Raw genomic sequence first — 110,725 nt, 5'->3', positions numbered from 1 at the left:
GGTCGCTGCGGGTTCAGTCGCCGCCGGAGCCGCGGCTTCGGTCGTCGGTGCTGCCGTGTCGGCCGTCGAATCGTCATCTCCGCAGGCGGCGGCGAACAAGCCGAACGCCATGAGAATGGGGATGAGTAGTCGGCCTCGTTTGGTGTGCATTGGTGTACCTCCCCGCTGATGTCCCCAAGCCTGACTCGGCCGGGGCCATACATGTCTGTCTAGTTTGGATGGGTCACTAAGGCAATAGCGATGTCTTCTTATTTTTTGGACATTCTCGGGATTCAGCCGGCGTTGTTGCGCCCTTGAGTCCAGGCGCTGAGCGTGGTCCCTCAGCGAGGGCGGTCCTCGCTACGGCGCAGCGCTGGCGCGCCAGCCGCGAGCAGCAAGAATGAGGCCGCCGATGACGGTCAGGAAGGCGCTGGCCCCGGGCGAGAGCGCAGGAGTCGCGAGGCGGACGAACGTCGCGATCCAAGCAGCCCCGACCGCAGCGATCGCGCACCCCAGCCCGAACATGACCAGGCCCCCGAATTGCTGCACTGACCTGCGGCGCACGACTCGGCTGAGCGCCGCAACGGCCCCGATCAGCGTGAGCGCCAGCACGATGTAGCCGATCTGCGGCCCGGCAGCATCGAGGCCGCGGACCGTCACACGCCGGGTCTGGGAGAGGGCTTCGGCCAGCAGCTCGGCGGCGAGTCCGCCTTGGTCGACGCCCTCGGCCTCGGCGGCCATCTCGGCGGCAATCTGGGCTGCGTCGCTGCGTTGGTCCAGCAACCACGATCCGGACGCTCCCGCGAACACCAGGAACAGCGTCAGCACCGCGATGCTGATCACTTCCTTGATGCCCACACGTGCCACGTCGCCGTCAGGCTGCGCCCGCAGGGCGGCGACAGCACCGCCGCCCAGGACGACCAGCGCGCCGGCAAGCGCCAGCCACACACCGGTGGCGTGGCTGTAATTGTCGCCGCGAGGAGAGACGCTCAGATACGCCACGACGAGCGACACCAGCACCAGGCCGGCGGCGAAGAACGCCTTGGTGCTGGCGATGAACTTGGCCCGGCTGTTCGGATTCCACAGTGCGGCGCCGCCGCCGAAAGCGACCCCCAGACCGACGAGGCCGAACAGGATCCCGAACCACGAGCCCCCGGTGGCGTCGATCCCGCTGTGGGTTCCGGGGAGGTCGTTGTCGTCGAATCGGGAGTAGCCCGACAGCAGGCCGGCGTCGTGGCCCCAGCTCAGCAGCGCCGAGAACGCGCAGAAGAGGCCGCCGACGAGGGCAGCGATTGCACCGAGGCGCCGGGCGGAACCCAGAGGTGCCCGAGTCGGCTCGTCGGCGGGAGGGGGCGTCTCGGCGTCGGCTTCCATGCCGGGCACGGGAGGCACCACCGGGTCGGTTCGCGTGCTCCAGGCGCTGCGCATCCGTGCGAAGAGGCTGCGGCGGTCGACCTTGTCGTCGGGCTGGGAGATCCGGTCGAGGAGGACCCCCACGAAGTACAGACCGGCCCCGGCTGATGCGCCGACGGGGATGTCGGCCGTGTTGAGGGCGGTGAGGATCGGCTTTCCGAGACCGCCGCCGGCGATGATCGCCACGATGCCCACCATCGACAGCGACAGCAGCAGCGTCTGGTTGAGTCCGGCCATGATCGCGGGCCGCGCCAGGGGAAGCTGCACCTCGCGCAGCACCCGGCTCTCGGTGGCGCCGAACGCGCGGGCGGCTTCGACCACGTCGGCGGGAACCTGCCGGAGCCCCAGGTTGGTGAGGCGGACGATGGGGGGTAGGGCGAAGACCAGCGTGGCCAGCACTCCGGGCGTACGGCGGACGCCGAACAGGAAGATGATCGGCAGCAGGTAGACGAAGGGGTGGATGACCTGCATGCCGTCGAGCACGGGACGCAGCCGGCCCCAGAACGAGTCGACGCGGGCCGCCAGGATCCCCAGCGGGATGCCGATCACCGTGCAGATGATCACCGCCACGATGATCATCCCGACCGTTTCCATGGTGAGGTCCCAGTACTCGTTGCCGAGCAGCCCGCACACCAGCAGGCCCGCCGCGCTGCCGAGCCCCACCAGCGCATTTCGTGTGGTGAGCCCCAGCAGGAAGAAGAGCAGCAGGACGATCGGCCACGGCAGCCAGGACTGGAGCAGGTTGTCGATGATGAGTTCGAGGAGCTTGTCGACGGGCCATTTGACGGCGTCGAGGAATCCCGTGATGTGGGTCGTCAGCCAGAAGACGATTTCCTCGATCCAGCGACCGAAGGGAATCTCCCAGACATCGAGGGTGCGGTTGTCCCAGAAGCTGGTGGCAAGCGTGTGGGGCTTCACGGCTGGGTGCCCTGGTGCTTGGCGGCTTCGAGTTCTTCTGAGATGTTCTCGACCCGTCCCAACTCGGCGAGGACTTCGAGGGGGCGCACGCAGCCGATGAGCCGGCCGTCGCCGTCGACCACGGCCACCGGCAGGCCCGACCCGAACAGCTGATAGATCTTGGCCAAGATGGTGTCGTTGGTCACCGCCGACACCGTCTGGACGAGCGTGCCGAGTTCGCGGGTGCCCCCGGCTCGGGCCTTCTCGGCAGCCTCGCGGGTGACTACACCGAGTGGCCGACCGTTCGGGTCGGTCACATGTGCGGCATCGACGCCGAGATCATTGATGACTCGCAGCACGTCCGCGACAGATGCGTTCTCGTCGACCACTGCGGCGTCTTCGCGCACCGTGTCGACCACCAGCACGCGGCCCTGGTCGACGTCCTGCACGAATTCGGCCACGTAGTCGGTCTCGGGCCGCATGAGGATGTCTTCGGGCGTGCCGATCTGGTGGATGGCGCCGTCCTTCATGATGCAGACCCGCGAGCCCACGCGCAGCGCCTCGTTGAGGTCGTGGGTGATGAACAGAATCGTCTTGTGGAGCTGATCCTGGATCGCCATCAGCTCGTCTTGCATCTGGCGGCGGATGAGCGGGTCCAGGGCGCTGAAGGCTTCGTCCATGAGGAGGATGTCGGGATCGGTGGCCAGAGCGCGGGCCAGCCCCACTCGCTGTTGCATGCCGCCGCTGAGCTGGCGGGGAAAGCTGGACTCGTAGCCGCTGAGCCCGACGAGGGCCAGGGCCCGCTCGGCCGCCTCGTTGCGGCCGTCGACGTCGATGCCCTTCACCTTGAGCCCGAAGGCGACGTTGGAGCGGATGTCCTGGTGTGGGAACAGGGCGAAGTGCTGGAAGACCATGCCTGTGCTGTCACGGCGAAAGGCCTGGAGCTTTTTGGGATCGAGGGCGGTGACGTCGGTGCTGTCGACGAAGACGCTGCCGGCAGTGGGCTCATGGAGCCGGTTCACGCAGCGGATCAATGTGGATTTGCCCGAGCCTGACAGCCCCATCACGACGAATATCTCGCCCTCGGAGACGTTGATGTTGGCGTCATTCACGCCGACGACGTGGCCGGTGCTCTTTCGAATGACATCTTTCGAGTAGCCGGCTTGCAGCAGTGTCAGTGCTTCGCCGTCGGGCTCGTCTCCGAAGATCTTGACGAGATTGGAGATCTTGACCTTGGTCGACATGGGCCACCCGCGCTCCGACGCTTCCGAACTTAACCCTCGAGGGCGCGGGGCCGACAACCCCAAACATTATGTCACTTTCATGTATGGATCGATGCCACGGTCGTGTCTTGTTGGCGATCTCCGTGACCCTCGTGGACTGGTGTGGACTGGCGTGGGCTGGCGTGGGCTGGCGTGGACTGGCGTGGGCTGGCGTGGACCCGTCCGATGGCGGGGTCCTCACTACCGTGGCGCCATGACTTGACGCGGCCGGCAGCGACAACGCCTGTCCCGCCGCTGGTCCATCGCCCGGACCGCCGTGACCTTCTGCGCCATGGCGCTGCTGACGGCCGGCTGCGTCGAGGCCACGTGGAACGTCGTCGCGAACGACGACGGGTCGGGCTCGTTCGAATGGCGCTATGTGTTCGATGACAATGTCGTCGGGCTCGATGCGGGGAGCGACGATGCCGCAATGCGGGCAGGGTGCTTGCAGTTCATCAGGAGGTTCGAGGGCGTCGGATCGGTGCAGCCCCGCATCCCAGGCGTGGAAACGCTCATCCAAAGCCGCCACGGCGACGGCCGCTGCAGTTATGTCGCAACGACTTCATGGTCGGCGGACGAGTCCGACAAGGTGTTCGACGCACTCGCCGAGGACGGAGGTCCCAAGTTCCGACGCATCACCGGCGGCGGATGGGGCTTCGATTTCGACACGAGCTTCATCGACGACTACTGGGAATCTGGAGGGCTGCCATTTCGGGCAGCCGACGTTCTGCAGCCGACGTTCACTCTCTCGCTGACGCTGCCTGGCGTTCCGTTGGGACACAACGCGGACTCGGTCGAAGGAACGACACTGGTCTGGATCGTCGATCTCACCGAGCCTGACGACATTCCCAGGGTGCTGCGCGCAGAGACGACGGGCCCCTCGGGCGGGACGGTGGTTCCCCTCATCGGAGGGGTGCTGTTTGCGATATTGGTCGTGTTCCTCGCACGCGCCAAGTGGCGCAGGCGCCAGGCCAGGTAGGCCACCGCCCGCGACAATGGGAGTTGCTATGGCAGCTTCCGCGAGGTTTGAGCAGTTCACGCTGGCGGGGATCGCAGCGCTGCATCTCGGTGTCGGGTTGACGCACACCTATGGCCATGCGGCCGCTGATGTGCCCATCCCGGGCGCCCAGCTCGCGTACATCGTTGTGGTGGTGACGCTCTTGCCGCTGGCCGCGGTGTGGGTGGCGTTCCGTCGCAGCGTCCGGCTGGGCGCTGCGCTGTTCGCCGCGTCGATGTATGCGTCGTTCGTGTTCGGCTACCTGCTGCACTTCGTTCTGGACACGCCAGACCTGCACTCCAACGTGATCGGCGACGGTGCGGGTGTGTTCTTCCACACGGCGCTGAGCCTGGCGCTCATCGAGTTCGTGGGCTTCGCGGTCGGGCTGGTTGCTGCGGTTCGCCGCATACGTTGACAGCGGCGCAGCCGCCGAGGGGCTAGGCGGCGTTCACCTGGGGGAGGATCTCGTCGTTGAGCTGGCGGAGGTCGTCCAGCGTCTTGGAGACCGGCACGTCGGCGAAGGGCGGCCAGATGAGCGGCATGGTCATGCCCGCAGCCTTCAGCTCGATCAGGTTCTGCGTGATCTGCTCGGCGGTGCCGGCCAGCAGGTTCGTCAGCTTGCCGTTGCGGGTCTGATCGGTCGGCTCGTCGGTGATCACGAACCAGCACATGCTGGAGATCTCCATGTCGTCGACGCTGTGCGAGCTGTCGAGCTTGTCGAGTTCGTCGCCGAAGGCGGTGAGCCATTCCGTCAGTTCCTCGGGCGTGTCCTGGATGCCGATCCAGCCCGACAGGTTGTACTGGGCCACTCGCTTGGCGGAGATGGCCGGGTTGCGCAGGCCGCTCATGAAGATCGGCGGATGCGGGTCCTGCAGCGGCTTGTGGCCGAACCCGCTGGGGCCGAAGTCGGCGAACTCGCCGTGGTACTCGAACAGGTCGTTCGTCCAGATGCCCAGGCAGATCTCGATGGTCTCGCGCACGTGCTTGTGCCGTTTCGGGAAGAGGTGCGATGCGCTTGCGGCAGCGAACTCCTCGGGCATCCAGCCCGAGCCGACCCCGACGTTGACGCGACCGTTCGACAAGTGGTCCACCGTTGCTATCTCGGCGGCGAACACGCCGGGCGAGCGGTAGGGCGTGTCGGTGATGCTCATGCCGATGCGACACTTCGAGGTCTTCGCAGCGAGCCACGGGATGAGCGGCCAGCCCTGGAACCACTGGCCGCGCGCCGAGACGGGGAGCTGCGTGGGGAACTGCTCCATCATCCCGAACGGGTACTGCAGCTCCCCCCGGTCCGAGACTTCGGGCACGACGATGCGGTCGAGCGTCCAGATCGAGTCGAAGTCCAGTTCCTCAGCGAGGTCGGTGAGATCCTCGAGCTCCTGAACGGTCACGTGGTCGCGGAAGTTCGGCAAGTACAACGCCAGCTTCATGTCAGCCATGTCAGATTCCCCCTGTTCGAGCAGCAGCACCCAACGCCGCCGCCAACACGCCGAACGCTAGGAACCGCGCCTCGCCACGGTCAAGCCGTTCCCCCCGGCGGCCTCGCGGCCTCGTACGAAATTCAGACGCTGGATCCGATCGGGCTGAACCTATGATCGGCATATGGCCGAGAACATCGTGACGGCGGCAGAGCTCGAGAAGCTCAGTCCGGCCGAGCGACACGCTCTGTTCGAAGCGAGCATCGTCACGGACCTTGACGAGGCGCCTCCGCAACTCGTTGAACGAGCGAAGTCGCGGGTGCAGCAGAAGATCGCGGAATCCGAGCCTCAGCGAGGGTGACCGCCGGACGCCGAGAGGTCCGAGCGACTGTCGAGTTCTTCCAAGACCTCGACCGTCAGCTGCCTAGTGACCGGGGACCCAACGGCGAACCATCCACGAACGACTTCCAGACCTTCGAGCTGTTCGAGATCGTCGAGAGATTCGCTGTGGGCTTCGATGACCTACCGGCGCTGATTCCGGGTCGGGATGACTACCGGGCCTTGATCTCGACAGGGGTGCTCGTTCGCGCGTTCACCGTCGTCGGTCAGCGATCCGCCGACGGGGCGATCGAGCTCATCTCACTCGATATCGACCTGGGCGACGACTGGTCGTAGCAGCCTGAGTGCGAACCGGCGGAGCGCCCGGCGATATCGAGAGGGTGGGTTGTTCGCTACGGTCGAATTGGTCGAGGGGAACGTCTGTGAGTGTCAGCGCTGAACCCGAGCTGGCCCCTGAGGGGCCTCCGATGAAGCCCTCGTCGTCCTCATGGCGCCGGCCTCGTTGGGCTGATGGGCGGCTGATCAGTCCGCGGGACGACGGAATCGCTGCGTGGATCAAGGTCGGCGCTTGGAGTCTGGCCGCAGCCGGGATGTGGCTGTTCGGACTGGCGGGCATTCCGACCAGTGCAACGGTGCCCGGGGCCGGTTTGGTGGTCGTACTGCTGATGGCGGTCTCGGCCGTCGCCCTTCGGGCGTTGAATGTTCGCGCTCGTGCGGAGGTTGAGCGTGGGCCGTGGGCTGCTGCCCCCATTCACTACGAGTCGCTCGACGCCGCTGGCTCGACATCTTGGTGGCAGACGCCACGCTGGCCTGATGGGCGTTATGTGGCCGCCAGCGGCGGCGTCGCCTTCCTCGCCGGGTTTGCCGCCTCGGTGTTGTCGTGCCTGGCACTGTGGGTGTTCGGGCAGTTGAGCGCTCCGGACCTCGGAGTCTCGTCATGGTGGGGATCGCTGGGCTCCGCGCTGCTCGTGCCGGCGACAGCCGTGGGCCTCGTATCGAGTCGGCGACTGACAGCACTCGCCTCGAAGGACGCAGCACGGGCTCGCGCAATCTAAGCCTCAGCGAGGGCGACCACCGAACGCCGAGAGGTTCGAGCGTGATCCGGCAGCATCCCAGGCGCCCAGTGGACGTCGAGTTCAGCTGAAGGGGCGCCGGGTCGCAACTGCGGGTGTCAATTGCCTCGTAGTTGAGCCCAAACTGGTGGTAGTCATGATGTCCGACAGTTACGGCGACTGGAGCGGACGCTGAACGGATCCCAAGCATTCGACCTGGACCAACCCGTCTATTCGCTGACCGACGCTGCGGCGATCCTTGCTGTCAGCCGGAGCACGCTCGGTTGGTGGCTAGAGGGTGGCGAGCGAAGCGGCCACCACTACAAGCCAGTCATTCGGGTCGAAGCGACCGGTGACACGCGTCTCACCTGGCCGGAATTCCTAGAAGCAGGACTCCTGCGCCAATATCGGCGCAATCTCCAAGTTCGGCTTCACGAGATTCGCAGTTTTGTCTCTGCCCTCCGCGATGAGCTCGGCGTAGCCCATCCGCTGGCGTACGCGGCACCTTGGGTCGGCGAGGGACGACGACTGCTCGTCCGATTTCAGGAGCGGTGCGATCTGCGCGGCGAACTGCATCTCATCGCAGTGGTGGATGGCCAGCCACTGCTTCTTCCGCCTGCTGATTCATTCGTGAAGCGGGTGGAATGGGACGACGACCGACCGGTCGCGTGGCGACCGCACGCTGACGATGCATCCCCGGTCCGATGCCGGCCGGACAAGCGATTCGGCCGGCCGGCCATCGCGGGCATCAGCACGACGGCGATCGTTGAGCATATTGACGGAGGCGAGACCGAAAACGAAGTGGCCGAACAGTTCGACCTGGCGCTCGAGAATGTCAGGTGGGCTGTCGCCTACGAAACGTCGCGTGTCGCAGCGCACGCCGCGTGAAGCCTGCCACCGTTCGCTTCTACTTCGATGCCGACATCCTCGGTCTCGCCAAGGTCGTCGCTGCGCGCTAGTCGGGGATCCAGTCTTCGGTTTGGAGGCCGAGCCCGTCGGCGATGCGGTTGGCGTAGGCGTAGTAGCCGACGACTTCGGTGATGTCGAGGATGTCGCGGTCGCTGAAGCCGGCGTCGCGCAGGGCGTCGACGTCGGCGTCGGTGGTGGCGGCGGGGGTCTCGGTGAGCTTGACGGCGTAGGCCAGCATGGCGGTGCGCTTTGCGGACAGCCCTGCGGTGGTCCAGTCGTGCTCGACGGCGGCGACGAGCTCGTCGTTCTTGATGAGGCGGCGCAGACCGCGCCGGTGGTGGACCACTCAGTAGTGGCAGTCGTTGGTGAGGCTGACGACCAGGGCGATGAGCTCGCGTTCGACCTTGCGCAGCGTGGCGGTGCCGGCCATGGCCGATTCGTAGAGGCCTTGGTGTGCGGCCATGCTGCGGGGGTTGAGCGAGTGGATGGCCAAGATGTGGTCGACTCGGCGGTGGGTGGGGTCCACGACCCGGGGGAACAGCTCGCCGAGCTCGCCGCCCCAGTCGTCGTCAGCAATGACCGTGATGCGCGCCATGAGCCAGCGTGACACACGAAAAGGCAGCGTGTTCGACGCACACCGGGTCTTAGGGTGATCGAGTCGCTTGGAGGGTTGTGCATGGACGTCCGCGACGGCGCTTGGTCGGAAATCGAGTTGACCGTCACGGTGAAGGCGTACCCGGCGATATCGACGAAGCACCGCGAGACGGTGTGCGTTGCGGGCATCCAGGAGGGTCTGCTGGGTTCTGCCAGCCACATCCGGCTCTATCCCGTGCCATTTCGAGACTTGCCCTTCGAAGTGCGATTCAGGAAGTGGGACCGCATCAGGGTCCGAGTTCGCCGGCCGCGCAATGACTCGAGGCCCGAGTCGCACTCGATTGATGCATCAACCATCCAGCTACTCGGCCATCTGGGCTCCGAAAGGAACTGGCAAGCTCGAAGACCGGTCGTCGACCAGTTGCACCGTTACTCGATGTGCGAGCTTCAGGCAGCTCAGAGGGCAGATGGAACCTCGCTCGGTCTGGTGGTCCCTGACGAGGTGCTCGATTTCACGGTGGACGAACGCGAAGCAGACGAACGGGAGGAAGCTCGGCGTTACCTGGCATCACAGCCGACGCTCTTCGACATCCACAAGGCTGACTTGCCGCTCGTCGAGGCGATTCCCTACTACTTCCGCTACAGATTCCGTTGCGCCGACTGCGCTCCTGGCAAGTCCCCGCACCACATGTCGATCATCACATGTCGATCATCGACTGGGAGATCCATCAGGCATACCGCAGCTGGCGCGACCAATACGGGCCCGACCAAGTACTCGAGCACCTACGCACGAAGTGGCTGGATCAGATCTGCGCGCCTGAGCGCGAGACGATGTTTTTCTCGGGCAACATGCATCAGCATCCCGGGTCGTTCCTGATTCTCGGATGCTGGTGGCCGCTGCGCTAGAGGTTCACCACGTGCAATGTCCGGTCTTGTGCCTGGAGCGCGTCCACAATCAGGCTGCGATGGCACGTTTGGTGATCGCGCTCGAAGCACAAGAGGGCGACGTGCTCGCTCTGCAGCACTTCCCCTAGGCGTCTCAAGTCATCCGCGCTCCCGTTGAGGAGGCGTTTGTTGAAGTAGGCGATCGCCCGTTCATCCCCGGAACGGAGAGCATAGCGGTTCTCCTTGGGATTACCGAGGCCCTTCATGTGCTCGTAGGCGATGCCAGCTTCCGCAAGCGCCTCTTGCAGCCGGCTCTTTGAAAACCCTCGAACGCGGCTCATCGCGTTCTCGCGGACGTCTACGAGCAATGTGACGCCTGCTGACGTAAGGGCTTCGACGAACTCGGCGGTGTTGCGGCCTTCGTAGCCGATCGTGTCGATGCGGTTGAGCTTCGAGTGGGCAAGTTTGTGAGCCTTGCCGACTGAGATCTCGGCTGCGCTGGCCAGTTCAGGCAGGGAGCATCCTTCGGCGTGGAGTCGCGCAAGCAGCGAGTCTCGTTCTTCCGTGCGCCGCTGAATCTGCTGACTGAGGCGCATCAGATCGTCGAGCCCTCGGCTTCGAGTTCTTTCATTTTTTGAAAGCACGCGGTGAGCGTAGTGGCCTCGCGCGACGCGAGCCGATGGCATAGCGGCTTTGGTCGGTTAGGAGTCAGTTGGTTGCTGGCTCAGTAGATGTACTCGAAGCCGAGCTTGTCGCAGAGGTAGCCGTAGTTCTCGCGTAGGTGCCGGGCAGGAACGCCGATCTGGCGGTATCGGCTCAGCGCCTCCAGCAGCAGGATCTCGAACGCGGCCCAGTTGAGGTCGCTGTCGACATCTCTGCGGTAGCCGATGACGGCACGGGCTCCGGTGTTCTCCTGGAACGCCTTCAGCCGTGACTCGCCGACTCCCATGACCGAGCACGAGCCGAAGTGGATGATGCGGCCTTGCGCCCGGCCGTCGATCAGGGCTTCGAGGTCTTCGAGCGAGACGTAGCGCTTGCCGCCGAGCCAGAGGCTGCCGGGCCCGCCATGGAAGCCGAAGTAGCCGACCTGGTAGCCGGCGTAGCGCTTCTGGAGCCACTTGTCGAGGTAGTGCTGCAGTTCGGGCACAGTGGCGACGTTGCGGCGGATGCACTTGAGCTCGCCGATGACTTGGAGGGTGTGGAGCATCGGTTCGATGCTCCACGGGACACGCAGGTCAGCGTCCCAGTCCCCTTCGAAGGCGAACACGCCCGTTGCGATCGGTTCGGTGGAGGGATCGCGTCCGGTTGCGGTGATGGTCGTACCTGCGTTCTTGGCCATGGTGTTCCTCGGCTTCCCGTCCTGTGAGACGGCGGCGAGGTTACGGATGCTCCGAGGACGCAGCCGAGTCATCCCATCGCCGCCGGGTTAGCTCCTCACCACCGCTCGCTCTACTCCGTGGAACGACACGAGTCACTACGGTTCTGGCGCTGACTGGCGGGAGGTTGCGGTGTGAAGATTTCGGCGATCTTGAGCAACATCGAACAGGAGCAGTTCGCACTGCCCGAGTTCCAGCGCGGCTACGTGTGGGGGCGCGAGGACGTCCGGAACCTGTTCGACTCCCTGTACCGGCGCTACCCGGTTGGCGGGTTCTTGGTCTGGACCACCCAGCCCGACCCCCAAACGGTCCGCGGCGATGCGGGACAGACCGGCGGCGCGGTCAAGCTGCTCTTGGACGGACAGCAGCGCGCAACTTCGCTGTTCGGTGTCGTGCATGGTCGGCCGCCTGACTTCTTCCAGGGCAACGAAAAGGCCTTCACCGATCTCTACTTCAACGTCGAGACGGAGACTTTCGAGTTCTACGGACCGGTGAAGATGGCCGACGACCCGCTCTGGGTCTCGGTAACGGATCTCTTCAATTCCGAGTTCGAACAGGTCGTCCACCAATTCGAGCAACGCTCAGGCAACTTCCCGTTGATCACCTACATCAAGCGTCTAAATCGACTGTTGGAGATCCGCGAGACCGACTTGCACATCGAGGAAATCGCTGGCGACGACCTCTCGGTAGATGAGGTGGTAGAGATCTTCAACCGTGTCAACTCAGGTGGCACGAAGCTGTCGTCGGCCGATCTGGCGCTCGCTCGTCTGTGCGCGCACTCGCCGCAGGTGCGCAACGAGTTGCGCCGTCTGCTTGGCGACTGGGAAAGGGCTCAGTTTTCTTTCCGCCAGGAATGGCTGCTGCGCTGCGCCACCGCGGTAGCCACCAACCAGGCGTCGTTCAACAGTCTGCGTGAGGTTTCAGTCTCGGAATTCGATGCTGCGTTGAAGAAGGCCGCGCAGAGTATCGAATTCATCCTCAATCTGTTTGGCGACCGGTTGGGCATCGACCACAGCCGCGTGCTGGCTGGCCCGTACGCGCTCGCCGCCTTGATCCGAATGGTCTCAGAGCGGGGCGGTTCGGTTACCGACCATCAGACACAGCAGCGGATGCTGTTCTGGTACATGCACTGCTTCATGTGGGGCCGTTACAGCGCCTCCACCGAAACCAAGCTGCAGCGAGATCTCCACGCGCTCGAAGCGGGCGGTATCGACAGTCTCATTCGAGAACTCGAGCAGTGGCGGGGCAGCCTCACGGTCCAGCCCGACGACTTCGACAGCTCCAGCATCGGGGCCCGGTTCTACCCGCTGCTGTACATCCTGACTCGCGTTAACTCGTCAAGGGACTTGTTCAGCGGCATCCAGCTGTCGCATGCGCTGCTGGGCCAGCACAGCAAGCTCCAGGTACACCACATCTTCCCCAAGAAGCGTCTATACGACGCCAGCTACAGCCGCTCGCAGGTGAACGCGCTCGCCAACTTTTGCTTCCTGACGGCATTGGGGAATCAGTCGATCAGTGCAGCCGACCCTGCCCGCTACCTCGCCGAGGCCGAAGCCGACAACCCAGGCGTGCTCGCGTCGCAGTGGATTCCTCAGGATGAGGCGCTCTGGCAGATCGACCGCTATCCCGACTTCTTGGCTGCGCGTCGAACGCTGCTGGCAGATGCGGCCAACGAGCTACTGCGGACACTCCGGGAGGGAATCGGCACCCCTGCACAGCCGGTCGGCGGCCGCGCTGCGGCCGCATCCGAGAAGTCTCCGCTGGCATTCGAGCTGCAGCCCGCCGAAGACGAGGCGGAGGACCAAGAGATCAGGGATGTCCTCGCTCTTGCTTCCGAGCTTGGGATCGCGGCGCCCGAGACGCATTACGAGATATGCGATGACACGACGGACGAAGTTCTTGCCGTGGCCGATATCGCGTGGCCGCAAGGCATCCAACCCGGTCGACCACCGCCGGTCGCGTTCTTGATCGACGCCGATGCCCACACGGAAGAACAGCTCGGCGAACTCGGCTACAGGTTCTTCACGACCAAGGCCCGCTTGGTGTGGCACCTCGAAGAACTGCTTGGCATCGATATCGATGGCGATCAGATCGTTGGCGAAATAGCCAAAGACGGAGACAGCTAGACGACGTCGCCCGGGCGCCACAGTTGAGTTTTCAGGTTCCCTATGGGACCTTCAGATGTGTACTCGTACACGCCAGAAAACTTGAGGGCGCCGTCCCACTTTCCGTGACTCGAACGTAGGGCCATTCGCTCTCCTATGACTGACCATATGAGAACAGTCTCGTTTTCTTCGAGGAACTGGGCGAAGTCGGATTCCCGCATGAGAAGGGCCGATGTGTCGCTGCCGCGGCCAACCGGGTCGAATGCGACAAGCTCGCCGGCGACGTTGTTGAAGTCTGCGTTCTTGCCTGTCCACGTCAGGCCCATCGACTCGACGATTCGCCAATCTGGCCGACACAGTGACACTGGCTCAGAGGTTGAGCAGTCGTAACCCCCATCTCCTCCCACGTAGGACATGGCAGCCGGTCGAAGGGATCGGATATGCGGTGGCTGACTCTCGTCAACGAAAAGGCCTTCGGTCTCGGGCAGGATCACCACATCGCGGAACCCGGGACTCCACCCGACTTCACCAAAGAAGAGCACCCACGGGTTCCCAGGTTCAGGAAGCCTCTCTTCCCGAGAGTTGGTTGTGCGGAGAGCCTCCAAAGTCTCAGCGGCTGATCCTCGTTCAACCAAGTAACCGGTCAGGTTGACCCACACTTCTCTTCGCGGACGGTCCCACTGATCGTGGCCCGGAGGGGTTGGCTGCCTCCACGTCCAGCTGCCGTCGAGCCGGAGCCACGCGGTGCCGTCCTCGTTGCTCCTTGGTCGCAGCAACCCGAGGACATCGGGCAGCTCGTCTGCGCGATCCAGCCAGTCGAGTGCATCGGCGTCCTCGGCCCAGTCGAAGTCGTCGAGGCTCGTCCACCATTCGCGCGAGGCAGTGCTCCTTGGCCGGTGGTTTCGCATCGCGGGTTGGATGAACGACGGGTCGATGTCGCGCCTGTATCCCTGCCACGGTCCGTTGTATTCCGCGAATGGGCGGGTATCGCTGTAGCTGGCGCGGTATTGGAAGTTGTCCGAGATATGGGCGAGGATCTCGTGCAGCGCGATCCATTGGTACTTCTTGCCCATACGTTCCGGCTTCTGAGTGTCGTGTCTCGTCAAGGACGCCACCCGCGAGTCGAAGTCGCCGAACCGCTCGACGGTCCAGCCGAGGTCGAATGCCCGCCACAACACGTAGCGCTGAATGATGTCGAGACCTAGGCGGGGCTCCCTGCGGTCGCGCAGCGCCATGAGTTCGTCGTATTGCGCCTTCTGCTCGCCGTTGAGCAGTTGTACGACGACTTGTTCGAGCCCGAGCTCCACTATCCGACGCCGGATGGCGAATGCAAAGCCCGGCTCATCGGACTCGCCTTGGTCGCCGGAGGCGTCGTCAGCGGCGAAGCGGATCGTCGGAGGGCGCGGGCGGTTGCGCTCGATCAGCCGCTCGAATATCTCGCGGAGATCCCCTTCAAGCGAGCCCAAGAAATCCTCCAGCTCTTCATCGCATGATCGCCAACGGGGATCCTCCAATGGCACAGACAGCCACGATCTGGACTCGGTACTGGAATTTGTGCCGATGGTGTATCGAGCGAAGTCCCAATGCATCACCGAGAATCGAATCTGCCCTCGCACGCGCTCCATATCGGACATCGGTTCAGAGGGGTCTGTCTCGTCCCGGTCGAGTTCCTCGAGTTCGACGTCGTCAGGAATGTGGGGCCAGTCGCTCTGGTACGGCGGCTCGATCTTCGAGCGATCGACAACGATCTCGGCACCGAGGTAGAGCGCCCGTTCGATTACGCCGCGTGCGTAGTCGCGCAGGAGGAAGTGCGCCGGCGGTTCGCCGTCGGCAAACACCTCCCGATAGACGGTCTCTGCCAGTGACGCCACTCCCTGAACGTCCGTGCTGCGCATGGCGATTCCATACGCAGCGGCCATCACGCGCTCGCGTACGTAGGGATCATCGACGTGGCGAAAGTGATGCACGAGTTGTGCAGCCAAGTCAAAGTTCCCGTCGAGCAAGGCCACGAGGCATTTTGTGGCCCGGTCCCTCACGAATCGATTGGAGGTCGCCAGGAACCAAGCCAAGACGACAGCACACGCCCACGCTGACTCCGGATCGGCTGCGGTATCCGACGCGTGCAGGCCCTCAGCCCAGTCCAGTAGCCGGTCCACGGGACCGTCTCGGCCGTAGGCGTAGTGCAGATGAGTGGACCAGTCGGCGTCGCGATCTGCCATGGGGATCCGACGCCAGCGATCGTCGAGGGACTCGGCACCGAACGGATGGCCGGGGATCGTTGCGCACGTCACGAGCGCGTCGAGAAGTTGCCGCCGTTCGTAATCCTCAACGCTCTCGAATGCTGCTTCTACAAGTTCGATGCACCTCGGACCGATCGTGTCAGGATCTCGCCACGGCAGCGTGCGGAAGAACGCTTCGACTATCGACGGTCCATACACGTCGTCCCAGTAGACATCGAGCAGTTCGACGCCGTGGCACTCGGGCACGAGAACCGTGAGTGCGTCCTGCAGACCCGGGCGCCAGCCCAAGGCGAAGGCAATGCCGTCGGAACTCTCAATGTCCAGTGCTTCTGCGAGGCTCTCCGGCGTCTCATGCGAGTTGACGAAGTGGCGCGCAATCAGATGGTCAGCGAACCATTCGAACCCGAACTGGACTGCGATCTCCGAGTCCTGACCCCCCGTCGGCACCTCGATGAGCAGGCCATTGTCAACAAGTGACCGATAGAGGGAACGTCTGAATCCACTCGCAGGCGCGAATCCACCGATGAGCTCGAGCGCTTCGCCTCGCGGCAGCCAGTACTCACGACGACTGGCAAGCTCGGAAGCGAAACCGTCGAGAGCCCGTTGGACGGTTGCCGAGTACCGGTCATGGTCCAGCAGATCTGCGATCTCGGCATTCACGCCCTCCAGGTACCTGTCGAACACCTTCGTGATGCCCTCGGCGCCCACCGGAAAACGACGCTGGCCGACACGACGCAAGCCTTCGCAGAGCGCCTTCAGGAAGAGCGGTTTGTCGAACTCGGGACGCAACAACGGCGTCGTGGGGAACTCCAATTCGAAGTGCTCGCAGAATCGCCGCACAGCCGCGTACGTCGAGTCTGCGAACCCATGATGTTCCAGCACGTGCGCGTCTTGCAGGACCTCCTGGCTGACGACTCGCTCCAGGTACGTCGTCCTCACAGAGAGCACAATCCCAATCCAGGGAGAGCGCCTCAGCCGAGCAAGAAACGGTGCTAGGTGCGCCGGCCAGATTGCATCACCCTCGCCTTCGTTGATGCCATCGATGATGACGAGCGCCCGGCACGCAGCGGCTTGGGCCGCCGCCTCCAGAGCACCGACAAACGCATCTGCCGAACTGCTAACTCGATCGAGCTGTTCAAGCACCTGCGTCCAGGGGTCTGCCTTGGACAGAAATCGCTGTCCCATGAGGACGACGGTTGGCAAGCCTCGCGCGATGCGATCGGCGCCGACATCGCACAGCAGATGCGTCTTGCCAGTGCCAGCGTCCCCGGTGACGATCAGCAAGTCAGCGTTGACGACCGGCTCGCGATGTCGCAGTTCGTCCTGGGTTCTCCAGAGCTGACCTTCCAAGCGTCGCAAAGCGAATCCCGCTTCGCGAAACGGGTTCGACCTTGGGGCGTAAGAGTCCTCGTCGACCGGGTTCGCTTCGTCGTAGCTGCGCTCGGCTGATGTGAGTGGCTGATGATGGTCTTCAGCTAAGTCCAGCGTGCGTTGGATCGCCTCGCACACGTTGGAGACCCGCCAAGGCTGATCCGGTGGACAATCGAAGTCTGCGAGCGCGCACATGACCTCGTCGCACTCATCGGTGAGGGACTTGAGTGACAGCTCGCCGCTCGATGGGTCCTCCGTGGGGATTCGGCGGATCTCGTAGGTGCACGAACGGCGGATGTCGTTGGCGAGTCGCTGCACCGATTCCCCAGCGGCGCCTGTCCGCCCGAAGAGTTCCAGGGTCTGGGCAATCGGCAACTCCACGTGCAGCTCAGGCGTATAGCGCGCACCGGCCGACGCGATTGCTTCGTCCAGGCGACCCCTGAACCAGCTCTCGACGAACAGCTTTGGATCGCCGAACCAGAATTCGAGCCGACCTGCCTGTTCTGGCAGCGAGAGCCGTTCCCACAGCTCCGATGTGCCCCACCAGACATATTCGACGTCCATGCCGCGATCGGCGGCCCAGCCCTGCCACTTCGCGGCGCGCTCATGCCACTTCTGCATCTCGGTCTTGATGTTTGGCTTGCGCCCGTCTGAGCGGTCGCGTGGAACGCAGACGTGGTACCTAGTGAGCTTGGGGTGGGTGCCAAGTGCCTTCTTCACCGACCGGTCAAGCTGGTTCCACTGCGTTTGCGTGAGCGAAGTCTCGAAGAACTTTGCCTGCCATCCCCACTCTGTGTCATCGCTGAGCGTGCAGTAGCCCTCGACGCCTGCGTCGGGGTTGCCAGTGCGAACAAAGGCAGCGTTGGCGGGAGACTCGCAACGTGCGAGCTGACTGCACAACTCTTCGAAGGCTCTCGCTCGTGAGCCGTCGAATTCCCGCAGGCTGGCCCAAACTGATGTCACCGACGTCGACCCCTCTCCGGCCGAATCGAACCTACCGTCGAGTACGACGTAGCCACAGGCCGCTACCGCACGAGAGCGGCCGCCCCAGGCGCACATGTTCGTTCCCGCGGGTGGGCCAAGTAGCGACGCTCGCAGATATTCTGCGTCGAGGTGTCACGAAGGGAGTGTGCAGTGGTCAAGACCAGCCTGTTTGAGCTGCTCGGTCGTCCAGTAGAGGGCGCAGTCGCCCACGGCGGCACGAAGCAGACATTCGCTCCGCCGGAAACCTATGACGATGATGGCCTGCTGCCGTCGATCGTAGATCTGAGCACATCTGTGACGAGAGTCACTGCTGAAACCACCGACGACGATGGTTTGCTGCCGTCGATCGCGGACCTCGGTACTGCCTACACCAGGGAGGAGCCAGAGACGTACGACGATGCCGGGCTGCTGCCACTGTCGTGACGCACCGCTGCGCGTTGCTAGTGGGCGACGAGTCAGACTTCCATCTTCGGGCAGTCGCTGAACAGCTTCGTCCGCGCAGCGTCCAGCCGCTGATCTTCGATGCGGACTCGCTGCGCCAGGTCGGCTTCTCGTACTCCTCTGACGGGCTGACGATCGGCGGCACCGAGGTCACCTCCGGGTCGCGCGGCTGGTTGCGGCGCGTAGCGCCGAGCCGCTGGACAACAGGAGACCTAGTCGGCTCGGTCGCCGACGTCTCGTTGCGGGCTCGTGTGAGTCTCATTGCATCGTTCAGTCGGTTCAAGGGTTGCGAATGGATGACGCGGGTGGACGCCCTGCTAGCGGCGGAGGATCGCCTCCATCAGCTCGCGATGGCACGCAGCATCGGCATCGCGACACCGAAGACGGTCGTATCCGACGACCCCGATGAGATCCGACGGTCCTTGGGCAGCGATGCAGTTCTCAAACCGCTCGCGACTGGTGCGTTCGTTGATGAGAGCGGGCAGCCCCAGGTAGTGCACACGGCTGAACTGACCGAGGAGATACTCACTTCGGGAGACTTCGCCACTGCACCATTCGTCGCGCAGGAACGAGTTGAGGCCGAGAGGCACCTGCGCGTCGTCACGGCTGGAAGCGAGGTGCGCACGGCGGCGATCGACGCTGCCGACTGGCCTCTCGACTGGCGAATGGCGGAGGGTGCTCACAGCGCATGGCGCCGGCACGACTCGCTCGACGTCGAGTCTCAAGCCCTCCGACTCGCAGACGCGTTGGGCGTCGGCTTCTCAAGCCAGGACTGGCTCGTTCCAGAGAACGGTCCGGCAGTGTTCATCGACTTGAACCCGGCGGGACAATGGATGTTCCTGCCTGACGACGTCGCCGGGCCCATTACCGACCATATCGTCGGCTTTCTCAGCGGTGACCTATGAGTTCTGAAGGAGGAGTCTCGGCACCTGAGGAGAACACGGACGACGCGCCTCCGCGCCAGCGCCGGAAGGGCCATAACCACGCAGCATTCCTGCTCGCCTCGCTCAGTCGCTACGCGTTCGACTACTACACAGACAGGAAGGTCCACCCTGGCCGCATTGGCTCGGGAATCGACGAGTGGGACGACGACGACCAGCATTTGGCCATCGAGGAGGGCAAGAGGCAACTCGACGCGCAGATAGTGCAGCTCCAACAGATCATTCGCCGGGCCAGTGTCCTCCTGCCTGTCGGACTCGCCATATCGGTGTTCTTCCTCACCGCGCTCGACGATGCCGCGACGCTAGGACAGCCTCTGCAGACGATCATCCGCGTTGCGTTGCTCCTCGGCGCTGCAATGACCATCTGGGGCACGCTCGTCATGGGTGCGTTGATCGGGGCCCGATCGACCTTCATGAGGACGGACACAGCCCAACTGACTCGCGAGCCGTCAGGCCTGCGCCGCTATCTCGCCCGCGACTATGCCGAGAACGTGGAGACGGGCGAGAACACCATCGCCGCCCGGCTCACTCACCTTGGCACCGGCGTTGCGTGGATCGTCCTTGGAGCCCTCATCGGAGCAGTTGGCCTAGCGATGATCTACTGGCAGCCGGTCGCGCCCGTGATGGCCGAGCCGCAGTGCTGCGTAGTGGAGTGCTGCGAGACCGCGAAGTAGCTGAGACAAGAACCATCGTCTCCCACAACGGCTACGCGCCAACAGGCATATGCATGAGGTAAAGCGGTAGCACGCGTTGGCGTCTCAGGTCGAATCCCGGATCCGCGGTGTCAACACATGTAGGCTCGCCAACGCATGGGCCGCTGGGTCGACACCGATGACCTAATCGACGCGCACGGTGTTGCGGACCTCCTAGGACTCGCGCAGCGCAACACGGTGTCTTCGTACCAACGTCGTTACCCGGACATGCCGCGATCGGTAGTCGATCTGGGAAAGGGTCGGTGCAAGATGTGGCTGCGGTCAGAAGTGCTCCTCTGGTCAGCTGAGCGTCAGGCGCGTTGATGGATGTCACAGGCGTCAACGATGCTGCCGAGATGAGCACACAGACACTCACCGAACGTCACCGCGCCAACCCGGCCAAGGCCGGTGGGGTGGTCTACACGCCACCTGCTCTCGCGCGATTCTTGGCTGCGCAGGCATTCGATGCCTACGAGGATGTGGGCCCCATCAGCATCCTCGATCCGGCATGCGGCGATGGTGAGTTGCTCGTCGCTGCGGTGGCGGAGGCCGGGCGACGCAAGGTCAATGTCGAAGCCGTCGTTGGCTATGACATCGATCCGGAAGCCATTGAGCGCGCATCATCACGACTAGCTGAGACGAGAGGTGTCCAACTCCAGGTTGCTGACTTCATTGCTGAACAGGCTGAATGCAGCCGACACTGGGATTTGTTTGGCACTGATCGGCAGATTCAGCCCCTCGGTTTTGATCTTGTGATCTCGAACCCGCCGTACGTGAGAACACAGACCTTGGGTTCGGACCACGCCCAGTCGTTGGGCAGGAGCTACGGACTCACCGGACGGGTCGATCTCTACCAGGTGTTCGCGGCGACGATGATTCAGGCTCTGGCACCCGGCGGCGCGATTGGGCTGCTCTGCTCGAACAAGTTCCTCACAAATCGAGCTGGCAGCTCGATGCGTCGGCTGTTGCTCAACGAGCTCGTGCTACGAGAGCTGGTGGATCTCGGCGATACGAAGCTGTTCGAGGCAGCGGTGCTGCCGGTGATTGTCTCAGGGGTACGTGCGGGCCCGACTGAGAAACGCGCTGGGGTTCCGCGTTTCCGGGCTGTCTACGAGGTCAAGCCAGATCTGATGGCTTCGAAACCACGGGCAACACCTGTCCTGGAGGCGCTGCGAGAGCGAGTCTCTGGGTTCATCGAGGATTCTGGGCGGACGTTCGCCATTCGTGAAGGCCTCCTGGACCATGATGCCGGCTCGAATCGACCTTGGAATCCCGTCGATGAAGAAACTCGGCGGCAATTCGAAGTACTCCGACGCTCGGAGACGATTGAGCTAGGGGCCATCGGCAAGATCCGAGTTGGGATCAAGACGACCGCTGACTCCGTATTCATCCGTTCGGACTGGTCGCGCCTTCCGGATGATCTACGCCCGGAGCGGGCCTTGATCCGTCCACTCTTGACTCACCAGGACATCGAGCCTTGGTCCGCGGCACCTGGCCAGCGGCAGATTCTGTACCCGTACCAGACTAACAGTGCGCGCGCGACACCAGTGGACCTCAGTTCGTTCCCTCGCACCGCGGCCTACCTCGACCAACACCGCGACCAACTTGCGGGCCGGAAGTACGTCGTCGATGCCGGAAGAAAGTGGTTCGAGATCTGGGTGCCGCAGAGACCGGCACTCTGGCGCAAACCGAAGGTGGTCTTCCCGGACATCGCGGAGGAGCCCAGATTCGCCTTCGACAGCTCCGGGGCGATTGTTAACGGCGACTGCTATTGGGTCATCATCGAGGACGAGGACTTGGCTGAGATCGTGACGGCTGTGGGCAACTCGAGCTTCTGCACATGGTTCTACGACCGGGCCTGCGGCAACTTTCTGTACGCCGGTCGTCGACGATTCATGACGCAGTACATGGAGCGTCTACCGATCCCCAAGCCAAGTCCAAGACTCGCGGATGAGATCCGTGCGTTGCGCCGTGAGGACGCGGCTGATCGTCTCGATGGGCTCGTCTGGTCCTCGCTAGGCCTCGAACAAGTCGGAAGGTAGCGGGATTTGTCGCTTCGAGTTCGTGACGAGGCCGCCGAACTGGACAAACTCGTCAAAGAACTCGGCACCGGTGGAAACCACGATCTCGGTGATCTCGGTTTCCCCTGACGACATGATCTCGCCATACGCGACCAAGTAACGCGCGTCACAGTGCCGAAGGTCATAGCCGACCGCCATTGCTGGCGCCGTGTCCGTAGGCAAGACCAATCCCAGGTCAATGGTTGGTGACGTTTGAAGCTTCACCTCCAGCGCTTGAGAAACCAGGTCCGGCCATTGACCGTGGTTGTCATGCCGCCCGACTCCCAACGCCGAAGTGACAGCCTTCTGCCGCTGCTCACCGCGGACCCGATCCTGCTCTGCACCGACGGTCGGAAGACGCGTGCCGGCCAGCGCGAGCGCTCGGTTGTAGATCTCGGCGATCGAAAGAACCTCGCCCGGCTCTGGCCGGGCACCAGAGCCCTGCGCGGCGAGCACATAGGCGGAGACAGATCCCGGTCTGAGAACCCGAGTTAGCGGGATCGTGTCGACCTCGCTGACCAGCGTCGAACCCGCGCGTCCGGGGGTCCGTTTCGCTTGAAACTTGGACGTCAAGGTCCCGGTCCGGTCCCACTGAGCGACCTGCTGGCCGCGAACCACCTTGACGGCCCGGACGATCCCCAAGTCATCGGGGCGCATCAGCACGTATCTGCGTTCGGGTGATACCTCCTGATTCCAGATTTGCAGGTTGTCGCTTACTTGGACATGAACGTCCAAGTCCTGGCCCGGAAAGCGAGGATTGATCTTCTTGAACGAGGTCGGAGGCTCATACCCAAGTGCCTCCGCCACGATCCGCTTAGCAACCTTGGACCGACTTCGGATTGGGCCCGAGACTTCTTGTCCCAGTAGCCGGTTCGCGAGCAACGCCTCGAGTTCATCGTCCGAAAAGAAGAGTTCAGGACTCTCCAGGAGAACCGAGTCGTAGATCGTGAGGCCGGACGCTCGGATCGCATCGGCCCGGCGGCGCGCGGAAACCAGCAGGGAACTTTGGGAAGCCATAGCGCGACAGCATCGCGCAGGTCGGAGATAGCGGCGCCAACGAGCCCCGCGCGCCCATCGCGAGCGCTCGTCGAGGTCGCGGCGTGTCGGTCATGTTGGCTTCCTTGATCTGTCTGCTAGCTCTACTGCCCCTCCCTACGGTTGGGGCGTGGCTGACAAGTCGGCGATCGAGTGGACCGAGGCGACGTGGAACCCGACCACGGGCTGCGATCGGGTGTCGCCGGGCTGCGACCGCTGCTATGCGCAGACCCTGGCCAAGCGGCTCAAGGCGATGGGGTCGCCCAAGTACCAGAACGACGGCGACCCGGCGACGAGCGGGCCGGGCTTCAAGCTCACCTTGCATCGGTCATCGCTCGATGTGCCTCGACGCTGGAGCGCATCCCGCCTCGTGTTCGTGGACTCGATGAGCGATCTCTTCCATGACGGTGTGCCGCCCGAGTTCATCGCGCAGGTCTTCGAGGTGATCCGCCAGACGCCCCAGCACACCTACCAGGTGCTCACCAAGCGAGCGCAGCGGCTGAGCCGGATCGCAGGCGAGCTCGACTGGCCGTCGAACCTACCGATGGGCGTGAGCGTGGAGACTCGCCGGTACGCCTTCCGCATCGATCACCTGCGCAAGGTGCCCGCAGCGGTGAGGTTCGTGAGCGCCGAGCCGTTGCTCGGCCCGCTCGGCGAGCTCGATCTTGCGGGCATCGACTGGGTGATTGCCGGCGGCGAGTCCGGTGCCGGCGCCCGGCCCATGGAGCTGGAGTGGGTCACCGAGCTGCGCGACAGGTGCACGGCGGCCGGCGTGGCGTTCTTCTTCAAGCAGTGGGGAGGCAGGACGCCCAAGGCCGGCGGCCGGGAGCTCGAGGGCGAGGTGTGGGACGAGATGCCGGCGGCGGCTGGGGTCCCTACTTAAATTCACCGTGCTCTTGAGCAGCCTGGATCTAGTCTCTCCGTCGCTCCGCTGAACGCGGCGTCAGCTCACGTGCCGTAGGCAGACGGCGATGCTTCAGAGCGGAGCGAATGTCTGAAGCGGTTTGGTTGGAGCTCAGGTCGTGACGTATAGTGCTCGTGTACTTCTACATCGGCGCATAGGCCTCAGGCCGAACGCCACGTCCTACGGCCGCCTTCGGGCGGCCGTAGCTGCGTGCTGAGCGATGTACGTCTGCTACATCGACGAGTCCGGCGGATTCGAAGCCCCGAACGCCGGCCCTCGGGCAACGCCGCTCATGGTGTTTGCTGGACTCATCGTGGAGCTAACGGCGATCAAGCCCCTCACGGCTGAATTCCTTGCTCTGAAGCGAAGGTTCTACCCAGGTGCGGCATCACGGCATCTCGACTACATGCTCATGGAAGTCAAGGGTTCGGCGTTGCGGAGGGCATTGCGCGAGGGAGGACATCGGGAGCGCTCACATGCTCTTGGTGTGCTTGACGGCGTGATCCGGCTTATCGAGCGACACGACATCCGGCTCGTCGGTCGCGTCTGGGTCAAGGAACCCAAGAAATCGCTGAGGCCGGATGCCACCTACACGTATGCCGTTCAGGACATCGTTCGGCATTTCGACCACTACTTAGGTGCACAGCACATGCGTGGCCTCGTCATTTGTGATGGCAGAGATCATCGACAAGATGTTCGTGTCTCTCATTCCGTGTTCACGCAGAAGCACCAGTTCGGCGGGGACGCCCTGCCTTGGCTCATCGAATCGCCGTTGTTCGGCAGGAGCGAGAATCACGTCGGACTGCAGCTCGCTGATCTCGTTGCATCCGCGTTGCTCTTTCCGATTGCGGCACGTGTCTACTGCGCCAGTCGCTCCGTCGGCGTCCATAACGATCCGCAGTTCGACGTGCTGCGGATGCGCTACGCAAGACGGCTGCGTTCGCGTCGGCATGTGTACGTGGACGCGAGCGGCCGAACTCGCGGTGGGGTGGTAGTCAGCGACAAGCTCGGCAGGCAGTCCTCAGGTGCTTTGTTTGAGGAGCCGTTAGCCGGGCTCTAGCGCGGTGTCGGCTGTGGCTTCGCACAGTGCTGGGCAGCGGTATCGTGACGGCACCCCACCGGGGTGCGCAACCCCGGTCCGACGGCCCCGGCTTCGGCCGGGGCTGTTTAGCGTCTGGGCACAGGCTTGTGGCTTCCCCCACCCCTACGCTGGCGCGTAGGGGTGGGGCTCGACTATCGAATCTGGCGTTCCAACTGCTTCGTATCGCACCGTCTCTCCTGGGCCGGCGTCGAACAGTCGGAGCTGTTGGCTGTCACAGCCCGTCCCTACGGTTGAGGCGTGGCTGACAAGTCGGCGATCGAGTGGACCGAGGCGACGTGGAACCCGACCACGGGCTGCGATCGGGTGTCGCCGGGCTGCGACCGCTGCTATGCGCAGACCCTGGCCAAGCGGCTCAAGGCGATGGGGTCGCCCAAGTACCAGAACGACGGCGACCCGGCGACGAGCGGGCCGGGCTTCAAGCTCACCTTGCATCGGTCATCGCTCGATGTGCTTCGACGCTGGAGCGCATCCCGCCTCGTGTTCGTGGACTCGATGAGCGATCTCTTCCATGACGGTGTGCCGCCCGAGTTCATCGCGCAGGTCTTCGAGGTGATCCGCCAGACGCCCCAGCACACCTACCAGGTGCTCACCAAGCGAGCGCAGCGGCTGAGCCGGATCGCAGGCGAGCTCGACTGGCCGTCGAACCTACCGATGGGCGTGAGCGTGGAGACTCGCCGGTACGCCTTCCGCATCGATCACCTGCGCAAGGTGCCCGCAGCGGTGAGGTTGTGGGGAGGCAGGACGCCCAAGGCCGGTGGGCGGGAGCTCGAGGGCGAGGTGTGGGACGAGCTGCCGGCGGGGGCGTCGCAGATCGTGAGATCCGGACCCGCAAATACAATGGACTCATGACTGGCCGCGTTGAGACCGACACGTGCGAAGAGACGCGCCGTCCACTCGGGCGGATGCCAGTCGCGATCCCGGCAGACGTCGACGATCGGTCGTTGCCCAAGGCAAAAGGCACGGTGAGGCTCCCGGGCCACATCGCGTGGAGTCCTCCATATGTCTATGACCTGGAAGATCGTCAACAGCGCTGCCGGGCCTACGCCAGAGTCATGACCGAGGGACTCGAAGCCAACGTGCGGTACTTCGTCGATGTCGACGCTCTCGTCGACATGTGGGACGAGATCTACTTGGCACCGCATGTGCGGGAGCGTTGGCGTGCCTGGCTCGCCGAGCACCGGCAGTTGACCTAGCTGCGCAGTGCTGTCCGATCTTCAGCAGCAGATTCTGCGCATCCTGGCTGACCTTGCCGAGAGTGACGACTTCGCTCTCGCCGGTGGCGCAGCCATCATCGTCAGCGGAATAGCTGACCGTCCGACCAACGACCTCGACTTCTTCACGGTGCATCCGAAGTCCGTCGAGGCCCTGCTTGACGCCGCTCAGGCCGCCCTTGAGCACGCAGGCTTCGAAGTGACACGCCTCGCAGAAGGATCGACGTTCGCACGGCTGCGCGTCGGCAGTCCCGACGAGGTGACCTACGTCGACCTCGCATCGGATGCCCGTATGTTGCCGGCCCGTTCAACCGATACGGGCTTCATGCTGGCCGAGGCCGAACTGGCAGCAGACAAGGTGCTCGCACTGTCGGGTCGAGGCGAATCCAGGGACTTCATCGATTTCCGAGGCTTGTTGACCCGCTTCGACATCGACCAGATCTGCCAGCTCGCGGGCGAGAAAGACCCCGGCTTCGCCCCCGAGCAGCTAGTGGCTGCTCTGGAGTACTTCGACCGGATTCCGCCCGCCGAATTCGCCGAATACACAGACGACTACGACGGATTGCGCGACTGCGTGCATGCAGCACGCCAATCCCTCGACAACGAGCTCTGAATGTCGGCGCATAGGCCCCTGGCCGAACGCCACGTCCTACGGTCGCCTTCGGGCGGCCGTAGCTGCTTGCGGCACCAGTTGGCGGTATCGTTTGGGCACCCCACCGGGGCGCGTAGCCCCGGTCCGACGGCCCCGACTTCGGTCGGGGCTGTTTAGCGTCTGGGCCTCAAACGCCTGGGCGCTGTGGTCGAGGTCAGCGCGGGTTGAGTTCGGGAAGCGCAGCAAACAGGGGGTCTCTGCCAATGCCGAGCACGACGAAGTTCAACGAATTGCGGGACGAGGCGCGGCGCGATCCCGAGCGCGCCCGGCGGATCGACGAGGCCAAGTGGCGAGCGCTCGCAGAGCTGCGTTCTTGCGACTCGTCAGGCTCACCTCAGCGCGGAGCGTGACGTTTGGAGTCGACTACTCGCCGAGCCAGCTCTCTTTGGGCTTGTCGGCCCGGAACTGCCACAGGGTGACGGCGATGAACAGGGCCGTGAAGCCGAGCAGCATCGCGATGGCACGGCCGAAGCCCTGCTCGCCGGCGAGCACGCTGCGGTAGGCGTCGATCGTCCAGTACACGGGGCTGGCGGGGGCGATGGCTTGCACCCAGCCCGGCAGCGTGGTGATCTGGGCGATGGCGCCGCCAGCGCCTGCGACGGCCATGGTGCCGAGCATCGAGGCGGCGTTGAGCTGCGACATGGTGCGGCACAGCGAGGTCATTGCGATGGCGAGGGTGACGTAGGTCGCTGCGCAGGCCAGCGCCGTGATGATGAGCTGCGCTGCGCCGCCGGGCACCTCGACGCCGAAGGTGGCGATGCCGACCGCCACCAGGATGAGCTGCTGGGCGGCGGTCACGGCGAGCATGGGGATGGCCTTGCCGGTGACGATCTCGATCGTGCGGATCGGGGCGATGCGCAGCCGGTCCCAGGTGCCCCATCCGTGCTCGCGGAAGAACGAGAACCCCATCGATCCGGTTCCCAGCAGCGCGAACAGCGAGGCCAGGGCGGGCACCGAGTGCTCCGGACCGCCGATGAGCGCGTCGGACACGAAGAACAGCAGCACGCCCGGCATGCCGATCAGGACGAACAGGGGGAAGGGGTCGCGGCGCAGCAGGCGCAGCTCGTTGCGTGTGACGAGGAGGGTTCTCGTCATCGTTCCCGCCATCGCCGATCACACGCTCGTACAGCCGGCGGACTGAGGGCCGCTCGACGATCACTTCGGCAATCTGGTCCTGGTCGACGGAATTGATCGCCGCCAGCAGGTCACGGTCGTCGAACGACACGGTCTCGCCGCTGCCGAGCGTGATGACCGTGGCCGGGTCGGCAACGGCTGCGAGCAGGTCGGCGAGCGGTCCGGCCGCGACCCGCCGGCCATGGTCGATGATCACCAGCGAGTCGCACGCCTCGTCGGCTTCCTCGAGGTAGTGGGTGCTGAAGATGACCGCCGTGCCCTGGGCCGCCAGCCGGCGGATGCCGTCGATCACCCGCTGGCGGGCCGAGACGTCGAGACCGGCCGTCGGCTCGTCCACCAGCAGCAGCCGGGGCTCGTGGATGACGGCGGTCGCCAGGTGCACCAGCTTCTGCTGACCCACGCTGAGGTCCTTCACCCTGCGATCGGTCAGCAGCCCGAGGTCGAAGAGGTCGACGATCTTCTCAGTTGCCTTGGTGAGCGAGCCGCCCCGCAGGCCGTAGAGGCCGCCGAGGTAAGACAGGTTGTCCGACACCCGCAGCGACAAGTACAGCGTCGTCCGCTGGGCCGCGTACCCGACCATGGCGCTGACCGGCGGCGAGTTCGGCGCCAGCCCGTCGACAGCGATCTGCCCGCCGTCGGGCTGCAGCAGGCCGACGATGCAGCCCATCGTGGTGGTCTTGCCGGCGCCGTTGGGGCCCAGCAGCCCGACCGTCTCGCCAGGCGCCACCGAGAACGACAGGTCGTCGACGGCGACGATCGAGCCGTACCGCTTGGTCAGCGACTCGACCACCAGCAGCGTCACGGCCGACAGTCTGGCCGCCCAGCCCCGTCAGCCAACGCCGTTTTCTGATTGAGCCTGGCCATACTCGGGCGCAGTTGGTAATTCCGTATATAGGGATATAATTTCCAAAATATGGGCAAATCAGCCACGCCGAAATTGTTGCCGCTGCTGCGGTCACGTCAGCAGGGCGAGATCTTGGCTCGACTGCTCGGCGATCCCGAACTCGAAGCCAGCGTCACCGACATCGCCGCGATGCTCGAGGTGCCGATCAGCTCTGTGCACAGAGAAATCGAGCGGGCGCAAGCTGCCGGCATCGTCACAAGCCGCAAGATCGGCAACGTCCGCCTTGTGCGAGCCAATACCGACAGCCCCTACTACCGGGGCCTTGCCGACGTGCTGGTCAGGGCGTTCGGCCCCCCGCACGTGCTTGCGGAGGTGCTGGCGGACGTCGACGGCATCGATGCTGCGTACGTCTACGGATCGTGGGCAGCCCGCTGGTCTGAGGATGGGGGCACCCGACCCGTTGCCGACATCGACGTTCTCGTGCTGGGCTCACCAGACCGCGACCGGCTCTACGCCGCGCTCTCCGCAGCCGAGGAGCGACTCGGCCGCCCCGTCCAGGACGCGGTGCGCCCAGCCGGCTGGATCGACGACGGCACCGGCAGCTTTCACGCAACCGTCGTCAGCCGGCCGCTCGTGCACATCGACCTTGGTCAGAGCTGAACGGCTTCAAGGCAACCGTTTCGGCGATTCGGCGCGAGGCATCCACTGCTGCTCCGGCCAGCGAAACAGCCCACTTCGCATCCTCGCTTGTCAGGGGTGGCGCGTCTGCGTCGTAGTACTGCGCAGAGTGCCGTTTCCGGCGAAATCTCTCGAATGTCGGCTTTGCGAATGCGGGGATGGAGTCCGAGAACTGAGCCGAGACTGCATCTTCGACAGTGACATGAGAGCCCTCCCCGGACGTCGGCCTCAGAGACTGACGCAGCAGGAGCGATTCGGCCGCCATCCGGTACGCGTCGTACGCAACGGCGAATGCGCCGGCGATGTCGCCGACATCGATCCCGGCGTTCGCAGTGCCGAGTCGCCGTTCGGCCTGACCGAGCACCTCGTCACCCGCCTTCTGGCGGCCTTCGACCGCAATCTGCTCGAGGCGTTTCGCCTCGATGAGGTAGGTGATGGCGTCCCGGCCTCGCATCCTGCCGACCGTAGCGGTGGCCTTGAGGTCCGGTACAAGAGGTTTCGCAGCGGTAGGCATGGGGCGTCTTGGGGCATGCCTACGCTGGGCGCGCAGCGTCGGGAGTGGGCGGATGGAGCCGGACAGGCAGGCCGCAGCAGGGTTCATGTACTCCGACACAGGCGGCGACGGGGCCGTGGTGGTGCTGCTGCACGGCGTGCTGACCAGCGGCAGCCTGTGGGATGACGTGGTCGAGGGGCTGCGGGACCGTTACCGGTGCATCGTGCCCGAGTTGCCGTTCGGCGCGCACCGCACACCGATGCCCGACGATGCGGCCCTTGACCTCGAGTCGATCGTCAAGATGATCGCTGCGTTTCTGGCCGAGCTCGACGTGCGCGACGTCACGCTGGTCAGCAACGACTGGGGCGGCGCCCAGCTCGTCGTCTGCTCCGGCGGCAGCGATCGGGTGGCGAACCTCGTGCTGGTGTCCTGCGAGGCGTTCGACAACTACCCGCCTGGGCTGCCGGGCCGGCTGCTGTGCCCTCAATGCGAGGCTGCCCGGTGGCACCTTCTTGACCGCTCAGCTTCTGCGGCCCCGCTTCGTCCGGCATCTGCCGATGACGTTCGGCGGCATGTCGGCGAAGCGGGTCCCCGACGACGTGTTCATGAGCTGGATCGAACCGCTACGGCACGACCGTCGGGTGCGGCGTGATCTCGACAAGTACCTGCGCAGCGTGCCGAAGAGGGCGCAGCTGCTCGAGTGGGCGGAGCAGCAGCGATCATTCGGCGGATCCGTGCTCGTCGTGTGGGCACGCAACGACAAGCTGATGCCCCCGGCGCATGCCGAGCGTCTCGCGCAGCATTTCGACAAAGCGCAACTCGTGTGGATCGACGACAGCCGGACGTTGGTGCCGCTCGACCAGCCCGAGCTCTTGACCGAACATCTGCGGGCGTTTCTGGGTGCGAACGCTGCTTGAGAATGTGTTGCCGGGGCGGCTAGTGCCGTGTCAAGCAACCTTCGCTGTGGCGGGGATCGCTGGAGGGCCTGCTCGCAGGCGAAGCGACGGCGCCAGCAACCGCGCAAACGTTTGCTGACGCGGCACTAGGAGACTGCTGATTTATTCGGATCCGGGCAAGTCTGCAACGCTCTGACCTGCGGCTTTGTGCCCATGAATCGGCGATTTCGGCGATTGCTCAGCAGTCATCTAGTGCTGGGCGGCTAGAGCTTGGCGGCGATGCGTTCGAGGGTGTTCCAGTTGCGGGCGGTGGCGGTGACGTCGAGGTGTCGCTCGAGATGCGAGTACGACAGGCGCAGCGCCTTGATGCCGTCGGGTGCCCAGACGTATGCCTCGGTGCCTTCGATGTGGACGACCTCGGGGCTGTGGTCGGCGTCGACGAGCTCACGGACGGCGTCGGGGCTCGGTTCTTCGGAGAGGAAGTTGACCAGGTAGCGGGAGCCGTCGTCGGCGACGTGGCCGAGGGGATTGCGTTCGAGGATGGCTTCGATCTCGGCGGCGGCGCGGGCGGCGCAGGGCACGTGGACGTCGAACTCGTCGGCCAACAGTTGCTGGACGGAGACGGCCACGGCGGCGGTGCTGGGCCGGCCGGGCCGGTCGGGCTGGTCGGGCTGGTCGGCGGTGATCTCGGCAGTGACGATGATGTTGCCGCTCTGCAGGATCGTGACGGGATCGGCGTAGCCGGCCTCCGCCGGCTTGGGGCGCAGATCGGCCATGGGGACCCGGTTGCGCCTGCCCACGTTGATCCCCCGCGGGAGAACCACGCAGCGCGTTGTCATGTCTGCTCATAGTCGAGAACGTATGAGTGTTTCCCATCGGTGTTGTCGATCTCCAAGGTGCCCGAAATGCCTGTCAGCTCGCCGGTGCCGGAGTCGGGAACAATCCTCACGGCGAGTTCCGCGTCGCCCTCGGACATGATCCCGCTGTGCTGAAGGACAAAGGAACCTGATCTCCCCGCGACGGAGCCTGTGAAGTACTCGATCGCGACGTAGCCGGCCGAGCCGGGGGTGCCGGTGCGGGCGGCGACCATCTGGGCTTCAGACGCACCGACCATGTCGCCGGCGAATTCCTTGCGCACGGTGATGCGAGTGATCTGGTTCCCGTCCCGCTCGAGAAATGGAGGCTCGGCCTCCATCGTGACTTCCAAGGCTCCGCGAGCGGTGGTCATGAAGGTGCTCCTTGGTCGCGATTGAGAAACGGGGCCACGCGTCCGCTCGGGTAGTGCATGCGGCTGGCAATGACTGAAGCTCAGGCTAAGCGTGTTGCACCCCTCGTATACGTTGGCCTTCATGACCTCCAGCCCGAGGCATCGACTTGGCAGTGGCCCGCAGTCCGCGGTCCGCCCGTTGGTCGGCCGGGCGTGCCTGGCGGAGATGCGTGCGCGGCTGGCGCAGCGATGTGAGGGCGAAGTTCGCGGCAACGCCGGCGGTGTCCGTGATGCTGTGGATGCTGCGGTGGAGTCGTTGCTGGACGGTCCCCTGGTCAGCAGTGATCAGGCGCAGACTGCGGACGATGAGGATGTGGTGTGGTGCACGCAGGCGGTGCAGCGGGCCATCAACGTGCTCGAGGGGGCGCGCAGCACGCTGGCTGGCGAGGCGACACGGCGCCGGCTGCATGCGCGTCGCGGGGAGGCCTCGGCGGCAGAAACGCTGGTCAATGCCACGGGGGTGGGAGGCGCGTTGGCGCGCCGCGTTGAACGCGAGGCAGAGATTCTGGATGCGCAGCCGCAGGTGGCTGCGTCTTTGGGACACGGCGTGATCAACGCAGAGCAAGCTGCTTTGGTCGCTGCGGCGGAGGTCCCCGACGAGGTGCGAAGGGACCTGTGCAAGCAGGCTCGGAACCAGACGGCAGACGAGACACGGAAGACCGTGCGTGCCGCGGAAGCAGCGTGGCGACGCGAGAGCGATGCACAGCGGCGGGCGCGCCAGCGCGCAGCTAGGTCGGCTTCGATGTGGATCGACCCCGACAACGGCATGTGGCACCTGCGGGCCAAGTTTGACGCGCTCACGGGCGATGCAGTCAACCGACTCTTGATGAGCGCTGTCGAGCGGAACTGGCGGAGTGACAAAGAGCTGCCTGAATCGAGTCGGCGCAGCGTGCAGCAGCGAGCCGCCGACGCGCTCGCGTGGCTGCTCACCGCCGCCAGGGGCCATGGTGCAGCCAATACGGGAGGAAATGCGGCTGCTTCCGGTGGTGCCCAGCACACCGACTCGGTGCCCCGGGATGCCGTGGCGGTCCTTGGCGCGCCGGAAGAAGCGGCGACGCCCCGGGATGCCGGAGCGGCCGCCGGCGAGCGCGGGGGAGACGATGTCTGGATCGTGCCGAGTCCAACGCAGATGATCGTGCTCGCCACGCTGGACAATCTGCGTGGCGGCTCGAGCGAGCGGGCTGCGGTCGCGGGCGCCGACGACGAATCTCTGTCGCTCGCGAATCCACGTCCGGCAGCTCCAAATGCTGCGTCCGCGGACGCCGCGTCGACACAGGCGCATGACCTGCTGGCAGTTCCCGGCGCGACCGCGATCACCGAGAACGGCACCATGCTCGGCGTCGCTGACCTGCGCCGGATCGCCTGCGACACACAAGTCATACCGGCAGTGATGGGTGGCCCGAGCGAGGTGCTCGACGTTGGGCGGGCCAAGCGCACCATTACGCCAGCCCTGCGCAGGGCATTGATTGCACGCGACCAACGATGCGTCTGGCCCGGCTGCGGCAGAGCGCCCGTTCACTGCGACGGGCACCACATCCAGCACTGGCTCGACGACGGGCCGACCAGCCTTGCCAACCTGGCGCTGCTCTGCCACAGCCACCACCACCGGCTGCACGAGTACAACCTGGTGCTACATCCACCGACCGAGCCGGCACCGCCCGGGGAAGGCTGGACCATCACACAGGCCCCACCCCGCAAGGCGTGCACGCCGGTCCGAGATCACACCCGACAGAACCGTTGAACGCTAGATCGACAAATCTGCGCAGCCACTAGCAGGACGCTGAAAAAGTCGATTTTCGGGCGGTGTCCAGTTGCAAACCCGCAGGTCAGGGGCTTGCGCTTCCAGCCAGACCTGCATATTTCAGCAGCCTGCTAGCTCGGTGTCCCAGCAGATCTGCACTTCCGGCACGTTGTGCAAGCGACGGAGCAGGATCTCCTCGATCCGATCCTGCGAGGTCAGCAGCCACGGCGCCGACGACAGCTCGACGCCGTCCACGACCGGCTGCACTCCCGTCGTGATCCGGCCGATCTCGGTGCCTGCCAGCGTCTCGCAGTACACGAACTGCTCGGTCCACGGCAACGGCAGGCTCACGGCCTCGATCTCGTCCAGCACACCCCACTGCCGCATCAACTCGGCCGTGCGCACATTGATTGACCGGGCCCGCGGATGAGGGTTCACACCGCTGCGCCGCTCCACGACAATGGTCTCCAACCCGAAGCGAGTCAGCAGGATCGCCATCGACAACCCGGCCGGTCCCGCGCCCACGACCAGCACCGTCGTATCGGCCGCAGCCGCGTTTGAAGCAGTCGTGTCGGGAACGGTGGTCAAGGCAGTGACCCCGGCGACCTAGCTCTGCGCAACCTTGGCCAGTGTGGCGAGGGCAGTGCGCAACTCGACGTCAAGTTCAGCGTTGGACACGCAGCCAGCCTCGGTGTCGAAGTTCTCGCCGAACCTCGGGATCGGCAGGCTCGCCAAGACCTCGTTGCCGAAGTACCCAGCGAGATGCGCAGCGCCCCGCAGCACGAATCCGCCCCCGCCGCCACCCGGCGATGTCGACAGCATCACGATCGGCTTGTCGTGGTAGACGCGCATGTCGATCCGTGACGCCCAGTCGAAGACGTTCTTGAATGCGACCGTGTACGACCCGTTGTGCTCGGCGAACGAGACCAGCAGCGCATCGGCAGCGCCGATCGTGTTGTGGAAGTCGCGAGCTCGTTGCGGGATGCCGCCGGCCTCTTGCCGGTCGGGGCTGTAGATCGGCATCTCGAAGTCGTTCAGGTCGAGCGTTTCGATCTCGAGCACGCCGGGGTCCACGCCGTCAATCTCGCCGCCCTGCAGCAATCCGAGGGCGTAGTCGATGAGCTGCCGGTTGATCGACTTGCTGCTGTTGGATGCGGCGAAGGCCAGGAGCTTCATGTCGGGCATCCTCTACGCCGCGGCAGGCGACGTGTGGCTGGTGATGGCGTCGATGATGATCGGCCACAGCGGCTCGGGCAGGTCGTGACCCATGTCGCCCAGCAGCATCTGCGACGAGTATCCGTTCACCAACAGCAGGGCAGGATCGGTGGGGTCGCTGTGCGTCTCGTGGTAGAGCCTGATCTCGGCAGGGCTGCCCTGTTCAGGCTTGAACTTGCCGACTGGCGCATAGGGCACTGCGGTCTCCTGCTCACTGCCGGAAGACGGCGAATCCAAGCTTCCGATTTGAGCGCTCGGCTCGGGCAGCTGGATCCGACAGTGAGCAGTCTGCCGCACCGACGTCCATCGGCCACCCCATCCGCCTCGCGGCCTCATCGCCTCAAGAAAGCTTGCCGCTCCAGTTGCGGCACCCCACTCTTGGCTTGCGGGGATCATGCCGGGTCACAGTTGCCGCGGAACCGGTGGCGACGTCGTGCCCTATCGTGCGAGTCGTGCGGCGCATGCACATCGGCCTGCAGGTCGATGATCTCGACACCTCGATCGAGTTCTACACCCGGCTGTTCGGCTGCGCTCCGACGCTGCGGCGCTCCGACTACGCCAAGTGGATGCTGGGCGATCCTCGGGTCAACTTCTCGCTGGACACCCACGGAGACGGTCCGCCAGGCTCAGCCCACTACGGCATACAGGTCGAATCGCCCGAAGAGCTGGCGGCGATGCGTGACCACATCGATTCGGTAGACCTGCCTCGCGCCGATCAGGACGACCTGGTGTGCGGCTACCAGCTCCAGCACAAGTCGTGGGTCAGCGATCCCAGCGGCCTGTGGTGGGAGGCGTTCTTCACCGAGGGCGTGGTGGACAGTGGCTACGGCACCGTCGAGATTCCCGAGCCGTGAGCAGCAGACACGCCGCCCGTGACTGGCGGCGACGCGGGTTGAGCGGATTCGGGACGAACATCGGCACGGCGACCGCCCGGGGGCGGAACTCAGTTGCAGAGACCTTCGGCGCTCACGCCGCGTTCGCTGAAGCACATCACTGTGCCCTCGACGTTGCGCAGCGTGTAGCCGTCGCCGTCCTCGCTTGCCTGTGCGAATACTCGCAGCCGCAGGCCTCGCACGGAGTCGTCGGGCATTCCGACGATATCCATCGTGATCCCCGAGACCACGCCTGCCACGGGCGCTTCCGAAATCCTGATCCGCGGTTCGGGATCCTCCGACGCCAGAGCGCCAGCCACGAGTCGGCCGAGCTCCGTCAGCGTCTCTGCGCTCGGCGACTCGCCCAGGATCGCCACGATCTGCGATGTGGCGTCGAATGTCGCCCCCAGCGGTGCGACGTACTCGCCGCTGACCCAGCCGACGTCGTCCTCCACCTGCACTTCCAGCCAGATCGTGCCCGACTGCGAACGGGTCGTGCCGGTGGGCACGAGGCCAGTCGCCAGAGAATCCAGCCTGCCGATCACTTGGCCCTCGGGTGCGTTACGCAGATTCAGGTTGCTGTCATGGCCGATGCCGACCACCGACAGCACCAGCGGGCTGGGTTCATCTTCCGTCATCTCGGCCTCGAGAGTTGTGGTTGCCGTCACGATCTGCTGTGCAGTGGTCGTCGTGGGTGTCGGGGGCAGGGTCTGGACCGTGCCCAGGGTGGTCGTGGTGCGGGCCGTTGACGTTGTCACCGACGTTGGCGGCGGTGCTGTAACCGTCACGGTCCCGGCCACGGTCTCTGCCTCGGTGCCGTCGGTGCCGTCGTCATTGCCGCCGTTGACGGCCAGCACCAGAGCAACAATCGCTACGGCCAGCGCCAGCAGTGAGATGCCGAGCGGGAGCCGGTCTCGTATCGCGACGAGACCATTGTCGGGCGGGAATCCGCCGCCTGGGGAACCTGGGAATGCAGTTGGATCAGTCATCCGTGTCAGTCGTCCATGTCTGTTCGGTAGCTGTCAGTGTCAAGGGTGGGTCCCGAACGGCGGTGCCCACCAGGTCTGCCCGGCGCGCCGGAACCGCCGACGACCGTGATGCGCTTGGAGCAGCGACGCACCAGCACGGAGCGTACGACGATGCGGGTCGGCGGGAAGAGCAATAGCAGGCCGACGGCGTCGGTCAGAAAGCCCGGCGTCAGCATAAGCGCACCGGCAAGCAGGATCAGCACCCCGTCGGCCAGTTCGTTGCCGGGAAGCTCGCCTCTCTCGAGACGCGTGCGGATCTGGTTCAGCACACCGACCCCGGAGCGGCGCACCATCCACGCGCCCACAACCGACACGACCAGCAGTAACAGGATCGTCTGGCCGACTCCCAGCCCGCCGGCCACCTGCGCGATCACATAGAGTTCCAGCAGCGGCACCGACACGAGCAGAAGAATCAACACCGCCAGCATGTCGCCCACCATACGACCATCCTCTGCTGCACAAGCGGAGGCTCGGCAGCAGAGGAGCGGCCGCAGCCGAAGAGCATCGATGCTGCCGAAGCGGGGGACTGACGGCATGACGGCAGCGAGCCCACAGCAGCGGACCCGCAACGCTTGGATCGGCCGCATCAGCGGCTGCATGCTGGGCAAGCCCGTCGAACTGCTGTCGATGCGCCAATGCCCGGCCGCACTGCAGGGCTACCTCGCCGAAGCCGCCGCCCTGCCGTTGCGCAACTACATGCCGCTCCTCCCAACGGCACCGCCGGCTGTCGAGCGCAACGACGACGCCTGCAAAGAGCGCCTCGCCGTCGCCGTACCCGACGACGACATCAACTGCACGGTGCTGTCGCTCATGCTGATCGAAGAGTGCGGAACCGATTTCACCACCGCGGACGTGGCCCGAGCTTGGTTCCAGTCTGCGAACGACGGCCCGACCCCGATTCGCGACGCCTGCAACAGCATGTCACCGGTGCACACTGCGAACAATCTGGCACTGGTCACATAGGGCCTCCTCTCTGGCGATCACGACTTCTTCGACCGCCATCGGAGACACTGTTGCTGCGGGGTGTGACACCGACTGCAACGGTGCCACCATGGGTGCCCTCTGTGGCCTCACAGGCCGCCCGATCTAGCAGGACGCTGAAAAGTCGATTTTCGGGCGGTGTCCAGTTGCAAATCCGCAGGTCAGGGGCTTGTGCTTCCGGCCAGACCTGCATATTTCAGCATCCTGCTAGGAGGCTGGTCGGAAAGCCGCTATTTCGGCGTTTGTCAGATGCAAACCCGCAGGTCAGGGACTTGCTGTGTCGGCAAGATCCCCTTTTTCCGACCACCCTGCTAGGCGCACTGGCCCACCGCATGGAACGGCCGGGTGCAGGTCGCCCTTGCCGGCATCGGCGAACTCGCCCTTGGCGCCTCGTTCCGGCCCGACCACGCCGTTCGCTTGTGCGAACTCACCCCACACGCCGAGATCGAGACGATCACCGGTGTTGGTCACCAGCTCATGATGATGCGCGGCTTCGACAAGAAGGTCCGCTTCGACTTGGAAGACTTCTTGGCCCGTGTCACCTGACGGCCACGAACGCGGCGTCTCAGACGTCGGGTCCCGAGCGAGCGTCGCGCAGCGGTGCGGCGGTGCGCGCAGCAACCTCATCGAACGTGACGCCGGGCGCCGTCTCGATCAGCGCGAAGCCCTCCGCCGTCACATCGACGACGGCCAGATCGGTGTAGATCCGGCTCACCACCTCTTCCCCGGTCAGCGGGTACGAGCACTTCTCGACCAGCTTCGGTGTCCCGTCGCGCATGCAGTGAGTCGTCATCACACGCACGGCCCGCACCCCCGAGACGAGATCCATCGCACCGCCGACGGCGGGGATGGCGTCGGCTCGCCCGGTCGACCAGTTGGCGAGATCGCCGTTGGCGGCGACCTCCATGGCGCCGAGCACACACAGGTCCAAGTGCCCTCCCCGCACCATGGCGAAGCTGTCAGCGTGATGGAAGTAGGAGGCACCGGGATTCGCTGTCACCGGTTTCTTCCCTGCATTGATCAATTCCACATCGACGGCGTCCGGTGCGGGTGCCGGACCCATCCCGAGCAAGCCGTTCTCGGTGTGCAGGACAATCTCGCGCCCCTCCGGCACGAACTGCGCGATCAGCTCGGGCATCCCGATGCCGAGGTTCACGTACGACCCGTCCGCGATGTCCTGCGCGGCCCGCGCCGCGATCTGCTCGCGTGCGAGCCGTTCTTGCAGGAGATCTGGAGGCCGCGTGCTCATGGGTAGTGCGCTCCTTGGGCGACCAGATCGAATTCTTGTGCCGGATTCGGGATGTGCACGACACGGTTGACGAAGATCCCGGGCGTGACGACGGTCTCGGGATCGAGCGCACCCGGCGCATCCACCGTCGAGGCCTGCACCACTGTGGTCGAAGCAGCCATGGCCATGATCGGCCCAAAGTTGCGAGCGGTCTTGTTGAAGCGGAGATTCCCGTGCCAGTCCGCTGCTTGGGCCTTGATGAGCGCCCAGTCAGCAGTGAGGGCGCGCTCGAGCAGGTGCGGCTTGCCGCCGAACTCTCGCTGTTCCTTGCCGTCGGCCAGATCGGTCCCGGCCGCGGTGGGGGTGTAGAAGGCCGGAATGCCGGCGCCGCCTGCCCTGATGCGCTCGGCAAAGGTGCCTTGGGGGACCAGCTCGAGCTCGATGCGCCCAGCTCGATAGACGTCGGCGAAGACAGTCGAGTTGGAGCTGCGCGGGTACGAGCCGACGATCTTGGCGACCCGGCCGCAGCGGATGAGCGCCGCCAGCCCGACCTGTCCGTTGCCGGCGTTGTTGCTGATGACTGTCAGCTCGGAAGCGCCCTGATCGATGAGCGCGTGGACGAGTTCGATCGGGCTGCCGGCCTCGCCGAAACCGCCGATCATGATGGTCTCGCCGTCGGCGATCTCGGCAACGGCCTGCGCTGCGCTCGCAACCCGCTTGTCGATCATCGTGGCTGCCGGAGTGCGCTAGAGGTCGAGTCCGATGGCAGCGACCGGCGTCGTCACCTGCATCTGCGGGGGCGAACCCATCAGTGGGCCGAAGGCTGCCATCGCCTCCTGCATGGCCGGTGTCTGGCCGTGGTGCTGCATCGACTCGGCGTCGCTCATCAAGGCGAAGAACCAGAACGTGTTGCCCTCGCCCCGGTGGTACGAGTAGATCTCCACGCCCGGCTCGTCGCTGGCTGCCTCGACCATCGCCGACAGGACTTGCTCCATCTCGTCGGCTTTGCCGTCCTGGCAGCTGAAGCTGCCGATCACCGTTGCCTTGCCCATGACGGTTGCTCCTCGCGGGTCTGTGGTGTCGGGGTTGAGTCTGCCCGAGCGCCGTCCCCCTCAGGCGCGCCAAGCGGCGGGTCAGCGCCGCCGGCCAGCACGCCGAACAGCATGGAGGCTCCCGCGGGCCTGAAGCGCGACTTGTGGCCCTGCCCGGTGAGATCGTCGGCGAGCAGCACTTCGCCCGGGCCGATTCGCCGCACGCTCCCGTCTCCGGCTTCCACCTCTACCTCGGCATCCAGCGGGATCACGAGCTGCCGTCTCGGGGCGTTGTGGAAGCCCAGGTCCAAGGTCGGCTGTTCGGCACGGAAGATGACCCCGGCCATCGGCAACACTCCGGTCTCGGCTCCCCGCTCGCCTTGCCGTGTCGCGACCTCCAAGTCCTCGAACGTGGTCTGGCCGTCGGCGCCGGTGCGCATCCAGGTGATCTTCATGGGCGGATGCTTCTGATCCTGTCGTCGTTTGACTGGCGCTGGCCGACCGGGCCGCTCACCGCACACCGCCAGTCGGCGCACCGGCCCACAGGGGAGGGGTGGGCATCGGGCCGCGGGCAGCCTCGTAGGCCGCTGCCAACTCCAACGACAGGGTCTCGTCGCCGCCCCGGCACATGAACTGGATCGACGTCGGCAGGCCTCCCGCCGGCCCCTCCGGACTCGCCGGCGAAACACCGGTCGGCACGGTCGTCGAGCACAGCGCCAGGAAGTTGGCCGCCCGGGTGAACAGCGCCGGCGTGTTGGTCTCGTCGGCCTCGTCGACGGGCAGCGGCAGCATTGGCGTGGTCGGCGTCACCATGGCGTCGAAGCCCTCGAACGCCGCTGCGAACTCGGCAAGGTCGAAGCGGCGCTGCACCATGGCACCGATGTAGTCGCTCGCCGAGATGTTCGCCCCTGGCAGCACCCTGGCCCGCACCCGCTCATCCACCTTCGAAGCCGGATCCTCCATGAGATCGCCGTAGTAGAAGTACGACTCCGCCGTCACGATCACGAAGCGGGTGCTCTTCATCTCCTCGAACGAGGTCGGCTGGTCGAAGGGCACCACCTCGGCCCCCAGCCCCGCCAGCACCTCGAGCGCCGCGTCGTACGCACTCAGCTGCGGCGCCTCCACTCCGGCGCGCTCGGCATCGCTCAGGCACCCGATGCGCCGTCCGGCCAGACCGCCCTCGAGTGTCGCCCGCAACGCCCCGCAGCGACCGGTGCCCGCCAGCCAGTCACGCTCGACCTCGGCCGGCGGCATTCCCAGCATGGCATCGAACATCAGCGCCGCATCCATCACCGTGCGGGTCAGCGGCCCCGGCGTGTCCAGCGTGTGCGACAGCGGCACGATCCCATCGATCGGCAGCAAGCCCTCGGTGGTCTTCAGTCCAACGATCCCGCACAGCGCAGCCGGCAGCCGCACCGAGCCGCCCGTGTCGGTGCCCATAGCGCATGGCGTCATGCCCGACGCCACCGCCGCACCCGAACCCGACGACGAACCGCCCGGGGTGCGCAGCACGTCGGCATCCCACGGGTTCCTAGGCGTGCCCATGTGCTGGTTGGTGCCCCAGCCGCCCATGGCGAACTCGACGGTCTTGGTCTTGCCAACCAGGATCCCGCCCGCATCCAGCAGCCGCTGCGCGACCACCGCCGTGGTCGGCGACACTCGGTCAACCCATTCGGCCGAGCCAGCCGTGGTCACTCGACCCTCGACTTCCACGATGTCCTTCAGGGCGAACGGCACTCCGAAGAACGGTCCCAGCGGCGCACCCGAGTCCCGTGCCGACGTCACGGCCATCCCCGCAGCCTTCGCCGCTGCCAAGGCCTCGTCGGCATACACCGCCTGCCAAGCGCCGACCCGCCCGTCCAACGACTCGATCGCCGCGAGGCACTCCTCGGTGGCCTCGACCGGCGACCGTGACCCGTCCCGGTAGCCCGTCGCCAGATCAGCAATCGTCGCCGTCACGCCGCCCCCAGTTCGCCAGCCTCGCCCGTCACCCTGGCAGGCACTGTTCGCCGAGAACGAGACCGACCCCGTGTCACGCCGCCCCCAGTTCGCCAGCCTCGCCCGTCACCCTCCGCAACAGGCCCGGCGCAGTCTCGCGCTGTTCAGCCTCAAAAGCTGCCGCGACGGCCCCCAGGATTCTCGCGGAGTCCGTGGTAGCCGAAGATCCAGCCCGGCATCTGCTCCCACTCGATGCGCCCCACCTCGTCCTCGTAGTGTTCGGCAGCAGCAATCAACGCATCTTCGGCTGCGTAGTCGTACGGGTCCTGCAGTCGGGCCAGCACGCCAGCGTCACTGCGCAGGTTCTCCGCCTGCCATCGCACGGTGCGCCGCGGACCCTCGGTGGGATCCACCTTGTCGCGATAGCCGAGCTGCCGGCGGATCTTCTCGGAGCTCAGGATGCTGTGCGCCGACGAGTGGTTGAGCAGGAACGGCCCGCCGGGCGCCGCCGGCTCGCCTTGTTGGCAGCAGTCGTTGTGGCTTTGGGGGCGACGGGGGCGTTCGCGGGCACGTCGCACGCCTGCCCGCCGGCGGGTTGTAGAGAGCCCAAGAACGCACCCAAGAAGTCCAGCCGAGTACGATGAACCCCGGTGCCCACCCGCTGGCAGCTTGACTGTTCGCTGTCCAGATTCCGTCACCGGAAACGCGAATCGACCGGCCTTCCGCGGATATGGGCAACGGAGATTGGACAACTGAGATACTCACCATGGGCCGGTACTGACCATGGACCGGTTCGCGCCAGCGGGTCCGACAGACGGTGCCGCGACTCCGGCGAGGAGATGATGATCATGAGAGTTCGCAAGGTGAGGCTCGCGGGAGCCATCGCTGCCATGGTGCTGATCGTCGCCGCGTGCGGTGGTGGCACGAGCGGCGGGGGCGGGGCAGAGGTCGCCACGCCGGCGACCTCCGCGTCGGCAATCTCAGCCGCTCCCCCGACCACCGCGGCGCCGTCCACCACCGCAGCGCCGCCGACCACGGCCGCGAGCGTGCTGCCGGCCGATGCGATGGGGTTGCTGGTCACCGCGTTCGAGAACAGCGCCGGACCGTCCGTGCGCGGTGACATGAGCTTGGACATGAGCGAGTTCATGAGCGTGGACATCCAGTTCGAAACCGACGGCAGCGACAACTACTCGATGGTGATGAGCCTCGACCAGATGACGGGCGGCGAGGATCCCGGACTCGGGATCGAGCTTCGTTTCGTCGACGACGTGCAGTACGTGCAGTTCGTGGTGCCCGAAGAGATGCAGGGTCTCGTCGGTGCTGCGATGCCCGAGGGCTGGTTCACGCTGGATGCAGACACGGCCGCTGAGATGGGAATCGTGTGCCCCTCGCCCGTGCCCGGCGGGGCGCCGGTCGGTGGCGTGTGCCAGCTTCCCAACGACAACACCTTCATGATCGAGCATCTGACCGGCGCTGAGATTGTCGGCATCGGGGACTTCGACGGCTCGGCTGCGACGCAGGTTCGGTACACCGTCGATGTCGCAGCGCTGGCGGCGGAATCGAGCGCCATGTTTGGGGGCGTCGGGGGCGCAATGCCATTCGGCGGAGACTTCGGCCCCGAGGAGCTCATCTTTGATGTCTGGATCGACGGTGACGGCTTCATCAGGCGCCTGAGCCTTGACTTGGGTGCTGCCTTGGAAGGGCTCGAAGAACTCATGGGCGAACTCGATGAATCCGAATCGCGAGACCTCGACGACGCGTTTGCGAGCCTGTTCGACGTCACCAATGTCATCAACTTCTACGACTACAACGCCGACATCACCATTGAGGCCCCGCCCGCGGATGAGATCCTCGGCGATTTTGGCGACATGATGGGACCGGCTGTGTCCAGTGGCGGCGGCGCCGGGGGTGGGGCAGCCCGAGGCTGACGCCGCCACCTGTGTTCGTTAGGGCGTCGGCTGCTGGGGGCGTATCGATGTCGTCGGAATTCGAGACTGCGCGGGTGGACGGCGACGGGCCTGTACGCCATTTGGTGCTGAACCGCCCCGAGGTTCACAACGCCGTCGACTCCCAGATGATCGCCGACGTCCACGCTGCCTGCTTGGCGCTCGATGCCGACCCCAGCGTGCGGGTGGTGATCGTGCGCTGCGAGGGCAAGAGCCTCAGCTCAGGCGCCGACCTCAAGCCGCGACGCGGCACCAGCCTCGACGCGATGCTGGGCTCCAAGGCGAGCCCCCGCACGGCGGTGCACAGATGCTTTGACCGGGGCGACCTCGACGCGCGTGCCTGGTCCGACGACTGAGCGTGCCGATGGCTGAGCCCGGCGACGCTGAAGCTCGCAATGCCGGGTTCGACGACTCAGGGTCCGACAACACCGGGTTCGACCGTGTTGCACCCGATGCCACCGGGTCGAACCGCCGTGACAAGGGCTGGCCGAATCAGCGAACCCTGCTGCTGTACCTGCTCGGCGGCCTGCTCATCGCGGCGATCCCGGTCGTCGTGTCACGCTTCGTCGATCAGCCTGAGGGCATGACCTACACGATCGACATTCCGCCCGGCACTGCCGAACGGCTGGCGGCCGGCGAGGACGTCGAGATCATTCCCGAGGAGCTCGACTTCAAGCTGCGCGACATGCTGGTGATCGTGAACCGTGACTCGGTGACGCACACCATCGGGCCGTTCATAGCGGGTCCGGGCGAACGCTCCGAGCACTCCTTCGGCGAAGCAGCGGCGTTCAGCAGCTATTGCTCGCTGCACCCGTCAGGCACGATCAGCATCTCCATCGACGACGGCTGAGCCGCGCATTCGTGCATGGCGCCGCCTGGTGCGACAAGCTGTTGCGATGCCCGGGGGGAAGTCACGGTGAGCGGAGCGGTCTTCTCCGTGCAGCGCGCCCCGACCTACACCGAATCGGCCCGTGAGCGCATCCAGAAGCGCACGATCGTCGTGCTCATCGCCAGCCAGGCCGCGGGCGGGTTCGGTCTCGTCGCCACCTACATCGTGAGCGCGCTGCTCGCGCAGGACATCACCGGCAGCGCGACGTTCGGCACCGTCGCTGCGAGCTGCCTGTCGATCGGGTCTGCTTCGGCAGCGGTGCCGATGTCGCGCCTCATGAACCGCTACGGGCGCCGGTCGGGCTTGCGGTTCGGTTACCTCGTCGGCGCCGGCGGTGCCACTGCGGCTGTCTTGGGCGCGATCCTGCTCAACTACCCGCTGCTGTGCTTGGGAGTATTCGGCGCCGGCGCGGGCAACGCCGCGAACCTCGCCACTCGCTATGCAGCGTCAGACCTTGCCCCGGAGCACCGCAGGGCCAGCACGATCAGCATGGTCGTGTGGGCCACCACCTTCGGCTCGGCGGCAGGATCGGCGGTGTCGGGTTTCGCCGGCGAGGTCGGCGTCTCGCTCGGCTTGCCGGACAAGACCGGCTCGTACGTGTTCGCCGGGTTGATGTTCCTGGTTGCTGCGGCGATCGTAGAGCTGCTTCTGCGCCCCGACCCGATGCGCGTCGCCGAGGATCTCTCCTACTCGGCCGAGCTGTCCACCGACGCCGAAGCGGCTCCGCCGGCCCCGTCGACCCGCGAGGCGGTGTCGCTGATCTGGCAGAAGCCCGAGGCGCGGCTGGCCGTCTTGGCGATGGTGGTCAGCCAGCTGACGATGGTGGGCGTCATGGCGCTGACGCCGTTGCACATGGATGCCGGCGGCCAGACCCAGAACGTGATCGGGTTCATGATGGCGTTCCACATCCTGGGCATGTACCTGTTCTCGCCGGTGGTGGGCCATCTCACCGACCGAATCGGCAGCTACCCGATGCTGTGCACCGCCGGTGGACTCTGCACTTGGGGGGCGTGGTGGGCTGCGGTGACCCCGCCGGAGGGCGTGCTGGGCGTGTTCATGGGGAACTTCCTGGTGGGTCTCGGCTGGTGCTTCGGGGTTGTCGCCGGGTCGAACCTGATGGTGGCGCTCTACCCGCTGCACCAGCGCGTGGCGGTCCAGGGAGTCGGCGATGTCGCGATGCTCGGCTCAGGGGCGGCCGCAGGCTTGAGTTCGGGCGCGCTGTACACGATCTTCCAGTACAGCGGTGTCAACTACGCGAACGCCGCGTTCGGGCTGACGTTGATCTTGGCTGCATTCTTCACCTACACCGGTGTGCGGCGGGCGACGCGACGACCGCATCAGCAGCAGCCGGCAACGGCGGTCGGCGGCTGAGCTCCAGCACCCGCGCAGGCGGTCGGCGCTCTGGAAGCAGCCTGCGGGCTTGTGCGGGGCGGTCCCCAGCACCCGCGCGGGTGGTTGGCACCCTACGGCGAGGTGAATGAGTACTCGTGCTCGTCGTTGACTGTGACATGGATGGTCTCGCCGTTGGCGATCTCGCCGAGGCGGACGATGGAGTCGAGTTCGAGGTCGAGCTGGGAGCAGTCCTGCGCCCACGGCAGCGGCGTCGGCACGAAGGCTGTCACCGTGACGTCGAAGCGGTTGCCGTCACGGGTGACGTCATTGTTGCCGATGCGGTAGCAGCCATCCTCGTGGGACGTGACGAAGATGACTTGCAGGTGACCGTTGCTGTGGGTGCTGGTCCTGTCGTCCCAGAGCATTTCTGCGCCGGTGACGTGCACCGGTGCCTCGACCCGCTCGGGATCAGTGGGACTCCAGCCCTCGGGTGTCAGCTCGGGCGGCGGTTCCACCATCACCAGCGTCATGTCGACGCGACGGGGGTTGCCGCGGGTGATCACGTCATAGGCGGTGTCGTTGGCGAACGCCATCCGCCCGTCGCCCTCGGTGATGATCGCCCAGATCGAGTAGGTGCTGCGCTGGTCGATCTCGTCGCTGACATAGCGCAGGTCGAAGTCGATCGGCACTTGGCCGGGATTGCTGATGATCTGCTCGGCGATGAGCGCGGCATCGGCGTCGGCGTAGCTGGTGTTGCGCAACTGGACGGTCACGACCGCATCGGGCGAGAGCGCGATGCGCTCGCGGTAGGTGATCATGCCCCTCACCGACGCGTCAGCGCCTGGCGATGCGGGCGACGTGGCGGCGGTTGAGTCGCTGTCCGCATAGCAAGCGCTTGCAACCAGCACGAGGACAGCGCCGGCCCAGACACCTCCTCGTGCGCCGGGTGTTGCCTTTCGTCGTGCTGCGGACATGTAATACCTCCCAGCGAACGATCACCTCACGCGAAGCGCCTTCGCGCGGTACCCATTCCAACGCACAGAATCCGCTCGAGGTTCCCGTTCGGCAAGATCAGCGTCACGAGTCTGGTGCCGAACTCGACTCGGGACTGCTCTGCAACGAGGACAGCAGCGAGCCCTGCGGGCCCAACGGCGCCACCCCGAGCGAGCGGAAGATGCGCCAGTACAGGCTGATGTCCGAGGAGATGATCGGCACCCCGAACTGCGCTTCGATGTCGGCTGCCAGGCTGACGAATCGTCGGGGCAGGCCGTCGTCGCCCCGGTAGTTGGACATGCCGTTGACCAGGACGGCGTCCACGTCCGGTGCGTGGTTGACGGTGTACTCGCACGACCGCAGTGCCAGGCCGGCTTCGAAGATCCAGATGCGGTCGTTCACCTCGTCCTGGGTGGTGTACCAGCCCTGGTCGACGAAGTTCTGCGCCCACACCACCTCGATGCCGGCGCTGCGCAGGAACCGCACGACGCCGTCACGCCAGTCGGGCCAGAAGTACACGGCGTTCAGGGCGACCCGCTCGTAGCCCTGCGCCTCGCAGGCCTCCACCAGCGTCAGGCCGGCCATGTGGAACGGCGTCTCGTACTTCTCGGACATCTCCGCGGTGAACCGGCGGATGTCGGACGCGTCGGTGCCGGCGGCATGCACCCAGTTCGTGCCGACCTGACCGATCACGTCGGCGCCGCTGTTGGACAGGCAGTGCGCGGTTTCCTCGAGCAGGTGGAACAGCCCGGCCCGGTCGCTGAGCCGGTGGGCGTAGCCGGGGGCGTGCAGCAAGCGGCCGTGCACGCCCACCGACGGCGGGCACATGCGCAGGAAGTCGGTGGGCGCCGCGTCGAAGTCCATCGGCGGTGCGGTGAAGCCGACCTGATGCGGGAACAGTTTCTTCGTCGGGTCGGACCACTTGGCAGGCTTGCTCATCGGGTGGCGGCCTCCCTCGGCATGTTCACGATGAGCGGGCCGCGGCTGCACATGTTGATCTCGCCGGGACGGCGCCGAACGTGGGTGATCGGCAGGGCGGTGAGGGCCTCGAATGCCTCGGGTTCTTCGGCGCGCAGCGATTCGGCGATGGCGAAGCCATCCACGTAGGTGCTCAGGTCGCCGACATCGGTGCTGACCAGGCAATGGAAGATGTCGATGCCCGGCGGTGAGTAGTAGAAGGGGTCGTCGATGTGGGGACTCTGAGCCATGCCCGTCTTGGCGCCCAGCTTGGACACCGGCTCGGCCCGCACGTCATAGATGCAGCCGTAGGGGGTGGTCTCGTGGATGGGGCCGATCAGATTGGCGATCTGCTCGGTGCGTTCGGGGTCGGCGCCCACGCCCTCGATGCGCACGATGCCGTAGTCGATGCCGAGCCGGTTGCCCAGATATGGGTTGAAGATGGTGATGTCGCCGACCGTGCCGTGCTGGGCCGAGGCAGCTGCGGCCGCGACCGCTGCTGGTTCTGTCGCCAGCTCAACCGATGGGGCTCTGGGCGGTGAGTCCACCGTCCACAGTTAACACGCTGCCCGAAACGAATCCGGCCATCGGGGAGGCCAGCCAGGCGACGGTTTCGGCGACATCGTCGGGCGTGCCGAGACGCCCGACCGGATGCCGCCGCAGGGCTTCGACGCGGGCGGCTTCGGGATCGGGCTGCATCTCGAACGCGGCGTCGGCGAGGGCGGTGTTGATCCAGCCGGGACTGACCGCAACGCAGCGAATGCCCTGATGGCCGTGGTCGATGGCGATGGCCCGGGTGAGTGCTTCGACCGCGCCCTTGGAGGCGCTGTAGACGGCCATGCCCGCGTCGGCGTGGGTGGCGGCGATCGAGGCGATGTTGATGACGACGCCGCCGCCGGTTTGGCCGGCCATCTGGCGAACCGCTGCGCGGCACATGTTGAACACGCCCCGGATGTTGACGCCGACGACGAGATCGAAGTCCTCATCGGTGGTGTCGGCGATGGTCTTCTCGACTTGGATGCCGGCGTTGTTGACCACGGCGTCGAGCGAACCGAATCGGTCGGCGGCGGCGGCCACCAGGGCGCTGGCTTGGCCCGGGTCGGCCACGTCGGTTTGCAGCCACGCGGCGCCCTCGACGTCGGGTTCGCTGCGGCTGCCGGTCAGCACATCCCAGCCCTCGGCCACGAACCGCCGTGCGATCGCCTCGCCGATCCCCGAGCTCGCGCCCGTCACCACCACACTGCTCATGGTCATTCCTCCTCATCGATCGCTGTCGCGCTGCGCTCGCTGTTCCGATTCGCCCACGGAACCTCGTCGAGCCACCCGCTGACGTGCCGCCACTCTGTCCGCGCCATCTCCCAGATCCTTCTCACGGTGACTGCCATGTACGCCGGCGTACCGATGTGCCGCTTCTGTGCTGTTTCGTTTGGCAGGCTTGCAGCATGGCCCAACCAAGCCACGCCTGCGGCCCACGGCACACCGAGTGGGGCCAGCTCAGTTGCGCAGCTGGATGAGGATCGTCGCCATCGAGCACGTGCAGCTGGCGATGCCGCGTGGCGGCGAAGCCGAAGCGCAGGCGTTCTACGAGGGTCTGCTCGGCCTGCCCCGGGTGCCCAAGCCGCCGGACTTGGAGATCCGGGGCGGCTGCTGGTTCGAGAGCGTTTTGGGAGCCAACGCCGTCAAGATTCACCTTGGCGTTGAGGATCCGTTCCGGCCTGCCCGCAAGGCCCATCCCGCCCTGCTCGTGCACGATCTCGCTGCGTTGGTCGAGCTGCTGCGAGCCGCAGGCGTCACGGTGCGCGACGACGAGCCGCTCGAGGGTTACGACCGCGTCTACGCGGACGATCCGTTCGGCAACCGCCTGGAGCTGATGGAGCTTCGTTCGTGATGCTGGCGTTCTTGTCGAGGTGGTCGGTTCAGCGTCTGTGCTGCAGCCAGAGTCAAGAGGTCAGCCTGAGTCCGACGGTCGGAACGACTCCAGCTCGAGCACCGGGTCGGTCCAGCCTTCCTCGGTGAACAGCGTTCCCGCCAGCCGGCCGATCTCATCGGCCGACTTCGCTGCCGAGCCGCAGCCGCCGACCGCGACGGCGACGAGATCGTCGACCCAGTCGATCCACGGGAGATCGTGCGGGGTGTTGGTGACCACGCAGGGCTTGATGTCCTTGGACAGGATCGTGCGGTCGGGCAGGAATTCCCGCAGCCGTGCTTCGAGATCATCTGCTTCGGCTTGGCTGCCGCCGCCGCGGAACCAGTCGACGACGGTGGGAAGGTCGTCGGCGAAGCTGGCCGCGGGGTCGTAGCCGCCGATCTTCAGCATGACCCGACCGTCCGGGAATCGAACCGGCGGCACCCAGTAGATGTCGTGGCGAGGATCTGCCTCGTAGGTGGCCGGATCGGTCCGGGAGATGAGGCTCGGCAGCGTCGGGCCGTCATCGAGCTCGGCCATGAGGATCGTGCGCAGGCTGCGCTCCAGCGGCAGGTCGACCCCGACCAGCTCGGCCGCCCAGGCACCCGTGCACAGCAGCACGCCCCCGGCGAGCAGGGTGTCGCTCCCGACGGTCAGCCGCACGCCGTCGGGCGCTGGCGCGAGCGCCGAGACGGGCGCGTCCATCACCGTCCCGCCCGCCGCGGCGGTCAGCTGGCTCTGCGCCGCGATCATCCGCCTTGGGTTGATGTGGCCCGCCGGAGCGGCTTCGAGGATGATCGAGTCCGCACTCGACATGTCGATCCCGAAGCGCTCCGCGACCTCGGCCGCCGTGATCTCGCGTGCGTCGACGTCGAGTTCGAGCGCGTGGGCAAGGTCCGCCTGCGGATCGGCACCCGAGTAGACGAGCCCGGCGCCGGTGTGAAACGGGATGCCCGAGCGTTCCTCGATGTCCGCGTACCGCTCGATCGAGCGAATGGCCAGGTGCGACCAGGCAGGATCGGGATCGATCATCCGCGTGATGCGACCCTCGTCGTAGTGACTTGAGAACGGACCGTCCGACGTCGCATAGTCCGCCGGTTCGCCCGGTCCGATCAGCGCCACCGAGTGGCCCGCCTCGGCGAGATGGCGACCGGCTGCGCTGCCGATCAGACCCCGCCCGATGACTGCGATCTCAACGTTCGACACGCCCGCAAGCTACGCCCGCGTGGCTAGCTCTGCAGCGTCGAGACATGGACGATGGTGCTGTTGCGGACTCGATCTGCGACGGTTCGGGACTCGTCGCTGAGCACGAGCAGCGTGATGTCGATGACGATGCCGAGCCCGAGCGTGAAGCCCCAGGTCATGAGTTTGAAGATCTCGCGCACAAACATCTGACCCCAGCGGAGCCGCTCCCCGTCGGGCGTGACGGCGACGAGTCCCAAGACCTGCTTGCCGGGCGTCTGGCCGCGTGAGAGCACGATGAGCCACCACGCGGCATAGGCAATCACGATGTACCAGAACACCAACGCCGACATCAGAAGGGCGGCGTCCACCGCGAGAGCGCCCAAGCGGCGCGCCAGTATGGCAGCCAGACGGTCAGGATCTGCGTCGGCTTCGGCTGCACAACGCCGCTGGAGCACATTCCCGAGGTCGCCGTGACCCCAGGAGCGTCCACTGTCCATATCGCCGACGACAGCGCCTTCATCCTGCCGACCTCCGGCGAGCCAGACTCGTCGCTGGTCGATCTCGACGGCTTCCTCTGCTCCATCAACGCCTGCTACGGCGTCCGGGGTGCCTACATCGGCGGCAGCCCCGAACTCCGCCTCCCTCTCCGTCGACGACATGATCACCTTCTGGCTCAGCACCCTGACCCGGACGCTGCCGTGACGGATGTCCGCATGCAACGCCCCTTGCTGAATCGTCATTATATCATTCAAAAAACATGCATTAGACAACTTCAATTTGCTACATTGGAGTCAGTGGAACTCGATCATCCCCTGCTCACAGCGATTCGTTCGCGCTACGAGTCCAGGGTCGCGGACCGCCAACTCCGACGGGCGCTGCGAGCATCGCCCGTCGTGCTCATCGAAGGCCCGCGGGCCTGTGGCAAGACATGGACAGGTGGGTATGCGGCGCGCAGTGCAGTGCTGCTCGATGCCCAAGAGGCCACTGCGCTGACGGGCGCCATGGCACGACAGTTGCTCATGGAAGGGGCCAAGCCAAAGCTGCTCGATGAGTATCACTTGGCACCGGACCTGTGGAATCCGATCCGGCGGGCGGCCGACGAATTCGCGCAGCCAGGCCAGTTCATTCTCACCGGATCAGCCGTGCCTCCCGACAGTACGACGCGCCACACGGGCGCCGGGCGGGTGCGACGGGTCCGCATGCGTCCCATGTCCCTCGCCGAGTCTGGCGAGTCGACCGCGCAGATCTCGCTCGGATCGTTGTTCGACTCCGATGAAGTAGCTGCCGCCGCGCCCCCGAACGAGCCGGACATTTTCGACTTGGCCTGCCGCGGCGGATGGCCGGCGCTGATCCACCTCGGCGGTACCGAGGCGCAGCCGGCCTTGCGCGACTATCTCGATGATCTGTGTCGTGCGGATATCGAACACGTCGACACCGCGCGCCGCGACCCGGCCGGTGTAGCCAGACTCTTGGAGTCGCTGAGTCGCAACATCGCCACGAGTGCTTCGTTGCGGGTGCTGGCCGACGACATGGCACAGGTCCGGCCTGCCGATCCGCGCACAGTCGCCGCGTACCTGAGCGCGCTGGAGCGGCTTTTCATCGTGGAGAACCTGACGCCGTGGCCGGTGGACCTGCGATCCCGCGCCCACCTGGTCAGCGCGCCGAAGCGCTATCTGGTCGATCCATCGCTCGCCGTTGCAGCGCTCCGGTCGAGCCGGCCGCGGCTGCTGGCAGACCCCCGAGGCTTCGGAAATCTTTTCGAGGCGCTGGTGATGCGGGATCTGCGCATCTATGCCGATGCGAGCGACGCCCGAATCTTCTACTACCGGGACAATACGGGCCTCGAAGTCGACGCCATCATCGAACGATCCGACGGACGGTGGATCGCCGTGGAGATCAAGCTCGGCGGCGGCGCGGGACCCGACAAGGCCGCGGCAGCACTGCTTCGCCTGCGAGACAAGGTCGATCTCGGCAAGACCGGTGATCCCGCGAAGCTCGTCGTCGTCACCGCCGGCGGCTATGCCTACGAGCGCGATGACGGCGCGGCCGTCGTGCCCATCACGGCGCTCGGCCCCTAGGAGGCTGGTCGGAAATGGGGATCTTGCCGACACAGCAAGTCCCTGACCTGCGGGTTTGCATCTGGCAAACGCCGAAATAGCGGCTTTCCGACCACCCTCCTAGGAGACTGCTGAGCAATCGGCTTGTCGGGGTGAGGTGCGTCTGGGTCTTCCGCGGGGATGGGTTCGGAGTTGAACCAGGTGATGTTGTCTTTTTGGGTTTGTTTGTGTTCTGGCGGTTGTGTTCGAGTCGTGGTGTTCGGGTTTGTTGGAGGTCTTGTCGGCGGGCGTCGCGGGTCGTTTCTTCTCGATGGTGGTGTTCGTCGTCGGGGGTGACGTAGCCGGTCCCTTGGTGCTGTCTGAGTGTGTGATTGTGTTGTAGTCGGTGCGGACGCGGGACGGCTCGGTGTCGGGCAGGGCGGGGTCGTCGGGGTCGAGGCGTTCGTCGGTGAGCAGTTCGTCGAGGCCTTGGTCGGCGTGTGCTTGGCCGAAGACGGCTCGCGGCGGCGGGCCCGCCAGCGATGCACCCGGTCGTCGGAGACCTGCCACACCCCAGCAGCCCAGGAGTGCGCCAAACCCGCGGCGACAGCGTCGTCGGCGGTCTTGAGGACCAGTTCTTTGACCTCGGCGGGGACTCTCGCCGGGACCGGCCCGCTCAGTCCCAGCCGGATTCTCCCCGCACGACCGCCAACCCGATCGCCTGGGCCTTGACCGCCTCGGCGAGCCGGCCGATCTCCGCCTGGGCCTCTTCGAGCTCCCAGTCCCGCTCCCCAGCAGACCGCCCCGGCTTGGGGGACAAAGCAGCCAAAGCAGCGCCCTTGACCGCGCGACGGATCGCGATCACCGACGACACGACCACCCCCCACCCGCGGGCAGCATCGACCTGGGTGACCGCCCCGCTCGCGACCTGCAAACAGAACTCCCGCTTCGTCTCCTGTGTTGCGTCTGACTTCGCGCGACAGGTTCTGAGTTTTTTCGAGCAGCACCGGTCAGGGTTGGCGGTCTCAGCGCAGGAGGCTGCCGATGACCGCTCTGCCGGGCCGGAGACCGAGGAAGATGCTCACAGCAGAGCAGAAGTACGACTTGTGGGTGCGGATGCTGACTGGGCAGATCACCCAGGCCGAGGCGGCGGCGGAGGCCGGCGTGGATCGGTCGGTGGACACAGCACATCGTCGCCTGGCACCGCGCACGCGTCTCTAACGGACCCACCGAAGCCCTCAGCAACCTGATCAAACGCGTCAAACGAATCGCGTTCGGCTTCCGAAGCTTCGCCAGCTACCGGATCCGCTCGCTCCTCCACGCCGGCAAACCCAACCGGGCACCACTCGCCACCATCACACCCCGCTAACTTCCGAAGCTCCCCATTGCCATGACGGCAACCTCAGAACCGTACGAGCCTCTGGACGACATCGAGCTGCCGCCCAGCGGCTGGCTGCACACCGAACCTTGCATTTCGTTCGGTTATCTCGGGGCCGAGTTCGGCGGAGAGGACACCGATTGGGCAGCCTTCGCAGAAGTGGTGCTGCTACCGAACTCGATAACGCGTTGAGGATGCGCTGGTGCCCGACGGGAATCTCAAGGACTGAGGCCACATCATGTGCGGTAGAGACTTCAGGGCACTCATCGAAGACCGGCATCGGTGTGCGATGGAGGTTCGTCGGCTGCTCTGCAGTCGCCGTTGCGGCATTCCTGAGTGGGGCTTGCAGCGGCGACGAGTTTGGTGATGTCGGAGGAAATCTCGGCCACGGGCGCGAACCCCAGCGGTAGCCTGCGATGGTGGCTCTGTTTCAGCGCATGCTCCGTGCCGGGGAGGGCAAGAAGCTGCGCTTGCTCGAGGCGCTGGTCCCCGAGGTCAATGCGGTCGAGCCTGACATCGAGCGGCTCGCCGACGACGAGCTGCGGGCCCGGACGGGCGATTTCCGCGCCGAGCTGGACCGCGGCGCCGACCTGAACGACATCCTGGTGGACGCCTTCGCAGTGACCCGCGAGGCGGCGCGCCGAGTCATCGGCCAGCGCCACTACGACGTGCAGATCATCGGCGGGGCGGCGCTGCACTTCGGCTGGGTCGCCGAGATGCGCACCGGCGAGGGCAAGACGCTCGTCTCGACGCTTCCCGTGTACCTGAACGCCCTGAGCGGCAAGGGTGCCCACGTCGTCACCGTGAACGACTATCTGGCCGCACGCGACGCCGAGTGGATGGGCCGCATCCACCGCTTCCTGGGCCTCGAGGTGGGACTCGTGGTGCCGGGGCCGTACGACACCGTTCACAAGCGCAGCCAGTACGCGGCCGACGTCACCTACGGGACCAACAACGAGTTCGGCTTCGACTACCTGCGTGACAACATGGCGCCGAATCGGGCCTCCCAGACCCAGCGCGGGCACAACTTCTGCATCGTGGACGAGGTCGACTCGATCCTCATCGACGAGGCCCGCACGCCGCTGATCATCAGCGGGCGGGTCGCCGATGCAGCGAAGCTCTACCAGCAGTTCGCCCGCGTTGCGGCGTCGATGACCCGCGACGTCGACTACGAGGTCGAGGAAGACAAGCGCAACGTGGCCGTGCTCGAGCCGGGCATCAACAAGGTCGAGCGGGCGCTGAATATCGACAACCTCTACGACCAGGTCTCAGCCAACCTCGTCCACCAGATGAACGCCGCGCTGCGGGCCAAGGAGCTGTACCGCCGCGACAAGGACTATGTCGTGTCGCACGGCGAGGTGAAGATCGTCGACGAGTTCACCGGTCGGATCCTGGAAGGTCGCCGCTGGAGCGAAGGTCTGCACCAGGCGGTGGAGGCCAAAGAGGGGGTGGCGATCAAGGAGGAGAACCAGACGCTCGCCACCATCACGCTGCAGAACTACTTCCGCCTCTACGACAAGCTCGCCGGCATGACCGGCACGGCCACCACCGAGGCTGCCGAGTTCGGCAACACCTACGGGCTCGACGTCATCCCGGTGCCCACGCATCTGCCGGTCGTGCGGGCCGACCACGGCGACCTCATCTACAAGACCGAGGGCGCCAAGCTCGAAGCAGTCGTCGATGACCTGGCCGAGCGGATCAGCTCGGGCCAGCCGACCCTCGTCGGCACGGTCACCGTCGAGAACTCCGAGAAGCTGTCCGCCGCGCTCGAGCGCCGCGGCATCGACCACAGCGTGCTCAACGCCAAGGAGCACACGCGCGAGGCCGAGATCATCGCCCAGGCGGGACGGCTGGGCTCGGTGACAGTGGCCACCAACATGGCTGGTCGCGGCGTCGACATCCTGCTCGGCGGCAACCCAGAGGGCTTGGCCCGACGCGACCTGCTGCGGGAGAAGCTGGACCCCGACGATCCCGACAACGCCGCCGAGTTGGTCCGCCGCATCGAGCGCTACGAGCCCGAATGCCGGGCCGAGGGGGACGAGGTGCGCAAGCTGGGCGGGCTGTACGTGCTCGGCACCGAGCGCCACGAGTCCCGCCGCATCGACAACCAGCTGCGAGGCCGCTCGGGACGCCAGGGCGATCCGGGCGAGAGCCGGTTCTACCTGTCGCTCGAGGACGACCTGATGCGCCTGTTCGCCACCGGCGCGGTCAACTGGGTGATGGATCGCACGCTGCCCGACGACGTGCCGCTCGAGGCGAAGATGGTCACCAAGGCCATCGAGCGTGCCCAGAACACGGTCGAGCAGAAGAACGCCGAAATCCGCAAGAACGTCCTCAAGTACGACGAGGTGATGAACGAGCAGCGCAAAGTGATCTATGCGCGGCGCGAGCAGATCCTCGGGGGCGACGACCTGCGCGCCGAGTCGCTGGGATACGTGCGGGAGGCTGCCGAGGCGGCGGTGCTGGACCACTGCGACACCGACGAGATCACCGAGTGGGACTTCGACGCGCTGCTCGCCACGATTCGCACCTATTGGCCCAGCGAGCTCACCGACGCTGAGCTGTCGGGAGGCTGGCTGTCGGGTGAGGGCCAGCGGGGCTGGAGCGTCGACGACGCGGTCGAGCTGGTGTGCGCCGACGGCGAGCACCACTACGAGGCGCGCGAGGCCGAGGTCGGCCCTGAAGCGATGCGCGAGGTCGAGCGGCAGGTGATGCTGCGGCTCATCGACCAGCGATGGCGCGAGCACCTTGCCGACATGGACCACCTGCGCGAGGGCATCCACCTTCGAGGGATCGGCCAGAAGGACCCGGTCGCCGAATGGCAGCGAGAAGGCTTCGACATGTTCGGGGCGATGCTCGAGCGGGTGTACCGCGACTTCGTCGCCTACGTCATGCACGTGCAGGTCACGACCTCCCCGATTGCCGAAGACGCAGATCCGGACGATTCGGCCGGTGGCCCTGCAGAGCCGCGCTCCGGCACCCGGACGGCCACCGCTCCGAACAGGACGCAGACCGCTGATGTGCGGTACTCGGCACCGGATCTCACACCTTCGACGGTGACTGTCGGCAATGGCGCCGACGGTGCCGGCACTGCAGCCTCGCCGCAGCATGGCCCCAGCGGTCCGTCGCAGTCGCGTCGCATCGCTGCGGCATCGGGCGGCACGATTGTCAAGTCCGCCGAGGAGAAGCTGGGACGCAACGATCCCTGCCATTGCGGTTCAGGTCGCAAGTTCAAGCACTGCTGCGGTCGCTGAGAGGCTGAGCCGTGAGCCGAACCCTGAACGACTACGCCGACGCGCTGGCCGACCTGGATCGACGCGTGAGCGAGGCGCATCACTACTTGAGGATCGACGAGGCGCGGACCACTGCGAACAAGCTGGAGGCCGAGGCGTCCGAGCCGTCGCTGTGGGACGACCCCGACCGGGCGCGTGCAGTCACCACCCGGCTGTCGCGTGTCCGCGACGACATCGAACGCTGGAGCCGGGCCCGCTCCGACGTGGACGACGCCGACGCACTGGTGGAGCTGGCGGTCGAGGAGGACGACGCCGACTTGCTGGGAGAGATCGACGAGGCCGTCGAAGCTGCCGAACACCGCCTCGCGGAGATCGAGCTGATGGCGCTGTTCAGCGGCGAGCACGACGAGAACGACGCGGTGTGCGAGATCAACTCGGGTGCCGGAGGCACTGATGCATGCGACTGGGCTGAGATGCTGCTCCGCATGTACCAGCGCTGGGCCGAGCGCAACGACTTCTCCGTGGAGCTGACCGAGGCCACCGACGGGGGAGAGGCCGGCATCAGTTCCGCGACCTTTCTCGTGCGGGGGCGGCACGCGTTCGGCTTCCTCGCAGCAGAGCGGGGCGTGCACCGCTTGGTGCGCATCTCGCCGTTCGACGCCCAATCCCGGCGCCACACGGCGTTCGCCTCGCTCAAGGTGGTGCCGTTCTTCGACGAGGTGTCAGACGAGGTGCCGATCGACGAGGGCGATCTGCGGATCGACACCTATCGATCGTCTGGTGCCGGCGGCCAGCATGTGAACGTCACCGACTCCGCCGTGCGCATCACGCACCTGCCCACCGGCATCGTGGTGGCGTGCCAGAACGAGCGCAGCCAGCACCAGAACAAGGACCGTGCGATGCAGATGCTGGCGGCCAAGCTGGCTGACCTGCAACGGTCCGAACGCGAGGCTGAAGTCGCAGCGCTGGCGGGCGAGCAACGCGACGTGGCGTGGGGCAGCCAGATCCGCTCCTATGTGCTGCACCCCTATCAACAGGTCAAGGACCTGCGAACGGGGCTGGAGATCGGCAACGTGGACGCCGTGCTCGACGGCGAGCTGAACGGTCTGATGGAGGCCCACTTGCGCTGGCAGCGTTCGCAGCAGGGAGCCGGCCCCGCAGGGTGACCGGGTTTCCACGGACCGCTGGCGTACCGTGGAAACCGACTCGGCGGTACGCGGCACCCGCGCGCAACGGGCTGGCCGCACGACCTGAAGGCGCGCATGATTCGCTTCGACAACGTCACGAAGATCTACCAAGGTGAGACGCGGGCGGTCAACGGCGTGTCGCTCAGCATCTCCAAGGGCGAGTTCGTCTTCCTGGTCGGGCCGTCCGGTTCGGGCAAGTCGACGATGCTGCGCCTGATGACCTGCGAGGAGAAGGCCACCGCGGGCAGCATCCATGTGGCAGGCAAGGATCTGTCCAAACTCAACAGCTGGCGCGTGCCATACCTGCGCCGCAACATCGGCTCGGTCTTCCAAGACTTCAAGCTGCTGCCCAGCAAGACCGTGTACGAGAACGTGGCTTTCGCGCTCGAGGTGATCGGTCGTCCCGACAACGTCATCCGCACGCAGGTGCCGGCCATCTTGGAATTGGTCGGGCTGCAGGACAAGCAGCGGCGCTTTCCCGATGAGCTGTCCGGCGGCGAGCAGCAGCGAGTGAGCGTTGCGCGGGCGTTCGTGAACCGGCCGCTCATCCTGCTCGCCGACGAGCCCACCGGGAACCTCGACCCGGACACTTCTGACGAGCTGACATCGCTGCTGGATCGGATCAATCGCACCGGCACGACCGTGGTCATGGCGACACACGACCAGACGATCGTGAACAGCATGCGGCGCCGGGTGGTCGCCCTGCGGCACGGCGAGCTCGTGCGCGACGAGCAGCGCGGCGCCTATGGGGCCGAGCCGGCGACGGGTGATGCGCCGCCGACCGATGCCGACGTCTCCGGGTTCCCCCACGGGGATGGCTCGTGAGCCGCATCCGCTACTTCGCGCGGGAGACCTGGGCCAACATCCGGCGCAATCTCACGCTGACCTTCGCCGCGATCCTGACCGTCGCGGTCGGCGTGATGCTGGTCGGCATGGGGCTGATGGCGGGTTACGCCAGCGGCAACGCGCTCGACCGCTGGGAGGGCGGTGTCCAGTTCGAGGTGTTCATGGACCCGCAGATCGATCCGAGCCAGATCGACGCGCTCGGACTCGAGTTGGAGACGCATCCAGAAATCGACCGCATCGAGTTCTTCAGTTCAGAGGAGGCCTACGGGCTGGTGTCCCAGCAGATGGCCGATCAGCCCGAGCTGTTGGCTCAGGTGTCGCCCGGGGCGCTGCCGCCGTCGTACCGGGTGGTGCCGCGCTCGGTTGAGGCCGAGCTGATCGAGTCGTTGGCGGCGCAGTTCCGCCAGCGTCCTGGCGTGATGTCGGTCCAGACCGGCCGTGAAGAGGTGGACGCGATCCGGACTTGGTTCACGTCGTTCCAGGGCATTGTGCTGCTGCTGTCGATCGTGCTGGCGGGGGCCAGCGTCATGCTGATCTTCAATTCGATCCGGGTGGCGATGTTCGCCCGCCGGCGTGAGATCGAGGTCATGAAGCTGGTCGGGGCCACCAACAGCTTCATCCGGTTCCCGTTCATGCTCGAAGGCATGCTGCACGGCCTTGTCGGCGGGATCATCGGTGCGATTGCGGCCGGAGCCTTGCGCGGCCATGTCGAGGGGCTGTTCTCGCGCTCGGAGATACTGGCGTTCTTCCGATCATTCGTGGTGACGTCGAGCCAGTTCACGACCGTGGTGATCGTGACGGTGATCGCCGGCGTGCTGGTCGGGATGCTGGGCTCAGCGTTTGCCGCAAGCCGCTTCCTCGACGTGTAGAGGCTGAGTCCTGGGTCCAAGCGGCTCGCGAGCGAAGCGAGCTAGGGCGGAAAGCACAGTGCGAAGTCGTGGCCCGAGCGGCCCGTGAACCCAATCACATGAGCATCGGGAACAAGAGCGGAAGATAATGGGCGCTGCCGCACGGGGCCGGTGCCCTTGCGGCCGCTAGGACCAGCCAGGAGGTTCCATGCCGGAGTTCGAGACGATTCTGTACGAGGTGTCCGACCGCATCGCCACCATCACGCTCAACCGGCCAGAGCGGCTGAACGCGTTCAACGGCCAGATGCTGCGTGACGTGATGGACGCCATCGACCTCGTTGACGCCGATGACGAGGTGCGTGCCGTGATCTTCACCGGTGCCGGACGCGGCTACTGCGCCGGCGCGGATCTGAGCGGCGGTGCCGACACCTTCGACCTTGACCGCCAGTCCCCCGAGCGGAAAGCCGAGCGGGCGGCTGAGCGGGGCGCCACCGGCGATCTGGCGTGGATGCGTGACGGCGGCGGCCTGCTGACGCTGCGCCTGTACGAGTGCAACAAGCCGTTGATCGCGGCCATCAATGGCCCGGCGGTGGGCGTCGGCGTCACGATGACATTGCCGATGGATATCCGGCTGGCGTCCACCAAGGCCCGCATCGGATTCGTGTTCTCGCGCCGGGGCGTGGTGCCTGAGGCCTGCTCGTCCTACTTCCTGCCGCGTGTCGTGGGGTTGTCGAAGGCGCTGGAGTGGTGCTTCAGCGGTCGGGTTTTCGACGCTGGCGAGGCGCTGGAAGGCGGCTTGGTCCGCAGCCTGCACGAACCCGACGAGCTGCTGCCGTCCGCCCGCGCGATCGCAGCCGAGATCGCGGAGAACACCTCAGCCGTCTCGGTGACAGTGATCCGTCACATGCTGTGGCGCATGCTCGCCGCGGATCATCCGATGGAGGCCCACAAGATCGACTCCCGGGGGATCTTCCACCTCGGGCGGGGCGCCGACGCCCACGAGGGGGTGGCGTCATTCCTCGAGAAGCGTCCGCCCGAGTTCTCGCTGCGGCCCAGCCAGGACCTGCCCGAGTACTTCCCTTGGTGGGACGAGCCCGAGTTCTGCTGAGAGGCTGAGTCCTGGACCCAAGCGGCCCGCGAGCGCAGCGAGTCAGAGCGGAAGGCACGGTGCGAAGCCGTGGCCCGAGCGGCCCGTGAGCCCGTACTCCAATCGCAATTGGGAACAAGAGCGGAAAGCAACTGGTGCGAGAACGGAAGGTGCACCCACCCGCACAGCTGCTCAGGCTGAGGTCTCCGCGTCGCTGCGACGGGCAGGGTCGTCGCCCCAGCCGATGAGCGCGACGCTGAGGACGCACGCGGCGCCCGCGAGTCCGAAGGCAGGACCGAAGCTGTCGAACCAGTCAGCCAAGGTGCCCCCGACCGGCGGTCCTGCCGCCAGGCCGAGCCCGAACAGGATGGTGGCGAGCCCGTAGGCGGCGCCGAATTCGTCGCCGGCGAGGCTGTCGCTGACACGCGCGGCAATCGAGGCGATGATGCCGCTGAAGGCCATGCCGAACGCGATTGCCGACACCCACGCAAGCAGCGGCCCGGCGAAGACGAGCAGCGGGTACGCGGTCGACGTGATGATCGTGATCAGCGACACACCGAAACCGATGGTGACGGCGCGCCGCCTGCCGAAACGGTCCGCCCAGCGACCGAAGACCGGGCCGCCGACGATGCAGCCGAGGCCGATGGACAAGAACGCCAGTTCGGCGCCCCAAGCGGTGAAGATGTCCGCGTAGCCCTCGAGGTGGCCCACGATGAACGTGAGCACCGTCGAGACGATGAAGGCGTGCAGTGCGTATGCGGTGACCAACCGACCGGCGTGCGGCACCTTGGCGAGCGCAGCCCGGGCGCCCCCGAAGCCGGTGCGACCGGGCGTGCGCGCCCAGCGGCGCACCGCGACGGCGAGGACAACCAGCACCGCTGCGCCGAGCAAGAACTCGATCAGGTACACGTCGCGCAAGTGGCTTCGGCTGGCATCGGCCAGTGCTGCTTCGCTCGAGGCTGTGTCGCTCAAGACTGGGCCGCCGGAGCTCGGCAGGAACGCGTCGAGGGCGGCTGCCGTGACCATGCCGCAGCCGACGCCGCCGGTCAGCCAGCCGGCCGCAGCGCCTCGCCGCTCAGGTCCCAGCAGCTCGGCGGCGAGCCCGGGGGTGCCCACCCACACGCCGGCGGCGCAGAAGCCCGTCACCGCGAGCGCGAAGGCGGCGATGCCCACGTTCGGACTCCATGCCAGCAGGGCCAACCCAACCACGTTTCCGGCCACGCCGATGCGCACAGCGCCGCTCAGGCCGGTGCGGCCGACCGTGAGCGCGACTGCCAGCGAGCCCACGAGGTACATCAGCAGATTCAGCGAACCGAGCGCACCGGCCGCAGTGTTCGACAGCCTGAATCCGTCCCGCAGGTCCGTGAACAGCAGCGAATAGGTGAAGCGACCGAACGACTGCGACACGGCGGCTGCCGCTGCCAGCGTCAGCAGCACGCCGATGCGGCGCGCGCTGCTGAACCCGGCGGCGTGGGTCGTGGCGCTCACGCCCGGCCCGATCCGTAGCTTCGACGCAAAATCTGCGCAATTGCGCCGCTGATGGCGGCTGTTTTGCGCGCAATTGGGATTTGGCGGCAAATCTGCGCAATTGCGCCGCTGCCGGAGGCTGCCTGTCGCACCAGAATTGATCTGGTGGCGTCAATGACTGCGTGCGTGAGGGGATGCATGCCTGTCGGCATCGCCAGACAAGGGGCTAGTCGTGCGGCCAGTTCACTGCCGGCAGCGGGGGGCGCTGACGGCAGATGGTCTCCGTTGTGATGACTCGCCGCGGTGAGCGCTCGGTGTCGGCGAACTTCGCCACATCGGCCAGGATGACCTTCCGGTCGTGCTCGTCGCCGAAGAAGCGCTCGCGCAGGTCGTCGAACGAGGCGAACGAGACGAGGGCGAACCCGTCGTAGGTCGGGCCGTTGAGCGTGGCGACGACGCTGAGCTGCGTGTAGTCCCACATGCCGGGGTGATGTCGCAGCGCCAGCGGGACGTGGGTGTCACGCCAGTGGCTGTCGCCCTGCGCGTGGGTCAAGGAAGGGTGGTGGACCATCGGGAAGATGGCGGTCAGACCGGGCGAGGGGGTGCCGGGGTCTGACTCCAGCGGCCGCTCGCGGATGATGCGTGTGAACACCAGGTACGTGCCGACCGTCGCCGCCGGGGTCAGCACATCGGGGGAGTCGGTCACGGCTCGCACCAGCGTGCGGAAGGGGAGCTCGTGGCGGTCGTCGGGATCGGCGGTGTAACACACCCCGTCGACACTCGCTGCTGCCTCGGTCGCTGCGGATGGATCGTTGCCGGTAACCACGAGTTCATGCACGCCTCGACGTTAGAGGATGCGGGTATCGGATGATCTCTTCGTCGAGTCGCCCTGTGTTTCGCGCTCTAGCAGGACGCTGAAATATGCAGATCTGGCCGGAAGCACAAGCCCCTGACCTGCGGGTTTGCAACTGGACACCGCCCGAAAATCGACTTTTCAGCATCCTGCTAGTGGTGCGTCGGCCATTTGCGCAGGGCCTGCCGAAACCTGTTTCCGCAGGTCAGCGGGCCGCGACTTGCCCGCAAGAAAACCGCGACACACCACTGGCTCGCTGCGCTCGCGGGCCGCTCGGCCTCCGGGTTCAGTCTCTTGGTGCTGGGCGGCCGCAACGGGAAGGCAGGATGGAAGCGTGCTGGACATCGACGAGACGACGTTCGCAGGCTTGGTAGAGGAAGCGCTGGAAGACATTCCGGACGCGCTGCGGGAGCTGATGGACAACGTCGCCATCTTCGTGGAGGACCGCGGGGAGGATCCGGACCTGCTCGGCGTCTACGAGGGCATCCCGCTGACCGAGCGCCACGACTACGGCGGGCTGGTGATGCCCGACAGCATCGTCATCTACCGGCTGCCGATCCTGGAGATGTGCGAGACGGCCGACGATGTCGTGGAGGAAGTTCTGGTGACGGTCGTGCACGAGATCGCCCACCACTTCGGCATCGACGACGACCGTCTGGGAGAGCTGGGCTGGGACTGACCGGCGCTATCCCGATTCGGGACTGCTCCGGCTTCGCAACCTCAGATTCGGCCGAGCAGTCAGATTCGGCCGAGGCCGAGGTCCAGCTGACCCCGGGCGACGTTGGCCGCGAGCACCTCAGTGGGACCCTCGGCGAGCCGCAGCGCCCGCACCCGCCGCAGGATGTCGGCCAACGGATGACCGTCCACCAGCGCGGTGCCGCCGACGAGCTGCACAGCGCTGTCGCAGACCCGGCTGAGCGTCTCGGTTGCCAGGGACTTGGCCGCCATCACCTCGTTGACGTTGTTGTGGCCCGCGTCGATCAGCCGGGCCGTGCGATACAGGGCGCTGCGGGCGCCGTAGGCGGAGATGCGCATGTCGCCGAGCGCCACCCGCTCGACGTCGGTCCCCGTCCGTGTGGGCTCTTCCGCCCCGCCGCGCCGTGCCGCGCGCTGGCCCAGCGCCTGCTCGGCGCACTCGATAGCGAACCGGCACTGGCCCACGCAGTCGGCTGCGATCGCCATGCGCACCGAGCTGATCTGGCTCATCGCCCGCCCGAGTCCGCGTCCGGCCTCGCCGATCACATGCGTGGCCGGCACTCGCACATCGGTGAATGCGAACGCGGCGTGGTGGCTGCCGTCGATGGTGCCGAAGCGCTGTTCCAGCGTCACGCCGGCTCGGTCGGTCTCGATGAGCACCATCTCCGGGCCGACCCCTTCGACCTCGACCAGCGTGTTGATGAAGTCGGCGTCCGCGCCGCCTGTCACGTACGACTTTGCGCCATTGACCACCAGCTCGTCGCCGTCACGCATCGCCCAGGTGTGGCGTGGCGCGCCCGTGAGCTCGGTGAAGCCGAAGCCGCTGCGCAGCTCCCCGGCCAGGTAGGGCAGCAGGAATTGCGTGCGCAACGGCTCGCCGACGTTGGCGAGCACGCCCGGTGACGGTCCGAAGATTCCCGGCAGGTGGCTCACGTTGCGGCTGCCGAGCGTGTCGCGCACGACGGCGAGCGCCAGAGCGGACGCCTCAGTGCCGCCGAACGATGCCGGCTGGGTCATGCCGAAGATGCCCGCCGCGACCGACGCCTGCCGGACCGACCTGGCGAGCTCCGCCCCGGCCGTCTCGGCTGCAAGCGCCGCCAATTCGTCAGCCAGCCGTTGCGCCGTGTCCAGCCACGCCGCGTGCTCGTCGTTCAGGAAGTCGGGCATCGGGGGTGGGGTCGCTGATGCGGTCCGGCTCTAGCCGGCGTGGCCGCGCACCCAGTCGGTGATGATGTCGGCTGCGGTGGCTCGGGCACCCGCCGGCGCGGTGAGGTAGTGGTCGCCGCTGATCGTGTGGGTGGGCACGTCGCCGCCGTCGGGCCGATCGCGCAGGGCGGCGACGATCTTGGCGGTGTCGGAGGAGAAGATGCCCGTGTCGCCGTCGGCGTCGATGACCAGCGCCGGCAGCCTCACGTGGCGGAGCTGGTCGGTGGAGCACTGCGACTCGCTGAGGCTCCACATCGACAGCCAACTGCGCAGCGAGCTGACCGTGCCGACGCCGAAGATTCCGTAGTTGGCCCGGCGCGGGTCGCCGAGGTAGCAGCCGGGCACGGGGCGCGGACTCGGGTCGAGCGTGCCGTCGAGCATCCGCAGGTCGGCCCACAGCCTGGGCACGACGAAGAGGCGCTCGCGGTGACCCGCTGCGGCCATCCGATCCAGCTCCGAGCGGACCCAGGCGGTGATCCGATCGTTGCGGGCCCGCTGTGCGGCCCGGTACGTCGCCACGAACTCCGGATCGAAGGGCGGCGGGCGATCCGGCGAGAACGGATCCAGCGCCGGGTCGACGCTGAGCGGGTCGTTCTCGCCGACCACCGAGGGGTCCATCCAGTTCGTCAGCACTTCGGCCCGGCCGGTGTGGGCCACGATCGACACGTACAGGTCGCCCGGCTCGAGGTTCTCGATGACGGGGTTCAGGCTGCTGCGGGTGTACTCGGGCACCAGCAGCGGAGCGGTGGCCTGTGCCTGGTAGGTGGCCATGAGCGAGCCGCCCCCGCTGTTGCCCATCAGCACCACGCAGTCGACGCCTTGGCTGCGCAGCCATCGCACGCCGGTGTCGATGTCGGCCAGTGCCTGATCGGCCAGGAAGTACGGCTCGCCGCCCCGAAAGCGGGTATTCCAGCCCAGGAAGCCGAGGCCTCGCTCAGCGATGTAGCTCGCCAGGTAGTGCTCGCTGAAGTCGATGTTGTAGTGGGTGGCGATCAGTGCCGTGCGAGGCGCCTGGCCTTCGGGCCGGTGGTACACGCCTTGGCAGGGATGCCCGCCGACTCCTGAGCGAGGGGCACCGGCACTCGGCAGCGCGACGAATTCGCGGGTGATGCCCATCTGTCGGCCGGCCCCTCGTTCAGGCCGTTGTGTCGGACGGGATGGGGGAGCGCATCACTTCCAGCGCCTCGGCGGGATCGGGCTCGATGCCGGTGGTGTCCCGGCAGAGTTCGACCATGATCCCGTTCGGATCGACGAAGTAGAGCGAATGGCACCAGCCGTGATCGACTTCCATCAGCGGCTCAATGTCCGCGGCCGCCATGCGACCACGCACGGCTTCCTGCTTGTCCGGCGTCGCTCGTACCGCGACATGGTTGACCCACACCGGAAGCCCCACCGTCGCACTGAGGTCGGTGCTGTAGTCGGCCTTCTCGCCCATGTTCCGGATGTAGAAGAACGCGATGCACTCCCCGTCGCCGATGTCGTAGAAGACGTGCTTGATGTGGCCGCTCGGCCCGCCGTCGGGCTGCGGCCGCTCGGCCTTCTCGGCGTGGACCAGCGGGAACCCCATGAGGTCCTCGTAGAAGCGATGCGTCGCCTCGAGATCCCGTGTTGCGTATGCGACGTGGTGAAGTCCCATCGCTCCCCCTGCTGCGGTGTGCACTGCAAGGTTCTCACATTCGGGCCGGCCAGTTCGCCCCGCTGATCGGGCCTGGGTCGCTAGTGGAGCGGGAAGCTCGCAACGTCCAGGTACTCGCCCCAGGGTGCTGCTTCGACCAGGCTGATCTCGTTGACCTCGAACCTCTCGCCCAGGCGTGGCCAGTCCACCGACGGCTGCCGCTTGCGGAAGCGTGCGATGGTCAGGTGGCCCACGAAGGGGTGGTCCGGGGGCGCGTCGCCGATGTAGCGGGTGGTGTCGATGACGGACTCGGCCAGTTCGTCAGCGCCGGCAGCGGGCAGCATGAGCACGCCACGGCCGAGTCGCTCGGGCTCCGGCCCGAGCGTGATGCCCGCTCGGTGGCACACCCCGGCCTGCAGGGTGCCGATCGCTTCGTCAAGGTCGCATTCGCCCAGAAATCGCAGTGTGATGTGCAGCCGCGCGGGTTTCGTCCAGCTCACGCCCGGTGCCGGCGGACGAGGCAGAGACGCCAGATGGTCGATGACGGACTCGGGCGGCCACACGGCGACGAACAGGCGTGGCACGGCGTGAAGCTACCGGCGCACCTCTGATTCTGCGGCTGCACGGCAGCGGGTTACGCTCGCCGTCGTGGCCCATCTTGCACGGCGCGCGACGACGTTGTTCGTCTGCTGCGTTGCGAGCGCAGGTCTCGTGGCCGGCTGCAGCAGCGACAGCGATGAGACGCCTCAGATGGCGTCGCAGGACGCGACGGCAACGACCGCCGCAACGCCAGTCGCCTCGATGCCGGCGTCGACGACCGAAGCGTCGGATTCCGACGAGAGCACCGACCCTCCGACCACCGGTGCCGTGGCTGCCGACGACGTTCCCGAGCCCGAGCCCGATGTGCAGGCAGCAGCAGTTGAGGCGGATGACGACGGCGAGCAGGAGGTCACAGCCGACACTGCTGCGGGCGAGGACAGCAGCACCAGCGAGCCCGGCGATGCCACCGAGCAGACCGAGACGCAGATTGGGACCGCACCGGAAGCCGGCGAGTCGACCGATGCAGCGGAGGTCCAAGCGGGTGACGAGCCTGCTGCGGCCGTCGAGGAAGTCGAGGAATCCGGCGAGGTCGAAGAGGCCTTGGAGATCGACGAAATCGAAGAAGTCGAGGAGATCGAAGAGATCGAGGAAGTCGAGGATGACCCAGAGGTCGACGACTCCGACGAGGCTGTCATCGAAGCGGATCCCACCGAGGATCGACCCCGGGTGTTGGCGCTCGCCGTGCCGCAGGTCAACGGCGTCACTTTCGACGTGAGCTCACTCACCGGCCGCGACGTGCTGGTCTGGTTCTGGGCACCGTGGTGATCGAATTGCCAGCGGGAAGCGCCTGCGGTCGCAGCGCTGAAGACTCAACACGGTGACAACTTGGCTCTCGTCAGCGTCGGCGGACACGACACCCCCTCGGCGATCTCGAGCTTTGTGAGCAGGTACGGCCTCGGCCACCTGACGAACCTGCCCGACGTGGACAACGAGCTTGCGCGGACGCTCGGCGTCAGCTACCACCCGCGCTGGCTGCTCATACGCGCGGACGGCACCGACGAACGAGGCGGAGGCGCAATCCCCGACTCGATCGTCACCGACGCCCTGACCCCGGGCTGATCAGACGAACCGCTGCTCGGCGGCGTCGGCCAGCAAGTCCCGCAGGAGTTCGGGAGGATCGTCGGCCACCACCAGCGCCTCGCCGATCAGGGCTGCGTGATATCCGGCCTCGGCGATCGCTCCCATCGATGTGCCGCCGGGCACACCGATGCCTGACGCGGCCACCAGCAAGATCCGGTCGTCGATGCCCTTGAAACAGCGGCTGACCCGTACGGCCTTGTCGTAGTCCACGGTGAACTTGGTCGACTCTGGATTGTCGCGCTGGTTGATGGCGATCATGTAGGCGCCGAGCTCGACTGCCGCCTCGAACTCGGCCTCGTCACGCACTTCGGTGAGCACGTCGACGCCGAGTGACAACGCCAGCGCCTGCATGGGCGGCAGCTGCGAGCGGTCGATGTCGGCCAGGATCACCAACATCGCGTCGGCGCCCATCTCGTGGCTGTCGCGTACGTCATCGAGCGTTCGCAGGAAGTCCTTGCGCAGCACGGGCAAACCCGTCACGGCCTTGGCGGCCTGCAGATCCTCAGGAGAGCCGCTGAATCGTTCGCGCTCGGTCAGCACCGAGAGGCAGGCGGCCCCGCCGGCCTTGTATTCCGACGCCAGGTCAGCGGCGTCCGCATCAGCCCGCAATGCCCCACGCGACGGCGAACGGCGCTTGATCTCGGCGATGACCGACAGTCCCGCTTCTCGAAGGGCAGCGGCGAACCGGTGGCCGAGAGGGACCTCGCCTGGCTCGGACCTGTCAACATCGGCCTTGTCAACGTGGGCGTTGTCAGCAGCCATGGGACCGATCTCACTTCCCGGCTCAAATCTGCAGGCCGGGTCGGCCAGTGACTCTACGGCTCTGGCCAACTATCGGCCCCGTGTGGGCTGTTGCCTTCGGCCGTCGTGCTGGAGCTTGGCGCAGAGATCCTGCGATTGCGGAGCGGCAACGACATGTGACTACGCTGTAGTCATGCCAGTTGTTTCGGTCCGGATTTCCGATGACGAGCTGTACGGCAGGCTCCGGCAGAACGCGCAGCATCACGGCCAGGGAATCTCGACACTCGCGGGACGTCTGATCGACGAGGGCTTGCGCATGGAGGCCCACCCAGCGGTGATGTTCCGAGATGGTCCCGAAGGTCGCCGAGCGGCACTGGCGGCTGGTCCAGAGATCGTCGATGTCATTGGGGCACTCATCGGCGGCGATGTGCCGGTGGACGAGCGACCGGCACGAGCAGCGCAACTCCTGAACATCAGCCCGGACGCCGTCGACGCAGCTCTTGGCTACTACGCAGACTTCACCGACGAGATCGACGAGGAGCTCGCCCAAAGAGCGCGAGCGGCCCAGGAAGCTGAAGCCGCTTGGGCCCGCCAGCGGGCACTGCTTGAATCGTGAGGCTGCTGCTCGACGAGATGCACGCGCCGGCGGTCGCGGCTGCACTCGTCGCTGCAGGGCACGATGTCGCGGCCGTGGCAGCAGAGCCGTCGATGCGAGGGCGCAGCGATGCGAGCCTGCTGCAGTACGGAACCGAGTCTGGTCGGGTGCTCGTGACGGAGAACGTCGGCGACTTCTTGGTGTTGGTGCAGCGCCGCGTGGCAGTAGGGGGGACACACCCAGGCGTCATTCTGACGAATCCCGCCAGATTCAATCGGGCTTCACTGGCCTACCCAGGGAATCTCATATCCGCGTTGGCGACCTTCCTCGCCGACCCACCAGTTGAGGGCGATTCATGGACGTGGTGGCTCCAGCCCGCTTGAGTATCTGGAGAGCAGAAATTCATTTGAATATTTAAAACATCATAAAATATATTGATTTTCTGTGGAAGATGAGCTCTCGAACGATGACGGCGGAGAGATGCAGCGCCGTCAGCTCCGTGCCGCCGGGGTGCTGGTCGCATCCAATGCTCGACTGCGACCCACCACCACGATGCTCGCCGATGACGAAGTTGGCGACACGGTCGCCGTCGCCACCCTGCTGCTCGACGTCACACGCCCAGACTGCATCGATCGCGTCGTGAGCTGGCTGCGCGACACCGCAACCCTCCTCGAAACCCTCCGCGAACTCGAGCGCTGAACTCTCGTTAGTGCATCGATTCGGTCGAGCCGCCTAGCGCTTGCTGCCGGTTAGCGTTCGTCGGATGCAGAAGCGGGAGGAAACGCCGGATCAGGATGACATCACCCGCCGGTTGAACGCGATCTACGAACGAGAACCGTCAGAACTGGATCCGGTACTGCGTGAGCTTCAAGCGAGGGCACTGTCGGATGAGTGGCCGCCGCCTGTGTCGGAGGTGCAACCGTGAATCGGTTCAACAGCGAGTCGTTGCGCGCCGAGATTGAACGGGTGCGCGCCGATGATGACTTCACCGCGCGAGCGAAGCGACTCATCGAGCGTGATCAGGAGCTGCTTGAGCGTCTCGCCCAGTAGCGCGGAATCTGAGCCTCGTCGATCAGGCTGATATCTTGGGGCTGAGGGATCGGAGTCTGCTGTGCTCGGCGGGGCTTCGGTGATGGGTTGTCGGTCCGGGAGTTGCAAAGAGCAGTTTCCCGGGTTCGTTCACGATGAGCCGGTGCCACACGCCGCTCGGCACGATGCACATCTGGCCTGTTTCGAGCGTCAAGGTCTCCGTCTCGTCGTCGAGGTCGAGGACAATCTCGATCGATCCCGATAGGGCCACGAGAATCTCATCGCCGCCCGGGTGCATCTCCCAGTGGCTGTCTTGGTCCATGCCGACGACGCCGAAGAGGCGCCCGTCAAGATCGTGCTCAGCGAGCGACTGCCAGAACCCGGGTGCGGTGGCATCGAGCCGCTCAGCGTCGCCCCCGGGGGCGAGGTGCAAGAAGGTCCGCTGGGGATCCATTGACGAGTGTTGAGCCATGGCGGCGGTCCTCTCCGAGGTGCCCGATCTGTCAACGAGTGTGGCGCGATCGGGCCGGGCGTGTGGCGCGGCTGAGCCGGACGCGCGGCGCGGTAGTGTCGCTGCGGTGCTGAAGGATCTTCGGGAGCTGCCTCGGGCGGTGTGGCCGAGAGCGGTGGTGTACGGCGCCATAGCGGCCGTGCTCATCGGCATCCCGTCGGACCTGATCGACACGCCCGTCTTCGGCCGGCCGATCGAGGCCCGGTGGCTCGACTGGGTGATCTTGGTGATCACTTCGGCACTGATCGGGCTGATCTTCGCCATCCGGCCGCCGTCGAGCGCTGAAACAGGCGCCGACGACGCCGTCGAGCGTCAGGGCACCACCACGCTGTGGGGCGGGCTGGTCTCGTTCCTTGCCGTGGGCTGTCCGGTGTGCAACCAGGCAGTTGTCGCGCTGGTGGGCATCTCGGGAGCGCTGTCGTGGTGGGCTCCGGTGCAACCCGTCGTGGGGCTGGCCGCCGTGGCGCTGCTGGTGTGGACGCTGCGCAAGCGGCTCCGCACCTATCGAGCCGTGGCCTGCCCGCTGCCCGCCTGAAAAGCCGCGCACCAACCGCATCGTGGCTTGCCCGCTGCCGACCCAAGAAACCGACCGCGTCAGCCACCGTCAGGGTCCGACCGAGGGGTCCGGCGGTGCTAGTTCGCTCGCAATGCGGTGACGGGCGATCCATAGCCGCAGGAGTATGAGCGCTGCGAGCAGGAACGCCGTGCTGCCGTACACCATGATCGGGATCGCCGCCACCAGCACCCCGTAGTAGCCCCACAAGATGCCCTCGCCGGCGGTGAGCACCCACGTCAGCGGTGCGACGCCGACTGGGGCGTACGACCGCCACGCGGCCCACACCGACGGTCCCAGGTACAGCCCATTCGACAATCCGAGCACCGTGCCCAGGACGGTCCAGCCGGCCACAAGCTGCAAGCCCACCGATGCCACCCCCACGGCGACGCCGGCGATGACGGCGACACGCACATCGGCGCCATTGCGCCAAAGCAGGAACAGCACGAGACCGAAGCTGATGATCGCGGCCAGAATGGCGGGGATCGTGACCCAGAACTCCTCGGCGATCACGTACGCGATCCAGCCGATGTTGATCACCATGCCGATCGACGCCCATGCAGGGGAGGCGCCCTCGGTTCGCTTCAGGCGCAGCAGCCGCACCACCTGGGGCACGACCTGCACGAACGTCACTGCGGTGGCGACGACGGCGACCAGGTTGGCGAACTGTTCCTGACTCACGGGAATCCCGTGCCGCAGTGGCCTGGACTGGACGGCAGCGGCACGCAGCACCAGACGTCGCGCACGCTTGCCATCGCAAGAGTGTCGCACCCTGAGTCGACCCCCGATCACGAAATGCGCGTGCGCCCGACGCTGTTTCCATGTTGCATGGACCCCTGTGACCGACCTCGGCAGCGAAGAGCGAACCCGTCAGCGCCGGCTGACCGGAGCCGCCGCGGTGGTGCTGATGGCGCTGGTCGCCGCCCTCGCCCAGTCGTTCGGGCGGTTCACCTACGGGGTGCTGCTGCCCGCAGTCCGTGACGATCTCGGCCTGTCGAACACGGTCGCGGGCTCGCTCGCGACCGTCAACATGGCGGCCTACCTGATGGGCAGCCTGATCGTCGCCACGGCGTCCAGCCGATTCCGGCTGATCTCGGTGATGCGGGTCGGCATGGTGGTCGCGATCGTCGGCCAAGCGCTCGCGACGGTCTCGCCGGGCCCGGTCGTGCTGGGAGTCGGATTGTTCGCGCAGGGGCTCGGCGGTGCCTTGACGTGGATTCCTGCCCCGGTCATCACCGCCGACGCGATCTCTCCCGAACGGCGCGGCCTCGTCGTCGGGTTCCTCGGCGCGGGCATGGGGCTCGGCATCGTCTTCGCCGGCCAGCTGTCGAGCATCGTCCGTTCGACGATGGGGGATGCGTCGTGGCGAACGGTCTATTTCGTGCAGCTCATCGTCGGTGCGGCCGTCGTCGCCGTGGTGCTGCTCGCCATCGGGCACCGCCAGGAGCGCCTGGCATCACGTACCGGTCTCGGCGGGTTCAGCGCCTTGCGGCGTGTGCCCGGATGGGCGCCGCTGGTGTCTGCGTTCTTCGTCTTCGGCCTGCTCTACCTGCTGATCATCTCGTTCCTCACCACCCGGCTGGAAGACGACAGCGGCTGGACGAGCACCCAAGCGTCGCTGGCGTTCACGCTCGTCGGCGTGGCCATGATCTTCGGAGGGCCGCTGTTCATCGCACTCTCCGAGCGCATCGGAGCCCGATCGACGCTCGCCATCTCATTCGGCGGCTGGGCCGTGGTCACCACGCTGATCCTGCCGGGCTGGTTCGCGCCGACGCTGGCGCTGTCGGTCGCGGTGGGCCTGCTGTTCGCATCCATGCCGTCGGTGCTGACGGTCTATGTCGTCAACAACACCACCACCGATGACTACGGGCCGGCGTTTGCTGCGGTCACCTTCTCGTTCGGGATCGCCCAGATGATCTCGCCGCAGATGGGCGGATTCATCGCCGACGCGGCGGGCTCGTTCACTCCGGTGTTCCTGCTCTCGGCGGCGCTGGCGGTGGTCGGCATGTTCACGTCGTTCGGCCTGCCGCGCCGCAGCCGGCCGGGCTTCCCGGCCGTGCCGGCTGCTGAGTCTGCGTCCGAACCGGCCGCCGAGCCTGTTTCCGAGCCTGCCGCGACGCCCGAGCACGACTGGCGCTACATCAACATGACGTTCGCCGTCACGTCTGCCGACACCCCGGCTGACACCGCAGCGGACTCCTGAACCGGCGCGGGCACGGTGCGGTTCCTTACGGGGCGCCATCTGGGACATTGGGAGCGGGCTCGAGCATGACGATGGGGAACTCGCGGTCGGTCTTGCGCTGGAAGTCGACGTAGTGATCGCCGCGGCTGGCGATGAGGCCCCAGAGCGCTGCGCGCTCATCGCCAGCGGTGAGTCGTGCCCTCATCCGCTGCGTGCCGCCGCGGTTGCGAACGGTGACGTCCGGGTTGTCTCGCATGTTCAGGAACCACGTCGGGTGATGGTCGGAGCCTCCTCGTGAGCCGATGACGACGAGGGCACCGTCTCGCTCGGCAACCGCGGACAGCAGCGTCGTGCGGGGTTGGCCGCTGCGGCGACCCGTCATGGTCACCTCGATGATGGGCGTTCCCTTGTGGATCCAGCCGATGCGTCCGCCGCTCAGGCGGATTGCTGTGCGGTTCAGCCAGTTGGCCGCCTTGAAGGTGCGATCATTCGTCCACATAGGAATCTCCGGCGATGAGCAGTTCCACACTTACGGTACGTCCGGTAGCGCGTGACCGAGTTCGAAAACGAGGCGCAGTACTCTGGGCCGCGTGTCGTCACAAACCGAAACGGTCACTGTGGCCGAGCTCAAGAGCCTGCTCGCCGATCCCGCGGCTCGCATCCAGCTTCACGATGTCCTCGGCGAAGAAGCGCTGCGAACCATCGACGCCATCGGTAACGCTGACTGCGAGGGATACGACGAGTGCCTGCGGGCCTATGAGAGTGCGGCCGCTGGCCTGACCAAACTCCTCGTCACCGGCGCCTACTTCGCCAACTGCGCCGACCATGACAAAGCGTTGGCCCATGCCGTTCGCCTGCTGGCCAACCGGATCCCGTACGCCAGCTCGGGCCACGGGACGGTCATCAACCTGGCGCATCACGTCACGCTGCTCGCGATCTACGCGGTCGCGTTCGGCGCCGCCGCCGCCGACCGGATCGACCCCCTCGCCAGGATCATCGGGACGGTGCGGGCCGAGGAGGACGACAGGATCGGGCGGGTCACCTATCTGGTCAACTGCGCCCAGCTCAGGCGGGCTGACGAGGCTCCGATCCAGACCTCGCTGCGGCTGTGGATGACGCTGCGCTCGATCACCGACGAATTCGTGCCCAAGACCACCGAAGACGCCCTCTTCGACGCGCTGCTCGACGAGATCGAGTACCTGCTCGGCGTGACCCACGGGCGGGACACCGCCGAGGGAACCGGCCCGGTCGGCTACGGGGCGATACAGGTGCTCGCCACCCGGGTGGCCCCGGACCGGCTGGTGCGGCGCAATCTGGACCTGCTCATCGCACACGACGCGTTCCAGAGCGTCGACGAGTTCTACATCTGCCGCGAGCGCTACAACAAGGCCTACGCCGCCGAAGCCCGCGTCTAGTGCCCAAGTGAAGCGAGACGCTCGCGGGCGAATTGGCAATGACGTCCACCGTCGGCACCGCATCGGCGAAGCCATCGTGGAGGGATACCGGCGGCAGCCGCAGACCGAGGAGGAATTCGACTGGGCGGGCGTCACGGTACGGTGCGGCATGGCCGAGCCGCCCAGCGACGAGGACGTCGAACTGGCGCTCAAGCTGCTCGATCTGTGGGATAACGGGCGGGGCATCTCCAAGAGCGAGCTGGAGCGGCGCACCTGGGATGACGGCTCGTCGCACGGCCGCCGGTTCGACCGCTTCATGCGGCGCACACTGCAGATCGAGACGACAGGACGCGCCCGCCAGACCGACCTCATCGAGGACCTTCGGATGCAAGTGCGGTCGCTGGGTGCGCAGCCGGTCGGCACGGCTGCCGCCGAATGGGAGGCCCAGCTGCAGCAGGCCCGAGCCTCGTGCCTGGAGGCGCTGAGGGTCTGGAACGACCCGCTCAGCTCGTTCCGCACGGGCGCGTTCTCGCTGCTGTTCGTGACGGCGTGGAACAGCCTGTCGCTGGCGGTGCTGCAGCGCGACGGCGCCGAGTGGCGCAAGCTCGACTACGACGGTCAGCCCACGCTGTTCGACGGCATCGAGCAGTCGCTCGACACGCTTGACCTGATCGGGCGGGCATTCGGCGGCGGTGAGCACCGCGGCGCCCGTGAGAACGTGGCTCGCTGGGTGGAGTTGCGCAACGCCACCGCTCACCGACACCTTCCCGGGCTGGATGTCACGGTGATCCCGTTCGCGCAGGCCGGGCTGCTGAACTTCGAGAACGCCCTGGCTGGCGAGTTCGGCCCCGAGTACTCCATCGCGGACAGCCTGTCGGTGCCGCTGCAGCTGTCGGGTTTTCGCGACCCCGGCGTGCTGGCCTCCGCCAAGAAACTCCACGCATCGCTCCCGCTCGACGTGCAGGCCCTGTTGGGCCGCGCCGAGGCGGTGCCCGACGAGGTGCTGAACGACCCCACCTACATGATCCGGGTGGCGTTCGTGCCGGTGCCCCGCTCGTCGGCCAACAATCCCGACGCGGTGGCCTACTTCGTGCGTCCCGGCGAGGTGCCCATCGAGCTGGCCGATGCGCTCGACCAGTTCGTGGTGCTCAGCCGCCCGGTGGCCCGTCACGGCTTCCGGCCATCCGATGTCGTGAGCGAGGTGCGTCGCCGCACCGGCCTGAAGTTCACCACTGCGATGCACGCTCAGGCGTGCCGGAGCTTGGGAGTGCGTCCGCAGAAGGGCCAGCACGACCGCACCATGAACCTCAACTACGCCGAGTACCTGACCAGCTACAAGAGCTACCTGTACACCCAGGCGTGGATCGACCGGCTCGTGGCTGAGTTCGCCGATCCGGAGCGATTCGCTGAGCTGACGGGTGTGGCGGCGGTGCGGACTGACCACGCCGAGCAAGATTGACCGTCAGAGCCTTCTCGGGTCAGAAATCGCCGAACCACTTGTTGGCGACGCGCTTGACCGCCTTCGAGGTGACGTCTCGCAGGCTGATCTCCTCGGGACGGCGGTCCGGCCTGTTGCGATGTGCCGTGAGCCACGCTTGCCCTTCGGGGGGAAGGACACGCCTCACCGCTGCGTCGACTCGGCGGATGAACGCACGGCTCTCGGTGAAGTACTTGTCGCGCCGTGTGTAGTACGCGACTTCGTCCCAGAGCTGCGCCATGTCGTAGAACGCGGCAACCCCGTAGTAGGTGAGCAGAATCGACGCACCGGCGCGCGCTACTGCCTCGCCCTGGTTCATGGTCCACTCGTCGCGGAACCGGTCTCCCATCCGCATCAGCGTCGGGTCGAAGAAGTGAGCGGTCTCGTGCGCCAGAATGCCGGCTACTTCGACAAAGTCGTCGTACGCGTCCGAGACGACGATCGTCGGGATGCCCCATCGCTTCGGTACCAGCAGGCCGTCAGCGTCGGTGGGCAGCAGATCAGCGTCGTAGATGACCTTGCCGCCGTAGTGGACGACCGCTCGCTCACACGCGTCGATGAGCCGCGCTGAGCGCTGGTCGGCCTCGTGTGGTGTTTGCAGAGCTTGCTGGGTCACGCATCCGACAATAGAGAGGGGGTGTCACAGCATCGTTTGCGGCCGTCGGCAGTACGGTGCCGGAAGCGGTGAGCCGTCGGCCGCGAGTCTCGCTGAGGGCTCCTCGCGTGAGGCGGAGCGTGGCGGGCGCTTCCGGTCCAATGGACCGACCGTCAGGTCTCCGTCACCAATTGTGCAAATGACTCTCGACACGAGATGGACGGCCAGTCGCCGTCTACCATTCGCTCGGCAGGCCAACTAAAGCTCATGGCACCAGTTTCGTCGCCGGTTGCGTATTCCTGAAGGGTCTTGGAGGCGAGTGCACGTCTCCCCGATGTCGAAGCGGGCACGGCATCACGCCAAACGAACCGCGTCGCTCGCCGACGTCGTGGGTCCTGGACATCCGCTCGGGCGATGAGCAACACCTGCGCCGCTCGGCGTTCAGAAGGCTGACGCTCCGAAGCCAAGCCGCATGAGACCACGGCGCACTGGATATGCAGCCAGCGGCTGATGTACTGGCGAAACTGCATGTCCTTGCTCGCCAACCAGGACGACCAGGCATCGGCACCCACGACCGTCGCCGGTACCACGAGCGCCAGTCCTCCCTCGATGGGCAGAACGTCGATCGCAGGCAAGATCGACGGCAAACGCCCGTATCGATCGGGGTGGCAGAGCACACTGGCGACCGATCGAGCGCGCACGAGCGCAAATTCCGAGAGCGTCACCTTCTTGCCGGTGATCGCATTTTCGAGCAGGGATTTCAGCCACTGGGCTGCGTCCGGATAGTCGCGCTGGTAGCGCGTCACTCGGGCGGGATGATCGAATCGCCAATAGCGCGCGTCTCTTGTGCCGGAGGCAACACATTGGAGATCGGCGGCAGCGACCGCGTCGATCCAGTCGGCTCGGCCCAGCGCTGAACCCGTTCTCGGGTCAGTGCCGGCTAGCAACATCCGCCGACCGCGGAGTGTTTGCTTGTCCAAGCGGCACGAACTTGCGATGCAGTGGTCGCTGTGCTCGAGGGCATTGCCGCAAGCGCAGCCCTGAAGGAATCGGACAATGCGGTCTGACGCAATCATGGACTCGTTCGACGACGTCGCCATAGGTGCTGGCAAGATCATGAGATCGATGTCGTCGAGAGGCTCGGCACGGTCCTCGCGGTCCCTGGCGTCGAGCTTGAGTTGATCAAGCGCAATCTCCAAGATCGGGGGGCCGAAATCGGGAGGCGAATCGTTCAGGCCCCCGTCAGCAGCAGACGAGGCAGGCAGCGCCGGATTCTGTAGGACACGATCTCTGACATCGGCGCTCCCACAGTGGACAAGCCACCTGCACACGTCATCCGGAAGATGTGGATTCGTCGCTGCGATGAGACGCGGCAGATCCTCGTTGTCCGTGGCGATTCGCGCCAGCGTCTCAGGTCGCGTACCGGGATGTGCGGCGACGGCGGCTCGCACCCTACGGTTCGGCCAGCGCGCCAAAGTCTCAAGCGCCCTTGGTGATGCCTGCTTGTTCAAGGCGACTAACGCCCAGGCTTGTAGTGAAGTCCGATCACGTTGCCGGGATCGGCAGGGCCACGGAGGAGGAGGATCGACGAGCATCGCAAAGACGTCGGCGTCAGCTCTGGGATGCATCGCCACGGCCGTGAGAAGTCGAGCCTTCGCGTTTTTGTGGGATTCGGGTTGCTGGGTTCGGTTTGAGCAGGTTAGGTGACGAGGATGCCGCGGGCTTCGAAGTTGGCGTGGTTGGTGAGGCCGTGGGCTTGGCGTCGTAGGGCCTGGAGCAGGTTGTTGGTGCCTTCGATGCGGCCGTTGCTGGGCCGCCCGGCTTGGTGCCAGCCGAGGATCTGGTCATGCCAGGCGAGGAAGGTGTCAACGACACTGCTGAACTCGGGTATCTGGCCGGCGCCGTAGATGTCGGCGAACCGGTCGAGGGCTTCGAGGGCGCCTTTGCGGTCCTTCGCGAGATAGAGGCCGTGCAGCTCGCTGAGCGCGTCCCATGCTGCTTTGAGCCGAGGGTGGGCGGCGAACAGGTCCTCGAGCCGTTTGCGCTCGGCGCCGTCGAGGGTGTCGGGGCGTCTCATGAGCAGGAACCGTGCCCGGAACGCTGCGGGATCGAAGGCGGGCTTTGGGCCCTCGGGGCGGCGCTGGACGTCGCGGCGCACTGCGGTGAGCCCGGCTGCGAACCAGCGGATCACGTGGAACCGGTCCAGCACGTGGCGGGCGTGGCCGAGCCGCTTGGCGATCGCTGCGGCATAGGCCGCCGACCCGTCGGACACGACGATCTTGACGGCCTTGCACCAGCGGTGCCCCTGGGCGGCCAAGAACCCCGACAGGGCGGCTTCGCTGCGATGAGGCACCATGGCGAGCACCTTGCCGGTGTCGCCGTTCACGAGCACCGTGACGTAGCGGTGCCGTTTGCGGATCGAGGTCTCGTCGACCAAAAGCACCCGGCACCGCTGCCGGCGGCGATGCTCGCCCGCCAGGCCCGCACACGCGATCACCAGGCCCATCACGACATGCCAGCCCACCCGATGCCGACGCGCCGCCGCACGCACGGACATGTCACCGGCGTCGGCGACGACCCGGCGCGCCAGACGGGCCGTGAAGCGGCCCTCGAACGCCCGATGGTCCTCCAAGAACCGCCGGCCGCAGCCGTCGCATGCCATTCTGCGCCGGTCCCACACCAGCGTGGTCGGCCGGCCCGAGACCTCCAGGTCACGGACCCTCTTGGCTCGCCGGTCATGAACACGCCCGCTCTTCGCCCCGCAATGCGGGCACACCGGACGCGTCACCGTCGAGCGCACCCCCACCACCAGCTCCCCGGGCTCGTCGACGAGCACCCCGCTCACCTTGGTCTGCGACAGCCACAGCCGCACCGACATAACATCACTCGCCATCGAGGCCCCCTGAGGCTCGGCGTTATCACGAACACCGATCCCAGCAGGGCCTCGACCCCTACAAACGGACCCTCAACCCACCCTCATCCCACGAAATCGCGAAGGGCCAACTGTTCTCCGTCGATTCGACTCGCTATCACTGCAAACGGCAGATCGTCGTCGTCGGTGATGACGCCGGTGCCTTCTGCGACGCCAAGCTCCGCACCGACCGGATCGGTCAGACGCACGAGGAACGTCTCATCCGGGCTGCCGGAGGAGTCACGTTCGCCGAAGGAGTCGTCGGTCAGCGTGATCGTGATGGTCGCGCGCGTCGCGTTCGCCGGGATGGTCACGGTGCCCGAGGCGGCGGTGTAGTCCTCGGGTTGGGTGGCGGTGCCGTCGAAGGTGGCGTAGTCGACGGTGATGGCGCTGGTGCTCGCGCTGGTCAGGGTGATCTCGAACTCGATGATGCCGTCGCCTTCGGACGCCTGGGTGAATGACGGTGTGTGGGCCGCGATGGCCCACTTGCTGAATGTGGAACCCGGCGGTGACATCATCAAGGACTGGCACGATGCTGATGCGGTCGCGTCGGGCGTCAGTTCGTTCACCCGGCCGAGCACCGTCTACTACGAGTGGGGCAAGCTCGGCGATTGGCGACTGATCTCGCAGCTTCGGTTGCTGCAGTAGCTCAGCCCGCGAGGATTGCCCGTCGGAACTGCACTGCGTAGCTGCGTGGCACAATCCGGAATCTGATGGTCAGCGGCCCTTGCCGTTCTTCCCGCAGGTGCAGCCCGCCTTCCGCTGCGGACGCATCCGGCACCGCTCGACCCGGCCAGCTTCCTCGCGAATGGCGCATCACCCGGTCCACGATCTCCCAGGCGCAGTGCCTGACCGTCTCGGACTCATGCTGCCCGAGGCGACGAAAGTGATCGAGGGACTCAGGAGTCCACTCCCAGCCATCTTCCACGGCTAGTTGGTAGGTCTGTCAGGAAAGCAGTCTTCCACTTCGCTTCGCGGAACTGTCGGCAACGGCGTGCCTTGCTGCTCGTGGCGACGAATCTCATCCTCTAGCTGTTGCGCATCGGTATCCGCTATGACTGTGTTCGGCGCGGAGACGGCTTCTCGGTTGCGGCGCCGCAGGCCAGCCAGATGAGACGGCATACGGTCTCGATGCCCGACGGATTTGGGGGAGTTCACTGCTCAAGTTTCACCACGCTGCCTAGGCATCATGCAAACCAATTGCGTCACAGGCTCGTGACCTGCGCAAATGTGCGACTGCACGTTGTGCGCCCCGTACCGGGTCGCGCGGTTGGTCGGTACGAGGGCTCCAACTAGTACATGCAGTTCGACTTAGCCCAGATCCATCGGTTTGGTTGGGCTGGTGGGGTTTGCGTCCACCAGAAAGGCCTCCTGGGGTGGCATTTTGCCGGTTGTGAGATCGCGGCGTGATGCCATGACGGGAGGCGCTTTCTGTGAGCGATGATACGCGGTTGTTGGACCGGGTCGTGGCAGTGTTCGACGAGGGCTCGTTGGTGGGGGACGCTGGTCTGCTGGCGGTGGGCACGCTGGCGGGCCGGTTGGGCTTGGAGGGCTTGATCGACGAGACGGTGCGCCCGCCGGCGGCGGGCCGCGGGTCGGGAGCGAAGGTGCTCACGGCGGTGTGCTCGATGCTGGTGGGGGGCTCGTTCTTTTCTGACGCGGACAGGCTGCGGGCCGGCTCGGCGGGGTCGGTGGTTGGGTTCGCGCCGGTGGCGCCGTCCACGTTGGGGACGTTCTTGCGGTCCTTCACGTGGGGTCATGTGCGTCAGCTGGACCGCGTCCAGGAGCTGGCTTTGGGCCGCGCGTGGGACGCAGGCGCCGCCCCGGCGGCGGAACGGGTCACGGTCGATGTCGATTCCACGGTCGCGGTGGTGCACAGCGACGCGAAGGGCGGCGCTGCATACGGGCACGGTGGGCGGCTGGGATATCACCCGCTGGTGGCTTCACGCGACGACACCGGCGAGATCGTGCACAGCCGGATGCGCAAGGGCTCCTCCCAGCGGGGCCATGTCCGCTTCTTCGCCGAGACCGTCAACCGGGTGCGCCGTCTCGCCCCGGACGCGGAGCTGACGGTTCGCGCGGACGCGGGGTTCTTGTCGTGGGGCCTGGTCGACAAGCTCGACGCGCTCGACGCCAGGTTCGTGATCGCTGTCGCCTCGAACCCCGCCGTCGGCAGGGCCGTCGCGGCCGTCGACGATGCGGACTGGACCCCGATCGGCTACACCGACGACGGCGAGGCCCAAGTCGCCGAAACGACGCTCACCAGCGCACGGCGGCCCAACCGCAAGCCCGAGCGCACGGTGCGGCTGGTGGTGCGCCGCACCCGCCTGGTCGGCGACCAGGCCGACCTGTTCCCCAACTGGCGCCACCACACATTCGTCACCGACATCAGCGAAGCCGAACTCGACACCAAAGCAGCCGACGCCGCCTGCCGATCCCACGCACGCGTCGAGCTCGCCACCGGGGACCTCAAAGCCGGCGGCCTCGCCCACAGCCCCTCAGCCAGCTTCACCGCCAACGCCGCCTGGCTCGCCTGCGCCGCCTTGGCCCACAACATCGCACGCTGGACAGCACGCATCGGCCAAGTCCACGACCCCCGAAAGCTCACCGTTGGGGCCACCATCGCACGCCGCTTGCTCACCATGCCCGGCCGGCTCGTCAACCGCAGCGGCCGACCCACCCTGCGGCTCCCGGCCCGACGGCCCTGGGCCGACACGTTCACCACAGCACTGCGACACATCCGCAACCTGCCCCAGCGCTGCTGAACAAACCCCAGCGCCACGCCGCGCCGCGCAGCACACCCCCCGGGCGCAGCACACAAACCACCCCCCAAGCCGCCGCCGACCACCCACGCGTCCGCTCAGCCCTCACCCCGCCCCGACCCCAAACCGCACCACCGACATCCCACCCGACCCCACACCGCACACCCCACCGGTGGATCCGGGCTAAGTGACCGAAAATGAATCAGTCAGGTCAGCTAGCGGCGATCAGTGCCAGATGCCGTCTTCGGCGAGGGCGCGGTGGAGGGTGTCGATCGGCCAGATGTCGACCTCGTCCTCGGTGCGGAAGGCGCGTGGGCCTCGGTAGACGACGATGCGCCGAGTCAGCCCGGGCAGGTCTGCGATGGCTCGAAGGCCTTTGACGAACGACGTGTTGTACCGTTCGGCCGCCTTCACCTCGATGGCAGTGTGCTGATCCTCGCGGCGCAGGACGAAGTCGACCTCGATGCGCGACTCGGTTGGGGCCCAGTAGGCAATCTCGTCGTAGAGATGCTGATGCTCGTTGTGGGCTCGCAGCTGGCCCAGCACCCACCCTTCCAGCAGCGCGCCACGCTCCTCGGCCGTCACCGGACCGGACTGGCGCTTGAGCGCCCGCACCAAGCCGGGGTCGGCCCAGTACAGCTTGGGGCGGCGCCGCTCGCGCACACGCAGCCTGGCCTCAAGCGCGCCGAGCCGGGTAGCGACGAGGGTGTCCTCGAGGATCTCGATGTATCCCTCCACGGTGGAGCGCGCGACACCGGCGTCACGGGCGATGGCGGCGCTGTTGAGCGACTGGGCGTGCATGAGTGCCGCGACGGGCAGGAACCTGACGAAGCCGGCCAGGTTGCGCACCGCTGCCTCGGCCCGGATCTCCTCGCGCAGGTAGAGCTGGGCGTAGCTCGCGAGCACCTCGCCGCGGTCGGGGGCGTCCCACACCAGCGGGATGGTCCCATAGCGCAGCGCGTCGTCGAGATCGAAGTCGTCGCCCAGCTCTGCGGCGGTGAGTGGGTGCATCTCCTTGCGAAGCGCCCGGCCGGCGAGCAGGTTGGTGCCTGCTGATTTGAGCTTGCGAGCGCTCGAGCCCAGCAGCGCGAACCGCAGGCCCCGGTCGGCAATCTGGCGATGCACCTCGTTCAGCAGGCTCGGCAGCCGCTGCACCTCGTCGACCACGACCCAGTCATCCGGCCCTGCAGCCGAAACCATCCGGCCGAACAGTGCCGGGTCTGCGAGCAGGTCGGTGAACAGCGCCTCGTCAAGCAAGTCGAAGCGCATGGCCGATGGCAGCACTGAGCGCACCCAGGTGCTCTTGCCGACGCCCCGCAGTCCGAGCAGGAAGAAGCTGCGACTCGGCAGCGTCGTCAGCCGTTCGTATAGCACGCTGTCAAATATAGCCGAAAAATGCTAGGTAGACTGTGACTTTTCTAGATGGCTCAAGTTCCGTTTGTCGGGCGTCACTGCCTGATCTGCGCCCATGTAGTGGTCGGCATCGCTGGGTGGAGGTGGCGGGAATCGAACCCGCGTCCTTCAACGTTTCGGTGAGTCTTCTCCGAGCGCAGTCGCTGGGGGATTGTCGGGCGATGGCGGGCAGCGACACCCTTCCAGTCGCCGTAGCCGTCTGTGAGCGTCCCCGCTACCCCGTCGGCACAGGTGGCGGGCGAGTCCTGCAGATGGCGGCACCGACGCCCGCAGGACTGAGGCAGTCGGGCCAACTCACAACCTGAGGTCAGGCTGCGAGCACCAGATCGTCACGCTGAGCGTGTTCGACGTTGGCGTTTGTGTTTGTTTCCGGCTCTTTTTCGTGGATCCGGAGACCACGGCTCGCTTCTCTCACTTCAACCGTCAAAGTCGAAACCGATCACCCCCAAAGTGGTTGCGGAACCCGTACCGCGCGGGACCCGTCGGCGGCATACCACCCTAGCGATGAGCTGTGATCAGCCAAAGAGGTCGCTGTGCGTGCCTGTCCGGACGAGTACCAGGGCGTCCTCTTGGAGGTCCCAGATCAGCAACCAGTCTGGCTCGATGTGGCATTCCCGGAACTCCGACCACTGACCCGACAGGCGATGCGTCCGATGCCGGGCGTGCCGTTCGCCGCCGGCCAGGAGAACCTCCAGCACGGCCCAGAGCTTGTCGAGGTGCTTGCCGCGACGCTTGGCGCGCTTGAGATCCCTCTCGAAACGATTCGTCGTCCGCAGGATCACTGAGGGCTACAGCGTGGCTTTGAGTTCCTCGAGGCTGGAGTACTGGGTCAGTTCGTCGGGTTCTCGGGCTTGGCGCAAGGCTTCGACGGTTTCCGCGTTCGGGATGCTGACGTCGAACGGGACGCCTTGCCGCAGGACTACCTGCTTGTAGAACAGGGTGATCGCCTCGGTAGCCGACAGTCCGAGTTCGCGAAGGACGCGCTCGGCCTGCACCTTCAGATCCGGTTCGACCCGGGCTCGGATCATTTCGGTCTTGGCCACCGTGTGAACTCCTGTGCGTGAGGCAGTGTACCCCAAACGGGGAACAGCTATGTCGAGGCATAGAATGGACGGAGGCATCGAATGGGCGTCAGCATGTCCGGGTGCGCAGCAACGCGAGAAGTCGTTTGTTGCGAGAGGGATCAGACCCCGATGGCCACAATGCTGGGGTGAGCGAGCAGTCGCAACGGCAGCCCGTCTGGGGGGATGAGCGAGCGGGCGGGGCGTGCGTGGTGCTCGCCGATTCGGCGCCGCTGGGTGGTCAGGCGTTGCCGGCGCCCGGCCCGCCGCCGCTGTTGGGAGCGGTGGCGCTCGCTGTCTCGCACGAGGTGACCCGGCGGGGGCGCTGGGTGAGTCGGGTTCGGGTCGCGGACGATGAGACGGCACGGGCTGTGGTTGCGCAACTGCGCGCCGAGGGTCATGCTGCGGTGCTCGGGTCGCCGGATGAGGCGCACGCGGTGGGCTGGATGAACCGCAACCGTGCCGTGCCGGTCGGGGGGCGGTTGGCCATCTGCTTTCCGTGGGCCGAGGCCGGCGTCGACGCGCCGGCAGTCGTCGAGATCGACCCCGGCGAGGCGTTCGGCGCAGGAACCCACCCGTCCACTCGGCTGCTGGCCGCATGGTTGGTGGCGGGAATATCCGATGGCGGGCGTGTGCTCGATGTGGGATGCGGCAGCGGTGTGCTGGCACTGGTGGCCGCCCTGCTGGGCGCGGCCGAGGCGGTGGGCATCGACATCGAGCCGGCTGCCGTGTCGGCGGCAGAGGCCAATGCTCGGCGCAACGGCTTCGACGGAGTCGCCAGCTTCAGTACAGCCCCTGCCGGCACCGCCGAGCTCGGCGCCTTCGATGTCGTCGTTGCCAACATCACCGCCGATGTGCTGGTTTCGTTGGCCGGCGACATCGCTGCTCGAGTCGCATCAACCGGCCAGCTCGCGGTCAGCGGCATCTCGGCCGGGCAGACCTCCACGGTTGCCGCTGCCTATCGCCGCTACGGCATCGATCTGGCCGACCCCATCCGGCTCGACGACTGGGTCGCGCTGTCCGGGCGAAGGGCCTCGGGTGAATCGGCCGCTGGCCCCTAACCGGTGGGGGCGGGGTAGTTGGCCCAGGCGGAGACGCCACCGAAGCCGCCGTCGACCGTGATGGTCTGGCCGGTGACGTAGCGGGCCTCGTCGCTGGCAAGGAACGCCACCACGTCGGCGACCTCTTCGGGCACGCCCCAGCGGCCGAGCGCGATGTGGCGTTCGAGGCCGTCGGCGAGGCCGGGGACCTCGCGGCCCGGCCGCCACAGTTCGGTGATGATGAGCCCGGGCGCCACGGCGTTCACCCGGATGCCGAAGCGTCCGTACTGCGACGCCTGCGAACGGGTCAGCGAGTCGAGAGCGGCCTTCGTCGCCCCATAGGTGGGCAGTTCGGCGACGCCGATCGCACCGGCGATCGAGGACATGTGGATCACCGAGCCGTGGCCCCGCTCACCCATCTGGCGGGCCAGCGCCCGCGTCGTCTCCAGCGGCGCCAGGTAGTTGAGCTGCAGCACAGCCTGGTCGCCGCCGGGCACGCGCAGCTCGCCCCGGCCGGCATTGTTGACCAGGATGTCGACCCCGCCGAGCGCCTCGACTGCGGCCGCGGCCAGATCGGCGCCAGCGCCCTCCGCGCCCAGATCGCTCTCAAGCACCACCGGGTCATGCGGCAGCTCGGCCGCGATCCGGTCCAGATCGCCTGTCGAACGTGCCGCCAACGCCACCCGTGCGCCGTCACGCGCCAAGGCCCGGGCGCAGTGCTCGCCGATGCCCCGGCTCGCCCCCGTCACCAATGCCGTCCGCCCCCTCAGCCGCTCCGCCATTTCCCGATCCCTCCGTCACGCACGCCGCCGCGCGCCCTGCGCCGCACTCGGCGCTCCCTCAGTCTGCGCCACGAGATGTCCAGCGGCTCGTTCTGTCTAGCAGGCTGCTGAAATATGCAGGGCTGGCCGGAAGCACAAGCCCCTGACCTGCGGGTTTGTATCTGACAAACGCCGAAATAGCGGCTTTCCGACCAGCCTCCTAGAGCTTGGCTGCGATCCGTTCGAGCGTGTTCCAGTTGCGGGCCGTGGCGGTCACGCCGAGGTGCCGCTCGAGATGCGAGTACGACAGGCGCAGGGCCTTGATGCCCTCAGGTGTCCAGACGTATGCCTCTGTGTCTTCGACATGGACGACTTCGGGGCTGTGGTCGGCATCGACGAGTTCGCGCACGGCGTTGGGGCGCGGTTCTTCCGACAGGAAGTTGACCAAGTAGCGGGACCCGTCGTCGGCGATGTGGCCGAGGGGACTGCGTTCGAGGATGGCTTCGATCTCGGCTGCGGTGCGGGCCGCGCAGGGCATGTGGACGCAGGGCACGTGGACATCGAACTCATCGGCCAGCAGCTGTTGGACGGCGGCGGCCACGGCGGCGGTTTTGGACCGGTCGGGCTGGTCGGCGGTGGTCTCGGCCGTGGCGATGATGTTGCTGCTCTGGAGGATCGTGACCGGATCGGCGTAACCGGCCTCCGCCAGCTTGGGGCGCAGCTCGGCCAGGGGGACCCGGTTGTGGCCGCCGACGTTGATGCCGTGGGGAAGGACGATGCAGCGGGCCGCTGCGGTCGCGGTCGGCCCACACCGATTCGCGCACCTGCGCCGCGGCGCCCAGCAACGCCTCGGGGCCGTTTGCGCCCAGCCCGGTGATCGTGCGGTACAGCGTCGAGTCCGACCCCACACCGCCGAACAGCTCCCGCCGCGCGCGGATGCTCGATGTCGCTGCACGCCTCCCCGCCAGCAGCCTGCACCAACCACGCATGCGCCAGCACCGCGCCCCGGTCATGGACCGGGGCGCGCTCCCCCCACCTTGGCGCCGCCGCCGACAACGCGCCGGTCAGCCCCACACGATCCGAGAAGCCGCCCAAAGCGAACAGTCCCGCGCCCCACACGACCCGGCCTCCGCCGCCTGCCAGACACGCGTTCGTGACACTGACAGGCTTCACCTCGCAGATGCCCACCTGAACCCGCTGATGCGTTCTACGCAGACATGCATCATCACAGGTCAGAGAGGCTCTTCCGCGGACCTCAACAGCCCCGAACACCAGACTCGTGAACAATCAGGGCTAGCGCCCCGTCGGACGAGCAGCCCACACTGACGGCGGCACAACAACAGATGGCCGTCAGCGCGATGGATGTGCTGAGTGATTGGCCCGCTTCACAGTTGAGCCTTCGCGCTTTTGTGGGATTCGGGCTGCTGGACTCGGCTTGGTCAGGTTAGGCGACGAGTTGGCCGTGACGCCACCTCGGTCTCGGCATCTCGCGGAACACTCCCCGAACGAACTCACCGCGCACCCCGTCGTCGAGCTGGAGCAGGTCGTCGGCGGTGAGCGGCGGAGTCGATGAGGCTCGAATGCCAGCTGTCATTTTGTCTCGATGATCTTCATTGCCTTCACATGGCGAACAGGCGCTCGAGCGCGTGCGAGAAGCCGGGCAGCCTGAGCCGCCGTCGAGGCTGTTGGTCTCGGTCAGCGTCCCCACTGCGTCGGTGCCGGCGCGGTGTGTCTGGACCGTCCTCGAGCCGGGATGCACCACCCACACCAGCCGCACGCCGAAGCCGAGCCACATCGCAGCACGTTCTGCGAGCTCGCCGGGGCGATCGTTGGGCGACGCCACCTCGACCACGAGGTCGGGCACCACTTCGGCATATCCGTCGGACACTTGCCCGGGTGGCAGTCGCGCCGTCGAGGTAAGGGCGAGGTCCGGTTCGCGCACCGTGTCGGGATCGTGCTCAACCAAGACGCCGGAATCAGTGCCGACGACGGTGCCGAGGCCGTGAGCCTCGGCATGGTCGGCCAGCCGTGCACCCAGCCGCAGAGCAAGCTTCCCGTGCAGCTGTCCGGCAGACCCGGCACACCCGGCAGACCCGGCAGACATGGCAGACCCGGCAGACATGGTCTCGCAGAACACTCCCCTGACCAACTCGCCACGCACGCCCTGAGCTGAATCGCTCTGGGTTGGTTGGAGATTCTCGGCCTTGGAACCGAGGATGGAGAGATGCCACGAGAGAAGTCGCTTGGGGAGCCGACGACGCGTCGGTGTTCGGAGTCGGAGAAGGATCAGGCGGTCCGGTTGGTGCGTCAGCTGCGTGAGGAGCTGGGCACTTCGGCGGGCACGGTGTCGCGTGTGGCGCGCCAGCTCGGCTACGGCGTGGAGTCGGTGCGCGCGTGGGTGCGCGAGCTCGAAGCTGAGAACAGGGGTCTGTGCCAACAGGTTCGAGAGCTGCGTCGCGCGAACAGGATCCTCAAGCTGGGCCGTACACGCCTGAGCGACGAGTTGGCGGTTGTGTTGGGTTATGTTGGCTGGTAACTGACACTGGTAATTGACAGCCGTTGTCTTGGGCGTGAGGAGCTGTTGTGCGCCGATGCTGGTCCGTATCTCTGATGGCGCTGATGCTGGTCGGGGGGCTGCTCGCCGTGCCTGCGGGCGCTCAGCCACAGAGCGCGTTCGTGGACGGCGCGGAGTCGTGGACCGAGTCTGATTGCGCATCGCAGGTGCCTGTGGTGGTGGCCTCCGACCCGGCGGCGCAGTCCGACATCTACTCGGCGGTGACCTTCGCAGGAGCGATCGGCAGCGGCTGCGTCGTGTTGGCAGGCGCCCGCGGCGAGCCGATGGCCGCAGCCCAGCAGGCCCGACTCGACATGGCCGCGAGCGGCGGATGGGTCCTAGGCGGCACCGCAGCCGTTCCCGAGCACAAGATCGCGGGCCGCGGCCTGACACGGCTCGCGGGTCAGAACCGCTGGCACACCGCGCGCTTGGTCGGCGTGGTAGCGGCCGACCCCGACGGCGACATCGCAGCACTCACGCTGAGCACCCGCGCTTCGGCTGGGACCGCCGCGTCGGCACCGCCCGGGGTGCGCACCCCGCCGGGGTCCTCCGGCGATTGCGCATCGCAGGTGCCTGTGGTGGTGGCCTCCGACCCGGCGGCGCAGTCCGACATCTACTCGGCGGTGACCTTCGCAGGAGCGATCGGCAGCGGCTGCGTCGTGTTGGCAGGCGCCCGCGGCGAGCCGATGGCCGCAGCCCAGCAGGCCCGACTCGACATGGCCGCGAGCGGCGGATGGGTCCTAGGCGGCACCGCAGCCGTTCCCGAGCACAAGATCGCGGGCCGCGGCCTGACACGGCTCGCGGGTCAGAACCGCTGGCACACCGCGCGCTTGGTCGGCGTGGTAGCGGCCGACCCCGACGGCGACATCGCAACACTCACCGCACCAGCCGCCCACCAGCCCACCACCAAGTCAGCCAACCCCGCACCAGCCGCCTACACCGTCGCCGCCGGCGGTACGCATTCGTGCGCAATCGGCACCGACAGCACCATCACCTGCTGGGGCTGGAACCGCGGCGGGCGGCTTGACGCGCCTGCCGGCACGTATACCGCCGTCGCCGCCGGCGGTGCGCATTCGTGCGCGCTCGGCACCGACGGCGCCATCACCTGCTGGGGCATCGACAACATGGGGCAGGCTGACGCGCCTGTCGGCACGTACACCGCCGTCGCCGCCGGCAGTGCGCATTCGTGCGCGGTCGGCACCGACAGCACCATCACCTGCTGGGGCAACAACGGCGTCGGGCAGGCTGACGCGCCTGTCGGCACGTACACCGCCGTCGCCGCCGGCCTGGATCATTCGTGCGCGGTCGGCACCGACGGCGCCATCACCTGCTGGGGCTGCCGGGGCATCGAAAGCTACGGGCGGCTTGACGCGCCTGTCGGCACGTACACCGCCGTCGCCGCCGGCGGTACGCATTCGTGCGCGGTCGGCACCGACGGCGCCATCACCTGCTGGGGCAGCAACAGCTTCGGGCAGGCTGACGCGCCTGTCGGCACGTACACCGCCGTCGCCGCCGGCTGGAGGCATTCGTGCGCGGTCGGCGCCGACGGCGCCATCACCTGCTGGGGCAACAACCGCGGCGGGCGGGCTGACGCGCCTGTCGGCACGTACACCGCCGTCGCTGCCGGCTTGGTGCATTCGTGCGTGGTCGGCGCCGACGGCGCCATCACCTGCTGGGGCGAAAACAGCGTCGGGCAGACTGACGTGCCCACCGGCTTCTAACAAGGTTGCCCACCGGCTTCTAACAAGGTGTTGAGAAAGTCGTTTTTGGGCAGTTGCCGAGTGCAAATCCACAGGTCAGGGGCTTGCACCTCTGGCCATACCCGAATATTTCAGCATCCTGCTAAACCGCCATCGCCGTCGACACGTACACCGTCGGCACAGCTGGCTTGGTGCATTCCTGCGCGGTCGGCACCGACGGCGCCATCACCTGCTGGCCGTCACGCCCGATCCCGGGGGCGCGGCTTGGGTCAGCTAGATGATTGAGGGCCTTGGTAGCCGCTGTGTTCGCCATCTTGATCTCGTGCCCAGTCTGCGGAGTCAGTCGGGGCGCCGAGGGATACCAGCAAATCGCAGCGCCTGCGCCAGAACGGCCACCCCGCACCCGAGCAGGCAGGCCGCAAGCACGGCCGCCTGCTTCCCGCAGCCGGTTTGGGCCTTCGGAGCGCCTGACTGCCGGCGGTGCTGACCGCTGCGGGCTGGACGGCGATGCGGTCGCGGAGCATCTGCCTGCGCATCGGGACCCGCTATTCGCTCCACAAGCTGGTCCTTCGCCGGCCAGGATTTCTCCAGGAGCGCTTCCAAGACGCCGTTCAAGTAGTCATGCTCGGAACTGTCGGCGACGGCCATCAGCTCGACGTTCTCGGCAAAACCGGCGGTCGTGAGGTTGGCCGAACCAACGAGATATGCATCGGGTCCCCCACGCTCATCGCATGCAGCCCACACCTTGAGATGGGCCTCGGAGCGGCCTGCTGCGCTGCGCGCGGTGCGGTACCAGTTGCGCACATCCACATCGCTTCGCTGCACGAACTCCAGGGCCGCTCGGCGATCGGCGTCAGTCGCATGCTGGAAGTTCCGGTCCTGCAGATCGCCGATCAGCAATGTCACCGGCCGCTGAGGAGCACGTTCGGCCAACCACACCAGGCCCGAGACGCTTGCCGAGCCGACGCACACAATGAGCCGTCCGGTCGAGTGAGCGCGCAAGAAGCGCTCTATCCGATCCCCCGCGCCGACCCCGAGTTGCATGCGGCACCGGAGGCTAACTGCGGATAGGCGCTGACCTGCGGAAACGCTTAAGTCTTCGTCGGCGGCAGCACCGCCATGACCTGAGGCTTTGCTGAGCCCAATAGTGGGTCAAGCGAAATGGGCCGATCGCCGTTCCGCCTATCCGCGCGGCCTCTTAGCCCTGATTGTTCATGAGAATGCCGTTGGGTGTTCTTTTGGTGTGTTCTGCGCCCGGTTGGGCGGTGCTGGCTTGGTGGGTTGGTCGTGGATCGTCCGGTCGGCGCCCGCTGGGGTGGGTTCGGGGTGCGTTCGGGGCCGGGGGTGCGTGTGGGGGCGTGACGATGTGCCCGGCGGGAGCCGGGATGGGGGGTTCGGCTGGGGCGTGGTTGCTCAGCGGGGGTGGGCGGCGGCGAGGAGCGCTTTGGTGCCGGGGTGCTGTTGGGGCAGGCGCAGCAGGGTTCTTCGCCCGGTGCGGCACACGACGGCGGGAAGGTGCCAGAGTTGCCAGCGGAGCCGTTTGGGTGCTGCTCGGCGCAGCGGCCCGTTGAGGCAGGCGGTCTGGAACCAGTCCACGAGCGCGTGGTTGATGGCGCACAGCGCGGCCCAGGCGCTGTTGGCGTCCCAGTCGGTGAACGGCATGCGCCCAAGGCCGCTGTCTTTGAGGCGGCGCACGGTGTCCTCGAGGTCGGCGTGTGAGCGCATCAGCCGGTCGAGCCGGGCAGGGCTGTGGGGCTGGTCGGTGAGGAATCCCCAGTAGCGGAACCGGTCGCTGGGAAACAGGCTGCGCTGCGCGCCTGGGTGCAAGGGTTCGCGGCGCACCACCAGCCGGGTGCCTTGGGGCCAGCCGGACAGGTCCACCGTGTCGGTGAACTCGGCGACGTGGGCGCGGCGGCGGCCCGGGCGCTGGTCGGGGCCGGGCTGGGTCGGGTGCCAGCGGCCCTGCTCGCCCAAGGCATCGCCGATGGCGGCGGTGATCGCCGGCGTGGAGCGCGCCGAGACCGCAAAGCCGATGTTGCGACCCCGCAGCCGTGCGGCGAGCCTCGGCGAGCACCCCGCGGCGTCGATGCGCACCACCATCGGGCGCTGCACCGAACAGGGGTCGTCGCCGTCTCGGTGCCCGGCGGCATCGGTTTCGGGCAGCATTCCCACAGCGGCGTCGAGCACCCCGAGATGATCCGTATGTCGTTCGCCGCGGCGTTGCTCGCCCGCAGCCTGACCCACAACGGCCCCCCTTCAGCGGTCGCGCAGATCATCGGATGGAACCCATAACCGTCTTTGAAATGCGGCGCAGCGCCGGTCTTGTTCCCCGAGTGGACCTCCAGCAGCGTCGAGTCGATGTCCAACACCAGCGGGCCGCTGCGATCCCGGCCATCCCACACCCGTTCACGCACCGCAGCCGCGGTGCCCAACAGCGCATCGGCGCCCCCAGGGCCCAGCCCCCGGATCGTGCGATACAAGGTCGAGTCCGATGCCACGTCCCCGAACAGGTCCCCCTGAGCACGCAGATGCTCGATATCGCTGCATGCCTCACCGCCGCCCGCCAGCATCAACAACGCATGAGTGAGCACCCGGCCCCGGTCATGAACCGGGGCCCGCTCCCCGAGCCGGGGCACCGCCGCAGACAGCGCACCGGTCAACCCGACACGGTCCGCGAAACCCCCCAGAGCGAACAGCCCCGCGCCCCACACCACCCGCTCGCCGCCGCCTGCCGGACACGCGTTCGTGACACTGCTAAGTTCCACCTCGGAGATGCCCCCCTGAACTCGCTGATGCGGCCTGAGGACACACGCATCATCGCAGGTCAGAGAAGCCTTTCCGCGAACCCGCACACCCCGAACCCACCCACTCATGAAAAATCAGGGCTAGTGGTGTGTCGCAGTTTTCTTCCGGGCATCATGCAACTCGCTGACCTGTAAGAATGGGCTTGCTTCAGCCCCAGCCATTTCAGCGACGCACCACTAGTTGTAATGCCCACAGAGGTTGTCGACGGTTCGGTTCCTGTGATGGGTTGAGCCTCCGTGGCAGTGTGGGGTCTGTTGTGGTCCCGGATTGCGAGCGGAGGCTCAGTGATCGACGGTAGTGCAGGAGCGGCTCGGCGGGGTGCGCCGCGGCCGAGGTTGTCGCCGCGTTCGCGGCTGGTGATGGTCGAGCGTGTGCAGGCAGGTCAGTCCAAGACGGCGGTGGCGGCTCAGATGGGCTGCTCGCGTCAGACGGTGGACAAGTGGTGAAGCGCTATGAGGCGCAGGGCGCGGTGGGCTTGGAGGACCGGTCGAGCCGGCCGTTGCGCTCGCCTGCCCGCACTGCTGAGCGGGTCGAGAAGAAGATCTGCCGGCTGCGGCGCTCCAAGCGGCTGGGCCTGGTGCGGCTGGCTGCTCGGGTGGGAGTGCCGGCGTCGACGGTGCATCGGGTGCTGGTGCGCCGCGGGCTGAACCGGCTCGCGTGGGTCGATCGGCCCACCGGTGAGCGGGTGCGCCGCTACGAGAAAGCTCATCCCGGCGATCTGGTGCACGTCGACGTGAGGAAGGTCGCCAAGGTGCCCCCTGGCGGCGGGTGGCGGGTCCATGGCCGAGGGTCGCCCAAGGCCCGCCGGGCCAAGCGCCGACGCCGCGGCTGCACGTACCTGCACGTCGCCGTCGGCGACCACTCCCGGATCGCCTGCGTCGAGGCCCACGACAACGAGAAAGCCGTGACGGCCGCAGCGTTCTGGCGCAACGCTCGGGACTGGTTCAACCGGCTCAACGTCGGCATCGACGCGGTCATGACCGACAACGGCAAGAACTTCACCTCAGCGAAGCTCGCCGAGGCGCTCGCCGAGAACCGCGCCAAGCATCGGCTCACTCGCCCCTACCGGCCACAGACGAACGGCAAGGTCGAGCGGTTCAACCGCACCCTCGCCGAGGAGTTCCTCTACAGCTACAAGCTCCGCTCAGAACCCGACCGCCGCCGACGCCTCCAGAACTGGGTGCACACCTACAATCACCACCGGCACCACACCGCCATCGCAGCCACACCCGCCAACCGCGTCGACAACCTCTGTGGTCATTACATGCGTGTCAACTAGTTGATCGCGTTTTGGCGTCGGTTGCGCCATCATGGGGTCTTGGTCGATGACCGGAGGCTGTGGTGGGTGTTCGACGGTAACGGCCGACTGTGCCGGTGGTGCTGAGCGACGGCGAGCGCGAGACGCCGGAGCCGTTATGCACAACGAATTCTCCACTCGGGACACTAGATGATTAGTTCCAAGGTTGGCGCTGGAAACTTGAGTGTGCAACAGACCAAGAAGAATCGAGAGACATCGATGACTTCCGTATCGCGGGTTGCTCGGCTCCTGAGTCCGTTGCCGACCTTGCGCTCCAGCTCAGCTCCGGCTCGGACATCCGCTGCTCGCGCCCGTGTTCCTGAGCGCTCAATATCTTTTTGCATATATTTCAGTATCTTTCACTATAGATGTTTGCACTGACCCCTTGGAACTAACCATCTAGTGCCACGCCGCTGGGTGACGCTGCGCAATGCACCGAATCTCTGACCCGCGCGAACGTCGCGCGGCACCCCGCGAGCAAACCTCAGGCGTAACGCAAGGCGACCCCCACCGCCGCCAATCGGAGCGTGCCCCGCCTGAAAACCTGTTCAGACTGACTGCACCGAGTGCGTAGCGTCTCGCACATGGCAGACGGGCGAGGCGGCGGCACCTTGCGCATCACCGGCGCTCACGTTCACTTCGATCGCACGCGGGCGCTGGACGGGGTGGACCTCGCCGTCGGCGACGGTGAGATGGTGGTGCTGCTCGGGCCGTCGGGCTGCGGCAAGACCACGCTGCTGCGGGCAGCCGCAGGCTTGCAACCGCTCGACGCCGGCAGTATCGAGCTCGACGGCAAGAACCTGACCGGCCAGCGCCCCGACCAGCGCGGCATCGGGCTGATGTTCCAGGACGAGGTGCTGTTCCCCCACTTCGATGTCGAGGGCAACGTGGCGTTCGGGCTGCGCATGGCCAAGGTGCCGCTCGACGAGCGACGAAGGCGGGTTGCCGAGGTGCTGGCGCTGGTGGGCCTGTCGGGCTTTGAGGGCCGGGACGTGGCGACGCTGTCGGGCGGCGAGGCGCAGCGGGTCTCGCTGGCACGCGCACTCGCCCCCGAACCGAGAGTGCTGTTGCTCGACGAGCCGTTCGGCTCGCTGGACCGGCTGCTGCGAGAGCGGCTCATCAATGAGCTGCGGCCCGTGCTCGACCAGGTCGGCGTCACTGCCGTACACGTCACCCACGACCATCACGAGGCGTTTGCCCTGGCGGACCGCATTGCGGTGATGGCCTCAGGCCGCCTGCTGCGGATCGGCACCCCCGAAGAGGTGTGGACCGATCCTCGAACTGCCCAAGTGGCCCGGTTCCTGGGCCACACCAACGTGTTCGAGGCAGAAGTGCCGCCGGCGCTGGCCAGGGCCGCCGGGCGCGAGAACAGCTTCGTGCTGCGCGCCGATCGCATCGAGGTGAACCCGAACCCGGCAGCCGGGGAGCGACCCTCCGCGGATGGGGCTGCTGAGGGGACGACGCAGTTGCCAGCCTCTGTAACCCGGCGGCGCTTCCGTGGCGATCGCTACGAATCGCGCCTCGACGTCGATGCCGACGGGGTGACCACGACCCTCGACGCCATTACGCCCTACGGCCCCGCCGTCGGAGCCGCCGTGACTGTGCTTATCGGCAGCGGTGCAGTCATCCCGCTTGAGCGTTGCCGCTGACGAATCTCGCTTTCTGCGCAATGGTGCCGCCAGCGGCATTTCTGCACATGTTTCCTGCTGCGGTCGTTCTATGCGCAAGAGTGCCGTCCGCAGCGGCATTTCTGCACATGTTTCCTGCTGCGGTCGTTCTATGCGCAAGAGTGCCGTCCGCAGCGGCGCTTCGCACACATTTGCCCGGCTCAGCCATCCTGCGCCGGTGCGTTCGCGCTCATTGTGCTCCTGCTGCCGTCAGTCGGCTGGCCGTTCGCTGGAATCGTCAGGGTTTGCTGCCGGGCGCAGGTCGCGCTCACGGCCGTGCTCGGACGGTTCCCAGTAGACGTTGCCGGCCACCTCGTCGGGCCGGTACTGCTGGGAAACCCAGCCGCTGGGATCGTCGTGGGGGTACTCGTAGCCCTCGCCGTGACCGAGTGAGGCAGCACCCTGGTAGTGGGCGTCACGCAGGTGGATGGGCACCTCGCCGGCCCCCGCGGCGCGGGCATCGGCCTTCGCCCGGCCGAGCGCCACGGTCACCCGGTTGGACTTAGGAGCGGTGGCCAGCCGCACCACGGCATGGGCCAGGTTCAGCCCGGCTTCGGGCAGGCCGACATACTCGACGGCCCGTGCCGCCGCTTCGGCCACCAGCAGCGCCGAGCTGTCGGCCATGCCGATGTCCTCCGACGCCAGGATCACCATGCGGCGGGCGATGAACCGCGGGTCCTCGCCGGCGTCGAGCATCCGGGCCAGCCAGTACAGGCCGGCGTCGGTGTCCGAGCCGCGCAGCGACTTGATGAACGCGCTGATTGTGTCGTAGTGGCCGTCGGCGCCATAGCGAACCGCCTTGGCGTCTACGGCGTGCTCGGCGTCGATCAGCGTGACGTGCGTGCCCGCCGCAACAGGGTCGGGGGCGGCGTGGGCTGCGCTGCTGATCTTGATGGCTTCGAGCGCCTCTGCCTCTTGGCGGCGCGCAGCGAGTGCCACGGCCACCTCGGTGCTGGTGAGCGCATGACGGCCGTCGCCCCCGCTGCGGGCCGCGATGTGGTCGATCGCCGCAGCGTCGGCGGAAGCGCCCTCCGCGTCGAGTGCCCGATCGATCAGCGTGCGCAGCGCAGCGTCGTCGAGCGGCACCAGCCGGAACAGTGTCGAGCGTGACAGCAGCGGCGGGTTGACCTCGAAGTGCGGGTTCTCGGTGGTGGCGCCGATCAGCACGATCAAGCCGTCCTCGACCGCCGGCAGCAGCGCGTCCTGCTGCGCCTTGTTGAAGCGATGCACCTCGTCGAGGAACAGGATCGTGCCCCGACCGTGCTCGCCGAGGCGCAGCCGCGCGCCGGCAATGACCTCGCGCACGTCCTTGACCGTGGCACTCACCGCCGACAGCTCGCAGAACTCCTTCGCAGTCGATGCAGCTACCACCCGAGCGAGCGTCGTCTTGCCGGTGCCCGGCGGACCCCACAGGATCACCGACGCCAAGCGATCAGCCTCGATCAGCTCACGCAGCGGTCGGCCCGGCGCGAGCTGATGGTCTTGGCCGACGATCTCGTTGAGCGTGCGAGGTCGCAGCCGTGCGGCCAGCGGGGCATGGCGGGCCAGCTGCTCGCTGCCGGCCGCCTCGAACAGCCCTTCGCTCACGTCCAGACCGTCACAGTTCCGGATGAGGCGGCGGCATCACCCGCGTGCGAATCGCGACTGGACCCTTCGCTCACGTCCAGACCGTCACAGTTCCGTATGAGAGCAGTCTGGACATCTGGTCACTCCTTGGTGCTGGTGCTTCGCTCACGTCTAGCAGGATGCTGAAATTTGCGGGTCTGGCCGGAAGCACAAGCCCCTGACCTGTGGGTTTGCAACTGGACACCGCCCGAAAACCGACTCTTTCAGCATCCTGCTAGTGCGGTGTCCGCATACCTGCGCATGGTGACACCGAAGCAAAACACTGGAACTGCGGGCAAATCTTAGGCGCGCGAGCGCGCGAACGTTTGTGGACATCGCACTAGACCGTCACAGCTCGGGGTGATCCACCTCGTAGGCGCGGATCCGCGTGGCGAAGCTCAGGTCGTGGCCTGCAGGGTCGAAGATCGGAAACATGCGCTCACCCCACGGTGCGTCGCGGGGCGCTGCCTGGGGTTCCAGCCCGGCATCGAGCGCCTGCTGGTACAGCGCGTCCACGTCGTCCACGTGAAAGATCACCCTGCCCCAGCCGGTCTCGGCCTCAGCCGGACTGGAGACCGCAATCAGGTTCACGAAACACTCGCCGCTTCGCAGCGTGCTGAACGGCGCATCGGAACCGCCGTAGGTGAGCCGGAACCCCAAGTCCTCGTAGAACCGGACCGACGTCGCCATGACCGCTGTCCGCAGCGTGATTGCGTTGATCGACTCGACGCCTGTCACCCGCCCATTCTCGCCGCCGCCATGCGGTCAAGACACGGTCGCCTTCGCATATTGGTGCGAAAGTGGACGCGGCGAGGCGTCGATTGCACCAATTTGGGACAACGCACGGCCGCTCAGCCTCTTGCGGCTCGCCGGCGGGCGAGTTTCCGTAGCATGAGGCAATGAGCACCTACGCCCATGTGGAGCTGCTCTCCACGGGTCCCGCAGACGTGACCTACCGGCATCTCACGTCCGAGGGCGTCTCGACGCTCGACGTCGCGGGCCGGCGCTTCCTGCAGGTCGAGCCCGAAGCGCTGCGGCTGCTCACCGCTGAGGCGATGCGCGACATCTCTCACCTGTTCCGCACCGATCACCTGGCAGCGCTCGCCGCAATCGGGGACGACCCTGAAGCGTCCGCCAACGACCGTTTCGTCGCCCTCGAACTGCTCAAGAACGCCAACATCGCCGCCGGGGGAGTGCTGCCGAGCTGCCAGGACACCGGCACCGCCATCGTCTGGGGGCACAAGGGCGAACGGGTGCTCACCGGCACCGCGGACGATCCCGACTTCGACGATGCCGCGGCCGTCTCCCAGGGCGTGGCAGACACGTTTCTCACCTCGAACCTGCGCTATTCGCAGATGGCCCCGCTCGACATGTTCACCGAGCGCAACACCGGCAACAACCTGCCCGCACAGATCGAGATCTACGCCTCGCCGGGCGACGAGTACGAGCTGGTCTTCATGACCAAGGGTGGCGGCTCGGCCAACAAGAGCTTCCTGTTCCAGGAGACCAAGGCCCTGCTCACTCCCGACAACCTCACCCGCTTCCTCGACGAGAAGCTGCGCACGCTGGGCACCTCCGCCTGCCCGCCGTACCACCTGGCAGTGGTGATCGGCGGCACCTCGGCGGAGTTCGCCGTGAAGGTCGCCAAATACGCGTCGGCCAAGTACCTCGACACGCTCCCGACATCGGGCGGAGAGGCCGGGCACGGCTTCCGTGACCTCGAATGGGAAGGCCGCATCCTGGAGCTCACCCGGGAGTTCGGCATCGGAGCGCAGTTCGGCGGCAAGTACTTCTGCCACGACGTGCGGGTGGTGCGGCTGCCCCGCCACGGCGCGAGCTGTCCGGTGGCCATCGCCGTGTCGTGCTCGGCGGACCGCCAGGCGCTCGGGCGCATCACCGCCGACGGTGTCTTCCTCGAGCAGCTCGAGACCGACCCGGCACGGTTCCTGCCCGAGGCCCCCGAGCGAGAGATGTCCACTGGCGTGGTGCCCATCGATCTGAGCCAGCCGATGGATGCGATCCGCAGCCAGCTCACCCAGCACCCTGTCAAGACCCGGCTGTCGCTCACCGGCACGCTGGTGGTGGCCCGAGACATCGCCCACGCCAAGCTGAAGGAGCGCCTCGACTCCGGCGAGGGGCTGCCTGACTACATGAGGGAACGTCCCGTGTACTACGCCGGGCCCGCCAAGACGCCCGAGGGCTACGCGTCAGGCTCGTTCGGGCCCACCACCGCCGGCCGCATGGACTCCTACGTGGAGCAGTTCCAAGCCTCCGGCGGCAGCCTAGTGATGCTGGCCAAGGGCAACCGGTCCCGCCAGGTCATCGAGGCGTGCGCCCGCTACGGCGGCTTCTACCTCGGCTCGATCGGCGGCCCGGCCGCCCGGCTGGCCAAGGACTCGATCCGCAAGGTCGAGGTGCTCGAGTATCCCGAGCTGGGCATGGAAGCTGTCTGGCAGATCGAGGTGGAGGATTTCCCGGCGTTCATCGTGGTGGACGACAAGGGCAACGACTTCTACAGCGAGGTCTCCACGCCGGTCAATATCCGTTGATCTTGGCGAGCGAAGGGGTTCGCCCCCGCTGGCGGCAACAGAATCAGCGGCTGCACGCCCCGCTCGCGACAACGGAGACAAGGGGCTTCGTCCTCAGTTTCGCCAGAAGAGGATCACGTCGAACGGGTTGATGTCGCCCACCGTGAACCAGATCGAGGCAGCGATGCCTGCCGCCGCGAGAAGAACCATCGTTGCTACCGCCGAGCGGGGCAGCTTGCCGTTCGCGTCGGACGGCAGCCGCTCACGCACCTTGCCCAGCAGCCGGTCGGCCCACGCCGCATCACGAGCCAGGATCGCCAAGCCCACGGCCACCACCAGCGTCCCAGGCCCAGGCAGCGGCATCATGATGAGGCCGAGCAGCACCACGCAGAACCCGAGACCCATCCGGACAAGCCGGACCACCGAACTGTGCCATGCCTTCTGACGGGTCGGTTCGCGTTCACCGGTCTCCAGCTCGGCCGCAATGGCTGCTTCGCGGAACCGCTCGCCGCGGACCGGATCGCCGGGGTCAGGCGGATTGTCAGCAGAATCGTTCATAGCTCGGCACGGCAGGGGGACGCGGGGCGGCAATAGTGTGGCGGATCCTGACTGCTGCGCAACGACACCCTTCATCGCACACGCCGACAGCGGACCAATCCCTAGTGCACGCCGAGGAGATCCGACGATGCCGACCGTCGACAAGCCCGCTCCGATCACGTGGATCGTGGGCGACGCCCGCCTCACCCGCATCGCCGAGCTCGAAGTGCACTGGCCGTTCAGCATCCTGCTGCCGGGTGCCGACGAGGTCATCGACGACTACGACTGGCTGCGGCCCGACTTCGTCACCGACGACGGCCGCATGCGGCTGTCGATGCACTCGGTGGTGATCGAATCCGGCGGACTGCGGATCATCGTGGACACCTGCGTCGGCAACGACAAGTCACGCCCGGGAGCACCGCCCTTCGAGCAGCTCTCCACGCCGTTCCTCGAAGACCTCACCGCAGCCGGATTCGCCCCCGAGACCATCGACTACGTGGTGTGCACCCACCTGCACGTGGACCACGTCGGCTGGAACACTCGGCTTGTCGACGGCGACTGGGTGCCGACCTTCCCCAATGCCCGCTACCTGTTCTGCCAGGCCGAGTACGACTACTGGCGTTCCGAGCCGCAGGAGTACGGGCCGGTCTTCGAAGACTCGGTGCAGCCGATCACCGACGCCGGCCTCGCCGACCTCATCAACCCCGATCATCGCATCAACGACGAGGTGTGGTTCGAGTCGACGCCCGGCCACACCCCCGGCCACATCAGCGTCATCATCGAATCGGCGGGGGAGCGGGCAGTCATCACCGGCGACATGATTCACCACCCCCTGCAGTTCGCTCGCCCCGACATGGCTTCGAGCGCCGACTACACGGCTGACGGCACGTCCACCGCCACCCGCCTCGAGGCGTTCCCGCGCTGGTCGGACGGCCCGCTCGTCATCGGCACCCACTTCGCCGGCCGCACTGCCGGTCACATCGAGACAACTGATCAGCCGAACAGCTGGATCTTCGCCCCCTAACGTCGGACGTCACCATGGACCTCACCTACAGCTACCGATCAGCAGTACCTGGTCCATTGCCAGCAGGATGCTGAGCTGAAACATGCGGGTGTGGCCAGAGATGCAAGCCACTGACCTGCGGATTTGCACTCGGCACTCGGCAACTGCCCGAAAACCGACTTTTCAGCACCCTGCAGAGCGCTTTGAATGGCGAGACGTGCGCAACGCAGCGGCGATCATCAGGGCCACCAATCTGGACGAACTCATCCCAAGACTGACTCGCGGCGATACTGGAGGCTGTCCGGTGTTAGCGATCGCAATCTGCTCAAGAACCTTGACCGACGTCGCGTAGTCGATCCTCGGCTGGTTCAACCAAGCCCGTGCTTGGCGCGAAATATGACTGTGACTTCTGAGTTCCCGACCAACTCCTGGCAGATGTGAGGCCGAACCGGGTGAAGATTTTCTTCCAGTGGCAGTCCGGCGGCAGTTCCCAAGCGAATCATCAAGCGATGCTCAGTTCTCGTTGTCGATGATGGCGCCCACCGCTGACAGGTTGCGGCCGTCGACATTGGTGAGTTCGAACAGGAGTGTTTCTCGCGCTTCGACTTCGGTGTCGTCGCAGATCGTCACGTTGACGGTGGTCTCGGTCTGCGCAGGCTGGACGACGACATTGCCGGACGGGAGCAGGAAGTCGATGCCGTCGGCGCAGCCGTCGGCAGCATCGCCTCCGGTCGCAGACGCCCCGGAGACTTGGTATCTGACGGCAACCGCTGCGGTGCTGGTGTGGTCTCGTTGCACAGTGAACTCCATCACCGAGGTTCCTTCGCTTACGGTGGCATTGCTGACCCACCAGCCGGGGTCGTCGTCGGTGATGGTGACCAAGGCACTCGAGTCGGTGAATTCGATCGCGTCCCCTTCGCTGAGCTGAATCAGGAACGACTCGTCCGCCTCGTCGCGATTGTCGTCGTGGATTAGCACTGTGATGGTTGCTGAGAGATTCCCGGCTGGGATGCGCAGCTCGGCTGAGGTCTGTGCATAGTCTTCGTCGGGCCGTGCCGCCTCATCGCCGACTGAGCCTCTGACCTCAGTCACGTACTTGAGAGATGCAGGGAGGACGCCCGGTTCGAGCAGACGTACTGTCACGTTGACGCTGCGTGCGTCTTCTGCGACGGTCACGTCGTCAATGACAGCACGCGGGTTGTCGGTGTCGAGAATCGTCCCCCATGCTGATGACTTGCTGACAATCGCCCCCTCGACGTCATGGATGACGACCTTGAACTGCTTGTCGAATTCCGGCACACTGTCCTTGGCGGCCAAGAACACACAGAAGTTCTGGCTTGTAAAACTCCTGAAGATCCGCACTGGGAATGAGCGCCGGGGAAGATACTCGCCTGTTAGGCCGCTCTGCAGCTGTCCTTGATTATCCACATACTCGCCGGAGCTCCCTTCGAGTTCTATAGGTATCGCCGCGCGATCCCCCAGTGACGGGACAGCGACAGTTGTCACATGCACTGTTACTTCTCCGGTGGCGGCTTCGCTGAGCGTCAACCAGAAATTCAAGCAGGTGGAGCTGTCCGCAGTAGCAGCGTCAGCGATGCTGAGAGTCGTCCGACTCTGACTCTCGTTATCGCGGATCGTGGCGTTGGCTTCGTCATCTGCGATAACGGCACCGTTCGGAGTGCTCAGCAGCAGCTTGAACGTCTTGTCTCCATTGCCCGCGGCGTTGTCGACAACCGGGACCATGACGAATGCCGATCTGCGTCCGGCGTTGATACGCAGAGACCCGCTTGTCGATATGTAGTCGCTGGGAGCAGTGGCTGAACCGTCGTCTGTGCTGTAGTTCACGGTGACGTCAGAGCGGGCGGCCTGATCGAGTGTGATCTCGAAGATTGCCGTACCGGCGTCTTCCGCGATGTCGATGTCCTTCACGGAGAGTTCGAGCGCGCTCTCGTCGTCGGCGATCGTGACGTCGATTTCGTTGCTCCACCAATCGCTCTCACAATCATCCCGGGCGTTTGTGATTGCGCTGACGCGGAGTTGCAATGTCTCGGCGCCTTCGAATTCGCTGTCGTCGACGATTCCAAAGGTCACGTCGGTCGACAGTTGTCCTGCCGGGATAGTGACGATCGTGTTGAGCGCGTCGAAGTCCTCGCCGCTCGTTGCAGAGCCGCTGACAGCCCGCACACGCACTCTTACGTTTTCGTCCGGCCGGTAGCTCAAGGTGGGAGTGATGATGATTTGGCCTGCGTTCTCGGCGATGTCGTCGAGATTCCGTAGACCGACACATGGCAGCACTCTGATGTCGAGCACTCTGATACGAATATTACTGGTGTACTGGTAATAAGAGAACGGCTCGGCTGTATACCAGTGGTAACCGTATTTGTGGCTACTGATTGCATTCTGGGGATCCGTAAAGTTGATCGTGAACGACCGATAGAATGCCGGCCCTACGTCTGCAAAGCCTGTAAGAGGCAGCACACAGTTTGTCATGTCGTCCACTAACGTGACTTCGAATTCTTCCGCGACGGATCCAGGTTCGAATATCAGTCGGCCTGATGTCGGCACCATTGCCCTGTCGCAGCTGAGAGGCTTTGGGTCTGCAGTGGCATAGTCAACAGTGATCTCGTCTTCGCTGGCGCGGTCGAGCACCACCCGCATGGTGACGGTACCGGCATCTTCGCGGTAGAACGGCTGCGATGCCAAACTGTACCGGGGCGGAGTGTCCTCGTCGAAGATCGAACCTTCGGCTTGGTCGTCGGAGAGGTGGGCCCCGTTCGCGTTGCTCAAGCGCAGCACGAAACGTTCGACTCCCTCGTCGACTACGTCGTCGGTCAAGGCAACGGAGATCGTGGCCGTGGTGGAACCCGAGGGAATGGTCGCAGTGCCTGCTTGGGCGATGTAGTCGCCGGGCTGGGTCGCGGAGGCGTCGAATGTTCTGTAGTCCACCGTGACGTCGTCAAGAGCGGTCGCGCCTTCGAGAAAGATGTCGAAGGTGATGACGCCTTCATCTTCGAAGGCGCTGGCGTCTGAGATGAAGAGGCGGGTTCGCTCATTGTCGAGAATGTATGCGGTAGCAGTGCCAGCGTCGGTTGCCACGATGCCGTTCACGGCATCAGAGAGCGTGATGTCGAAGGTCTCGGTGTGTTCTGGAATGTTGTCATCGACGATGAATACCGAGATCTCGCCCACGGTGAGCCCGGCTGGAATCGAGAGCGTGCCTGAAGATCCATCAGCCGAGATTGCATAGTCCGCTGGCGCGGTTGCTGTGCCGTTCGAGGTCTGGTAGGTGACGGTGACGGGAAGGCTGCTCGGTCGGCTGAGCGTGACGATGAACACGGCGGGGCTGTCAGTCTCGACCACTTCGACGTCAGAGATCAGGATTCTCGGCTCGCTGTCGTTGTCGCGGATCGTGCCCAATGCGGTGCTGTCGGCGCCCGTCGCGTTGATGGGGTTGCCGAGATGCACAAAAAACGTCTCGTCGCGCTCATGGCGGTCATCATCGACGGTTTCGACAGTGATGTGTGCAGTGGTTATGCCCGCAGGGAACCTCAGCGTCCCCGACTGAGCGGTGTAGTCATCGCCGATTGTGGCCCGGGTCCAACTGTCGCCGTGGGCGCGTGGCGCTGTCGTCCAAGGAACCAGGACAGTGCGGCCGCTGATGGCATCGAGGCTGACAGCGAACTGCAGATCTGTTCCTTCAGGGCCGCCTGCTTCCGCGATCGTGACGCGCGGCAGCGGATCGTCGTCGATGACCGTGCCGGTTCCGGTGCCGTCGGCGAGTCGCGCCCCTTCGGGCTCGCGCAGCCGCAGCCAGAATGTCTCAGCGTGCTCGTCGAGAGCGTCGTCGGACAGCGGCACGCTCACGGTGGCGTGTGTGCTGAGCGCCGGGATGGTCAGCACGTCGTCGACAGGTGTGAAGTCCTGTCCCGGCGTTGCGGGAGCGCCGCCCGTGGTCGGGTCGATGAATGCGGTCGGGTCGATGACTGCGGCGTACCGGACGGTGGTCGCTCGCGGGGACGCCTTGTCGAGACTCACGGTGAAGTTCGCCACTGCGCCTTCGGCAGCTTCGACGTCATCGACGGATACTCTCGGCACTGCGTCGTCATCCAGGATCGTCGCAATCGCGGCGTCAGCGTTGGGGTCGACCACGGCGTCGGTGCCTTCATAGCTGAACACGAGTCTGAATTGCTCGTCCGACTCGCCGATGTCGTCGTTCACCAAGACGACGGACACGGTCTGCTCCGTATCGCCGGCCGCAAAGAAGACCGTGCCGGAATCGGCGACGAAGTCGTCTCCGGCTGTTGCAGAATCGGCCTGCGTCGCATAGTTCACCGTGATGTCCTCCGAGGCGGCACGGCTGAGCCTCACCACGAACTCGACGCTTGCCCCGCTGCCCTCATACACAGGTTCAGGGTTCTCGGGCAGGAGTTGCGGCGCCCCGTCGTCGTCGAAGATCCGGGCCACGCCGATCGGGTCCGCGATCCGTGCATGGACCGGATCGCGCAGCACCATCTGGAAGTCCTCGACTGACTCAGGGGTGCTGTCGTCGACGAGGGGCACCAGCAGGCGGATGCTCACGTCACCCGCTGGGATGGTTGCGACCTCGCCGCCTGCCTGGGTGGCGCGGTAGTCATCGTCGGCTTCGGCGGTGCCTTCGACGCTGTCATGGATGACTTCGACGTCGCGTCCGCTTGCTTCGCTGAGCGTCAGCGTGAATCCCACAGCCTCGTCGATGCTCTCGGTCGCTACGGGATCGTCGATCCTCAGTGACGGCTCGGGGTCGTCGTCGACGATCAACCCGACTGCTTTGTCGCCCGCGAGCATCGCGCCGACGGAGTTGGACAGATGCAGGTGCAGCCGCTCGGCGGACTCGTCGAGGCGGTCCTCCACCGTCGGGATGCGCACCTTGGCCGAAGTCAGCCCCGCCAGAATGCGCACCTGCCCCGAGCGAGTCTCGAACAGGTCGTCGTAGTCGTCGCCCGGGGTCGCCGTATCGGCCGTGGTGCGGTAGTCGACGACGATGTCCTCGCTGCGGGGCGGCCCCTCGAAACCGACCGTGAACTCCAGCACTCCTCCCTCGGAGACGAATGCGTCGGCGATGCTGATGAGACGCTCTGACACATCGTGGATGATGCCTGCCCCGACAGGGTCGTCGAGCAAAAGCCCGCCGTCGCCGTCGCGCATCAGATCCAGAAAGAGCAGTTCGTCGCCGTCGCCCTCGCCGTCGCTGTGGGTCGGGACGACGATGGTCGCCTCGGTGTCGCCGACGGCGAAGTCGAGGGTTCCCGATCGCGAGTCGTAGTCGTCCGGAGCGGTTGCGCCTGTTTCGCCAACGCCGTCGCGGGTGCTGAAGTCGACCCACGTCGGACGACCGCTGGGGGTGTTCAGCCTCACGACGAATTCCAAGTCGCCGCCTTCAGTGGCTTCGGCGTTGAAGACACTCACTGTCGGTGGGGCGTCGTCGTCGAGGATGAGGCCGTCTGCGCTGGTACGACTGGGATCCGGTTCAGCGCCTTGGAGGTTGCTGATCAGCAGTCGGACGGTTTCGTCGTGCTCGTCGAACCCGTCATCGAAGGTCCGCACCGGAATGGTGACCGACAGCTCACCGGGCGGGATAGTGGCTTGGCCGCTGCGTGTCTGATAGTCGTCCTGCGTGGCGGTTCCGTCGGCGGTCTCGAAGTCGAACGTGACCTGTTGCGCGGTCGGCTTGTCGAGCCTCACTGTGAAGCTCAAGTATCCGCCTTCTGAGGTATGGACGGTGTCGGCGGTGGGAATTTCGAGACGCGTATGGTCGTCGTCGACGATGTCGAACCGGATGCGTAACGTCTCCATAAACTTGTTGAACCCGGCGGCAATATTGCCCCGAACTATGAGTTCGACGTATTCGTCGCCTTCGGTGTGCTCGTCGTTGATTATCGGTATGACGATGTCGATATCGGGATCAAGCGGTGTCATATCCGCGTAGTCGTGGTACGGCAAGACGTAGTCGCTGTTCCGCAGCGCGGTCCCTCTGAGTTCTTCGATCAGGATGAGGTGACTATGACAGAACGGCACTTCGAAAGTCAGCGTCAGCGTGATCGCTCCTGCGTCCTCGCTGACGGCGATGTCTGAGCCTGAATGTCCGCTCACTGATGGACCCGAGATCTCCCCGATGATCGGAGGCAGGTCCGCCGCGCTGGGAGGTATGAGATTGAGGCAGTCCACATTGCCTTCGATGGTGCCGATCGCGGAGCGGTCCGCAAGCGATATTCCGGCGGTCTGGTTGCTGAGCTCGACGATGAACGTCTCATCGGGCTCGTCGCTGTCGTCAGGCTCAATGGCGACCGAGACGAACTTCACAGTTTCGCCCGGATTGAACGTCAGGCTGTCTTGGACAGTGACATAGTCGACCGCTGGAGCGGCCGGGAACAGCCCCGACACATGCTCTGCTGACCTGTAGTCGACGGTCACTGTGTGGGG

At 66.1% G+C, this 110,725-nt stretch carries 119 protein-coding genes, 1 other RNA gene and 4 pseudogenes (2 of these 124 only partly in view); 60 read left to right on the top strand and 64 right to left on the bottom strand.

Annotated elements, in window-relative coordinates; translation table 11 throughout:
• The 3 genes from proX to ACOGXQ_RS06860 all read right to left on the bottom strand — a co-directional run.
• Positions 1-111, bottom strand: the 5' portion of a protein-coding gene (gene proX / locus ACOGXQ_RS06870) for a glycine betaine/L-proline ABC transporter substrate-binding protein ProX (protein ID WP_419946677.1). 972 nt of this gene lie to the left of the window's left edge; 111 of the gene's 1,083 nt are visible here — the first part of the coding sequence; it begins with the start codon at positions 109-111; its stop codon lies off the left edge, out of view.
• A gap of 228 nt (positions 112-339) precedes the next feature.
• Positions 340-2,310 carry an ABC transporter permease gene (locus tag ACOGXQ_RS06865; protein ID WP_419946676.1) on the bottom strand — a complete coding sequence of 657 codons (1,971 nt, stop codon included), beginning with the start codon at positions 2,308-2,310 and terminating at the stop codon, positions 340-342.
• Positions 2,307-3,533, bottom strand: a complete 1,227-nt coding sequence (locus tag ACOGXQ_RS06860; protein WP_419946675.1) for a quaternary amine ABC transporter ATP-binding protein — start codon at positions 3,531-3,533, stop codon at positions 2,307-2,309. Before ACOGXQ_RS06860 ends, ACOGXQ_RS06865 begins: the two co-directional genes overlap by 4 nt.
• Positions 3,534-3,843: 310 nt before the next feature.
• On the opposite strand from ACOGXQ_RS06860, the gene ACOGXQ_RS06855 reads away from it, so the two are divergent.
• Together ACOGXQ_RS06855 and ACOGXQ_RS06850 are read left to right on the top strand one after the other, a co-directional pair.
• On the top strand, positions 3,844-4,530 hold the full coding sequence (locus ACOGXQ_RS06855) for a hypothetical protein (protein WP_419946674.1): 687 nt from the start codon (positions 3,844-3,846) through the stop codon (positions 4,528-4,530).
• 28 nt (positions 4,531-4,558) lie between these two features.
• Entirely contained in the window at positions 4,559-4,963 is a 405-nt protein-coding gene (locus ACOGXQ_RS06850; RefSeq protein ID WP_419946673.1) for a hypothetical protein, read from the top strand.
• 22 nt (positions 4,964-4,985) lie between these two features.
• Here the strand turns inward: ACOGXQ_RS06850 and ACOGXQ_RS06845 are convergent, their stop codons facing one another.
• On the bottom strand, positions 4,986-5,978 hold the full coding sequence (locus ACOGXQ_RS06845) for an LLM class flavin-dependent oxidoreductase (protein ID WP_419947351.1): 993 nt from the start codon (positions 5,976-5,978) through the stop codon (positions 4,986-4,988).
• A gap of 172 nt (positions 5,979-6,150) precedes the next feature.
• On the opposite strand from ACOGXQ_RS06845, the gene ACOGXQ_RS06840 reads away from it, so the two are divergent.
• The 3 genes from ACOGXQ_RS06840 (at position 6,151) to ACOGXQ_RS06830 (ending at position 7,360) form a co-directional block, all read left to right on the top strand.
• Positions 6,151-6,327 carry a hypothetical protein gene (locus tag ACOGXQ_RS06840; protein ID WP_419946672.1) on the top strand — a complete coding sequence of 59 codons (177 nt, stop codon included), beginning with the start codon at positions 6,151-6,153 and terminating at the stop codon, positions 6,325-6,327.
• On the top strand, positions 6,324-6,641 hold the full coding sequence (locus ACOGXQ_RS06835) for a hypothetical protein (protein ID WP_419946671.1): 318 nt from the start codon (positions 6,324-6,326) through the stop codon (positions 6,639-6,641). The genes ACOGXQ_RS06840 and ACOGXQ_RS06835 overlap by 4 nt, the downstream gene beginning before the upstream one ends.
• A gap of 131 nt (positions 6,642-6,772) precedes the next feature.
• The gene (locus ACOGXQ_RS06830) at positions 6,773-7,360 is read left to right on the top strand and encodes a hypothetical protein (RefSeq protein ID WP_419946670.1); all 588 of its coding nucleotides are present in this window, start codon (positions 6,773-6,775) and stop codon (positions 7,358-7,360) included.
• A 378-nt stretch (positions 7,361-7,738) separates the two neighbouring features.
• Here ACOGXQ_RS06830 and ACOGXQ_RS06825 read toward each other — a convergent pair whose 3' ends face one another.
• Entirely contained in the window at positions 7,739-7,933 is a 195-nt protein-coding gene (locus ACOGXQ_RS06825) for a hypothetical protein (protein WP_419946669.1), read from the bottom strand.
• A 54-nt stretch (positions 7,934-7,987) separates the two neighbouring features.
• Here ACOGXQ_RS06825 and ACOGXQ_RS06820 point away from each other — a divergent pair, with 54 nt between their 5' ends.
• Positions 7,988-8,245, top strand: coding sequence for a DUF433 domain-containing protein (locus ACOGXQ_RS06820; RefSeq protein ID WP_419946668.1), 258 nt, complete (start codon positions 7,988-7,990; stop codon positions 8,243-8,245).
• A gap of 67 nt (positions 8,246-8,312) precedes the next feature.
• Here ACOGXQ_RS06820 and ACOGXQ_RS06815 read toward each other — a convergent pair whose 3' ends face one another.
• Both ACOGXQ_RS06815 and ACOGXQ_RS06810 read right to left on the bottom strand, forming a co-directional pair.
• A complete protein-coding gene (locus tag ACOGXQ_RS06815) occupies positions 8,313-8,612 on the bottom strand; it encodes a peroxidase-related enzyme (protein WP_419946667.1) in 300 nt (99 codons plus the stop codon).
• Complete coding sequence (locus ACOGXQ_RS06810; protein ID WP_419946666.1) at positions 8,613-8,861, bottom strand: peroxidase; 249 nt, start codon at positions 8,859-8,861, stop codon at positions 8,613-8,615.
• Positions 8,862-9,562: 701 nt separating this feature from the next.
• On the opposite strand from ACOGXQ_RS06810, the gene ACOGXQ_RS06805 reads away from it, so the two are divergent.
• Positions 9,563-9,766, top strand: coding sequence for a hypothetical protein (locus tag ACOGXQ_RS06805; protein WP_419946665.1), 204 nt, complete (start codon positions 9,563-9,565; stop codon positions 9,764-9,766).
• On the opposite strand, the gene ACOGXQ_RS06800 is transcribed toward ACOGXQ_RS06805, so the two are convergent.
• Positions 9,763-10,389 (bottom strand): DUF488 family protein, encoded by a 627-nt coding sequence (locus ACOGXQ_RS06800; protein WP_419946664.1) that lies wholly within the window; start codon positions 10,387-10,389, stop codon positions 9,763-9,765. The two genes, ACOGXQ_RS06805 and ACOGXQ_RS06800, sit on opposite strands and share 4 nt — an antisense overlap.
• 80 nt (positions 10,390-10,469) lie before the next feature.
• Positions 10,470-11,084, bottom strand: a complete 615-nt coding sequence (locus tag ACOGXQ_RS06795; protein WP_419946663.1) for a DUF6642 family protein — start codon at positions 11,082-11,084, stop codon at positions 10,470-10,472.
• A gap of 171 nt (positions 11,085-11,255) precedes the next feature.
• On the opposite strand from ACOGXQ_RS06795, the gene ACOGXQ_RS06790 reads away from it, so the two are divergent.
• A complete protein-coding gene (locus tag ACOGXQ_RS06790; protein ID WP_419946662.1) occupies positions 11,256-13,247 on the top strand; it encodes a GmrSD restriction endonuclease domain-containing protein in 1,992 nt (663 codons plus the stop codon).
• On the opposite strand, the gene avs2 is transcribed toward ACOGXQ_RS06790, so the two are convergent.
• Positions 13,244-17,800 carry an AVAST type 2 anti-phage system protein Avs2 gene (gene avs2 / locus ACOGXQ_RS06785; protein ID WP_419946661.1) on the bottom strand — a complete coding sequence of 1,519 codons (4,557 nt, stop codon included), beginning with the start codon at positions 17,798-17,800 and terminating at the stop codon, positions 13,244-13,246. The genes ACOGXQ_RS06790 and avs2 overlap by 4 nt on opposite strands.
• Before the next feature lie 171 nt (positions 17,801-17,971).
• Here avs2 and ACOGXQ_RS06780 point away from each other — a divergent pair, with 171 nt between their 5' ends.
• The 4 genes from ACOGXQ_RS06780 (at position 17,972) to ACOGXQ_RS06765 (ending at position 21,937) form a co-directional block, all read left to right on the top strand.
• Positions 17,972-18,244, top strand: coding sequence for a hypothetical protein (locus ACOGXQ_RS06780; protein ID WP_419946660.1), 273 nt, complete (start codon positions 17,972-17,974; stop codon positions 18,242-18,244).
• Positions 18,241-19,167, top strand: a complete 927-nt coding sequence (locus tag ACOGXQ_RS06775; protein ID WP_419946659.1) for an ATP-grasp domain-containing protein — start codon at positions 18,241-18,243, stop codon at positions 19,165-19,167. Before ACOGXQ_RS06780 ends, ACOGXQ_RS06775 begins: the two co-directional genes overlap by 4 nt.
• Positions 19,164-19,877, top strand: coding sequence for a hypothetical protein (locus tag ACOGXQ_RS06770; RefSeq protein ID WP_419946658.1), 714 nt, complete (start codon positions 19,164-19,166; stop codon positions 19,875-19,877). Before ACOGXQ_RS06775 ends, ACOGXQ_RS06770 begins: the two co-directional genes overlap by 4 nt.
• 374 nt (positions 19,878-20,251) lie before the next feature.
• A complete protein-coding gene (locus ACOGXQ_RS06765; protein ID WP_419946657.1) occupies positions 20,252-21,937 on the top strand; it encodes an Eco57I restriction-modification methylase domain-containing protein in 1,686 nt (561 codons plus the stop codon).
• On the opposite strand, the gene ACOGXQ_RS06760 is transcribed toward ACOGXQ_RS06765, so the two are convergent.
• Positions 21,911-22,837, bottom strand: coding sequence for a restriction endonuclease (locus ACOGXQ_RS06760; RefSeq protein WP_419946656.1), 927 nt, complete (start codon positions 22,835-22,837; stop codon positions 21,911-21,913). The genes ACOGXQ_RS06765 and ACOGXQ_RS06760 overlap by 27 nt on opposite strands.
• A gap of 283 nt (positions 22,838-23,120) precedes the next feature.
• Here ACOGXQ_RS06760 and ACOGXQ_RS06755 point away from each other — a divergent pair, with 283 nt between their 5' ends.
• The 6 genes from ACOGXQ_RS06755 to ACOGXQ_RS06730 all read left to right on the top strand — a co-directional run bounded on the left by ACOGXQ_RS06755 (position 23,121) and on the right by ACOGXQ_RS06730 (position 27,209).
• Positions 23,121-23,873: a DUF5131 family protein gene (locus ACOGXQ_RS06755; RefSeq protein ID WP_419946655.1), complete on the top strand. Its 753-nt coding sequence runs from the start codon at positions 23,121-23,123 to the stop codon at positions 23,871-23,873.
• 241 nt (positions 23,874-24,114) lie between these two features.
• Positions 24,115-24,954 carry a DUF3800 domain-containing protein gene (locus ACOGXQ_RS06750; protein WP_419946654.1) on the top strand — a complete coding sequence of 280 codons (840 nt, stop codon included), beginning with the start codon at positions 24,115-24,117 and terminating at the stop codon, positions 24,952-24,954.
• Between the two features lie 279 nt (positions 24,955-25,233).
• On the top strand, positions 25,234-25,845 hold the full coding sequence (locus ACOGXQ_RS06745; RefSeq protein ID WP_419946653.1) for a DUF5131 family protein: 612 nt from the start codon (positions 25,234-25,236) through the stop codon (positions 25,843-25,845).
• A complete protein-coding gene (locus tag ACOGXQ_RS06740) occupies positions 25,842-26,189 on the top strand; it encodes a hypothetical protein (protein ID WP_419946652.1) in 348 nt (115 codons plus the stop codon). Before ACOGXQ_RS06745 ends, ACOGXQ_RS06740 begins: the two co-directional genes overlap by 4 nt.
• Before the next feature lie 7 nt (positions 26,190-26,196).
• The gene (locus ACOGXQ_RS06735) at positions 26,197-26,820 is read left to right on the top strand and encodes a nucleotidyl transferase AbiEii/AbiGii toxin family protein (protein WP_419946651.1); all 624 of its coding nucleotides are present in this window, start codon (positions 26,197-26,199) and stop codon (positions 26,818-26,820) included.
• A 242-nt stretch (positions 26,821-27,062) separates the two neighbouring features.
• Positions 27,063-27,209 carry a hypothetical protein gene (locus tag ACOGXQ_RS06730; protein ID WP_419946650.1) on the top strand — a complete coding sequence of 49 codons (147 nt, stop codon included), beginning with the start codon at positions 27,063-27,065 and terminating at the stop codon, positions 27,207-27,209.
• Between the two features lie 13 nt (positions 27,210-27,222).
• Here the strand turns inward: ACOGXQ_RS06730 and ACOGXQ_RS06725 are convergent, their stop codons facing one another.
• Both ACOGXQ_RS06725 and ACOGXQ_RS06720 read right to left on the bottom strand, forming a co-directional pair.
• The gene (locus ACOGXQ_RS06725; protein WP_419946649.1) at positions 27,223-27,954 is read right to left on the bottom strand and encodes an ABC transporter permease; all 732 of its coding nucleotides are present in this window, start codon (positions 27,952-27,954) and stop codon (positions 27,223-27,225) included.
• Between the two features lie 331 nt (positions 27,955-28,285).
• Positions 28,286-28,720, bottom strand: a pseudogene (locus tag ACOGXQ_RS06720) (ATP-binding cassette domain-containing protein); the annotation flags it as partial.
• A 186-nt stretch (positions 28,721-28,906) separates the two neighbouring features.
• On the opposite strand from ACOGXQ_RS06720, the gene ACOGXQ_RS06715 reads away from it, so the two are divergent.
• Positions 28,907-29,497: an ArsR family transcriptional regulator gene (locus ACOGXQ_RS06715; protein ID WP_419946648.1), complete on the top strand. Its 591-nt coding sequence runs from the start codon at positions 28,907-28,909 to the stop codon at positions 29,495-29,497.
• Here the strand turns inward: ACOGXQ_RS06715 and ACOGXQ_RS06710 are convergent.
• A complete protein-coding gene (locus ACOGXQ_RS06710; protein ID WP_419946647.1) occupies positions 29,457-29,969 on the bottom strand; it encodes a hypothetical protein in 513 nt (170 codons plus the stop codon). The two genes, ACOGXQ_RS06715 and ACOGXQ_RS06710, sit on opposite strands and share 41 nt — an antisense overlap.
• 112 nt (positions 29,970-30,081) lie before the next feature.
• Here ACOGXQ_RS06710 and ACOGXQ_RS06705 point away from each other — a divergent pair, with 112 nt between their 5' ends.
• Together ACOGXQ_RS06705 and ACOGXQ_RS06700 are read left to right on the top strand one after the other, a co-directional pair.
• Positions 30,082-30,660, top strand: coding sequence for an alpha/beta fold hydrolase (locus ACOGXQ_RS06705; protein WP_419946646.1), 579 nt, complete (start codon positions 30,082-30,084; stop codon positions 30,658-30,660).
• Positions 30,566-30,925 carry an alpha/beta fold hydrolase gene (locus ACOGXQ_RS06700; protein ID WP_419947458.1) on the top strand — a complete coding sequence of 120 codons (360 nt, stop codon included), beginning with the start codon at positions 30,566-30,568 and terminating at the stop codon, positions 30,923-30,925. Before ACOGXQ_RS06705 ends, ACOGXQ_RS06700 begins: the two co-directional genes overlap by 95 nt.
• Positions 30,926-31,167: 242 nt before the next feature.
• Here the strand turns inward: ACOGXQ_RS06700 and ACOGXQ_RS06695 are convergent, their stop codons facing one another.
• Together ACOGXQ_RS06695 and ACOGXQ_RS06690 are read right to left on the bottom strand one after the other, a co-directional pair.
• Complete coding sequence (locus ACOGXQ_RS06695; protein WP_419946645.1) at positions 31,168-31,743, bottom strand: DUF1697 domain-containing protein; 576 nt, start codon at positions 31,741-31,743, stop codon at positions 31,168-31,170.
• Positions 31,740-32,132, bottom strand: coding sequence for a DUF3224 domain-containing protein (locus tag ACOGXQ_RS06690; protein ID WP_419944381.1), 393 nt, complete (start codon positions 32,130-32,132; stop codon positions 31,740-31,742). The genes ACOGXQ_RS06695 and ACOGXQ_RS06690 overlap by 4 nt, the downstream gene beginning before the upstream one ends.
• Before the next feature lie 121 nt (positions 32,133-32,253).
• On the opposite strand from ACOGXQ_RS06690, the gene ACOGXQ_RS06685 reads away from it, so the two are divergent.
• Positions 32,254-33,912 (top strand): HNH endonuclease signature motif containing protein, encoded by a 1,659-nt coding sequence (locus ACOGXQ_RS06685; protein ID WP_419946644.1) that lies wholly within the window; start codon positions 32,254-32,256, stop codon positions 33,910-33,912.
• Positions 33,913-34,032: 120 nt separating this feature from the next.
• Here the strand turns inward: ACOGXQ_RS06685 and ACOGXQ_RS06680 are convergent, their stop codons facing one another.
• The 3 genes from ACOGXQ_RS06680 to ACOGXQ_RS06670 are packed head-to-tail and all read right to left on the bottom strand — an operon-like array spanning position 34,033 to position 35,325.
• Positions 34,033-34,500 (bottom strand): FAD-dependent monooxygenase, encoded by a 468-nt coding sequence (locus tag ACOGXQ_RS06680; RefSeq protein WP_419946643.1) that lies wholly within the window; start codon positions 34,498-34,500, stop codon positions 34,033-34,035.
• A gap of 18 nt (positions 34,501-34,518) precedes the next feature.
• Positions 34,519-35,088 carry an NADPH-dependent FMN reductase gene (locus ACOGXQ_RS06675; protein WP_419946642.1) on the bottom strand — a complete coding sequence of 190 codons (570 nt, stop codon included), beginning with the start codon at positions 35,086-35,088 and terminating at the stop codon, positions 34,519-34,521.
• A 12-nt stretch (positions 35,089-35,100) separates the two neighbouring features.
• Positions 35,101-35,325, bottom strand: a complete 225-nt coding sequence (locus ACOGXQ_RS06670) for a hypothetical protein (RefSeq protein ID WP_419946641.1) — start codon at positions 35,323-35,325, stop codon at positions 35,101-35,103.
• A gap of 263 nt (positions 35,326-35,588) precedes the next feature.
• Here ACOGXQ_RS06670 and ACOGXQ_RS06665 point away from each other — a divergent pair, with 263 nt between their 5' ends.
• A complete protein-coding gene (locus ACOGXQ_RS06665; RefSeq protein ID WP_419947350.1) occupies positions 35,589-35,981 on the top strand; it encodes a VOC family protein in 393 nt (130 codons plus the stop codon).
• 89 nt (positions 35,982-36,070) lie between these two features.
• On the opposite strand, the gene ACOGXQ_RS06660 is transcribed toward ACOGXQ_RS06665, so the two are convergent.
• Complete coding sequence (locus ACOGXQ_RS06660) at positions 36,071-36,988, bottom strand: SH3 domain-containing protein (protein WP_419946640.1); 918 nt, start codon at positions 36,986-36,988, stop codon at positions 36,071-36,073.
• A 5-nt stretch (positions 36,989-36,993) separates the two neighbouring features.
• Positions 36,994-37,467 carry an FxsA family protein gene (locus ACOGXQ_RS06655; RefSeq protein ID WP_419946639.1) on the bottom strand — a complete coding sequence of 158 codons (474 nt, stop codon included), beginning with the start codon at positions 37,465-37,467 and terminating at the stop codon, positions 36,994-36,996.
• A 94-nt stretch (positions 37,468-37,561) separates the two neighbouring features.
• Between ACOGXQ_RS06655 and ACOGXQ_RS06650 the strand changes: the two genes are divergently transcribed.
• Together ACOGXQ_RS06650 and ACOGXQ_RS06645 are read left to right on the top strand one after the other, a co-directional pair.
• Complete coding sequence (locus tag ACOGXQ_RS06650; protein ID WP_419946638.1) at positions 37,562-37,990, top strand: hypothetical protein; 429 nt, start codon at positions 37,562-37,564, stop codon at positions 37,988-37,990.
• A gap of 363 nt (positions 37,991-38,353) precedes the next feature.
• Positions 38,354-38,554 (top strand): hypothetical protein, encoded by a 201-nt coding sequence (locus tag ACOGXQ_RS06645; protein ID WP_419946637.1) that lies wholly within the window; start codon positions 38,354-38,356, stop codon positions 38,552-38,554.
• A 19-nt stretch (positions 38,555-38,573) separates the two neighbouring features.
• Here the strand turns inward: ACOGXQ_RS06645 and ACOGXQ_RS06640 are convergent, their stop codons facing one another.
• From ACOGXQ_RS06640 to ACOGXQ_RS06615, 6 genes are all read right to left on the bottom strand, one after another.
• Positions 38,574-39,257, bottom strand: coding sequence for a 3-oxoacid CoA-transferase subunit B (locus ACOGXQ_RS06640; RefSeq protein ID WP_419946636.1), 684 nt, complete (start codon positions 39,255-39,257; stop codon positions 38,574-38,576).
• Positions 39,254-39,961, bottom strand: a complete 708-nt coding sequence (locus tag ACOGXQ_RS06635) for a 3-oxoacid CoA-transferase subunit A (RefSeq protein ID WP_419947349.1) — start codon at positions 39,959-39,961, stop codon at positions 39,254-39,256. Before ACOGXQ_RS06635 ends, ACOGXQ_RS06640 begins: the two co-directional genes overlap by 4 nt.
• 21 nt (positions 39,962-39,982) lie before the next feature.
• Positions 39,983-40,288, bottom strand: coding sequence for a putative quinol monooxygenase (locus ACOGXQ_RS06630; protein WP_419946635.1), 306 nt, complete (start codon positions 40,286-40,288; stop codon positions 39,983-39,985).
• Entirely contained in the window at positions 40,270-40,722 is a 453-nt protein-coding gene (locus ACOGXQ_RS06625) for a hypothetical protein (RefSeq protein WP_419946634.1), read from the bottom strand. Before ACOGXQ_RS06625 ends, ACOGXQ_RS06630 begins: the two co-directional genes overlap by 19 nt.
• A gap of 55 nt (positions 40,723-40,777) precedes the next feature.
• Positions 40,778-42,226: an amidase gene (locus tag ACOGXQ_RS06620; RefSeq protein WP_419946633.1), complete on the bottom strand. Its 1,449-nt coding sequence runs from the start codon at positions 42,224-42,226 to the stop codon at positions 40,778-40,780.
• Between the two features lie 149 nt (positions 42,227-42,375).
• Complete coding sequence (locus tag ACOGXQ_RS06615) at positions 42,376-42,783, bottom strand: hypothetical protein (protein ID WP_419946632.1); 408 nt, start codon at positions 42,781-42,783, stop codon at positions 42,376-42,378.
• 285 nt (positions 42,784-43,068) lie between these two features.
• On the opposite strand from ACOGXQ_RS06615, the gene ACOGXQ_RS06610 reads away from it, so the two are divergent.
• From ACOGXQ_RS06610 to ACOGXQ_RS06595, 4 genes are all read left to right on the top strand, one after another.
• The gene (locus ACOGXQ_RS06610; RefSeq protein WP_419946631.1) at positions 43,069-44,133 is read left to right on the top strand and encodes a hypothetical protein; all 1,065 of its coding nucleotides are present in this window, start codon (positions 43,069-43,071) and stop codon (positions 44,131-44,133) included.
• A 47-nt stretch (positions 44,134-44,180) separates the two neighbouring features.
• On the top strand, positions 44,181-44,507 hold the full coding sequence (locus ACOGXQ_RS06605; protein WP_419946630.1) for an enoyl-CoA hydratase/isomerase family protein: 327 nt from the start codon (positions 44,181-44,183) through the stop codon (positions 44,505-44,507).
• An 8-nt stretch (positions 44,508-44,515) separates the two neighbouring features.
• On the top strand, positions 44,516-45,001 hold the full coding sequence (locus ACOGXQ_RS06600; RefSeq protein WP_419946629.1) for a hypothetical protein: 486 nt from the start codon (positions 44,516-44,518) through the stop codon (positions 44,999-45,001).
• Positions 45,002-45,067: 66 nt separating this feature from the next.
• Complete coding sequence (locus ACOGXQ_RS06595; RefSeq protein ID WP_419946628.1) at positions 45,068-46,411, top strand: MFS transporter; 1,344 nt, start codon at positions 45,068-45,070, stop codon at positions 46,409-46,411.
• Between the two features lie 92 nt (positions 46,412-46,503).
• Here the strand turns inward: ACOGXQ_RS06595 and ACOGXQ_RS06590 are convergent, their stop codons facing one another.
• The 5 genes from ACOGXQ_RS06590 to ACOGXQ_RS06570 form a co-directional block, all read right to left on the bottom strand.
• Positions 46,504-47,346 carry a YbaY family lipoprotein gene (locus ACOGXQ_RS06590; protein ID WP_419946627.1) on the bottom strand — a complete coding sequence of 281 codons (843 nt, stop codon included), beginning with the start codon at positions 47,344-47,346 and terminating at the stop codon, positions 46,504-46,506.
• A gap of 103 nt (positions 47,347-47,449) precedes the next feature.
• On the bottom strand, positions 47,450-48,304 hold the full coding sequence (locus ACOGXQ_RS06585; protein ID WP_419946626.1) for a hypothetical protein: 855 nt from the start codon (positions 48,302-48,304) through the stop codon (positions 47,450-47,452).
• Complete coding sequence (locus ACOGXQ_RS06580) at positions 48,301-48,870, bottom strand: TauD/TfdA family dioxygenase (protein WP_419946625.1); 570 nt, start codon at positions 48,868-48,870, stop codon at positions 48,301-48,303. Before ACOGXQ_RS06580 ends, ACOGXQ_RS06585 begins: the two co-directional genes overlap by 4 nt.
• Positions 48,839-49,570 (bottom strand): SDR family NAD(P)-dependent oxidoreductase, encoded by a 732-nt coding sequence (locus ACOGXQ_RS06575; protein WP_419946624.1) that lies wholly within the window; start codon positions 49,568-49,570, stop codon positions 48,839-48,841. The genes ACOGXQ_RS06580 and ACOGXQ_RS06575 overlap by 32 nt, the downstream gene beginning before the upstream one ends.
• Before the next feature lie 2 nt (positions 49,571-49,572).
• A complete protein-coding gene (locus ACOGXQ_RS06570; RefSeq protein ID WP_419946623.1) occupies positions 49,573-49,707 on the bottom strand; it encodes a hypothetical protein in 135 nt (44 codons plus the stop codon).
• Between the two features lie 125 nt (positions 49,708-49,832).
• Here ACOGXQ_RS06570 and ACOGXQ_RS06565 point away from each other — a divergent pair, with 125 nt between their 5' ends.
• Complete coding sequence (locus ACOGXQ_RS06565; protein ID WP_419946622.1) at positions 49,833-50,210, top strand: VOC family protein; 378 nt, start codon at positions 49,833-49,835, stop codon at positions 50,208-50,210.
• A 60-nt stretch (positions 50,211-50,270) separates the two neighbouring features.
• Here ACOGXQ_RS06565 and ACOGXQ_RS06560 read toward each other — a convergent pair whose 3' ends face one another.
• Positions 50,271-51,434: an NAD(P)/FAD-dependent oxidoreductase gene (locus ACOGXQ_RS06560; protein WP_419946621.1), complete on the bottom strand. Its 1,164-nt coding sequence runs from the start codon at positions 51,432-51,434 to the stop codon at positions 50,271-50,273.
• 23 nt (positions 51,435-51,457) lie between these two features.
• Positions 51,458-52,153 (bottom strand): RDD family protein, encoded by a 696-nt coding sequence (locus ACOGXQ_RS06555; RefSeq protein ID WP_419946620.1) that lies wholly within the window; start codon positions 52,151-52,153, stop codon positions 51,458-51,460.
• Here ACOGXQ_RS06555 and ACOGXQ_RS06550 point away from each other — a divergent pair.
• Positions 52,112-53,491, top strand: coding sequence for an ATP-binding protein (locus ACOGXQ_RS06550; RefSeq protein WP_419946619.1), 1,380 nt, complete (start codon positions 52,112-52,114; stop codon positions 53,489-53,491). The genes ACOGXQ_RS06555 and ACOGXQ_RS06550 overlap by 42 nt on opposite strands.
• A 634-nt stretch (positions 53,492-54,125) precedes the next feature.
• Here ACOGXQ_RS06550 and ACOGXQ_RS06545 read toward each other — a convergent pair.
• On the bottom strand, positions 54,126-54,383 hold the full coding sequence (locus ACOGXQ_RS06545; protein WP_419946618.1) for a hypothetical protein: 258 nt from the start codon (positions 54,381-54,383) through the stop codon (positions 54,126-54,128).
• Between the two features lie 110 nt (positions 54,384-54,493).
• On the opposite strand from ACOGXQ_RS06545, the gene ACOGXQ_RS06540 reads away from it, so the two are divergent.
• From ACOGXQ_RS06540 to ACOGXQ_RS06505, 8 genes are all read left to right on the top strand, one after another.
• A complete protein-coding gene (locus tag ACOGXQ_RS06540; protein WP_419946617.1) occupies positions 54,494-54,670 on the top strand; it encodes a hypothetical protein in 177 nt (58 codons plus the stop codon).
• Positions 54,618-54,818, top strand: a complete 201-nt coding sequence (locus ACOGXQ_RS06535) for a transposase (protein WP_419947348.1) — start codon at positions 54,618-54,620, stop codon at positions 54,816-54,818. The genes ACOGXQ_RS06540 and ACOGXQ_RS06535 overlap by 53 nt, the downstream gene beginning before the upstream one ends.
• Positions 54,819-54,839: 21 nt before the next feature.
• Complete coding sequence (locus ACOGXQ_RS06530) at positions 54,840-55,019, top strand: hypothetical protein (RefSeq protein WP_419946616.1); 180 nt, start codon at positions 54,840-54,842, stop codon at positions 55,017-55,019.
• A 227-nt stretch (positions 55,020-55,246) separates the two neighbouring features.
• Positions 55,247-58,081, top strand: coding sequence for a preprotein translocase subunit SecA (gene secA, locus ACOGXQ_RS06525; RefSeq protein WP_419946615.1), 2,835 nt, complete (start codon positions 55,247-55,249; stop codon positions 58,079-58,081).
• 23 nt (positions 58,082-58,104) lie between these two features.
• A complete protein-coding gene (gene prfB, locus ACOGXQ_RS06520) occupies positions 58,105-59,226 on the top strand; it encodes a peptide chain release factor 2 (RefSeq protein ID WP_419947347.1) in 1,122 nt (373 codons plus the stop codon).
• A 96-nt stretch (positions 59,227-59,322) separates the two neighbouring features.
• Positions 59,323-60,072 (top strand): cell division ATP-binding protein FtsE, encoded by a 750-nt coding sequence (ftsE, locus tag ACOGXQ_RS06515; RefSeq protein WP_419946614.1) that lies wholly within the window; start codon positions 59,323-59,325, stop codon positions 60,070-60,072.
• Complete coding sequence (locus ACOGXQ_RS06510; protein WP_419946613.1) at positions 60,069-60,962, top strand: cell division protein FtsX; 894 nt, start codon at positions 60,069-60,071, stop codon at positions 60,960-60,962. The genes ftsE and ACOGXQ_RS06510 overlap by 4 nt, the downstream gene beginning before the upstream one ends.
• A gap of 187 nt (positions 60,963-61,149) precedes the next feature.
• On the top strand, positions 61,150-62,049 hold the full coding sequence (locus tag ACOGXQ_RS06505; protein ID WP_419946612.1) for a crotonase/enoyl-CoA hydratase family protein: 900 nt from the start codon (positions 61,150-61,152) through the stop codon (positions 62,047-62,049).
• A 171-nt stretch (positions 62,050-62,220) separates the two neighbouring features.
• On the opposite strand, the gene ACOGXQ_RS06500 is transcribed toward ACOGXQ_RS06505, so the two are convergent.
• Positions 62,221-63,516 (bottom strand): MFS transporter, encoded by a 1,296-nt coding sequence (locus tag ACOGXQ_RS06500; RefSeq protein WP_419946611.1) that lies wholly within the window; start codon positions 63,514-63,516, stop codon positions 62,221-62,223.
• Between the two features lie 205 nt (positions 63,517-63,721).
• On the bottom strand, positions 63,722-64,333 hold the full coding sequence (locus ACOGXQ_RS06495; RefSeq protein WP_419946610.1) for an EthD family reductase: 612 nt from the start codon (positions 64,331-64,333) through the stop codon (positions 63,722-63,724).
• A gap of 349 nt (positions 64,334-64,682) precedes the next feature.
• Between ACOGXQ_RS06495 and ACOGXQ_RS06490 the strand changes: the two genes are divergently transcribed.
• Complete coding sequence (locus ACOGXQ_RS06490) at positions 64,683-65,027, top strand: metallopeptidase family protein (protein ID WP_419946609.1); 345 nt, start codon at positions 64,683-64,685, stop codon at positions 65,025-65,027.
• A gap of 59 nt (positions 65,028-65,086) precedes the next feature.
• Here ACOGXQ_RS06490 and ACOGXQ_RS06485 read toward each other — a convergent pair whose 3' ends face one another.
• The 4 genes from ACOGXQ_RS06485 to ACOGXQ_RS06470 form a co-directional block, all read right to left on the bottom strand.
• Positions 65,087-66,211 carry an acyl-CoA dehydrogenase family protein gene (locus ACOGXQ_RS06485; protein ID WP_419946608.1) on the bottom strand — a complete coding sequence of 375 codons (1,125 nt, stop codon included), beginning with the start codon at positions 66,209-66,211 and terminating at the stop codon, positions 65,087-65,089.
• A gap of 30 nt (positions 66,212-66,241) precedes the next feature.
• Positions 66,242-67,366 (bottom strand): alpha/beta hydrolase family protein, encoded by a 1,125-nt coding sequence (locus ACOGXQ_RS06480; protein ID WP_419946607.1) that lies wholly within the window; start codon positions 67,364-67,366, stop codon positions 66,242-66,244.
• 19 nt (positions 67,367-67,385) lie between these two features.
• A complete protein-coding gene (locus ACOGXQ_RS06475; protein WP_419946606.1) occupies positions 67,386-67,886 on the bottom strand; it encodes a VOC family protein in 501 nt (166 codons plus the stop codon).
• Between the two features lie 80 nt (positions 67,887-67,966).
• Positions 67,967-68,449: a 2'-5' RNA ligase family protein gene (locus ACOGXQ_RS06470; RefSeq protein WP_419946605.1), complete on the bottom strand. Its 483-nt coding sequence runs from the start codon at positions 68,447-68,449 to the stop codon at positions 67,967-67,969.
• 64 nt (positions 68,450-68,513) lie between these two features.
• On the opposite strand from ACOGXQ_RS06470, the gene ACOGXQ_RS06465 reads away from it, so the two are divergent.
• Together ACOGXQ_RS06465 and ACOGXQ_RS06460 are read left to right on the top strand one after the other, a co-directional pair.
• Complete coding sequence (locus ACOGXQ_RS06465) at positions 68,514-69,230, top strand: hypothetical protein (RefSeq protein ID WP_419946604.1); 717 nt, start codon at positions 68,514-68,516, stop codon at positions 69,228-69,230.
• A 60-nt stretch (positions 69,231-69,290) separates the two neighbouring features.
• Complete coding sequence (locus ACOGXQ_RS06460; protein WP_419946603.1) at positions 69,291-69,524, top strand: hypothetical protein; 234 nt, start codon at positions 69,291-69,293, stop codon at positions 69,522-69,524.
• On the opposite strand, the gene ACOGXQ_RS06455 is transcribed toward ACOGXQ_RS06460, so the two are convergent.
• Complete coding sequence (locus ACOGXQ_RS06455; RefSeq protein ID WP_419946602.1) at positions 69,525-70,307, bottom strand: indole-3-glycerol-phosphate synthase; 783 nt, start codon at positions 70,305-70,307, stop codon at positions 69,525-69,527.
• Between the two features lie 172 nt (positions 70,308-70,479).
• Here ACOGXQ_RS06455 and ACOGXQ_RS06450 point away from each other — a divergent pair, with 172 nt between their 5' ends.
• The 5 genes from ACOGXQ_RS06450 to ACOGXQ_RS06430 all read left to right on the top strand — a co-directional run bounded on the left by ACOGXQ_RS06450 (position 70,480) and on the right by ACOGXQ_RS06430 (position 71,931).
• Positions 70,480-70,902 carry a CopG family transcriptional regulator gene (locus ACOGXQ_RS06450; protein ID WP_419946601.1) on the top strand — a complete coding sequence of 141 codons (423 nt, stop codon included), beginning with the start codon at positions 70,480-70,482 and terminating at the stop codon, positions 70,900-70,902.
• A complete protein-coding gene (locus ACOGXQ_RS06445) occupies positions 70,899-71,264 on the top strand; it encodes a DUF5615 family PIN-like protein (protein WP_419946600.1) in 366 nt (121 codons plus the stop codon). The genes ACOGXQ_RS06450 and ACOGXQ_RS06445 overlap by 4 nt, the downstream gene beginning before the upstream one ends.
• 61 nt (positions 71,265-71,325) lie before the next feature.
• Entirely contained in the window at positions 71,326-71,580 is a 255-nt protein-coding gene (locus tag ACOGXQ_RS06440) for a hypothetical protein (RefSeq protein ID WP_419946599.1), read from the top strand.
• A 64-nt stretch (positions 71,581-71,644) separates the two neighbouring features.
• Complete coding sequence (locus ACOGXQ_RS06435) at positions 71,645-71,806, top strand: hypothetical protein (protein ID WP_419946598.1); 162 nt, start codon at positions 71,645-71,647, stop codon at positions 71,804-71,806.
• Complete coding sequence (locus ACOGXQ_RS06430; protein ID WP_419946597.1) at positions 71,803-71,931, top strand: hypothetical protein; 129 nt, start codon at positions 71,803-71,805, stop codon at positions 71,929-71,931. The genes ACOGXQ_RS06435 and ACOGXQ_RS06430 overlap by 4 nt, the downstream gene beginning before the upstream one ends.
• A 22-nt stretch (positions 71,932-71,953) precedes the next feature.
• On the opposite strand, the gene ACOGXQ_RS06425 is transcribed toward ACOGXQ_RS06430, so the two are convergent.
• Complete coding sequence (locus ACOGXQ_RS06425) at positions 71,954-72,382, bottom strand: cupin domain-containing protein (protein WP_419946596.1); 429 nt, start codon at positions 72,380-72,382, stop codon at positions 71,954-71,956.
• A gap of 106 nt (positions 72,383-72,488) precedes the next feature.
• Here ACOGXQ_RS06425 and ACOGXQ_RS06420 point away from each other — a divergent pair, with 106 nt between their 5' ends.
• The gene (locus tag ACOGXQ_RS06420) at positions 72,489-72,956 is read left to right on the top strand and encodes a hypothetical protein (RefSeq protein WP_419946595.1); all 468 of its coding nucleotides are present in this window, start codon (positions 72,489-72,491) and stop codon (positions 72,954-72,956) included.
• 69 nt (positions 72,957-73,025) lie between these two features.
• Here ACOGXQ_RS06420 and ACOGXQ_RS06415 read toward each other — a convergent pair whose 3' ends face one another.
• Positions 73,026-73,655, bottom strand: coding sequence for a PQ-loop domain-containing transporter (locus tag ACOGXQ_RS06415; RefSeq protein ID WP_419946594.1), 630 nt, complete (start codon positions 73,653-73,655; stop codon positions 73,026-73,028).
• A 157-nt stretch (positions 73,656-73,812) separates the two neighbouring features.
• Between ACOGXQ_RS06415 and ACOGXQ_RS06410 the strand changes: the two genes are divergently transcribed.
• Positions 73,813-75,177 (top strand): MFS transporter, encoded by a 1,365-nt coding sequence (locus tag ACOGXQ_RS06410; protein WP_419946593.1) that lies wholly within the window; start codon positions 73,813-73,815, stop codon positions 75,175-75,177.
• A 25-nt stretch (positions 75,178-75,202) separates the two neighbouring features.
• Here the strand turns inward: ACOGXQ_RS06410 and ACOGXQ_RS06405 are convergent, their stop codons facing one another.
• Positions 75,203-75,655, bottom strand: a complete 453-nt coding sequence (locus tag ACOGXQ_RS06405; protein WP_419946592.1) for a nitroreductase/quinone reductase family protein — start codon at positions 75,653-75,655, stop codon at positions 75,203-75,205.
• 91 nt (positions 75,656-75,746) lie between these two features.
• Between ACOGXQ_RS06405 and ACOGXQ_RS06400 the strand changes: the two genes are divergently transcribed.
• Together ACOGXQ_RS06400 and ACOGXQ_RS06395 are read left to right on the top strand one after the other, a co-directional pair.
• Entirely contained in the window at positions 75,747-76,571 is an 825-nt protein-coding gene (locus ACOGXQ_RS06400; RefSeq protein WP_419946591.1) for a hypothetical protein, read from the top strand.
• Positions 76,572-76,578: 7 nt separating this feature from the next.
• Complete coding sequence (locus ACOGXQ_RS06395) at positions 76,579-78,009, top strand: DUF3644 domain-containing protein (RefSeq protein ID WP_419946590.1); 1,431 nt, start codon at positions 76,579-76,581, stop codon at positions 78,007-78,009.
• A 19-nt stretch (positions 78,010-78,028) separates the two neighbouring features.
• On the opposite strand, the gene ACOGXQ_RS06390 is transcribed toward ACOGXQ_RS06395, so the two are convergent.
• The 4 genes from ACOGXQ_RS06390 to ACOGXQ_RS06375 all read right to left on the bottom strand — a co-directional run bounded on the left by ACOGXQ_RS06390 (position 78,029) and on the right by ACOGXQ_RS06375 (position 82,048).
• The gene (locus ACOGXQ_RS06390) at positions 78,029-78,643 is read right to left on the bottom strand and encodes a hypothetical protein (protein WP_419946589.1); all 615 of its coding nucleotides are present in this window, start codon (positions 78,641-78,643) and stop codon (positions 78,029-78,031) included.
• A 152-nt stretch (positions 78,644-78,795) separates the two neighbouring features.
• On the bottom strand, positions 78,796-79,821 hold the full coding sequence (locus tag ACOGXQ_RS06385; protein WP_419946588.1) for a hypothetical protein: 1,026 nt from the start codon (positions 79,819-79,821) through the stop codon (positions 78,796-78,798).
• A gap of 500 nt (positions 79,822-80,321) precedes the next feature.
• Complete coding sequence (locus ACOGXQ_RS06380) at positions 80,322-81,515, bottom strand: ISL3 family transposase (protein WP_419946351.1); 1,194 nt, start codon at positions 81,513-81,515, stop codon at positions 80,322-80,324.
• 83 nt (positions 81,516-81,598) lie between these two features.
• Positions 81,599-82,048: a Calx-beta domain-containing protein gene (locus ACOGXQ_RS06375; protein ID WP_419946587.1), complete on the bottom strand. Its 450-nt coding sequence runs from the start codon at positions 82,046-82,048 to the stop codon at positions 81,599-81,601.
• Between ACOGXQ_RS06375 and ACOGXQ_RS06370 the strand changes: the two genes are divergently transcribed.
• Positions 82,029-82,181, top strand: a complete 153-nt coding sequence (locus ACOGXQ_RS06370) for a hypothetical protein (RefSeq protein WP_419946586.1) — start codon at positions 82,029-82,031, stop codon at positions 82,179-82,181. The two genes, ACOGXQ_RS06375 and ACOGXQ_RS06370, sit on opposite strands and share 20 nt — an antisense overlap.
• Position 82,182: 1 nt before the next feature.
• Here ACOGXQ_RS06370 and ACOGXQ_RS06365 read toward each other — a convergent pair whose 3' ends face one another.
• Positions 82,183-82,461, bottom strand: a complete 279-nt coding sequence (locus tag ACOGXQ_RS06365) for a hypothetical protein (RefSeq protein ID WP_419946585.1) — start codon at positions 82,459-82,461, stop codon at positions 82,183-82,185.
• 505 nt (positions 82,462-82,966) lie between these two features.
• Here ACOGXQ_RS06365 and ACOGXQ_RS06360 point away from each other — a divergent pair.
• Positions 82,967-84,298, top strand: coding sequence for an IS1380 family transposase (locus tag ACOGXQ_RS06360; protein ID WP_419946584.1), 1,332 nt, complete (start codon positions 82,967-82,969; stop codon positions 84,296-84,298).
• Positions 84,299-84,520: 222 nt separating this feature from the next.
• Here ACOGXQ_RS06360 and ACOGXQ_RS06355 read toward each other — a convergent pair whose 3' ends face one another.
• The 4 genes from ACOGXQ_RS06355 to ACOGXQ_RS06340 all read right to left on the bottom strand — a co-directional run bounded on the left by ACOGXQ_RS06355 (position 84,521) and on the right by ACOGXQ_RS06340 (position 86,751).
• Complete coding sequence (locus tag ACOGXQ_RS06355; protein ID WP_419946583.1) at positions 84,521-85,669, bottom strand: ATP-binding protein; 1,149 nt, start codon at positions 85,667-85,669, stop codon at positions 84,521-84,523.
• 114 nt (positions 85,670-85,783) lie between these two features.
• Positions 85,784-86,155: a transfer-messenger RNA gene (gene ssrA / locus ACOGXQ_RS06350) on the bottom strand.
• Between the two features lie 68 nt (positions 86,156-86,223).
• The gene (locus tag ACOGXQ_RS06345) at positions 86,224-86,490 is read right to left on the bottom strand and encodes a type II toxin-antitoxin system YafQ family toxin (protein WP_419946582.1); all 267 of its coding nucleotides are present in this window, start codon (positions 86,488-86,490) and stop codon (positions 86,224-86,226) included.
• A 6-nt stretch (positions 86,491-86,496) separates the two neighbouring features.
• A complete protein-coding gene (locus ACOGXQ_RS06340) occupies positions 86,497-86,751 on the bottom strand; it encodes a type II toxin-antitoxin system RelB/DinJ family antitoxin (RefSeq protein ID WP_419946581.1) in 255 nt (84 codons plus the stop codon).
• Between the two features lie 167 nt (positions 86,752-86,918).
• Between ACOGXQ_RS06340 and ACOGXQ_RS06335 the strand changes: the two genes are divergently transcribed.
• Positions 86,919-87,830: a 50S ribosomal protein L11 methyltransferase gene (locus ACOGXQ_RS06335; RefSeq protein WP_419946580.1), complete on the top strand. Its 912-nt coding sequence runs from the start codon at positions 86,919-86,921 to the stop codon at positions 87,828-87,830.
• Here ACOGXQ_RS06335 and ACOGXQ_RS06330 read toward each other — a convergent pair.
• From ACOGXQ_RS06330 to ACOGXQ_RS06320, 3 genes are all read right to left on the bottom strand, one after another.
• Positions 87,827-88,591 carry an SDR family NAD(P)-dependent oxidoreductase gene (locus tag ACOGXQ_RS06330; RefSeq protein WP_419946579.1) on the bottom strand — a complete coding sequence of 255 codons (765 nt, stop codon included), beginning with the start codon at positions 88,589-88,591 and terminating at the stop codon, positions 87,827-87,829. The genes ACOGXQ_RS06335 and ACOGXQ_RS06330 overlap by 4 nt on opposite strands.
• Before the next feature lie 199 nt (positions 88,592-88,790).
• Positions 88,791-89,480 carry a DUF1697 domain-containing protein gene (locus tag ACOGXQ_RS06325; protein WP_419946578.1) on the bottom strand — a complete coding sequence of 230 codons (690 nt, stop codon included), beginning with the start codon at positions 89,478-89,480 and terminating at the stop codon, positions 88,791-88,793.
• A 534-nt stretch (positions 89,481-90,014) separates the two neighbouring features.
• The gene (locus ACOGXQ_RS06320) at positions 90,015-90,674 is read right to left on the bottom strand and encodes a Uma2 family endonuclease (RefSeq protein ID WP_419946577.1); all 660 of its coding nucleotides are present in this window, start codon (positions 90,672-90,674) and stop codon (positions 90,015-90,017) included.
• 120 nt (positions 90,675-90,794) lie between these two features.
• Here ACOGXQ_RS06320 and ACOGXQ_RS06315 point away from each other — a divergent pair.
• Positions 90,795-90,974, top strand: a pseudogene (locus ACOGXQ_RS06315) (IS3 family transposase); the annotation flags it as partial.
• Positions 90,975-91,180: 206 nt separating this feature from the next.
• A complete protein-coding gene (locus ACOGXQ_RS06310; protein WP_419946576.1) occupies positions 91,181-92,845 on the top strand; it encodes an RCC1 domain-containing protein in 1,665 nt (554 codons plus the stop codon).
• A gap of 318 nt (positions 92,846-93,163) precedes the next feature.
• On the opposite strand, the gene ACOGXQ_RS06305 is transcribed toward ACOGXQ_RS06310, so the two are convergent.
• From ACOGXQ_RS06305 to ACOGXQ_RS06295, 3 genes and pseudogenes are all read right to left on the bottom strand, one after another.
• Positions 93,164-93,868, bottom strand: coding sequence for a hypothetical protein (locus ACOGXQ_RS06305; RefSeq protein WP_419946575.1), 705 nt, complete (start codon positions 93,866-93,868; stop codon positions 93,164-93,166).
• 369 nt (positions 93,869-94,237) lie between these two features.
• Complete coding sequence (locus ACOGXQ_RS06300) at positions 94,238-95,068, bottom strand: transposase (protein ID WP_419946574.1); 831 nt, start codon at positions 95,066-95,068, stop codon at positions 94,238-94,240.
• 23 nt (positions 95,069-95,091) lie between these two features.
• A pseudogene (locus tag ACOGXQ_RS06295) lies at positions 95,092-95,697 on the bottom strand (transposase); the annotation flags it as partial.
• Between the two features lie 291 nt (positions 95,698-95,988).
• On the opposite strand from ACOGXQ_RS06295, the pseudogene ACOGXQ_RS06290 reads away from it, so the two are divergent.
• Positions 95,989-96,908, top strand: a pseudogene (locus tag ACOGXQ_RS06290) (IS481 family transposase).
• A gap of 602 nt (positions 96,909-97,510) precedes the next feature.
• Entirely contained in the window at positions 97,511-98,575 is a 1,065-nt protein-coding gene (locus ACOGXQ_RS06285; protein WP_419946573.1) for an ABC transporter ATP-binding protein, read from the top strand.
• 228 nt (positions 98,576-98,803) lie between these two features.
• Here the strand turns inward: ACOGXQ_RS06285 and ACOGXQ_RS06280 are convergent, their stop codons facing one another.
• Both ACOGXQ_RS06280 and ACOGXQ_RS06275 read right to left on the bottom strand, forming a co-directional pair.
• Entirely contained in the window at positions 98,804-100,180 is a 1,377-nt protein-coding gene (locus ACOGXQ_RS06280) for a replication-associated recombination protein A (RefSeq protein ID WP_419946572.1), read from the bottom strand.
• A 366-nt stretch (positions 100,181-100,546) separates the two neighbouring features.
• Positions 100,547-100,936, bottom strand: a complete 390-nt coding sequence (locus ACOGXQ_RS06275; RefSeq protein ID WP_419946571.1) for a VOC family protein — start codon at positions 100,934-100,936, stop codon at positions 100,547-100,549.
• Positions 100,937-101,097: 161 nt separating this feature from the next.
• Here ACOGXQ_RS06275 and ACOGXQ_RS06270 point away from each other — a divergent pair, with 161 nt between their 5' ends.
• A complete protein-coding gene (locus ACOGXQ_RS06270) occupies positions 101,098-102,747 on the top strand; it encodes a fumarate hydratase (RefSeq protein WP_419946570.1) in 1,650 nt (549 codons plus the stop codon).
• A gap of 93 nt (positions 102,748-102,840) precedes the next feature.
• Here the strand turns inward: ACOGXQ_RS06270 and ACOGXQ_RS06265 are convergent, their stop codons facing one another.
• Positions 102,841-103,284 (bottom strand): PGPGW domain-containing protein, encoded by a 444-nt coding sequence (locus ACOGXQ_RS06265; protein WP_419946569.1) that lies wholly within the window; start codon positions 103,282-103,284, stop codon positions 102,841-102,843.
• 127 nt (positions 103,285-103,411) lie between these two features.
• Between ACOGXQ_RS06265 and ACOGXQ_RS06260 the strand changes: the two genes are divergently transcribed.
• Complete coding sequence (locus tag ACOGXQ_RS06260) at positions 103,412-104,287, top strand: MBL fold metallo-hydrolase (RefSeq protein WP_419946568.1); 876 nt, start codon at positions 103,412-103,414, stop codon at positions 104,285-104,287.
• Between the two features lie 492 nt (positions 104,288-104,779).
• Here the strand turns inward: ACOGXQ_RS06260 and ACOGXQ_RS06255 are convergent, their stop codons facing one another.
• Positions 104,780-110,725, bottom strand: the 3' portion of a protein-coding gene (locus tag ACOGXQ_RS06255; RefSeq protein ID WP_419946567.1) for a Calx-beta domain-containing protein. 4,023 nt of this gene lie beyond the right edge of the window; the window shows 5,946 of its 9,969 coding nt (coding positions 4,024-9,969); its start codon lies off the right edge, out of view; the stop codon is at positions 104,780-104,782.

Source organism: Candidatus Poriferisodalis sp. (genome assembly GCF_965208485.1).
Classification (GTDB): domain Bacteria; phylum Actinomycetota; class Acidimicrobiia; order Acidimicrobiales; family Poriferisodalaceae; genus Poriferisodalis.
The sequence above is the reverse complement of the archived record's forward strand: the minus strand, read 5'-3'. Positions and strand labels throughout refer to the sequence as shown.

Coding starts and splice junctions, on each gene's coding strand:
- ACOGXQ_RS06265 (WP_419946569.1), bottom strand. CDS start 103,284: ATGAACGATTCTGCTGACAATCCGCCTGACCCCGGCGATCCGGTCCGC.
- ACOGXQ_RS06320 (WP_419946577.1), bottom strand. CDS start 90,674: ATGTCTGCCGGGTCTGCCGGGTGTGCCGGGTCTGCCGGACAGCTGCAC.
- ACOGXQ_RS06485 (WP_419946608.1), bottom strand. CDS start 66,211: ATGCCCGACTTCCTGAACGACGAGCACGCGGCGTGGCTGGACACGGCG.
- ACOGXQ_RS06600 (WP_419946629.1), top strand. CDS start 44,516: ATGGCTGAGCCCGGCGACGCTGAAGCTCGCAATGCCGGGTTCGACGAC.
- ACOGXQ_RS06455 (WP_419946602.1), bottom strand. CDS start 70,307: ATGGCTGCTGACAACGCCCACGTTGACAAGGCCGATGTTGACAGGTCC.
- ACOGXQ_RS06425 (WP_419946596.1), bottom strand. CDS start 72,382: ATGGCTCAACACTCGTCAATGGATCCCCAGCGGACCTTCTTGCACCTC.
- ACOGXQ_RS06285 (WP_419946573.1), top strand. CDS start 97,511: ATGGCAGACGGGCGAGGCGGCGGCACCTTGCGCATCACCGGCGCTCAC.
- ACOGXQ_RS06565 (WP_419946622.1), top strand. CDS start 49,833: ATGAGGATCGTCGCCATCGAGCACGTGCAGCTGGCGATGCCGCGTGGC.
- ACOGXQ_RS06590 (WP_419946627.1), bottom strand. CDS start 47,346: ATGTCCGCAGCACGACGAAAGGCAACACCCGGCGCACGAGGAGGTGTC.
- ACOGXQ_RS06435 (WP_419946598.1), top strand. CDS start 71,645: ATGCAGAAGCGGGAGGAAACGCCGGATCAGGATGACATCACCCGCCGG.
- ACOGXQ_RS06765 (WP_419946657.1), top strand. CDS start 20,252: ATGAGCACACAGACACTCACCGAACGTCACCGCGCCAACCCGGCCAAG.
- ACOGXQ_RS06270 (WP_419946570.1), top strand. CDS start 101,098: ATGAGCACCTACGCCCATGTGGAGCTGCTCTCCACGGGTCCCGCAGAC.
- ACOGXQ_RS06715 (WP_419946648.1), top strand. CDS start 28,907: ATGGGCAAATCAGCCACGCCGAAATTGTTGCCGCTGCTGCGGTCACGT.
- ACOGXQ_RS06855 (WP_419946674.1), top strand. CDS start 3,844: ATGGCGCTGCTGACGGCCGGCTGCGTCGAGGCCACGTGGAACGTCGTC.
- ACOGXQ_RS06305 (WP_419946575.1), bottom strand. CDS start 93,868: ATGCAACTCGGGGTCGGCGCGGGGGATCGGATAGAGCGCTTCTTGCGC.
- ACOGXQ_RS06480 (WP_419946607.1), bottom strand. CDS start 67,366: ATGGGCATCACCCGCGAATTCGTCGCGCTGCCGAGTGCCGGTGCCCCT.
- ACOGXQ_RS06825 (WP_419946669.1), bottom strand. CDS start 7,933: ATGCAGTTCGCCGCGCAGATCGCACCGCTCCTGAAATCGGACGAGCAG.
- ACOGXQ_RS06555 (WP_419946620.1), bottom strand. CDS start 52,153: ATGACGATTCAGCAAGGGGCGTTGCATGCGGACATCCGTCACGGCAGC.
- ACOGXQ_RS06725 (WP_419946649.1), bottom strand. CDS start 27,954: ATGACGAGAACCCTCCTCGTCACACGCAACGAGCTGCGCCTGCTGCGC.
- ACOGXQ_RS06830 (WP_419946670.1), top strand. CDS start 6,773: ATGAAGCCCTCGTCGTCCTCATGGCGCCGGCCTCGTTGGGCTGATGGG.
- ACOGXQ_RS06705 (WP_419946646.1), top strand. CDS start 30,082: ATGGAGCCGGACAGGCAGGCCGCAGCAGGGTTCATGTACTCCGACACA.
- ACOGXQ_RS06840 (WP_419946672.1), top strand. CDS start 6,151: ATGGCCGAGAACATCGTGACGGCGGCAGAGCTCGAGAAGCTCAGTCCG.
- ACOGXQ_RS06540 (WP_419946617.1), top strand. CDS start 54,494: ATGACCGCTCTGCCGGGCCGGAGACCGAGGAAGATGCTCACAGCAGAG.
- ACOGXQ_RS06380 (WP_419946351.1), bottom strand. CDS start 81,515: ATGGCGAGTGATGTTATGTCGGTGCGGCTGTGGCTGTCGCAGACCAAG.
- ACOGXQ_RS06605 (WP_419946630.1), top strand. CDS start 44,181: ATGTCGTCGGAATTCGAGACTGCGCGGGTGGACGGCGACGGGCCTGTA.
- ACOGXQ_RS06450 (WP_419946601.1), top strand. CDS start 70,480: ATGCCAGTTGTTTCGGTCCGGATTTCCGATGACGAGCTGTACGGCAGG.
- ACOGXQ_RS06570 (WP_419946623.1), bottom strand. CDS start 49,707: ATGGCAGTCACCGTGAGAAGGATCTGGGAGATGGCGCGGACAGAGTGG.
- ACOGXQ_RS06630 (WP_419946635.1), bottom strand. CDS start 40,288: ATGGGCAAGGCAACGGTGATCGGCAGCTTCAGCTGCCAGGACGGCAAA.
- ACOGXQ_RS06260 (WP_419946568.1), top strand. CDS start 103,412: ATGCCGACCGTCGACAAGCCCGCTCCGATCACGTGGATCGTGGGCGAC.
- ACOGXQ_RS06625 (WP_419946634.1), bottom strand. CDS start 40,722: ATGAAGATCACCTGGATGCGCACCGGCGCCGACGGCCAGACCACGTTC.
- ACOGXQ_RS06640 (WP_419946636.1), bottom strand. CDS start 39,257: ATGAGCACGCGGCCTCCAGATCTCCTGCAAGAACGGCTCGCACGCGAG.
- ACOGXQ_RS06685 (WP_419946644.1), top strand. CDS start 32,254: ATGACCTCCAGCCCGAGGCATCGACTTGGCAGTGGCCCGCAGTCCGCG.
- ACOGXQ_RS06650 (WP_419946638.1), top strand. CDS start 37,562: ATGACGGCAGCGAGCCCACAGCAGCGGACCCGCAACGCTTGGATCGGC.
- ACOGXQ_RS06795 (WP_419946663.1), bottom strand. CDS start 11,084: ATGGCCAAGAACGCAGGTACGACCATCACCGCAACCGGACGCGATCCC.
- ACOGXQ_RS06690 (WP_419944381.1), bottom strand. CDS start 32,132: ATGACCACCGCTCGCGGAGCCTTGGAAGTCACGATGGAGGCCGAGCCT.
- ACOGXQ_RS06665 (WP_419947350.1), top strand. CDS start 35,589: ATGCACATCGGCCTGCAGGTCGATGATCTCGACACCTCGATCGAGTTC.
- ACOGXQ_RS06505 (WP_419946612.1), top strand. CDS start 61,150: ATGCCGGAGTTCGAGACGATTCTGTACGAGGTGTCCGACCGCATCGCC.
- ACOGXQ_RS06330 (WP_419946579.1), bottom strand. CDS start 88,591: ATGGCGGAGCGGCTGAGGGGGCGGACGGCATTGGTGACGGGGGCGAGC.
- ACOGXQ_RS06860 (WP_419946675.1), bottom strand. CDS start 3,533: ATGTCGACCAAGGTCAAGATCTCCAATCTCGTCAAGATCTTCGGAGAC.
- ftsE (WP_419946614.1), top strand. CDS start 59,323: ATGATTCGCTTCGACAACGTCACGAAGATCTACCAAGGTGAGACGCGG.
- ACOGXQ_RS06845 (WP_419947351.1), bottom strand. CDS start 5,978: ATGAAGCTGGCGTTGTACTTGCCGAACTTCCGCGACCACGTGACCGTT.
- ACOGXQ_RS06405 (WP_419946592.1), bottom strand. CDS start 75,655: ATGTGGACGAATGATCGCACCTTCAAGGCGGCCAACTGGCTGAACCGC.
- ACOGXQ_RS06575 (WP_419946624.1), bottom strand. CDS start 49,570: ATGAGCAGTGTGGTGGTGACGGGCGCGAGCTCGGGGATCGGCGAGGCG.
- ACOGXQ_RS06740 (WP_419946652.1), top strand. CDS start 25,842: ATGACTGGCCGCGTTGAGACCGACACGTGCGAAGAGACGCGCCGTCCA.
- ACOGXQ_RS06530 (WP_419946616.1), top strand. CDS start 54,840: ATGACGGCAACCTCAGAACCGTACGAGCCTCTGGACGACATCGAGCTG.
- ACOGXQ_RS06310 (WP_419946576.1), top strand. CDS start 91,181: ATGGCGCTGATGCTGGTCGGGGGGCTGCTCGCCGTGCCTGCGGGCGCT.
- ACOGXQ_RS06810 (WP_419946666.1), bottom strand. CDS start 8,861: ATGGCGCGCATCACGGTCATTGCTGACGACGACTGGGGCGGCGAGCTC.
- ACOGXQ_RS06375 (WP_419946587.1), bottom strand. CDS start 82,048: ATGTCACCGCCGGGTTCCACATTCAGCAAGTGGGCCATCGCGGCCCAC.
- ACOGXQ_RS06730 (WP_419946650.1), top strand. CDS start 27,063: ATGCCGAGCACGACGAAGTTCAACGAATTGCGGGACGAGGCGCGGCGC.
- ACOGXQ_RS06695 (WP_419946645.1), bottom strand. CDS start 31,743: ATGACAACGCGCTGCGTGGTTCTCCCGCGGGGGATCAACGTGGGCAGG.
- ACOGXQ_RS06675 (WP_419946642.1), bottom strand. CDS start 35,088: ATGAAGCTCCTGGCCTTCGCCGCATCCAACAGCAGCAAGTCGATCAAC.
- ACOGXQ_RS06710 (WP_419946647.1), bottom strand. CDS start 29,969: ATGCGAGGCCGGGACGCCATCACCTACCTCATCGAGGCGAAACGCCTC.
- ACOGXQ_RS06660 (WP_419946640.1), bottom strand. CDS start 36,988: ATGACTGATCCAACTGCATTCCCAGGTTCCCCAGGCGGCGGATTCCCG.
- ACOGXQ_RS06750 (WP_419946654.1), top strand. CDS start 24,115: ATGTACGTCTGCTACATCGACGAGTCCGGCGGATTCGAAGCCCCGAAC.
- ACOGXQ_RS06770 (WP_419946658.1), top strand. CDS start 19,164: ATGAGTTCTGAAGGAGGAGTCTCGGCACCTGAGGAGAACACGGACGAC.
- ACOGXQ_RS06655 (WP_419946639.1), bottom strand. CDS start 37,467: ATGGTGGGCGACATGCTGGCGGTGTTGATTCTTCTGCTCGTGTCGGTG.
- ACOGXQ_RS06700 (WP_419947458.1), top strand. CDS start 30,566: ATGACGTTCGGCGGCATGTCGGCGAAGCGGGTCCCCGACGACGTGTTC.
- ACOGXQ_RS06585 (WP_419946626.1), bottom strand. CDS start 48,304: ATGAGCAAGCCTGCCAAGTGGTCCGACCCGACGAAGAAACTGTTCCCG.
- ACOGXQ_RS06475 (WP_419946606.1), bottom strand. CDS start 67,886: ATGGGACTTCACCACGTCGCATACGCAACACGGGATCTCGAGGCGACG.
- ACOGXQ_RS06805 (WP_419946665.1), top strand. CDS start 9,563: ATGTCGATCATCGACTGGGAGATCCATCAGGCATACCGCAGCTGGCGC.
- ACOGXQ_RS06850 (WP_419946673.1), top strand. CDS start 4,559: ATGGCAGCTTCCGCGAGGTTTGAGCAGTTCACGCTGGCGGGGATCGCA.